The sequence below is a fragment of the Sphingomonas sp. genome, from assembly GCF_036402235.1.
GTDB lineage: Bacteria > Pseudomonadota > Alphaproteobacteria > Sphingomonadales > Sphingomonadaceae > Sphingomonas.
This window is the reverse complement of record NZ_DASWTG010000008.1, coordinates 57,672-169,111: the sequence shown is the minus strand read 5'-3', so window position 1 is coordinate 169,111 and position 111,440 is coordinate 57,672. Positions and strand designations below refer to the sequence as shown.

At 68.2% G+C, this 111,440-nt stretch carries 112 protein-coding genes and 1 tRNA gene (2 of these 113 cut by a window edge); 51 read left to right on the top strand and 62 right to left on the bottom strand.

Annotated features, from left to right (window positions below; genetic code table 11):
• Positions 1–912, bottom strand: partial view of a hypothetical protein gene (locus VGD28_RS01540; protein ID WP_331026567.1) — the 5' portion only. It extends 201 nt beyond the left edge of the window; 912 of the gene's 1,113 nt are visible here — the first part of the coding sequence; it begins with the start codon at positions 910–912; its stop codon lies off the left edge, out of view.
• An 83-nt stretch (positions 913–995) separates the two neighbouring features.
• Entirely contained in the window at positions 996–1,418 is a 423-nt protein-coding gene (locus tag VGD28_RS01535) for a hypothetical protein (protein WP_331026566.1), read from the bottom strand.
• A gap of 171 nt (positions 1,419–1,589) precedes the next feature.
• Between VGD28_RS01535 and arr the strand changes: the two genes are divergently transcribed.
• The 6 genes from arr to VGD28_RS01505 all read left to right on the top strand — a co-directional run bounded on the left by arr (position 1,590) and on the right by VGD28_RS01505 (position 4,908).
• Positions 1,590–2,000 (top strand): NAD(+)--rifampin ADP-ribosyltransferase, encoded by a 411-nt coding sequence (arr, locus tag VGD28_RS01530; protein WP_331026565.1) that lies wholly within the window; start codon positions 1,590–1,592, stop codon positions 1,998–2,000.
• A gap of 5 nt (positions 2,001–2,005) precedes the next feature.
• Positions 2,006–2,422: a VOC family protein gene (locus VGD28_RS01525; protein ID WP_331026564.1), complete on the top strand. Its 417-nt coding sequence runs from the start codon at positions 2,006–2,008 to the stop codon at positions 2,420–2,422.
• 196 nt (positions 2,423–2,618) lie between these two features.
• A complete protein-coding gene (locus tag VGD28_RS01520) occupies positions 2,619–2,765 on the top strand; it encodes a hypothetical protein (RefSeq protein WP_331026563.1) in 147 nt (48 codons plus the stop codon).
• A gap of 114 nt (positions 2,766–2,879) precedes the next feature.
• The gene (locus VGD28_RS01515) at positions 2,880–3,485 is read left to right on the top strand and encodes a DUF6445 family protein (RefSeq protein ID WP_331026562.1); all 606 of its coding nucleotides are present in this window, start codon (positions 2,880–2,882) and stop codon (positions 3,483–3,485) included.
• Positions 3,482–4,228 (top strand): phosphatase PAP2 family protein, encoded by a 747-nt coding sequence (locus VGD28_RS01510; protein ID WP_331026561.1) that lies wholly within the window; start codon positions 3,482–3,484, stop codon positions 4,226–4,228. The genes VGD28_RS01515 and VGD28_RS01510 overlap by 4 nt, the downstream gene beginning before the upstream one ends.
• Positions 4,225–4,908: a DUF4189 domain-containing protein gene (locus VGD28_RS01505; RefSeq protein ID WP_331026560.1), complete on the top strand. Its 684-nt coding sequence runs from the start codon at positions 4,225–4,227 to the stop codon at positions 4,906–4,908. The genes VGD28_RS01510 and VGD28_RS01505 overlap by 4 nt, the downstream gene beginning before the upstream one ends.
• 15 nt (positions 4,909–4,923) lie before the next feature.
• On the opposite strand, the gene VGD28_RS01500 is transcribed toward VGD28_RS01505, so the two are convergent.
• Entirely contained in the window at positions 4,924–5,481 is a 558-nt protein-coding gene (locus VGD28_RS01500) for a hypothetical protein (RefSeq protein WP_331026559.1), read from the bottom strand.
• 101 nt (positions 5,482–5,582) lie between these two features.
• Between VGD28_RS01500 and VGD28_RS01495 the strand changes: the two genes are divergently transcribed.
• Complete coding sequence (locus tag VGD28_RS01495; RefSeq protein ID WP_331026604.1) at positions 5,583–5,900, top strand: antibiotic biosynthesis monooxygenase family protein; 318 nt, start codon at positions 5,583–5,585, stop codon at positions 5,898–5,900.
• A 1-nt stretch (position 5,901) separates the two neighbouring features.
• On the opposite strand, the gene VGD28_RS01490 is transcribed toward VGD28_RS01495, so the two are convergent.
• The 3 genes from VGD28_RS01490 to hemA all read right to left on the bottom strand — a co-directional run bounded on the left by VGD28_RS01490 (position 5,902) and on the right by hemA (position 7,819).
• Positions 5,902–6,129: a DUF2061 domain-containing protein gene (locus VGD28_RS01490; protein ID WP_331026558.1), complete on the bottom strand. Its 228-nt coding sequence runs from the start codon at positions 6,127–6,129 to the stop codon at positions 5,902–5,904.
• A 105-nt stretch (positions 6,130–6,234) separates the two neighbouring features.
• Positions 6,235–6,504 carry a hypothetical protein gene (locus VGD28_RS01485; RefSeq protein ID WP_331026557.1) on the bottom strand — a complete coding sequence of 90 codons (270 nt, stop codon included), beginning with the start codon at positions 6,502–6,504 and terminating at the stop codon, positions 6,235–6,237.
• 73 nt (positions 6,505–6,577) lie between these two features.
• A complete protein-coding gene (gene hemA / locus VGD28_RS01480) occupies positions 6,578–7,819 on the bottom strand; it encodes a 5-aminolevulinate synthase (RefSeq protein ID WP_331026556.1) in 1,242 nt (413 codons plus the stop codon).
• 219 nt (positions 7,820–8,038) lie between these two features.
• Here hemA and VGD28_RS01475 point away from each other — a divergent pair, with 219 nt between their 5' ends.
• A complete protein-coding gene (locus VGD28_RS01475; RefSeq protein WP_331026555.1) occupies positions 8,039–8,206 on the top strand; it encodes a hypothetical protein in 168 nt (55 codons plus the stop codon).
• Here VGD28_RS01475 and VGD28_RS01470 read toward each other — a convergent pair.
• Both VGD28_RS01470 and murI read right to left on the bottom strand, forming a co-directional pair.
• Positions 8,203–9,912, bottom strand: coding sequence for a hypothetical protein (locus VGD28_RS01470; protein ID WP_331026554.1), 1,710 nt, complete (start codon positions 9,910–9,912; stop codon positions 8,203–8,205). The genes VGD28_RS01475 and VGD28_RS01470 overlap by 4 nt on opposite strands.
• Positions 9,909–10,706, bottom strand: a complete 798-nt coding sequence (gene murI, locus VGD28_RS01465) for a glutamate racemase (RefSeq protein WP_331026553.1) — start codon at positions 10,704–10,706, stop codon at positions 9,909–9,911. The genes VGD28_RS01470 and murI overlap by 4 nt, the downstream gene beginning before the upstream one ends.
• 116 nt (positions 10,707–10,822) lie before the next feature.
• On the opposite strand from murI, the gene plsY reads away from it, so the two are divergent.
• Genes plsY through VGD28_RS01450 form a run of 3 tightly spaced genes read left to right on the top strand, consistent with a single transcriptional unit; the run spans position 10,823 to position 13,152 of the window.
• Positions 10,823–11,389 carry a glycerol-3-phosphate 1-O-acyltransferase PlsY gene (gene plsY, locus VGD28_RS01460; RefSeq protein ID WP_414714451.1) on the top strand — a complete coding sequence of 189 codons (567 nt, stop codon included), beginning with the start codon at positions 10,823–10,825 and terminating at the stop codon, positions 11,387–11,389.
• Positions 11,382–12,467, top strand: coding sequence for a DNA-processing protein DprA (dprA, locus tag VGD28_RS01455; RefSeq protein WP_331026552.1), 1,086 nt, complete (start codon positions 11,382–11,384; stop codon positions 12,465–12,467). Before plsY ends, dprA begins: the two co-directional genes overlap by 8 nt.
• Positions 12,460–13,152 carry a hypothetical protein gene (locus tag VGD28_RS01450; protein ID WP_331026551.1) on the top strand — a complete coding sequence of 231 codons (693 nt, stop codon included), beginning with the start codon at positions 12,460–12,462 and terminating at the stop codon, positions 13,150–13,152. Before dprA ends, VGD28_RS01450 begins: the two co-directional genes overlap by 8 nt.
• Positions 13,153–13,159: 7 nt before the next feature.
• Here the strand turns inward: VGD28_RS01450 and VGD28_RS01445 are convergent, their stop codons facing one another.
• A complete protein-coding gene (locus tag VGD28_RS01445; protein ID WP_331026550.1) occupies positions 13,160–13,588 on the bottom strand; it encodes a hemerythrin domain-containing protein in 429 nt (142 codons plus the stop codon).
• A 146-nt stretch (positions 13,589–13,734) separates the two neighbouring features.
• Between VGD28_RS01445 and topA the strand changes: the two genes are divergently transcribed.
• On the top strand, positions 13,735–16,257 hold the full coding sequence (gene topA / locus VGD28_RS01440; RefSeq protein WP_331026549.1) for a type I DNA topoisomerase: 2,523 nt from the start codon (positions 13,735–13,737) through the stop codon (positions 16,255–16,257).
• 1 nt (position 16,258) lies between these two features.
• Here the strand turns inward: topA and VGD28_RS01435 are convergent, their stop codons facing one another.
• Both VGD28_RS01435 and panC read right to left on the bottom strand, forming a co-directional pair.
• Positions 16,259–16,555 (bottom strand): hypothetical protein, encoded by a 297-nt coding sequence (locus tag VGD28_RS01435; RefSeq protein ID WP_331026548.1) that lies wholly within the window; start codon positions 16,553–16,555, stop codon positions 16,259–16,261.
• Positions 16,556–16,632: 77 nt separating this feature from the next.
• On the bottom strand, positions 16,633–17,472 hold the full coding sequence (panC, locus tag VGD28_RS01430) for a pantoate--beta-alanine ligase (protein WP_331026602.1): 840 nt from the start codon (positions 17,470–17,472) through the stop codon (positions 16,633–16,635).
• An 80-nt stretch (positions 17,473–17,552) separates the two neighbouring features.
• On the opposite strand from panC, the gene VGD28_RS01425 reads away from it, so the two are divergent.
• From VGD28_RS01425 to VGD28_RS01405, 5 genes are all read left to right on the top strand, one after another.
• On the top strand, positions 17,553–18,353 hold the full coding sequence (locus VGD28_RS01425) for a division plane positioning ATPase MipZ (RefSeq protein WP_331026547.1): 801 nt from the start codon (positions 17,553–17,555) through the stop codon (positions 18,351–18,353).
• A gap of 10 nt (positions 18,354–18,363) precedes the next feature.
• Complete coding sequence (locus VGD28_RS01420; protein ID WP_414714449.1) at positions 18,364–18,663, top strand: J domain-containing protein; 300 nt, start codon at positions 18,364–18,366, stop codon at positions 18,661–18,663.
• Between the two features lie 52 nt (positions 18,664–18,715).
• Entirely contained in the window at positions 18,716–20,098 is a 1,383-nt protein-coding gene (gene pgmG, locus VGD28_RS01415) for a phosphoglucomutase/phosphomannomutase PgmG (RefSeq protein ID WP_331026546.1), read from the top strand.
• Positions 20,099–20,155: 57 nt separating this feature from the next.
• A complete protein-coding gene (locus VGD28_RS01410; protein WP_331026545.1) occupies positions 20,156–20,914 on the top strand; it encodes an exonuclease domain-containing protein in 759 nt (252 codons plus the stop codon).
• A 105-nt stretch (positions 20,915–21,019) separates the two neighbouring features.
• A complete protein-coding gene (locus VGD28_RS01405; RefSeq protein ID WP_331026544.1) occupies positions 21,020–22,075 on the top strand; it encodes a sialidase family protein in 1,056 nt (351 codons plus the stop codon).
• A 37-nt stretch (positions 22,076–22,112) separates the two neighbouring features.
• Here the strand turns inward: VGD28_RS01405 and VGD28_RS01400 are convergent, their stop codons facing one another.
• The 4 genes from VGD28_RS01400 to VGD28_RS01385 all read right to left on the bottom strand — a co-directional run bounded on the left by VGD28_RS01400 (position 22,113) and on the right by VGD28_RS01385 (position 25,276).
• Complete coding sequence (locus VGD28_RS01400; RefSeq protein ID WP_331026543.1) at positions 22,113–23,033, bottom strand: TraB/GumN family protein; 921 nt, start codon at positions 23,031–23,033, stop codon at positions 22,113–22,115.
• Between the two features lie 35 nt (positions 23,034–23,068).
• Positions 23,069–23,491, bottom strand: a complete 423-nt coding sequence (locus VGD28_RS01395) for a hypothetical protein (protein WP_331026542.1) — start codon at positions 23,489–23,491, stop codon at positions 23,069–23,071.
• A complete protein-coding gene (locus VGD28_RS01390) occupies positions 23,481–23,687 on the bottom strand; it encodes a helix-turn-helix transcriptional regulator (RefSeq protein WP_331026541.1) in 207 nt (68 codons plus the stop codon). The genes VGD28_RS01395 and VGD28_RS01390 overlap by 11 nt, the downstream gene beginning before the upstream one ends.
• Positions 23,688–23,755: 68 nt before the next feature.
• On the bottom strand, positions 23,756–25,276 hold the full coding sequence (locus VGD28_RS01385; RefSeq protein ID WP_331026540.1) for a sodium:solute symporter family transporter: 1,521 nt from the start codon (positions 25,274–25,276) through the stop codon (positions 23,756–23,758).
• 101 nt (positions 25,277–25,377) lie between these two features.
• On the opposite strand from VGD28_RS01385, the gene VGD28_RS01380 reads away from it, so the two are divergent.
• The 11 genes from VGD28_RS01380 to VGD28_RS01330 all read left to right on the top strand — a co-directional run bounded on the left by VGD28_RS01380 (position 25,378) and on the right by VGD28_RS01330 (position 37,614).
• Positions 25,378–26,235 (top strand): Ku protein, encoded by an 858-nt coding sequence (locus tag VGD28_RS01380; RefSeq protein WP_331026539.1) that lies wholly within the window; start codon positions 25,378–25,380, stop codon positions 26,233–26,235.
• A 4-nt stretch (positions 26,236–26,239) separates the two neighbouring features.
• On the top strand, positions 26,240–26,725 hold the full coding sequence (locus tag VGD28_RS01375; RefSeq protein WP_331026538.1) for an MgtC/SapB family protein: 486 nt from the start codon (positions 26,240–26,242) through the stop codon (positions 26,723–26,725).
• Complete coding sequence (gene ligD / locus VGD28_RS01370; RefSeq protein ID WP_331026537.1) at positions 26,712–29,153, top strand: DNA ligase D; 2,442 nt, start codon at positions 26,712–26,714, stop codon at positions 29,151–29,153. The genes VGD28_RS01375 and ligD overlap by 14 nt, the downstream gene beginning before the upstream one ends.
• 59 nt (positions 29,154–29,212) lie before the next feature.
• Entirely contained in the window at positions 29,213–31,699 is a 2,487-nt protein-coding gene (locus VGD28_RS01365) for a circularly permuted type 2 ATP-grasp protein (protein ID WP_331026536.1), read from the top strand.
• On the top strand, positions 31,699–32,625 hold the full coding sequence (locus VGD28_RS01360; RefSeq protein ID WP_331026535.1) for a transglutaminase family protein: 927 nt from the start codon (positions 31,699–31,701) through the stop codon (positions 32,623–32,625). The genes VGD28_RS01365 and VGD28_RS01360 overlap by 1 nt, the downstream gene beginning before the upstream one ends.
• Before the next feature lie 31 nt (positions 32,626–32,656).
• A complete protein-coding gene (locus VGD28_RS01355; protein ID WP_331026534.1) occupies positions 32,657–33,604 on the top strand; it encodes a DnaJ C-terminal domain-containing protein in 948 nt (315 codons plus the stop codon).
• A gap of 6 nt (positions 33,605–33,610) precedes the next feature.
• Positions 33,611–34,546 carry a YihY/virulence factor BrkB family protein gene (locus VGD28_RS01350; RefSeq protein ID WP_331026533.1) on the top strand — a complete coding sequence of 312 codons (936 nt, stop codon included), beginning with the start codon at positions 33,611–33,613 and terminating at the stop codon, positions 34,544–34,546.
• Positions 34,547–34,549: 3 nt separating this feature from the next.
• Positions 34,550–35,353 carry an enoyl-ACP reductase FabI gene (gene fabI / locus VGD28_RS01345; protein ID WP_331026532.1) on the top strand — a complete coding sequence of 268 codons (804 nt, stop codon included), beginning with the start codon at positions 34,550–34,552 and terminating at the stop codon, positions 35,351–35,353.
• Positions 35,353–35,880, top strand: a complete 528-nt coding sequence (locus VGD28_RS01340; RefSeq protein WP_331026531.1) for an N-acetyltransferase — start codon at positions 35,353–35,355, stop codon at positions 35,878–35,880. The genes fabI and VGD28_RS01340 overlap by 1 nt, the downstream gene beginning before the upstream one ends.
• 285 nt (positions 35,881–36,165) lie before the next feature.
• Positions 36,166–37,236, top strand: a complete 1,071-nt coding sequence (gene aroC / locus VGD28_RS01335) for a chorismate synthase (protein WP_331026530.1) — start codon at positions 36,166–36,168, stop codon at positions 37,234–37,236.
• 138 nt (positions 37,237–37,374) lie between these two features.
• A complete protein-coding gene (locus tag VGD28_RS01330) occupies positions 37,375–37,614 on the top strand; it encodes a hypothetical protein (protein ID WP_331026529.1) in 240 nt (79 codons plus the stop codon).
• A 61-nt stretch (positions 37,615–37,675) separates the two neighbouring features.
• On the opposite strand, the gene VGD28_RS01325 is transcribed toward VGD28_RS01330, so the two are convergent.
• Positions 37,676–38,965: an adenylosuccinate synthase gene (locus VGD28_RS01325; RefSeq protein ID WP_331026528.1), complete on the bottom strand. Its 1,290-nt coding sequence runs from the start codon at positions 38,963–38,965 to the stop codon at positions 37,676–37,678.
• Between the two features lie 172 nt (positions 38,966–39,137).
• Here VGD28_RS01325 and VGD28_RS01320 point away from each other — a divergent pair, with 172 nt between their 5' ends.
• Together VGD28_RS01320 and VGD28_RS01315 are read left to right on the top strand one after the other, a co-directional pair.
• A complete protein-coding gene (locus VGD28_RS01320; RefSeq protein ID WP_331026527.1) occupies positions 39,138–40,142 on the top strand; it encodes a fumarylacetoacetate hydrolase family protein in 1,005 nt (334 codons plus the stop codon).
• A gap of 36 nt (positions 40,143–40,178) precedes the next feature.
• Positions 40,179–40,751 carry a methylated-DNA--[protein]-cysteine S-methyltransferase gene (locus VGD28_RS01315; protein WP_331026526.1) on the top strand — a complete coding sequence of 191 codons (573 nt, stop codon included), beginning with the start codon at positions 40,179–40,181 and terminating at the stop codon, positions 40,749–40,751.
• A gap of 3 nt (positions 40,752–40,754) precedes the next feature.
• Here the strand turns inward: VGD28_RS01315 and VGD28_RS01310 are convergent, their stop codons facing one another.
• From VGD28_RS01310 to VGD28_RS01295, 4 genes are all read right to left on the bottom strand, one after another.
• Entirely contained in the window at positions 40,755–41,234 is a 480-nt protein-coding gene (locus tag VGD28_RS01310; protein WP_331026525.1) for a 2'-5' RNA ligase family protein, read from the bottom strand.
• A 46-nt stretch (positions 41,235–41,280) separates the two neighbouring features.
• Complete coding sequence (locus tag VGD28_RS01305) at positions 41,281–44,589, bottom strand: error-prone DNA polymerase (protein WP_331026524.1); 3,309 nt, start codon at positions 44,587–44,589, stop codon at positions 41,281–41,283.
• Complete coding sequence (locus VGD28_RS01300) at positions 44,586–46,145, bottom strand: DNA polymerase Y family protein (protein WP_331026523.1); 1,560 nt, start codon at positions 46,143–46,145, stop codon at positions 44,586–44,588. The genes VGD28_RS01305 and VGD28_RS01300 overlap by 4 nt, the downstream gene beginning before the upstream one ends.
• Positions 46,146–46,332: 187 nt before the next feature.
• Positions 46,333–47,079 (bottom strand): protein ImuA, encoded by a 747-nt coding sequence (locus VGD28_RS01295; RefSeq protein ID WP_331026522.1) that lies wholly within the window; start codon positions 47,077–47,079, stop codon positions 46,333–46,335.
• 133 nt (positions 47,080–47,212) lie between these two features.
• Here VGD28_RS01295 and VGD28_RS01290 point away from each other — a divergent pair, with 133 nt between their 5' ends.
• A complete protein-coding gene (locus VGD28_RS01290) occupies positions 47,213–49,366 on the top strand; it encodes a M3 family metallopeptidase (RefSeq protein WP_331026521.1) in 2,154 nt (717 codons plus the stop codon).
• A gap of 59 nt (positions 49,367–49,425) precedes the next feature.
• On the opposite strand, the gene VGD28_RS01285 is transcribed toward VGD28_RS01290, so the two are convergent.
• Positions 49,426–49,499, bottom strand: a tRNA-Gln gene (locus VGD28_RS01285).
• 187 nt (positions 49,500–49,686) lie between these two features.
• On the opposite strand from VGD28_RS01285, the gene VGD28_RS01280 reads away from it, so the two are divergent.
• The gene (locus VGD28_RS01280; protein ID WP_331026520.1) at positions 49,687–50,727 is read left to right on the top strand and encodes a Ppx/GppA phosphatase family protein; all 1,041 of its coding nucleotides are present in this window, start codon (positions 49,687–49,689) and stop codon (positions 50,725–50,727) included.
• Positions 50,724–51,404 carry an RlmE family RNA methyltransferase gene (locus VGD28_RS01275; protein ID WP_331026519.1) on the top strand — a complete coding sequence of 227 codons (681 nt, stop codon included), beginning with the start codon at positions 50,724–50,726 and terminating at the stop codon, positions 51,402–51,404. Before VGD28_RS01280 ends, VGD28_RS01275 begins: the two co-directional genes overlap by 4 nt.
• A 362-nt stretch (positions 51,405–51,766) precedes the next feature.
• On the opposite strand, the gene pip is transcribed toward VGD28_RS01275, so the two are convergent.
• Entirely contained in the window at positions 51,767–52,714 is a 948-nt protein-coding gene (gene pip / locus VGD28_RS01270) for a prolyl aminopeptidase (protein ID WP_331026518.1), read from the bottom strand.
• A 368-nt stretch (positions 52,715–53,082) separates the two neighbouring features.
• Between pip and VGD28_RS01265 the strand changes: the two genes are divergently transcribed.
• On the top strand, positions 53,083–53,502 hold the full coding sequence (locus VGD28_RS01265; protein ID WP_331026517.1) for an endonuclease domain-containing protein: 420 nt from the start codon (positions 53,083–53,085) through the stop codon (positions 53,500–53,502).
• Between the two features lie 22 nt (positions 53,503–53,524).
• Here VGD28_RS01265 and VGD28_RS01260 read toward each other — a convergent pair whose 3' ends face one another.
• Positions 53,525–54,367 (bottom strand): DUF6454 family protein, encoded by an 843-nt coding sequence (locus tag VGD28_RS01260; RefSeq protein ID WP_331026516.1) that lies wholly within the window; start codon positions 54,365–54,367, stop codon positions 53,525–53,527.
• Between the two features lie 196 nt (positions 54,368–54,563).
• On the opposite strand from VGD28_RS01260, the gene VGD28_RS01255 reads away from it, so the two are divergent.
• Positions 54,564–60,329 carry an alpha-2-macroglobulin family protein gene (locus VGD28_RS01255; RefSeq protein WP_331026515.1) on the top strand — a complete coding sequence of 1,922 codons (5,766 nt, stop codon included), beginning with the start codon at positions 54,564–54,566 and terminating at the stop codon, positions 60,327–60,329.
• Positions 60,330–60,467: 138 nt separating this feature from the next.
• Complete coding sequence (gene pbpC / locus VGD28_RS01250) at positions 60,468–62,657, top strand: penicillin-binding protein 1C (protein WP_331026514.1); 2,190 nt, start codon at positions 60,468–60,470, stop codon at positions 62,655–62,657.
• Between the two features lie 226 nt (positions 62,658–62,883).
• On the opposite strand, the gene VGD28_RS01245 is transcribed toward pbpC, so the two are convergent.
• Both VGD28_RS01245 and VGD28_RS01240 read right to left on the bottom strand, forming a co-directional pair.
• The gene (locus tag VGD28_RS01245) at positions 62,884–63,405 is read right to left on the bottom strand and encodes an RcnB family protein (protein WP_331026513.1); all 522 of its coding nucleotides are present in this window, start codon (positions 63,403–63,405) and stop codon (positions 62,884–62,886) included.
• Positions 63,406–63,524: 119 nt separating this feature from the next.
• Entirely contained in the window at positions 63,525–63,995 is a 471-nt protein-coding gene (locus VGD28_RS01240) for an outer membrane protein assembly factor BamE (RefSeq protein ID WP_331026512.1), read from the bottom strand.
• A 129-nt stretch (positions 63,996–64,124) separates the two neighbouring features.
• Here VGD28_RS01240 and VGD28_RS01235 point away from each other — a divergent pair, with 129 nt between their 5' ends.
• On the top strand, positions 64,125–64,637 hold the full coding sequence (locus VGD28_RS01235) for a ubiquinol-cytochrome C chaperone family protein (RefSeq protein WP_331026511.1): 513 nt from the start codon (positions 64,125–64,127) through the stop codon (positions 64,635–64,637).
• The gene (locus VGD28_RS01230) at positions 64,634–65,149 is read left to right on the top strand and encodes a DUF177 domain-containing protein (RefSeq protein WP_331026510.1); all 516 of its coding nucleotides are present in this window, start codon (positions 64,634–64,636) and stop codon (positions 65,147–65,149) included. The genes VGD28_RS01235 and VGD28_RS01230 overlap by 4 nt, the downstream gene beginning before the upstream one ends.
• Positions 65,150–65,222: 73 nt before the next feature.
• Here VGD28_RS01230 and VGD28_RS01225 read toward each other — a convergent pair whose 3' ends face one another.
• The 14 genes from VGD28_RS01225 to VGD28_RS01160 all read right to left on the bottom strand — a co-directional run bounded on the left by VGD28_RS01225 (position 65,223) and on the right by VGD28_RS01160 (position 77,950).
• A complete protein-coding gene (locus tag VGD28_RS01225) occupies positions 65,223–66,143 on the bottom strand; it encodes a hypothetical protein (RefSeq protein ID WP_331026509.1) in 921 nt (306 codons plus the stop codon).
• Positions 66,144–66,310: 167 nt separating this feature from the next.
• On the bottom strand, positions 66,311–67,336 hold the full coding sequence (locus tag VGD28_RS01220; protein WP_331026508.1) for an SO2930 family diheme c-type cytochrome: 1,026 nt from the start codon (positions 67,334–67,336) through the stop codon (positions 66,311–66,313).
• On the bottom strand, positions 67,333–68,529 hold the full coding sequence (locus VGD28_RS01215) for a parallel beta-helix domain-containing protein (protein ID WP_331026507.1): 1,197 nt from the start codon (positions 68,527–68,529) through the stop codon (positions 67,333–67,335). Before VGD28_RS01215 ends, VGD28_RS01220 begins: the two co-directional genes overlap by 4 nt.
• Positions 68,530–68,754: 225 nt before the next feature.
• On the bottom strand, positions 68,755–69,237 hold the full coding sequence (locus VGD28_RS01210) for a hemerythrin domain-containing protein (protein WP_331026506.1): 483 nt from the start codon (positions 69,235–69,237) through the stop codon (positions 68,755–68,757).
• A gap of 64 nt (positions 69,238–69,301) precedes the next feature.
• Positions 69,302–70,771: a hypothetical protein gene (locus tag VGD28_RS01205; protein WP_331026505.1), complete on the bottom strand. Its 1,470-nt coding sequence runs from the start codon at positions 70,769–70,771 to the stop codon at positions 69,302–69,304.
• A gap of 134 nt (positions 70,772–70,905) precedes the next feature.
• Complete coding sequence (locus VGD28_RS01200) at positions 70,906–71,307, bottom strand: hypothetical protein (protein WP_331026504.1); 402 nt, start codon at positions 71,305–71,307, stop codon at positions 70,906–70,908.
• A 25-nt stretch (positions 71,308–71,332) separates the two neighbouring features.
• Positions 71,333–71,866 (bottom strand): demethoxyubiquinone hydroxylase family protein, encoded by a 534-nt coding sequence (locus VGD28_RS01195; protein WP_331026503.1) that lies wholly within the window; start codon positions 71,864–71,866, stop codon positions 71,333–71,335.
• Complete coding sequence (locus VGD28_RS01190; RefSeq protein ID WP_331026502.1) at positions 71,863–72,327, bottom strand: disulfide bond formation protein B; 465 nt, start codon at positions 72,325–72,327, stop codon at positions 71,863–71,865. Before VGD28_RS01190 ends, VGD28_RS01195 begins: the two co-directional genes overlap by 4 nt.
• A gap of 11 nt (positions 72,328–72,338) precedes the next feature.
• A complete protein-coding gene (locus tag VGD28_RS01185) occupies positions 72,339–73,682 on the bottom strand; it encodes a S41 family peptidase (RefSeq protein WP_331026501.1) in 1,344 nt (447 codons plus the stop codon).
• Positions 73,683–73,923: 241 nt separating this feature from the next.
• Positions 73,924–75,108, bottom strand: coding sequence for a murein hydrolase activator EnvC family protein (locus tag VGD28_RS01180; RefSeq protein WP_331026500.1), 1,185 nt, complete (start codon positions 75,106–75,108; stop codon positions 73,924–73,926).
• A gap of 1 nt (position 75,109) precedes the next feature.
• Positions 75,110–75,532 (bottom strand): 23S rRNA (pseudouridine(1915)-N(3))-methyltransferase RlmH, encoded by a 423-nt coding sequence (locus tag VGD28_RS01175; protein WP_331026499.1) that lies wholly within the window; start codon positions 75,530–75,532, stop codon positions 75,110–75,112.
• A 122-nt stretch (positions 75,533–75,654) separates the two neighbouring features.
• Positions 75,655–76,053: a ribosome silencing factor gene (gene rsfS / locus VGD28_RS01170; RefSeq protein WP_331026498.1), complete on the bottom strand. Its 399-nt coding sequence runs from the start codon at positions 76,051–76,053 to the stop codon at positions 75,655–75,657.
• Positions 76,050–76,685, bottom strand: a complete 636-nt coding sequence (locus VGD28_RS01165; protein WP_331026497.1) for a nicotinate-nucleotide adenylyltransferase — start codon at positions 76,683–76,685, stop codon at positions 76,050–76,052. The genes rsfS and VGD28_RS01165 overlap by 4 nt, the downstream gene beginning before the upstream one ends.
• Positions 76,682–77,950: a glutamate-5-semialdehyde dehydrogenase gene (locus VGD28_RS01160; RefSeq protein WP_331026496.1), complete on the bottom strand. Its 1,269-nt coding sequence runs from the start codon at positions 77,948–77,950 to the stop codon at positions 76,682–76,684. The genes VGD28_RS01165 and VGD28_RS01160 overlap by 4 nt, the downstream gene beginning before the upstream one ends.
• Before the next feature lie 73 nt (positions 77,951–78,023).
• Here VGD28_RS01160 and VGD28_RS01155 point away from each other — a divergent pair, with 73 nt between their 5' ends.
• Positions 78,024–79,082 carry a DUF3667 domain-containing protein gene (locus VGD28_RS01155; RefSeq protein ID WP_331026495.1) on the top strand — a complete coding sequence of 353 codons (1,059 nt, stop codon included), beginning with the start codon at positions 78,024–78,026 and terminating at the stop codon, positions 79,080–79,082.
• Here the strand turns inward: VGD28_RS01155 and VGD28_RS01150 are convergent, their stop codons facing one another.
• The 8 genes from VGD28_RS01150 to VGD28_RS01115 form a co-directional block, all read right to left on the bottom strand.
• Complete coding sequence (locus VGD28_RS01150; RefSeq protein WP_331026494.1) at positions 79,083–79,463, bottom strand: hypothetical protein; 381 nt, start codon at positions 79,461–79,463, stop codon at positions 79,083–79,085.
• 177 nt (positions 79,464–79,640) lie between these two features.
• Positions 79,641–81,596, bottom strand: a complete 1,956-nt coding sequence (ftsH, locus tag VGD28_RS01145; protein ID WP_331026493.1) for an ATP-dependent zinc metalloprotease FtsH — start codon at positions 81,594–81,596, stop codon at positions 79,641–79,643.
• Positions 81,597–81,666: 70 nt separating this feature from the next.
• Positions 81,667–82,707 (bottom strand): tRNA lysidine(34) synthetase TilS, encoded by a 1,041-nt coding sequence (gene tilS, locus VGD28_RS01140; protein WP_331026492.1) that lies wholly within the window; start codon positions 82,705–82,707, stop codon positions 81,667–81,669.
• Positions 82,670–83,584, bottom strand: coding sequence for a tetratricopeptide repeat protein (locus VGD28_RS01135; RefSeq protein ID WP_331026491.1), 915 nt, complete (start codon positions 83,582–83,584; stop codon positions 82,670–82,672). The genes tilS and VGD28_RS01135 overlap by 38 nt, the downstream gene beginning before the upstream one ends.
• A gap of 80 nt (positions 83,585–83,664) precedes the next feature.
• Positions 83,665–84,552 (bottom strand): helix-turn-helix domain-containing protein, encoded by an 888-nt coding sequence (locus VGD28_RS01130; protein WP_331026490.1) that lies wholly within the window; start codon positions 84,550–84,552, stop codon positions 83,665–83,667.
• Between the two features lie 112 nt (positions 84,553–84,664).
• Positions 84,665–86,944: a phosphoenolpyruvate--protein phosphotransferase gene (ptsP, locus tag VGD28_RS01125; RefSeq protein WP_331026489.1), complete on the bottom strand. Its 2,280-nt coding sequence runs from the start codon at positions 86,942–86,944 to the stop codon at positions 84,665–84,667.
• Positions 86,945–87,038: 94 nt separating this feature from the next.
• On the bottom strand, positions 87,039–87,767 hold the full coding sequence (locus tag VGD28_RS01120) for a hypothetical protein (protein WP_331026488.1): 729 nt from the start codon (positions 87,765–87,767) through the stop codon (positions 87,039–87,041).
• A gap of 208 nt (positions 87,768–87,975) precedes the next feature.
• On the bottom strand, positions 87,976–88,995 hold the full coding sequence (locus tag VGD28_RS01115) for an NAD(P)H-dependent flavin oxidoreductase (protein WP_331026487.1): 1,020 nt from the start codon (positions 88,993–88,995) through the stop codon (positions 87,976–87,978).
• 76 nt (positions 88,996–89,071) lie between these two features.
• On the opposite strand from VGD28_RS01115, the gene VGD28_RS01110 reads away from it, so the two are divergent.
• Positions 89,072–89,920, top strand: a complete 849-nt coding sequence (locus VGD28_RS01110) for an amidohydrolase family protein (RefSeq protein WP_331026486.1) — start codon at positions 89,072–89,074, stop codon at positions 89,918–89,920.
• Between the two features lie 41 nt (positions 89,921–89,961).
• On the top strand, positions 89,962–90,774 hold the full coding sequence (locus tag VGD28_RS01105; RefSeq protein WP_331026485.1) for an endonuclease/exonuclease/phosphatase family protein: 813 nt from the start codon (positions 89,962–89,964) through the stop codon (positions 90,772–90,774).
• A 256-nt stretch (positions 90,775–91,030) separates the two neighbouring features.
• On the opposite strand, the gene VGD28_RS01100 is transcribed toward VGD28_RS01105, so the two are convergent.
• Positions 91,031–92,290 carry an aspartate kinase gene (locus VGD28_RS01100; RefSeq protein ID WP_331026484.1) on the bottom strand — a complete coding sequence of 420 codons (1,260 nt, stop codon included), beginning with the start codon at positions 92,288–92,290 and terminating at the stop codon, positions 91,031–91,033.
• A gap of 62 nt (positions 92,291–92,352) precedes the next feature.
• Between VGD28_RS01100 and ubiG the strand changes: the two genes are divergently transcribed.
• On the top strand, positions 92,353–93,090 hold the full coding sequence (ubiG, locus tag VGD28_RS01095; RefSeq protein WP_331026483.1) for a bifunctional 2-polyprenyl-6-hydroxyphenol methylase/3-demethylubiquinol 3-O-methyltransferase UbiG: 738 nt from the start codon (positions 92,353–92,355) through the stop codon (positions 93,088–93,090).
• Positions 93,091–93,175: 85 nt separating this feature from the next.
• Here ubiG and VGD28_RS01090 read toward each other — a convergent pair whose 3' ends face one another.
• The 4 genes from VGD28_RS01090 to VGD28_RS01075 form a co-directional block, all read right to left on the bottom strand.
• Complete coding sequence (locus tag VGD28_RS01090) at positions 93,176–93,346, bottom strand: hypothetical protein (protein WP_331026482.1); 171 nt, start codon at positions 93,344–93,346, stop codon at positions 93,176–93,178.
• The gene (locus VGD28_RS01085) at positions 93,343–93,906 is read right to left on the bottom strand and encodes a hypothetical protein (protein ID WP_331026481.1); all 564 of its coding nucleotides are present in this window, start codon (positions 93,904–93,906) and stop codon (positions 93,343–93,345) included. The genes VGD28_RS01090 and VGD28_RS01085 overlap by 4 nt, the downstream gene beginning before the upstream one ends.
• Positions 93,907–94,340: 434 nt before the next feature.
• Positions 94,341–94,712 (bottom strand): tRNA-binding protein, encoded by a 372-nt coding sequence (locus tag VGD28_RS01080; protein WP_331026480.1) that lies wholly within the window; start codon positions 94,710–94,712, stop codon positions 94,341–94,343.
• Between the two features lie 165 nt (positions 94,713–94,877).
• Complete coding sequence (locus tag VGD28_RS01075) at positions 94,878–95,228, bottom strand: GFA family protein (RefSeq protein ID WP_331026479.1); 351 nt, start codon at positions 95,226–95,228, stop codon at positions 94,878–94,880.
• 63 nt (positions 95,229–95,291) lie between these two features.
• On the opposite strand from VGD28_RS01075, the gene ung reads away from it, so the two are divergent.
• Positions 95,292–95,972 carry a uracil-DNA glycosylase gene (ung, locus tag VGD28_RS01070; protein WP_331026478.1) on the top strand — a complete coding sequence of 227 codons (681 nt, stop codon included), beginning with the start codon at positions 95,292–95,294 and terminating at the stop codon, positions 95,970–95,972.
• On the opposite strand, the gene VGD28_RS01065 is transcribed toward ung, so the two are convergent.
• The 7 genes from VGD28_RS01065 to VGD28_RS01035 all read right to left on the bottom strand — a co-directional run bounded on the left by VGD28_RS01065 (position 95,969) and on the right by VGD28_RS01035 (position 102,177).
• Complete coding sequence (locus tag VGD28_RS01065) at positions 95,969–98,134, bottom strand: TonB-dependent receptor (protein ID WP_331026477.1); 2,166 nt, start codon at positions 98,132–98,134, stop codon at positions 95,969–95,971. The two genes, ung and VGD28_RS01065, sit on opposite strands and share 4 nt — an antisense overlap.
• Positions 98,135–98,228: 94 nt before the next feature.
• Positions 98,229–98,822, bottom strand: a complete 594-nt coding sequence (locus VGD28_RS01060) for a hypothetical protein (RefSeq protein WP_331026476.1) — start codon at positions 98,820–98,822, stop codon at positions 98,229–98,231.
• Positions 98,819–99,694 (bottom strand): bifunctional methylenetetrahydrofolate dehydrogenase/methenyltetrahydrofolate cyclohydrolase FolD, encoded by an 876-nt coding sequence (folD, locus tag VGD28_RS01055; protein WP_331026475.1) that lies wholly within the window; start codon positions 99,692–99,694, stop codon positions 98,819–98,821. The genes VGD28_RS01060 and folD overlap by 4 nt, the downstream gene beginning before the upstream one ends.
• Positions 99,684–99,995, bottom strand: coding sequence for a DUF167 domain-containing protein (locus VGD28_RS01050; protein ID WP_331026474.1), 312 nt, complete (start codon positions 99,993–99,995; stop codon positions 99,684–99,686). The genes folD and VGD28_RS01050 overlap by 11 nt, the downstream gene beginning before the upstream one ends.
• Before the next feature lies 1 nt (position 99,996).
• The gene (locus tag VGD28_RS01045) at positions 99,997–100,305 is read right to left on the bottom strand and encodes a YggT family protein (RefSeq protein ID WP_331026473.1); all 309 of its coding nucleotides are present in this window, start codon (positions 100,303–100,305) and stop codon (positions 99,997–99,999) included.
• A gap of 78 nt (positions 100,306–100,383) precedes the next feature.
• On the bottom strand, positions 100,384–101,283 hold the full coding sequence (argB, locus tag VGD28_RS01040; protein WP_331026472.1) for an acetylglutamate kinase: 900 nt from the start codon (positions 101,281–101,283) through the stop codon (positions 100,384–100,386).
• Between the two features lie 258 nt (positions 101,284–101,541).
• Positions 101,542–102,177, bottom strand: a complete 636-nt coding sequence (locus tag VGD28_RS01035; RefSeq protein ID WP_331026471.1) for a queuosine precursor transporter — start codon at positions 102,175–102,177, stop codon at positions 101,542–101,544.
• A gap of 115 nt (positions 102,178–102,292) precedes the next feature.
• On the opposite strand from VGD28_RS01035, the gene VGD28_RS01030 reads away from it, so the two are divergent.
• Positions 102,293–103,561, top strand: a complete 1,269-nt coding sequence (locus tag VGD28_RS01030; protein WP_414714448.1) for a NupC/NupG family nucleoside CNT transporter — start codon at positions 102,293–102,295, stop codon at positions 103,559–103,561.
• A gap of 152 nt (positions 103,562–103,713) precedes the next feature.
• On the opposite strand, the gene VGD28_RS01025 is transcribed toward VGD28_RS01030, so the two are convergent.
• Positions 103,714–104,583, bottom strand: a complete 870-nt coding sequence (locus VGD28_RS01025; protein WP_331026469.1) for a 3-hydroxybutyryl-CoA dehydrogenase — start codon at positions 104,581–104,583, stop codon at positions 103,714–103,716.
• A 72-nt stretch (positions 104,584–104,655) separates the two neighbouring features.
• Between VGD28_RS01025 and VGD28_RS01020 the strand changes: the two genes are divergently transcribed.
• Entirely contained in the window at positions 104,656–105,702 is a 1,047-nt protein-coding gene (locus VGD28_RS01020; RefSeq protein ID WP_331026468.1) for a DUF1176 domain-containing protein, read from the top strand.
• A gap of 3 nt (positions 105,703–105,705) precedes the next feature.
• Here VGD28_RS01020 and VGD28_RS01015 read toward each other — a convergent pair whose 3' ends face one another.
• On the bottom strand, positions 105,706–106,503 hold the full coding sequence (locus VGD28_RS01015) for a glutaminyl-peptide cyclotransferase (RefSeq protein ID WP_331026467.1): 798 nt from the start codon (positions 106,501–106,503) through the stop codon (positions 105,706–105,708).
• A 43-nt stretch (positions 106,504–106,546) separates the two neighbouring features.
• A complete protein-coding gene (locus VGD28_RS01010) occupies positions 106,547–107,323 on the bottom strand; it encodes a cold-shock protein (RefSeq protein WP_331026466.1) in 777 nt (258 codons plus the stop codon).
• Between the two features lie 207 nt (positions 107,324–107,530).
• On the opposite strand from VGD28_RS01010, the gene VGD28_RS01005 reads away from it, so the two are divergent.
• The 6 genes from VGD28_RS01005 to rpoN all read left to right on the top strand — a co-directional run.
• Positions 107,531–108,337, top strand: a complete 807-nt coding sequence (locus tag VGD28_RS01005) for a TerC family protein (RefSeq protein WP_331026465.1) — start codon at positions 107,531–107,533, stop codon at positions 108,335–108,337.
• 30 nt (positions 108,338–108,367) lie between these two features.
• A complete protein-coding gene (locus tag VGD28_RS01000; protein ID WP_331026464.1) occupies positions 108,368–108,988 on the top strand; it encodes a ribonuclease D in 621 nt (206 codons plus the stop codon).
• A gap of 45 nt (positions 108,989–109,033) precedes the next feature.
• Positions 109,034–109,675 carry an LPS export ABC transporter periplasmic protein LptC gene (lptC, locus tag VGD28_RS00995; protein ID WP_331026463.1) on the top strand — a complete coding sequence of 214 codons (642 nt, stop codon included), beginning with the start codon at positions 109,034–109,036 and terminating at the stop codon, positions 109,673–109,675.
• 2 nt (positions 109,676–109,677) lie between these two features.
• Positions 109,678–110,223, top strand: a complete 546-nt coding sequence (locus VGD28_RS00990; RefSeq protein ID WP_331026462.1) for an LptA/OstA family protein — start codon at positions 109,678–109,680, stop codon at positions 110,221–110,223.
• A gap of 116 nt (positions 110,224–110,339) precedes the next feature.
• A complete protein-coding gene (lptB, locus tag VGD28_RS00985; protein WP_331026461.1) occupies positions 110,340–111,116 on the top strand; it encodes an LPS export ABC transporter ATP-binding protein in 777 nt (258 codons plus the stop codon).
• A gap of 119 nt (positions 111,117–111,235) precedes the next feature.
• Positions 111,236–111,440 carry the beginning of an RNA polymerase factor sigma-54 gene (gene rpoN, locus VGD28_RS00980; protein ID WP_331026460.1) on the top strand. It continues 1,301 nt past the right edge of the window, so only the first 205 of its 1,506 coding nucleotides appear in the window; the start codon lies at positions 111,236–111,238; its stop codon lies beyond the right edge, outside the window.

The following is a 111,440-nucleotide window of genomic DNA, read 5'->3' as shown; positions in this document are numbered from 1 at the left end:
CGGGGCGCGGTCGTCGATCACGCGCTCGCGCGGGACATAGTCGTCGGCGACGAAGCCGAACGCCTTGTGCAGCAGCGGCTTCAGCACGAAGATCGGCACATCGCCTTCTTCCGCCGGCAGATGCGTCACGCGGTAGGACAGGCTTCCGTCCTCCGGCCCGAACGTGTCGCCGTCCGGGATGACATAGCCGTTCTTCACCAGCGCAATGCGCAGGAAGGCGAGGATCGTCTCGTAATTGGCGGCCCAGGGCAGCGTGCTCGGCTCGATGCGGATCTCGCGCCCCACGAAGTGCCGCGCGCCGAAGGTGCGGATGCCGACCTTCCCCGCGGCCGCATCGCCGAACAGGAAGGGATGGATGTGCAGCGGCCCCGGCGGCGGCGCGCCCGCATAGGCGTCGAACTTCTCGCCGGGGATCAGCTGGTCGCTCTGTACCCAGTGCACCGCCTGCGCCGGGACGTGGTCGAGCGCGATGCGCGAGGCCAGCGCCGCGATCTCCAGCCGCCGCACGAACTGCGGCAGCGACGCGCCCTCCATCGGCCGGCCGATCGTGGCCATCAGCCGCGTCAGCTCGGGCGAATTGCCCAGCACGCCGTGCGACACGTTGATCAGGATGTGCGCGCGGTTGCGCATCAGCCGCTCGCGAATGTCGGGGCAGAGGATGCCGGTGACCGCCGAGGTCAGCGACGGCCGAAACACCTCCATATTGGCCGGATGATCGAGATACTCGAAGGTGAGCATCAGCTCGTCGCCGCCGAACAGGCGGTAGAACGCGCCCGGCTTGGCTTCGGGCACGTTGAACTGCGCGCCCGATCGCATGCCCTCGACCCGCATGAACTCGCGCACGATGTGCTCGAGATCGTCGACGCGCCGGTCGAACAACAGCGCCGTCTGGATATCGTTCGGAAACTGCATCGCCGCCTTCCCGGTCACCGGATGGCGCAGGTTTAGCCGGACTGCCTTGTGGAGTGATTAATGCGCTGGCCGTTCCGCCGGAATCAGCCGGCCGCTATTTCCACCGCCGCAATCGGCCGCTTCCATCGCCAGATCAGCAGCAACAGCCCGGTGATGATGAACAGTGCAAAGCCCGACAATGCCCATGCGTTGACATACCATTGCTCGCCCCAGCTGAACTCGCCCTTCATGATCCTGGCCCAGCCGCGGAAATGCTGCGTCGCCCCGACCGAGAGGCCGAACACCGCGAGGACCGCTGAGAGGTAGCGCACCAGCCAGTGCGCTGGATCGGGCAACAGCAACAGCAGCCCGAGCAGCCCGATCACGGTGCGCTGCACGCGGCAATAGGGGCAGGCATAGACCAGCCCGGTCAGGTCGATCGTCCAGGTCGCCGCGGCGAGCGCGATCGCCGCCAGCCCCACCCCGCGGCGGTGGCGCAGCAGCATATCGGGCAGATCGTTGAACATCGCGCTTTCTCCCCTGCCGTGCTGCGGACGACCTCGTCTGCCAGTGACACAATGTCTCATCATGATATGCAAGGGGAAAGCGGCATCTCTATGCTTTCGCACCCCATATCCGCCGCGCTACGGCAATCGCGGTCCCGCTCCGTCGTCCGGTCCCTGCAGGAGAGCAACGCCATGACCTATGCCAAGGACGCCACCCCGCCTTACTATCACGGCACCCGTGCCGATCTGCGCCCCGGCGACCTGCTCACCCCAGGCTTCGATTCGAACTACCGCGCGCAGAAGCTGTCCTGGATCTACTTCTCGTCCACCCTCGACGCCGCGATCTGGGGCTGCGAGCTGGCGAAAGGCGAGGGGCGCGAGCGCATCTACATCGTCGAGCCGAACGGCGCGTTCGAGGACGACCCCAACCTCACCGACCAGAAATTCCCCGGCAACCCGACCAAATCCTATCGCTCGCGCGATCCGCTGCGCATCGTCGGTGAGGTCGAACGGTGGGAAGGCCATTCGCCCGAGCAGCTTCAGGCGATGAAGGATGGCCTTGCCCGCCTCGCCGCCGAAGGTCGCGACCACATCATCGATTGATCCCCATGCCCCATCTCGCCCATGTTGCCCTCGTCGTTCGCGACTATGAAGAAGCGCTTGCCTTCTATGTCGGCAAGCTGGGGTTCGAGCTGGTCGAGGATTCATGCCAGCCCGAGCAGGACAAGAGGTGGGTGACGATTCGCCCGCCCGGCGCATCGGGCGACGCCGCCACCATCCTTCTTGCGCGCGCCGCGACGGCGGAGCAGCAGCTCGTCGTCGGCGATCAGGCGGGCGGGCGCGTCTTCCTGTTCCTCGCCACCGACGATTTCGACCGCGATTTCACTGCCTACACCGCCGCCGGGGTCGAATGGGCGCGCCCGCCCGCGGTCCAGCCCTATGGCAAGGTCGCGGTGTTCCTCGATCTCTACGGCAACCGCTGGGACCTGATCGAGTTCGCCCCCGGCCACCCCGGCGCGGCCTGATTCGGCCGCGCGCCTGGCGGCCCAGCGCCGGGCACAGCGCGCGCACTTCGATCGCTGATCGAGCAGCAGCGCGAAATGTTGCAGCGCGTGCGCGCCGGCGAGCAGCTCGGGATAGCGGTAGGCCACGCGCACCCCGCGCTAGCGCGGATCGGCCAGTTGGCCCGCATCCCTCCGCCCGCTCGTGCGTTGTCGCGGCATGATCCGTAAGCTCAAATCCGGCTACCGCATCTATTCGCGCAACAAGGACCCGAAGACCGGCCGGCGCCGCAATCTCGGGACCTTCGCCACGCGCGAAGCGGCGCAGAAGCACGAACGCGAAATCCAGTATTTCAAGCATCACTGACGGGCGCCTGCCATCGAGTCCGATTCGTCGCCCGGAAATCCCTGCATCCGCGTCAGCTTCTTCAGCCTGCACGCCGCCCTTGTCCGCCGTGCGCAGCTTTGCCAGACCGGTGGCATGACCCCCTCCTTCGCGATGATCGACGATTTCCTCGCCAACCCGCTCGAGCTGCGGCGCCGGGCGCTGGCGCTCGGTTATGACGGCAAGGATTCAGGCGCGAACTTCCCCGGCATCACCTCCGCCCGCCCGCTGCCGATCCCGGGCCTCGACGAAGCGGTATCGCGCGTCGCGGGGATGAAGCTCGCCGGCGCCCCTGGCACGCTCCACGGCCATTGCCGCCTCACCCTGCGCGGCGATCGGGGGCAGAGCGGCGTGCATTGCGATCCCGCGGCCTGGTCGGGGATCCTCTATCTCAGCCTGCCTGAGCATTGCCGCGGCGGCACCGATTTCTACCGCCATCGCCGCACCGGACTGGAGCGCGTTCCGGCCACGCTCGACGGCGTCGTCGCCGCAGGCTATCCGACCGGCGATGCGCTGGTGGCGGACGTGATCAACCGCGACACGCTGAAGCCTTCGGCGTGGGAGAGGAGCTTCACCGCCCCGATGCGCTTCAACCGGCTGATCCTGTTCAGCCCGTGGATGTTCCACAACAGCGCCGCGGGCTTCGGCACCGGGCCGGACGACGGCCGGCTCGTCTATCTCATGTTCTTCGCGCGCGCATGACCGAGCCGCTCTCCCTTGCCGGGCTCGCCGAGGCGCCGGTCACGCCGGACCAGAGCGCGCCCGATGTCCGCCATCCGCCCTTCATCTTCATCGCGATGGCGGCGCTGGCGGGGGCGGTGCTGGTGCTCGCGATCCTCGGCCGCACGATCGCCGGGGGAGACCGTTTCGCGTTCGACAGCGGCATCATGCTGTGGCTGCGGCAGGCGGGAAATCCGGCCGTTCCGGCGGGGCCGTTATGGCTCAAGCAGGCGATGATCGACGTCACGGCGCTGGGCGGCGAGACGGTGCTCACCCTTGCCGCCGCGCTCACCATCGGCTTCCTCGCCGCGAGCCGCCACCTGCTCGCCGCCGCGCTCGTCTTCGCGGGCACCGTCACCGGCTCGATCGCGGTCGCGCTGGCCAAGAATCTGGTGGGGCGCGAGCGCCCGGCGCTGGTCGATCATCTGGTCGAGGTCGGCTCGGCGAGCTTCCCCAGCGGCCATGCCGCCAACAGCGCGATCATCTATCTGACGGTCGCGCTGGTCAGCATGCAGGTGATCCCGCACCGCGCCGCGCGCTGGTTCCTGCTCGCCGCCACGCTGCTGCTGGTCGCCGCGATCGGGGTGAGCCGCGTCTATCTCGGCGTCCACTGGCCCAGCGACGTGCTGGCGGGCTGGAGCTTCGGCACGCTCTGGGCGCTGGCCTGGTGGGCGCTGGGCAGCTGGCTGCGGACGGGGGCACAGATCAAGGGAGAGGGTGCATGAGCTACAGGATCGCAGCGATGCTTCTTGCCGGCCTCGCTGTTTCGGCGACCGGCCTCTACGCTGCCACCGCGCAGCAGACCGCGCCCTCAATGCCGAACGGGGCGTGCGGGCCGGGCACGATGCCGGGGCCCGGCGGCGGCTGCATCCATATCCCGCAGCAGCAGGGGCCGTCGGCCGCCCCGCGCGGCCGCCAGCTGCCCGCGGTCTCCAATCCGCAGATCCGCATGTCGCCGCGGATCGAGATGCCGCCGCTCTATGGCATCCACGTCACCGACAGCGGCAAGACCGCGCTCTACTCCGCGAACAAATTCTACACCGCCGCCGATGCCGAGCGCGCCGCGCTGGGGCATTGCGAGAGGCAGACGGGCAATAAATGCGTGTCGATCGGCACCTTTGCCGATTCCTGCCAGGCGATCGCCATCGCGCCCGGCAAGCAGGTCTATAAGGGAATCGGCAACACCCCGCGCCTCGCCGCGCGCGCGGCACTCGGGTCGTGCATCAAGGGCCATCCCGCTGCCGGCCAGTGCAGCCTGTGGCGCATCCCCTTGTGCAGCGGCTATCTCTATGGGGACGATGTCTTCCACGCCGGCGCGAGCAACCTGCCTTCGGACGAGGAGGTCGATCAGGTCAAGGCGCGCCTCACCGCCGAGGTGATCGCCGATCTGCGCGGCGGAAAATAGCCGTACGGGGCCGGGTCAGTGCGCCCAGCGCTCGCCCAGCACCTCGGCTTTGCCGTTCTGCCAGCGCACCTCCATCGCGGGCTCGTCCTTGCGGCCGGGCGCGAACAGCTCGTAGATCGTCGCGCCGCTGTCGACCTGGCGGCTCTCGATCACCCGCTCGGGGACGAAGGCGTCCTTCTTCGCCGCGGCGGCGGCGCGCACCTGCGCGGGCGCGGCGGCCCAGTCGATGTCGCGCTGCACCTCCACCGCGGTCAGCTTGCCGTCGGGACCCTGCAGCACGTCGATCTCGACGTCGCTGCCGTCGGGCCGAGCGCCCTCGACGTCGTAATAGATGCGTCCCTCGCGCTCCTTGCGCTCGGCCTCGGCGATCGTCATCCCCGGCACCGTGGCTTCGGCCAGCGCGGCGAGCCCGGCAGGTAGCTCGGCCTGCGTGACATTGCTGATCACCGTCTCGGGCCCCGCGGCGAGCACGCCATTGTCGGCGGTGGCGGCAGCATTGTCCGCCGTTTCGGCGCCCGGCGAGCAGGCTCCGATCGCGGCAGCGAGGATCAGGGCGGGGACGGCGCGGCGCATGGTTGCTCTCCTCTTGGTAACCGGTGTCCATCCTGCGCCGGACGCGGCGGCAGCGCAACCTTCGCGGCGGCGAAACGCTTCACTGGCGAGGGAGAATGGCCATGTTCGTCGCCGCCTATTGGTGGAAGGTGCATCCGGGCAAGGAGGAGCAGTTTCGCGCTGCCTGGCGCCGCGGCACCGCGCTCATCCAGGCGAAATACGGCTCACTCGGCTCGCGGCTGCACCGCGACGATCAGGGGCGCTTCATCGGTGTCGCCGAATGGCCCGACCGCTCGACCTGGCAGGCCGCCTTCGATGCCAAGATGGTCTATGACGATCCCGAGACCCGCGCTGCCTTCATTGACGCGATCGCCGATACCGCACACGGGCCGCTGCTGCTCATGGAGGTCACCGACGACCTGCTCGACCGCGCAGGTTAGCTCAGCTGTGCGCGACCGCCGATCGCACGAAGGGATCGATCGCCGCGCGCTGCTCGGCGCGCTTCCACGCTTTCTCGTGGAAGAAGAAGGCGAGGGCATTGATGCACGGCTCGATCAGTGCGATGCCGCCGGCCAGCGTCAGGGAGCCGGTGAAGGCATAGGCCACCGTGAAGCCCACGGTGAGATGCACCGCGAGATAGGTCAGCGTTTTCAGCAGGTCGCGTGGCATGGGCGGCTCCTCTTCGTATCGGAACCGCCCATCTAGTGCGTCAGTGGATCGATCTGTAACGCGAAGATACGGCTTGAGTAATCGCGCTGGTCGATCAATCGCGCCTCAGCGCTTGTTCTCCAGGCGCGCATCGTCGGCATCGTCGATCGCGTCGGCCTTGGCCTCGCCCGCGTCCTCGACATTGTCGGCCTGCGCCTCGAGCGAATCCTCGAGCGTCTCGTTGGTGGTGTTGTCGGCGAGGTCCTCCAGCGCGTCGGCCTGGTTCTCCGCCGCAGCCTCGACATTCTGCGCGGCCTTGTCGTCGGCATTCCCGCCGCATGCGGCCAGCGCCACTAGACCGGCGCCCGCGATCGTCGCCTTCAGAATGGATTTCATGCGATTACGCCTCCTGTTGGTTGCAAGAGGCAAGAATGAACGGGCGGGACAGGGGTTCCATCCCCGCCACCGTTCAGGCCGCGGCGCGCAGCTCCAGCCGTTCCCAGATCTCCGCCAGTGCCTTGGTCAGTTCGCGCATCATCGCCTCGTCATGCGACGGGCCAGGGGTGAAGCGCAGCCGCTCGGTGCCGCGCGGCACGGTCGGATAGTTGATCGGCTGGACGTAGACGCCATATTCGGCGAGCAGGATGTCGCTGATCCGCTTGGCCTTGACCGGATCGCCCACCATCAGCGGCACGATATGGGTCGCGGTGTCCATCACCGGCAGCCCGGCGTCGGCGAACATCGCCTTGAGCTGCGCGGCGGCGGCCTGTTGCCCGTCGCGCTCCGCGCTCGATCCCTTGAGGTGACGCACCGACGCCAGCGCGCCCGCGACCAGCACCGGCGACAGCGACGTGGTGAAGATGAAGCCCGGCGCGTAAGAGCGGATCACGTCGATGATCGTCTGGTCCGCGGCGATATAGCCACCCATCACGCCGAACGCCTTGCCCAGCGTGCCTTCGATGATCGTCAGCCGCGACGCGGCCTCGTCGCGCTCCGAAATCCCGCCGCCGCGCGGGCCATACATGCCGACGGCATGGACCTCGTCGAGATAGGTGAGCGCATTGTACTTGTCGGCCAGGTCGCAGATCGCGTGGATCGGCGCGACGTCGCCGTCCATCGAATAGACGCTCTCGAACGCGATCAGCTTGGGCGCCGCGGGGTCGTCGGCCGCGAGAAGCTCCTCGAGATGCGCGAGGTCGTTGTGCCGCCAGACGCGCTTCTCGCAGCCCGAATTGCGGATGCCTGCGATCATCGAGGCGTGGTTCAATTCGTCCGAATAGACGATGCAGCCGGGCAGCACCTTGGCGAGCGTCGAGAGCGTCGCCTCGTTCGAGACATAGCCGCTGGTGAACAGCAGCGCGCCCTGCTTGCCGTGCAGGTCGGCAAGCTCGGCCTCCAGATCGACATGGTAATGGGTGTTGCCGCCGATGTTGCGCGTGCCGCCGGAGCCGGCGCCGACATCGTGCAGCGCCTCCTCCATCGCCGCGATCACCTTGGGATGCTGGCCCATCGCGAGATAGTCGTTCGAGCACCATACGGTGATCGGCTTCGGCCCGTTATGGCCGTGGAAGCAGCGCGCATTGGGGAACATGCCCTTGTTGCGCAGGATATCGATGAACACGCGATAGCGCCCTTCGGCGTGCAGCCGGTCGATCGCCTGGGTGAAGACGCGCGAATAATCCACGGCGCGCGGAGTCGTATCGGTGCTCATGGCCGGCCCCGATAGCGGTTTCGCGAGGCGAAGGCCAGCACGGCGCAGCGCGATTGTTTGCATAAGCGTGATCGAGGCGATCGAATCCGCGTCATCCTATCCTCGATCAGGACTCGAAGAGCGTTTCATGCTATGAGGATAGCACCGCAGAACCGGGACTCCGAGCATTTCTGCGGCTGAGAGACCATCGCACTCCCGCTTGGATCGAGGGAGACGGACATGGAACGCAACGACTACGCCTATTTCAGGCAGCGCGAGGCTGACGAGCGCGCCTCGGCCGAGCGCGCGCAGGACCAGACTGCGCGGTGCGCGCATCTCGACATGGCCGAGCGCTATGCCGAGCGGGTGCGCGCGATGGCGCCGTCGGCGACGCCCGAGGCAGCCTAGCCGATTCGCGACCAGGGGCTGGCGTCGCGCACGTCCAGCCGGCACACGCCGGTCAGCCCGTGCGCGGCGATATAGCGGCGCACCCGGGCATCGTAATCGGACTTGAGCGGATCGGCGAACACCCAGTCGCGCGGCTGGAAGGTCGAGTAACCGCCCAGCGCCGGAACACGCCATAGCTGGGCGAGCAGCATCGAATCGACATTGTGGAGGTATTTCCCCGCATTCTCCGATCGCTGGTAGATCGGGCTGCTGGGATTGGTCGCGGGCACTTCAGCGGTACGCGTCGTGACGGCGTAGAAGGCGGCGCAATCCGCTGGCGGCGGTGCGATGGCGAGCAGGTCGGCGCGCTGACGCATCCGGCTCAGCTCGGCGACCGGCATGAGGTTGATCTGCTCCGCCAGCAGGAAGCCGATCAGCGCGGCTGCACCGATCCGGTTGCGGGCGAGGAGGTCCGCAAGCCGGTGCCGGAACGCGCCCGCCGTGACGAGAAGTACGGGCAGGATCAGGACCAGCTGGTAGCGGACGACGACTCGAATGCCGCTCGCCCCCGGCACCAGATAATGGACCGCGATCCAGGGCGAGATCACCCACAGCTTGAGTGTCAGCAGCCAGGTGACCACGACGGTCCAGGCGAAGGTGCGCGACGCGGCGTCGTCGCCGGCGACGGCGCGTCCACGCAGCGTCCGCCAGGCGGCGATGACGAACAGCGTGAACAGCGCGAAGGCGAACCCCGTCTGATGCTCGCCCCTGAACAAGCGATTGGCGACGCGCGGATCCGGCCCATAGATCAGCGGCGCGATCGCATCGAGCTGGGTGAAGGCCCACCCCCAGATCAGATTGCCTGGCCCCAGATTGACCGGATCGATCGGGCTGGTGAGATAGCTGATCATGTAATCGTGCCCGCCGGTCTCGCCGACCTTGGGCAGGTAGACGAGCAGGAACGGGATGACGGCGAGGCCGAAGGCCGCGACTCCCCAGATCAGTGTCGTCAGATATGGGCGCAACAGGGCTGTGAGCCTGGCGGGCCGCCAGTCGCCCGTCCGCACCAGCCAGCACAGCACGAACATGCAGCCGAACCAGATCGCGAACCATGCGGTGTAGAATGCCGTCAGCAGCCACGCGCCGGTCAGCAGGCAGAGGCCGCCCGCGGCAAGCCGCGCGCGCCACTGCCGCCCAGCGGTCTCGGCCCGGAAGGCCGCGATCGCGAGGATCATCGCCAGCGGGAACAGCGCGATCGTCTGGAGTTGGGCATGAACCGCCTGTAGCGCCATGCCGTTGGCGATGGTGAAGAGCGTGGCGACCAGCAATGCGACCGGCGCCTGCCATCCCAGCGTCCGCTGCACCAGCCACAGGCATGCGAAGAAGCCGATGGTCTTGAAGGTCGCCGCGTTCAGCGTGTCCGACAGAAACGGGTCGAACCAGATCCGCCAGAGGGAATAGACGAGGCCGTAGAGGAAATAGCCGTCATTATAGCCGAGCGTGCCGGGGTGCGGGTGGAAGTAGATGGGCGCGTTCCACACCGCATGGCCGGTGAGGACGTTGCGCCAATGCTCGAGCAGGCTGATCTCGATGATCGCGTCGGCGCGGTCGCCGAACCCGAGGTCGAAACCGCTCCATATCGGCTCGCGCAAAGCGATCAGCATCGCCGCCAGCCAGACCAGCAGCGCCCAGGGCCATTCGCTGCGGCCAGACGTACGGGCGGTCAAAGTGCCTCGATCCGTTCCAGCCCATAGCTGGCGAGCGCGGGCGCGAGCCGGTACGCGTCATCGTCGAGGCGGGTGAACGCGGCGATGCCGGGCGACGGCGCGTCGGGCCAGTCCTGATCCCGGGTCAGATGCGCGATTCGCCGCGCGATGCCGGGGCCGCCATCGACGAAGGCAACGGGATGCGGGGCGGCGGCGGCCAGCTCCGCCTCGACCAGCGGGAAATGGGTGCAGGCGTTGACGATCACGTCGATTCGCTCGCCCCGGGGCTGGGCGAACAGCCCGTCGAGCACGGCGCGGAAGCGCGCGGGATCGGTCACTGCGCCGTGCAGCTTCGCCTCGGCAAGCTCGACCAGCTCGGCGCTGCCATGGCGAATGACGGTGCAATCGGTCGCGAACCGCGTGGCGAGATCGTCGACATAGGGCTGGCGCACCGTCGCCTCGGTGCCAAGCACGCCGATCACCCGGGTCCTGGATAGGGCGGCGGCAGGCTTGATCGCGGGAACGGTGCCGACGATCGGAACGTCGAGCGCCGCGCGGACATGCGCGAGTGCGATGGTCGAGGCGGTGTTGCAGGCGATCACGATCAGCCGCGGGCGGTAACGCTCGGCGAGCCGCCCGAGCAGCGCCGGCACGCGTGCGGCGATCTCCGCCTCGCTCTTCGTGCCGTAAGGAAAGCCCGCGCTGTCCGCGGCGTAGACCAAGGGCGCGTGAGGCAGAAGCGCACGGGCGGGCGCAAGCACCGAAAGGCCGCCCACGCCCGAGTCGAAGAAGAGAAGGGGCCGCAGGTCGGCCATATGCGCGATCGCCTGATTCAGATTGTTGCGCCCGCTTATCGAAGGACCTAGCTTCGACGCAAGCAAGGGGACGCACGCTGACGACCGAAATTCTCTGGGGAACGCCGACCTTGGCGCTGCTGCTGGGCTATCTGCTCGGCTCGATCCCGTTCGGGGTGCTGCTGACGCGCGCCGCGGGCGCGGGCGACCTGCGCACGATCGGATCCGGGAACATCGGCGCGACGAACGTGCTGCGCACCGGCCGCAAGGGGCTGGCGGCGGCGACCTTGCTGCTCGACCTGCTCAAGGGCGCGGCGGCGGTGTGGATCGCCCAGGCGCTGTGGCCGGGCAATGGCGTGGTCGCGGCTGCGGGCGCATTCTTCGGTCATTGCTATCCGGTTTGGCTCAAGTTCAGGGGCGGCAAGGGCGTCGCGACGCTGATGGGCATCGTCCTCGCGCTGCACTGGCCCTCGGGCGCGGTATATGCTGCGGTCTGGATCGGATTGCTGGCCGGGCTCCGCATCTCCTCGGTCGCGGGGATGCTCGCGGCAATCAGCGCGCCGGTGAGCGCCGCCTGGTTCGGGCGCTTCGATATCGTGCCGTTGCTGCTCGGCCTCGCGCTGGTGGTGCTGTGGAAGCATCGCGAGAATATCGAGCGGCTGCTCGCCGGGACCGAACCGCGTATCGGGCGAAAGAATGGGTGAAGGCGAGCGCGACGTCGCCCGCCTCCGGCTGATCCGCTCGCCGCGCATCGGCCCGGTCACCTACCGCCAGCTGCTCGCCCGCTTCGGCAGTGCCGAGGCGGCGCTCGACGCACTGCCGGCGCTCGCGCTGCGGGGCGGCGGGAGCGCGCCCGCGATCGCCGATGCCGGCGCGGCGCGGCGCGAGATGGCGGTGGCGGCGAAGCTGGGCGCCCGGCATCTGTTTCTGGGCGATCCAGCCTATCCGCCGCTGCTCGCCGAGCTGGAGACGGCGCCGCCGGCGCTGATCGTGCGCGGCGACGTTGATCTCGCGCACCGGTCCTGCGTCGCAATGGTCGGCGCGCGCAACGCTTCGGCCGCGGCGTGCCGCTTTGCCCGCCAGCTCGCGCAAGGCCTGGCAGAGGCCGGAGCGACGGTGGTCTCGGGCCTGGCACGCGGGATCGACACCGCGGTGCACCAGGGATCGATCGGCGGTGGAACGGTGGGGGTGATCGCGAGCGGGATCGACATCGCCTTCCCGCCCGAGAATCGCGACCTGCAGGAGCGGGTGGCGGTCGAAGGCCTGCTGATCGCCGAGCAGCCGCCAGGCGCCGAGCCGCTTGCGCGCCATTTCCCGTCGCGCAACCGCATCATCGCCGGGCTTGCGCAAGGGACGGTGGTGGTCGAAGCGGCGCCGCGCTCGGGCTCGCTGATCACCGCGCGCATCGCCGCCGAGGCGGGGCGCGAGGTGATGGCGGTGCCCGGCTCGCCGCTCGACCCGCGCGCGCAAGGCTGCAACCTGCTGATCCGCGAGGGCGCGACCCTGGTGCAGACGATCGAGGATATTCTCGAGGCGATCCGCCCGATCGATGCGCGGGCGGTGCGCGCGCCGGCCGGCAGCTATGAAAGCGAGCCAGCGGCCGAGCCGGACGATGCCCAACGCCGCCGAATCGAGGGGTTGCTGGGTCCGGTGCCGGTGCCGGTCGACGAGCTGATCCGTCAGGCGGGATTGCCGCCGGCATCGGTGCAGCTGGTGCTGCTGGAACTCGAGCTGGCCGGCCGGCTGGAGCGGCACGCGGGCGGACGGATCAGCCTTGGCTGAGGCGGGAGCGGTGCGGCTCGATCTTGCCGCGATCCTCGCGGGCGCGTCGATGCTGATCGGCGCCCACCCCGTTGCTTTCGCGGCGGCGGCGATTCCCTATGTCGCACTCGGCACCTGGTGGGACATGCAGGAGTGGACGGCCTGGGAGGAGTGGCTGTTGACGAGCATCGCCTTCGCGGTGCTCGGCGGGCTGCTCCAGTACCTTCTCCTGCAGCGCGCGCTGATGCCTGCGCGGAGCGGTGGGCGCCGGCTGCTCGTGCCGCTGGTTGCGGTGATCGTCCACGTCCTCGCCTGGGGCGCCGGGAGCGCCGCGTCGCTGCTGCTCCTCGTCCCCGGTTTCTACCTTGCCGGGCGATTGTCCGCTGCGGCGGGTGTTGCGATCTCCGAGCGCGAGGGCGTGGTCATGAGCCTCGTCCTCAGCTGGCGGCGGACCCGGGCAAGCTGGTGGCCGCTGCTGCTGGTTCAGGCGATCCTCGTGGTGCCGCTGCTCTCCGCGCTCGGCCTCGCGCTGGTCGTGATCTACAATGAGTGGGGCACGGTGAACGTGGAGGACACCTCATTCGAGGTCGCGCTGATCAGCAATCTGTTGTTCGGTGCGGTTGCGGTAGCGACCTGGGCGGTGAACGGTGCCGCTTACCAGCTCACCGCGCCGGAGCTCCATCGCGACGAAGACATCTTCGCCTGATTCGCAGCTAGGCCGCACGCAGCCGGATATGCGCCGCGCGCAGCGCCATCGGGTAGAGGATCTCATTCTCGGCACGCACCCGGCGCTGGAGCGTATCGAGCAGTGTCCGCAGGCCGGCCGCGAAGCCGGAGCGATCGGCGGCGATCGCGCGTTCATCCCACGCAGCAGCGAAGGCGCTCCAGTCGTCAGCGAGCGAGGCGTAGGCGTTGATCGCTTCCTCCGCCATGATGCGCTGCCCGGAATCGTTGCCCGCAAGGAGCAAGGGGTAGATCTGCTTGTCCTCGATCGCGAGATGTGGGGTCAGCAGCGAATCGAGATGTCCGAGGCTCGCGGAAAGCGTTGCGGGCCCGGCGTCGCCCTCGACCTCCTGCATGATCGCCCGCACGGCCGCGAAGATTGCGCTATGGTCGTGCATGAGGTCCTGGAACGACAGCATCCGACCTTACCTAGCGTGGGAATCCGACCAGCGCGTGACCGGAATGGGTTAAGAAGCCGGGCACGGCATCCCCACGCTCCCTCTTGACGCCCGGCGGCCCGGCTTCCCATCCTCGCGCGTATACGCGAAGCCTTTATCGGAACCCCATGCAGCTCGTCATCGTCGAATCGCCTGCCAAGGCGAAAACCATCGAGAAGTATCTGGGCAAGGACTATCGGGTCCTCGCCTCCTATGGCCATGTCCGCGACCTGCCGCCCAAGGACGGGTCGGTGAAGCCGGACGAGGGCTTCGCGATGGATTGGGAGACCTATGCCGACAAGGCGAAGCAGCTGAAGGCGATCACCGACGAGGCAAAGAAGGCCGACCGGCTGATCCTCGCCACCGACCCCGATCGCGAGGGCGAGGCGATCAGCTGGCACGTCCAGGAACTGCTGGCGAAGAAGAAGGCGCTGCCTGCTGAGGTCGAGCGCGTCACCTTCAATGCGATCACCAAGCCTGCGATCCTCGAAGCGATGGCGCATCCGCGCCAGCTCGATACCGACCTGATCGACGCCTATCGTGCGCGCCGCGCGCTCGACTACCTCGTCGGCTTCACGCTTTCGCCGGTGCTGTGGCGCAAGCTCCCGGGCGCCAAGTCGGCGGGCCGCGTCCAGTCGGTCGCGTTGCGCCTGATCGTCGAGCGCGAGCGCGAGATCGAGCTGTTCAAAGCGCAGGAATATTGGAGCGTCACCGCGCATCTCGAGCATGACGGCACCGCATTCGACGCGCGGCTGGTGCGCTTCGAGGGCAGGAAGCTCGATCGGCTGTCGATCGGCGACGAACGCACGGCGAAGCGCGCCAAGGCCGCGGTCGAGCAGGGCCGCTTCACCGTCGCGTCGGTCGAGACCAAGCCGGCGATGCGCAACCCGCCGCCGCCCTTCACCACCTCGACTCTGCAGCAGGAGGCGGCGCGCAAGCTCGGCTTCTCGGCGAGCCACACGATGCGCATCGCGCAGGCGCTCTACGAGGACGGCGCGATCACCTATATGCGCACCGACGGCGTGCAGATGGACGCCAGCGCCATCGACGCGGCGCGCAAGGCGATCGTGAGCCGCTATCAGCCGAGCTACATCCCCGACAAGCCGCGCCAGTACCAGACCAAGGCCAAGAACGCGCAGGAAGCGCATGAGGCGATCCGCCCGACCGATTTCAGCCGCGACAAGGCCGGCGGCGGCGACCATGCCAAGCTCTACGAGCTGATCTGGAAGCGCGCCCTGGCGAGCCAGATGTCGTCGGCGCGGATGGAGCGCACCACGGTCGAGTTGGAGGAGCAGACCGGGCAGGACGCGCTGCGCGCTACCGGCCAGGTGGTGATCTTCCCCGGCTATCTCGCGCTCTACGAGGAGGGGCGTGATGACGAGGGTGATGAAGATTCACGCCGCCTTCCGGTGATCCGCCAGGGCGACACGCCGGCCAAGAAGGGTGTCGACGCCGAGCAGCATTTCACCCAGCCGCCGCCGCGCTTCTCCGAGGCCTCGCTGGTGAAAAGGATGGAGGAATTGGGCATCGGCCGTCCCTCGACCTACGCCTCGATCATCCAGGTGCTCAAGGACCGCGCCTATGTCCGCGTCGAGAAGAACCGCTTCTTCGCCGAGGAGAGCGGGCGGCTGCTGACCGCGTTCCTCGAGCGCTTCTTCGAGAAATACGTCAATTACGATTTCACCGCCGGGCTCGAGGAGGAGCTGGACGACGTATCGGGCGGCCGCGCCGGCTGGCAGGCGGTGCTCGACGCCTTCTGGAAGGATTTCCGCCCGCGCACCGACGAGGTGATGGAGCGCAAGCCGAGCGAGGTGACCGAAGCGCTCGACAAGTTCCTCGAACCCTATCTTTTCCCCGACAAGGGCGACGGCAGCGATCCGCGGCTGTGCCCGGCGTGCGGCGAGGGGCGTCTTGCGCTGCGCGGCGGCAAGTTCGGCGCGTTCGTCGCCTGCTCCAACTATCCGGAGTGCAAGTTCACCCGCCGCTTCGGCCAGCCGGGCGGGGAGAATGGCGGCGATGCAGGCCCGGAGGTGATCGGGCAGGATCCGGTGACGGGCGAGGACATCACGCGCCGCTCGGGGCGGTTCGGGCCGTATATCCAGCGCGGGGAGGGCAAGGAGGCGGCGCGCGCCTCGATCCCCAAGGATATTCCCGAATTCGATCTCGACTGGGCGGTGAAGCTGCTCAATCTGCCGCGTACGATCGGCGATCACCCCGAGACGGGCAAGCCGATCACCGCCTCGATCGGCCGCTACGGCCCCTATCTGGCGCATGACGGCAAATATGCGCGTCTGTCCTCGACCGCCGAGGTGTTCGAGACCGGCATGAACGCCGCGGTGGTCAAGCTTGCTGAGGCGGCGAATGGCGGCGGCCGCGCGCGCAGTGCCAGCCGCGAGCCAATCAAGGTCTTTGGCGCGCACCCGGTATCGGGCGCGGAGATCAAGCTGATGGAAGGGCGCTTCGGCCCCTATCTCACCGACGGCACGACCAATGCGACCCTGCCTAAATCGGTCGATCAGGCCGCGTTGACGCTCGACGAGGCGGTGCAGCTGATCGACGCCAAGGCAGCCGCCGGGCCGGTGAAGAAGAAGGGCCGCAAGGCGCCGGCCAAGAAGGCAGCGGTGAAGAAAGCGCCCGCAAAGAAGAAGTAGCTCAGGCCGCGCGCAGCGTGGTCATCTGAAGCCAGGAGCGGGCCTGCTTCTGCGCTTCGATGATCTCGCGCGCACTCATGTCCTCGGCCACTTCGGCGCGCATGTACGGCGCGTGGGCGCTACCCTTGAGCGCGGCGATGTTGAACCATTTGTGCGCCTCGATCAGGTTCACGTCGATGCCGGCCGCGCCGCTCGAATAGACCATGCCGAGCTCATAGGCCGCGTCGGCGTTTCCCCGCGCCGCATCGGCCAGCCGGCTGTCGATCAGGAACTGTGCGCTCTTAAGACTGTTGCCCATGATAATGCCCCACTTTTGATCTGCATCCTCATGGACGCAGCGTGCGGCATTCATGGTAACCAAAGCGTTAACGACGTTTACGCCGCCTCGACCGCGATGTTGTCGATCAGCCGCGTGCCGCCGATGCGGGCGGCGGCGAGCAGTCGGCGCGGCTTTCCAGCGACGGGCGCACCCAGCGTTTCGGCATCCGCCAGCTCGACATAGTCGACCTCGAATCCGGCCGCTTCGAGCGATGCGCGAGCGGCGGCGAGCGCGGTTTCCGGGTCGTCGCCCTTCTCGATCGCCTTCGCCGCGACGCCCAGCGCGCGCGGCAGCGCGACCGCTGCGGCGCGATCCTCGGGCATGAGGTAGACATTGCGCGACGACAAGGCGAGGCCGTCATCGTCGCGCTGAGTCGGCACGCCGCGCACATCGATGTCGAAATCGAGATCGGCGACCATCCTGCGGATCACCGCAAGCTGCTGGAAATCCTTCTCGCCGAACAATGCGATGTCGGGCTTCACCTGGTTGAACAATTTGGCGACCACCGTCGCAACCCCGTCGAAATGCCCGGGCCGGGCGGCGCCGTCGAGCGGCGCGCTCACACCCGAGACGGCGATGTTGGTCGAATGACCTTCCGGATACATGACCTCGACGGGAGGCAGCCACAGCAAGTCTATCCCGGCATCGTTCAGCAATCGCGAGTCGGCCTGCTCCTTGCGCGGATATTTGGCGAGATCCTCGTTCGGCCCGAACTGCTTGGGATTGACGAAGATCGATACGACGACGCGGTCGGCGGCCAGCTTCGCCTCCGCCACCAGCGCCATATGCCCGGCGTGCAGCGCGCCCATCGTCGGCACGAACGCGATCCGCTCGCCGGCAGCACGGAATCCCGAAATGGCATCGCGAAGTTCGGGGAGCTGACGGACGGTTTGCACGCGCATGAGGCCTTGGATATGGACGGAAGCGCGGCCTTCTATGGGGGGTGGGCCCGGGGATCAATCAAGGAAGTTAATCGGTGGGTGAAGCGTCGAACCCGTTGCATGTCATCGTCTTCGCCAACGAGAAGGGCGGGACCGGCAAGTCCACGACCGCCGTCCACACTGCGATTGCGCTGGCGGCGCGGGGCGCGCGGGTCGGCTGCCTCGATCTCGATCATCGCCAGCGGACGCTGGGCCGCTATCTCGACAACCGCCGCGAATCGATCAAGCGCACCGGCCGCGAGCTGCCGATGCCGCGCTACGAGACGCATGACGGCGAGAGCAACGAGCTGTTCTCCGAGGCGCTGGAGCGGCTCGGCACGGACAGCGATTTCCTGATCATCGACACGCCGGGGCGCGACGACAAGTTCGGGCGGATCGCGATCACCAATGCCGACACGCTGGTGACGCCGATGAACGACAGCTTCGTCGACTTCGACCTGATCGGCCACGTCGATCCCGACACGTTCAAGGTCGTCCGCCCCAGCTTCTATTCGGAGCTGATTTGGGATTCGCGCAAGCGCCGCGCCAAGGCGGATGGCGCGACCATCGACTGGGTCGTCCTGCGCAACCGCATGCAGCATATCGAGGCGCGCAACATGAAGCGCGTGTCCGAGGCGATCGATCAGCTTGCCAAGCGCGTCGGCTTCCGCGTCATTCCGGGCCTGTCCGAACGCGTCATCTATCGCGAGCTGTTCCCCAAGGGGCTGACGATGCTCGATGCGCGCGAGTTCGGGCAGATGGGGCTGGCGCACGTCGCCGCGCGGCAGGAGCTGCGCGAGATGATGGCAGGGCTGGCGTTGCCCGAGACCGCCAGCACCATTCCGGTGTTCGCCTGAGGCCGCGGCGGTGATCTGGAAGCTTCTCGTCGCGGTCATGATCGGCTGGCTCGGCTGGCGGATGTGGCATGGCTGGGGGCGTCCGCTTCCCGGCACGCCACGGCCGGCACCCGTGGCCACGCCGCCCGCCGGGCCGGACGCCGATGCACGCGCCGTGCTGGGGGTGGGGCCGGATGCGGGTCCGGAGGAGATCCGCGCCGCGCACCGCAGGCTGATCGCCAGCGTCCATCCCGACCGTGGCGGCTCGCCCGAGCTGACGCGTCAGGTGAATGCTGCACGGGATGCGCTACTCCGCAAAACTGGCGATTGAACTTTCCGCACGGTTCGCGAATTGGGCGGTTACCGAATCACCGGGAGGCTTCATGACGCATCGTTTCGATCCGACCTCGCTTCGCGAGTATGATATCCGCGGCATCGTCGGAAAGACGCTGGGGCCGGATGACGCGCGCGCGATCGGGCGCGGCTTCGCCACCCTGTTGCGGCGGGCGGGCGGGCATCGCGTGGCGGTGGGCCGCGACGGTCGCGTATCCTCGCCCGTGCTCGAAGCGGCGCTGGTCGAGGGACTCACGGCGTCGGGCTGCGACGTGGTGCGGGTTGGAATGGGACCGACGCCGATGCTCTACTATGCCGAAGCGATCCTAGAGGTAGATGGCGGCATCCAGATAACCGGCAGCCACAATCCCGGCGATTACAACGGCTTCAAGATGGTGTTTCAGCACCGTCCCTTTTTCGGCCAGGACATCCAGGAGATCGGCCGGCTCGCCGCGGCGGGCGACTGGGAGGACGGCGAAGGGACCATCGGCGACGCCGACATCCTCGACGACTATGTCGGGCGCCTGTTCGCGGGCTATGCGGGCGGCACCTTCCGGATCGGCTGGGACACCGGCAACGGCGCCGCCGGCCCGGTGATCGAGAAGCTGGTCAAGCTCCTGCCGGGTGAGCATCACACGCTCTTCACCGATGTGGACGGCAATTTTCCGAACCATCACCCCGATCCCACCGAAGAGAAGAATCTGGCTGACCTGCGGCGGCTGGTCGCGGAGAAGAATCTCGATTTCGGACTGGCCTTCGACGGCGACGGCGACCGGATCGGCGCGATCGACGGCGAAGGCCGCGTGATCTGGGGCGATCAGCTTCTGTCCATTCTGGCCGAACCTGTCCTCAGAAAGGCGCCCGGCGCGACGATCATCGCGGACGTGAAGGCGTCGCAGATGCTGTTCGACCGAGTCGCCGAGCTCGGCGGCCAGCCGCTGATGTGGAAGACCGGTCACTCTCTGGTGAAGACCAAGATGAAGGAAACCCATTCGCCGCTCGCCGGCGAGATGAGCGGGCATATCTTCTTCGCGCAGGACTATTACGGCTTCGACGATGCGCAATATGCCGCGGTCCAGCTGATCAACGCCGTCCACCTGATCGGCAAGTCGCTGACCGAGATCCGCGGCAACATGCCCGCCTTCGTCAACACGCCCGAAATGCGCTTCCATGTCGACGAGAGCCGCAAGTTCGCCGTGATCGACGAGGTGCTGGAGCGGCTCAAGGCGGCGGGCGCCGACGTCAACGACACTGACGGCGCGCGGGTCAACACCCCCGATGGCTGGTGGCTGCTGCGCGCATCGAACACGCAGGATGTGCTGGTCGCGCGCGCCGAGGCGCGCAGCCAGGAAGCGCTTGATCGCCTGCTCGCGCAGATCGATGCGCAGCTCGAGGCGAGCGGGCTCAAGCGCGGGCCGCAGGCCGCACATTGATAGCGGAGCAGTGATGTAAGGGCTGGTCGAATCGCAACCGTACCCCCACATGGGGGCATGGCTCCACCGCCCCAGATCATCCGCGTCATCGATCTTGAGACCACCGGCGAGAAACCGCCGGCGCACGCCGTGTGCGAGATTGGCTGGCAGGACGTCGCGCTCGGTGCCGACGGGCGCTGGGAGTTGTACGGGGAGGGCAGCAGCCGGATGGTCAATCCCGGCCGCCCGATTCCGCCGCTCACCATGGCGATCCATCATATCCGCGATGAGGATGTCGCGGACGCGCCCTGGTGGCACGATGTCGCCCGCCCCATCCTCGATCCGTGGCCGCGCCGCGTGGCGCTGGCGGCCCATCGCGCGAGCTTCGAGGAACAGTTCTGCACGCCTGCGCTCACCCGCGGCGCGGACTGGATCTGCACCTACAAATGCGCGTTACGGTTGTGGAGCGACAGCCCTGGCTTCTCGAACCAGTTCCTGCGCTATTACCGCATGCCGGAGGGGTTGGAGCACGAGCGCGGCCTGCCCGCGCACCGCGCCTTTCCCGACGCCTATGTGACTGCGCACCACCTGCGCGACATGCTCAACCAAGCTAGCGTAGCGCAGTTGATCGAATGGTCGAAGCTGCCCGGCCTGCTGCCGCGCGTCCGCTATGGCCCTGACCGCGGCAAGGAATGGAGCGAGATCGACGACGATTCGCTCGACACCTTCCTTCAGGATCGCGATCCCGACATCCGCTACACCGCCGAAGTCGAGCTCGAGCGGCGCCGCGGGCACGGTCGCGTGGTGCAGCCGGAGCGGCAACCGGTCCTATTCTGACGTGGGGCTGGACGCGGCGGCGTTGTTTATTAGTATGACTATATGTTCAGATCCGCCGTTTCCGCGTCGATCGCGCTTGCGCTGACCTTGCCCTTGCCCGCTGCGATGGCATCCCTGCAACAGGCAGAGGCGCCTTCGCCGGTGTTGAACAGCGGCTTCACCTTCACCACCGCGCCCTATCCGCAGGTGCATGCCTCGACGATCGTCGAGACCCGCGCGGGGACGATCCTCGCTGCGTGGTTCGGCGGGACCAGGGAGCGCAATCCGGACGTCGAGATTTATGTCGCGCGGTTTTCCGGCGGCGCGTGGCAACCAGCGGTCAGCGTCGCAACCGGGGTCCAGCCGAACGGCAGCCGGCTGCCGACGTGGAACCCGGTTCTGTTCCAGCCAAGGAATGGCCCACTCACACTGTTCTACAAGGTAGGCCCCAGCCCGCAGACGTGGTGGGGGATGGTGATGACCTCGGCCGATGACGGACGCACCTGGAGCAGGCCGCGCCGCCTGCCGCACGGTATCCTCGGCCCGATCAAGAACAAGCCGGTCGAGCTTCCCGATGGCAGCTGGCTTTCTCCCTCGAGCACCGAGAAGGAGGGGAATCGCTGGTCGCTTCACTTCGAGCGCAGCAGCGACGGCGGCAAGAGCTGGCGGGCGAGCGCACTGGTGGAATCGCCCGAGGGGATCGATGCCATTCAGCCGAGCATCCTGTTCCACAGGGATGGGCAGCTGCAGGCGGTTGCCCGCACCCGCGAGGGGGTGCTGGCATCGAGCTGGTCGAAGGACCAGGGCAGGAGCTGGTCGCCGCTCTCGGCGATCGACCTGCCCAACCCGAATTCGGGAACCGACGCAGTCACGCTCGCCGATGGCCGGCAGCTCATCGTCTATAACCACAGCGCACACAGCCATGCGCGTGCGGGCAAGGGCCTGCGTTATCCGATCAACGTCGCGATCTCCGACGATGGCGTCGCCTGGCGCAAGGTGCTGACACTGGAGAGCAAGCCGCTGGGGGCGGGCTATGCCTATCCCGCAGTGATCCAGGCGCGCGACGGGCGAGTCCACATCACCTACACTTGGGATCGCAAGCGGATCCGTCACATTGTGCTCGATCCGGCACGGTTGCCGAAAGCGGATTGGGCGGACAAGGATGCCGTGACCGGCGGCTGAGAGGGCAGTCTCAGCGACCGGCCACGGCGACAAGTGATCAGTATTCGATTCGCGTCGCCTTGATCTGACGCTTGGCGAGATAGGTCTGGACGCTCTCGGTGCCGGCCAGATGTCCCGCGCCTACAGCGACGAACACCACGCCCGGCTTATCGAGCCGCGTCTCGATCCACTCGGCCCAGCGCGCATTGCGGTCGGCGAGCAGCACCTTGCCCACCTGCGGAGCGGCCTTGAGACCCTCGTTCATCACCGCGGCGAGTCCATCGGCATCGCCCGCGCCCCATTCGGCGACCATCTTGTCCAGCATCGGTCCGGCTTCGGGCAGCTTATCGACCGTCTCGATCAGGAACGCGATCTGCGACTCCTCGGAAAGGGAATCGAAGAAGCCGAACTGCTGCTCCATCGTCTCGAGACCGGAGATCGGCTTGTTCGCCGCCTTGGCCGCAGTGTTGAGCGCTTCCTCGACACCGCTCTTGGGATCATAGCCCTGCCGGATCACCGACAGCATTGAAATCTGGACCGCGGCCAGCCACGGATCGAAGCGGTCGACCGACGCCTGCGGCAGGCCGAGATCGGCGACCGCCTTGGCGAACGCCGCGCGCTTATCGGCGGGCAGCTTCTCGGTCAGGGTGGGGCCGGTCGCGTTGAAGCCGTATTTCATGACCAGCGGCGCCGCCGCCGCGGGATCGGGCATCATCCCGATTTCGGTGACCAGCTCGCTGCTCTCGTCGAACGCCTTCCTCACTGCCTCGTCGAACCAGGACAGGCCGGGACGCAGGATGTGAATCGTGCCGAACAGATAGATGGTCGTGTCCTCGTCCTTGACCACCCAAAGCGCAGGATCCACGTCCCTGGTCTCGACGGCCGCCGGTGCGGGTGCGGGAGCCTGCTGGGCGAGCGCGCCGGGCGCGGCGAAGAGGAGCGCGAGCGCAGAGCCCGTACGCAGGAACATATTGGTCATTCACGCCTCCAGTTGATTCGGATTCAAAAATCGGTTCAGGGCCGCAGCTTCTTGTAGCCATAGGCCAGCAGCATCACGGCCATCGTCGCCACGAAGATCGTCTGATGCTGCGGTTCGGGCACCAACCCGCCGCGCCACCAGATGTACCAGCTGGCGTAACCGCCGATGTAGACGTTGAGGGCAACGGCGCAGGCCCATTGGTTGTCGCGCCGGTCGAGCTCGTCGGTCGCGAGATTGTAGCGCCAGCCGCCATAGCCCAGCGCACCGAGCAGGATCACCGAAGCGACGATCGCCCAGCCGGCGGGGATCCCCTCCATGAACCCGCCGCCGTCCACCTCGAACATCGCGGAGAAGAAGCCGAGCACCGCACCCGCCCCCATCAATCCGGCGATGATCAGTTGCAGCCGCTGCTTGCGCGCTTTCGCCGCGGCAAGACCGTCGCGCGATTCAGGCCGCATTGCCGTCCTCATCCTCGAAAATCTCCTCGATCGGCATGCCGAACAACCGCGCGATGCGAAAGGCGAGCGGGAGCGAGGGATCGTACTTCCCCGTCTCGATCGCGTTCACCGCCTGACGCGACACGCCCAGATGGCCGCCAAGCTCCGCCTGGCTCCAATTGCGTTCCGCGCGCAGCACTCGCAGCCTGTTCTGCATTCCGTGTCAGTTACCCGTGACGATATGTCAGCGATAGTTGACTATGTGTCATGTGTCGATGACGTATGTCAAGTACCCCTGACATGCGGGATCACAGTGACGATCGTCGAGACGAGCGTTCCGATGCAAAGCTGATAGGGGAAGGCGAGACCCGCCGGTCCCAGGACGAACGGCTGGAGCGCGAGCACCGTCAAGAAGCCGGCGATCAGTCCCGCGATCACTGATCCGCTGGTGCCGCGCTTCGTGAACACCGCGACAAAGTAGACGCCGAGCAGTCCGGCATAGGCGAACACCATCACCTGCAGCGCGAATTCGAGCAGCGGCATGTCGGTGTGACGCTGCCAATAGAAGCTCAGCACCGCCATCGCGAACATGGCGAATCCCACGATTGCCATTCCCCAGCGTCCTGCGTGGACATAGTGTTTGGGGCTGGCCGCTCCGCGCCGTTCGCGCCACGGTTTGTAGAAGTCGCTGATCATCACCGAGGACATTGCGTTGAGCGCCGAGTTGGTGGTGGCGACGGCGGCCGCGGTGACGCCGATCGTGACCAGCCCGCGCAGCCCCGGCGGCACTTGCGTGAGGATGTAATGAACGAAGACCGTGATCTTCTCGCCTGCAAAGCTCGTTGCCGCTTGATTATCCGCGCTCATCAGGTCGGGGCGGTTGTAGAAGACGTAGAGCAAGAGGCCGATCGTCACGAACATCGCGATCAGCGGAACGCTGGCGAGCTGGGAATAGATGAGGCCGCGCGCGCCAGTCTTCGCGTCTGGGCTGGCGAGCAGGCGCTGGGTCGTGTCCTGATCGAGTCCCGCATTGGCGGTGTTGAGCAGGAACAGCCCGGTGAAGATCGCGAGCACGGTGAACGGCTTGGAGAGGTCAGTGGAGAAATCGAGCAGGCGCAGCTTGTTCACTCCCTCGGGCGTCATGCGCAGCGCCTCGATCAGCTCGGCGTTGGTGGCGGGGATGGACAGGCGCAGGAAGACCAGCACTGCCAGCGCCGATCCGGTGTAGATGACGAACTGGATGAGATCGTTCCAGATTACTGACTTGAGCCCGCCATGGAAGGTGAAGAGGAAGCTGACCAGCATCACAGCGGCGGCCGATAGGATGATCGCCTGCGCATCGATGCTGCCGAATGCGACCATCGCGATCGCGATCGCGGCGAGATAGACGCGCGCGCCGCCCGCCAGCACGCGGCCGACCAGGAACATGCCCCCCGCCCAATGTTTTGCTCGTGCATCGAACCGGGCCTCGAGCAATTCGTACACCGTCGTCGCGCGCATCGCGTAGAAGCGCGGGATCAGCACATGCGCGACGAAGAACGCCGCCAGCACCGGTGCGAGCACGGCGCCGAGATAGCTGTAGTCGCCGCGATAGCCCTGGTCCGGCGCGCCGAGGAAGGTCGCCGCCGACTGCGTCGCGGATAGCACGGACACCGCCGCCAGCCACGCCGGCACGGTTCGCCCGGCAAGAAAGTAATCCCGTGCGTCGTCGGCCTCGAAGCGCGAGAACAGCCAGCCGCCGATCAGCAGCACCAGCACGTAAAGCCCGACCACCAGCCAGTCGAGCGGAGCAAATTGCGGAGTCATCGCGAGTTTGTAGCAGAGCCGCGTCCGCCGTCATCCGCGATTGTGCCGGAACGACTCCCGCGCTCGCGCTTTGAATCGGCCACGCAACGAGGAGCAGAATCATGGCCGCGCGCGCCTATTGGCAGGGACATATCCGCCTCGCGCTCGTCTCGATCCCGGTCGAGATCTATTCCGCCACCAAATCGGGCGCACAGATCGCCTTCTATCAGGTGCACGAGCCGTCGGGCAAGCGGATCAAGTACGAGAAGGTCGTGCCCGGCATCGGCCCGGTCGATACCGACGAGATTATGAAGGGCTTCGAATATGAGAAGGGCGAATATGTCCTGCTCGACCCCGAGGAGATCGAGGCGGTCAAGCTCGAGTCCAAGAAGACGCTGGAGCTGACCCAGTTCGTCGATGCCGACGAGATCGATGTGCTCTATTACGAGAAACCGTATTTCGTGGTCCCCGCCGACGATCTCGCCGAAGAGGCGTTCGTCGTGCTGCGCGAGGCACTCCGACGCACGCGGAAAGTGGGGCTGGGGCAGCTCGCGATGCGCGGGCGGGAATATGTGGTGAGCCTGAAGCCCTGCGGGCGCGGCATGGTGCTCGAGACGCTGCGCTATGCCGACGAGGTCAACAAGGCGCAGGGCTATTTCCGCGACATTCCCGATATCGAGCCCGACGCCGAGCTGCTCGGCCTCGCCGAATCGCTGATCGAGAAGAAGGCGGGCAAGTTCGATCCCAAGGATTTTCACGATCGCTATGTCGATGCGCTGAGGAACCTGATCGAGCGCAAGAAGAAGCAGAAGAGCAACCGTTTGATCATCGAGGACAAGGAAGGCGGCGGAGACAAGCGCGGTTCCAACGTCGTCGACCTGATGGCGGCGCTCAAGAAGAGCCTCGAAAGGCCCGGCGCTGCCAAGAAACCCGCCGCCCGCAAGCCCGCGCGCAAGGCGGCCGCCCGCAAGCGGGCTTGAGCGCATGGAGCTCAATCCGCCTCTCACCTTCGCCGCGGTCGGTTGGGATCCGTGGCTGCGGCTCGGCGGCGCGATGCTCGCCGGGCTGCTGCTCGGCATCGACCGCGAGGCGCGCGGGCATGTGGCGGGGCTGCGCACGCACGCGATCATGTGCTTCGCCGCGGCGCTCATCACGCTCTCCGCGCTGGCGCTCTATTACCAGCTTGGCGGCACCGATTCGCAGGCCGATCCGCTGCGCGTGATCGAGGGGACGGCGGCAATGGCCGGGGTGATCGGTGGCGCGCTGATCGTCTTCTCCAAGGGCGAGATCAAGAATCTCACCACCGCCGCGCATATCTGGCTTGCGGCATCGATCGGCATCGCATTCGGCGCGGGCCTCTACCCGCTGGCGATCGTCGGCACCTTGGGCGCGGTGATCCTCCTGTCGGTGTTTCACTGGATCGAGCGCAAGGCGTTCGACGAAGCGGAGCGCAGCGATGGCGAAGGCTGAACGCACCGATCCGCTCGCCAGATACAATGCGATGCGCGACTTCGCGAAGACCGCCGAACCCAGAGGCGAGATCGCGAAAGGCAAGGGCCGCAAGTTCATCGTCCAGAAGCACGACGCTACCCGCCTGCACTGGGATTTCCGGCTCGAGCTCGGCGGCGTGCTCAAGAGCTGGGCGGTGACGCGCGGCCCAAGCCTCGATCCCGCCGAGAAGCGCCTCGCGGTGCGCACCGAGGATCACCCCATGTCCTATGCCAGCTTCGAGGGAACGATCCCCAAGGGCGAATATGGCGGCGGCACGGTGATGCTGTGGGACGAGGGCGAATGGGCGCCGGTCGCAGGCAAGAGCGAGAAGGATCTGGAGAAGGGGCATCTTCACTTCCGGCTCGAAGGCGAGCGCATGAAGGGCGAATGGCTGCTGATCCGCTTGCGACCGCGCGGCAAGGAAAAGCGCGAAAACTGGTTGCTGCGCAAGATCGAGGACCGCGAGGCCGGCGCGACCGATACGCTCGTCGAGACCGGCCTCACCAGCATCAAGACCGGGCGGACGATGCAGGAGATCGCGGAGGGCGTGCCGTCCGGAAAGCAGCCGAGGAAGAATACCCGAAGGGCCGGCGCGGGCACCAAGCTCGCCGCGTTTCGCGCCCCGCAACTCGCGACCCTGGTCGACAGCGTGCCCGCCGGAAACGGCTGGCTGCATGAGATGAAATATGACGGCTACCGCACGCTGATCGCGATCGGGAAGGGCGGACCGAAGATCTATACGCGCAAAGGGCTCGACTGGACCGACAAGTTCCCGGGAATCGCCGAGGCGGCGCAGTCGATCGCGGCCGGATCGGCGCTGATTGACGGCGAAGTCGTCGCGTTCAAAGGCGAGAAGACCGACTTCTCGACGCTGCAGGAGGCGATCTCGGGCGGTGGCGAAGGGCTGAGCTATTTCGCCTTCGACCTGCTCGAGCTCGACGGCAGGGACCTGTCGCGCCTGCCGCAGGTCGAGCGCAAGGAGAAGCTGCGCGCACTGATCAACGGAACGGATGAGCGTATCCTGTTTTCGGAGCATGTGCTGGGCGCGGGCGAGAAGCTCTACGATGCGATGTGCGCCGCAGGGCATGAGGGAGTGGTCTCCAAGCGCGCCGACGCACCCTATCGCAGCACCCGGACCAAGAGCTGGCTCAAGACCAAATGCACGCGGCGCCAGGAGTTCGTGATCATCGGCTGGACGCAGAGCAGTGCGAAGGGGCGGGGTTTTCGCGCGCTGCTGCTTGGCCTGCATGAAGGAGGCGAACTGCGCTACGCCGGCAAGGTGGGGACGGGCTTCAGCACTGCGACGAATCATGCCTTGCGCGACAGGCTCGACCGGATCGCGCGCAAGTCGCCGCCGGTCGAGGTGCCGCACGAGGCGGCGCGCGGCGCGCATTGGGTGACGCCCAGGCTGGTCGCGGAAGTCGCCTTCGCCGAGTTCACTGCGGAGAATGTCATCCGTCATGCGAGCTTCCTCGGCCTGCGTGAGGACAAGCCCGCCAGCGACGTGCAAGCCGAGGAGGCCGCACCCATGCCCGAAGCGCCCGAGATCGACGTGAAGATCAGCAGCCGCGACCGGGTGATCTTCCCCGATGCGAAGATCACCAAGGGCGACCTTGCCGATTATTATGCGGTGGTCGCCCCGATCCTGTTGCCCTGGCTCGCCGGGCGCCCGATCAGCCTGGTGCGCTGCCCGCAGGGGCGCGCCAAGCACTGCTTCTTCCAGAAGCACGACGCGGGCAGCTTCGGCGCGCATGTCCACCATGTCGACATCAAGGAGAAGGACGGCTCGGTCGAGCCGTACCTCTATGTATCGGATGTCGCGGGTGTGCTGGCGTGCGTGCAGATGGGGACGATCGAGTTCCATGGCTGGGGAAGCCGCGTCGCCGATGTCGAGAAGCCCGATCGTGTCGTGTTCGATCTCGATCCCGACGAAGGGCTGGATTTCGAGACGGTGAAGAAGGCGGCAGCGGACCTGAAGCAGCATCTCGCCGATCTCGGCCTCACCAGCTTCGCGATGCTGTCGGGCGGCAAGGGCGTGCATGTCGTGGTGCCATTGACGCCCGAGGCCGAGTGGCCCGCGGTCAAATCCTTCGCCGAGCGCTTCGCGCGCGCGCTGGCGCAGGCCGAGCCGGAGCGCTTCACCGCCAACCTCAAAAAGGCCGAGCGCAAGGGGCGCATCTTCATCGACTATCTGCGCAACCAGCGCGGCAGCACCGCCGTGCTGCCCTATGTCGCCCGGGCGCGGCCGGGCGCACCGGCGGCAGTGCCGGTCGGGTGGACCGAACTGCGCGACATTAACACGCCCCAGGCGTTCAGCGTGCGCGATGCCGATGCGCTGATCGAGCGCGCGACCGGCCGCGCGCTCAAGGGCTGGGGGCAAGCCGATCAGGTGCTGCCCGACATCTGATCTTTATTGCGCCGCGAAATCATTGGCTTCACAAGGCGCGCCGGAAAGGGCGGTGAATTTTGGCCAGCGCTGCAACGGCTTCCATGAAGGATGCGGCGACGATCGCCGCGCGCTGGGTGGCGGACTATCGCGCTGCGACCCCCGCCACCGACATGCTCTACGCAGCCGGGCGCAGCGATCCTGCCTGGACAGCGCTGTTCGAGGAGCTGGCCGGGCGATCGGGCGACGATCTCGCCAGCGCGCGCGAGCGGGCACAGCGCCACGCCGAGGATATCGGCACCGGCTTCCGCATCGCGGGCGAGGGGGAGGAGCGCCCATGGCCGCTGTCGCCCGTTCCGCTGCTGATCTCGCGCACCGAATGGGACGGGATCGCCGCCGGGGTGGCACAACGCGCCGATCTGCTCGAGGCGGTTCTCGCCGATTGCTATGGCGAGCAGAAACTGGTCGCGAACGGCAATATCCCCGCCGCCTTGGTGACGGGCAGCCCCAATTTCCTGCGCCCGATGATGGGTCTGGCCCCGCCCGGCGGCTATCATCTCAATTTCGTCGCCGTGGACCTGTGCCGTGGCCCGGCGGGCGAGTGGCGCGTGCTGGCGGATCAGCTGCGCGCCCCGGTGGGAGCCGGTTATGCGCTCGAGAACCGGCTGGCGATGTCGCGGATGCTGGGCGGCTTGCAGACTCGGCTCAATATCGAGCGGCATGCGCCGTTCTTCGCTGCGTTCCGCGACGGGCTGGCCGCGCGCTGTCGCCGTGCCGAGCCGCGGATCGTGTTGCTGACTCCCGGACGCTTCACGCCAAGCTATGCCGAGCAGGCGCACCTGGCCCGCTATCTCGGCTTTCCGCTGGTAGAGGGCGGCGATCTCGTGGTGCTCGATGATCGCGTCTATCTGCGCACCATCGCCGGCCTCAAGCGTGTCGATGCGCTATGGCACCGCGTCGATCCGCGGCTGATCGATCCGCTCGCCTTCGACTCGCATTCGAGCGTCGGCGTGGCAGGGCTGGTCGATGCGATGGCGGCGGGCGAAGTGGTGGTAACCAACTCGCCGGGCGCGGGAATGCTGGAGGCGCCGGCCTTTGCCGCATTCCTGCCGCGGCTGTGCACCCGGCTGACGGGCGCGCAACTAAAGCTTGCCAATATCGCAACCTGGTGGTGCGGGCAGGATCGCGAGCGGGCCGAGGTGGCGAGCGATCTCGACAATATGCTGATCGCGCCGGCGTTCGGGGTCGCGACCAACGTGCTGGCGGACGGTGCGGCGGTGCTGGGATCGGACATGCCGGATGCGCAGCGCGCGGCGCTGCTCGCCGATTTCGAGCGGCGGCCGCAAGATTATGTCGGGCGCGAGGTGGTCCGGCTTTCGACCATGCCGGTGGTCGGCGATTCGGGACTCGTCGCGCGCCCGTTCACGCTGCGCGTCTTTGCGGCGCGGCGGCCCGATGGCGGCTGGCACGTTCTGCCCGGCGGCTTCGCGCAGATCGGCGAGCATCCCGACGAGCGCGCGGCGGTGATGGGCGAGGGGAGCTGGTCGGCGGATGTCGTGATCCATGGGCCTGAGCCGGTGGCGCCGGTGACGTTGCTGCCCTCGGACGATACGACGCAGTTGCGCCGCAACCCCGGCACCTTGCCCAGTCGGGTCGCCGACAATCTCTTCTGGCTCGGCCGCTATCTCGAGCGCGGCGAGGCGCTGCTCGGCCTGATCCGCTCGCTGCTCGGCCATTCGATCAGCGCCGATACCGGCGCGGCGCTGTCGCCCGAAACGGTGCGGCAGCTCGTCGATCTGGTGGTGCAGAAGGGCGCCGCACCGCCCCCGCCGAGCCTCAACCGCGCCGATCTCAGCCGCTTCGCGCGCACTGCGATGGAGGCGGATGAGGGCTGGTACAGCGTGCGCGCGATCAACCGCCAGGCGCGCGGCATCGGCGCGATCAGCCGCGACCGGCTGTCGGCGGACATGATCCGCCTGCTCGATGCGCCCTTCCCGATGAAGGGCGGCGCGCTCGACCGGGCGGGATCGGCGCAGCGCCGCTATTATGCGCTGGCCGGCCTGGGCGCCGAGCATCTTGGGCGCACCGATGCCTGGCGTTTCCACGATCTCGGCCGCCGGATCGAGCGGGCGATGTCGGCGATCCGCGCAATCGGTGCGTTCGGCCAGCCCCAGGCGACCAGCGACGATCTCTCGACCCTGCTTGACCTCGCCGACAGCCAGATCAGCTATCGCCAGCGCTATCTGACGGGGATCGCGCGGGTGCCGGTGCTCGATCTGGTCGCACTCGATCCGGGCAATCCACGCGGGATCGCCTATCAGGTCTCGGCGATCGCGGAGCATCTCGCCAAGCTGCCCGTTCTGTCCGACGACGGCCTTGCGGAGGCGCAGCAGGCGCAGGCGGCGGAGCTTTCGGCGATCGTCGCCATCACCCAGGCAGCGGCGCTCGACGAGGACAAGCTGGACGAGATCGGCAACCGTCTCGCAGCGCTTTCCGACGCGATAGCGCGGCGCTATTTCTTGCAGGGTTCGGAGCCGCTGCGTGCCGCGGGCCTCGTCCTCGCCTGATGCTCTACGCGATCCGCCACGTCACCCGTTTCGACTATGCCGAACCTGTCGGGTTCGCGCGCTGCAACCTGCGCCTCAAGCCGATCCATTGGTCCGGGCAGCAGCTCCACGATTACGATCTGAGCGTCGAGCCGGGCGGACGCATGTCGCCGGCCCGGGCCGAGGCGGGGCTGGCGAATGTCGTCCGTCTGGTCGTCGAGAAGGCCGCGAACCGCCTGACGATCGAGAGCCGGTGCCGCATCACGGTCGATCGTCCGGTGCCCGAGCCGGCGCAGGGCGATCCGACGCTGGCGCAGATCGCAGCGCTCGCACGCACGAGCCGCGATGCCGGGCCGGCGAGTCCGGCATCCTATCTGTTTCCCTCCCCGCTGATCCCGCTCGATCCGGACATCGCCGCCTGGTGCGCCGCCGACCTCGACCCTGATCGCGGCGCGCTCGAGGCCGGCATCGCCCTCGCGCGTCGGATCCAGCGCGAGTTCGAGTTCGATCCGGCGGCGACCTTGGTCGATACGCCGCCGCACGAGGCGTTCGTGAAGCGCGGCGGGGTCTGCCAGGATTTCGCGCAGATCATGATTTCGGGCCTGCGTGCCGCGGGGCTGCCCGCAGCCTATGCCTCGGGCTATCTGCGGACGCTTCCGCCGCCGGGCCGGCCGCGGTTGGTGGGCGCGGACGCGACTCATGCCTGGGTGCTGCTGTGGTGCGGGCCCGAGCGCGGCTGGGTGGGCTTCGATCCGACCAACGGCATCTGGATGGCGAACGATCATGTGATCATCGCGATCGGCAGGGACTATGCCGACATCGCGCCGATCGACGGGATCATATTGGGCTATGGCGCGCAGGATATGCAGGTTTCGGTCGATGTCGAGCCGCTGGACGATGCCGCATCCCTTGCAACCGCGGCGTCACGCGCCGATGTATCGGGGTAATACGCCAGAGAAGCAGAACGGGGAAAATCGAGTGGCCGATCCTTACGCAACCCTGGGAGTCTCGCGCGGGGCTGGCGAGGACGAGATCAAGAAGGCGTACCGCAAGCTCGCGAAAGAACTCCACCCCGACCGCAACAAGGACAATCCCAAGGCCGCGGAGAGGTTCAGCACCGTGACGCAGGCCTATGACCTGCTGATGGACAAGGACAAGCGCGCGCGCTTCGACCGCGGCGAGATCGATGCCGAGGGCAACCCCACGTCGCCCTTCGGCGCCGGATTCGGCGGCGCGCGCGGCGGCCAGCAGGGCGGATTCCGCCCGGGCGGCGCGGGGTTCGATTTTGGCGGTGCAGACGCCGGCGGCTTCGAGGATATCCTCGAAGGATTGTTCGGCGGCCGCGGCGCCGGCATGGGCGGCCAGCAAGGCGGCTTCTCGAGCGGCTTCGGGCGCCGCCCGCCACCGGCCAAGGGTGCCAATGTCGCCTATCGCCTGCGTGTGCCGTTCGAGGATGCCGCGACGCTGAAGCCCCAGCGCATCCAGCTGCGTGACGGCGCGACGATTGACCTCAAGCTGCCCAAGGGGGTCGACACCGGCACGCAGATGCGCCTTTCGGGCAAGGGCGATACGGGCCCGGGCGGTAATGGTGACGCGATTGTCACGATCGAGATCGAGCCGCACCGCTTCTACACTCGCGACGGCGACAACATCCGGCTCGATCTGCCGGTGACGCTCAAGGAAGCGGTGGAGGGGGCATCGGTGCGCGTGCCGACGCCGGAGGGTGCGGTGAACCTCAAGGTTCCCGCGGGGTCGAGCTCGGGCAAGACGCTGCGTCTCAAGGGGCGCGGATTCCACGGCAAGAGCGCGCGCGGCGACCTGCTCGTCTCGCTGATGATCGAGATTCCGGCAGGCGACGCCAAGCTTGCAGAGTTCGTAAGCGGTTGGGAAAGCGGAGGGAACCCGCGAAGCCGGCTGGGCGTCTGAGGGCACGTGACCGAGCCGATCTCTCCCGAATCCCCCGAAGCCCGCCGCCGCGGCTTTCATAAGCATCTGTCGGATCTCGGCATCACCGATCGGGTAATCGAGGTGGTCAAGCGCGTGGTCGTGGGAGCCTATACCGACGGCTTCACCCATGCTGGCAACCTTGCCTATCTGAGCCTCGTCACGCTCTTCCCCTTCTTCATCGTCGCCACCGCGATCGCGCGGCTGGTCGGGCGGACGGGGGACGGGCTCCAGGCGGTCGCGGCGTTCCTTCAGACCGTGCCGCCCGAAGTCGGCGCGCTGCTGCGCCCCGCGATTCTCGAGGTGCTTGAGGCGCGGTCGGGTTCGTTGCTCTGGCTCGGCGCGCTGGTCGGCCTCTGGACCACCTCCGGCTTCATCGAGACCGTGCGCGCGATCCTGCGGCAGGCCTATGGCGTTCAGTCGGGTACGCCCTTCTGGCGGCTGAAGCTCGGCGCGATCGGCGTGGTGATCGCTTCGGTCGTCCTCGCGATGATGGCGTTCAGCTTCCAGGTGCTGCTGATCGGTGCCGAGCAGTTCATCTGGCGCGTCGTCCCCTTCGCCTCCGACGCTGCGCGCATCGTGTCGGTGACCAAGATCGCGCCCGCGATCGCGCTCTACGGGGCGCTCTACATCCTGTTCTACACGCTCACACCCGCGCGCTATCGCCAATCCAGGTGCCCAAAATGGCCGGGGCCGCTGTTCGTGACGATCTGGTGGATGGGGTGCACCGCGGCGCTGCCGCATGTGATCGGCGCGTTCGGGGGCTATGGCCTGACCTATGGCAGCCTGGCCGGGGTGATGGTGGCGCTGATCTTTTTCTTCCTCATCGGCTTCGGCGTCGTTATCGGCGCCGAGCTCAACGCCGCGCTGGCGGAAACGCCAGAGAACGGGTTACAGGAACGCCAGAAAAAGACCGGAGGGTAAGACGTGACCGGATTGATGCAGGGCAAGCGCGGGCTGATCATGGGCCTCGCCAACGATCGCTCGCTTGCCTGGGGAATCGCCAAGAAACTGCGTGAGCATGGTGCGGAGCTGGCGTTCAGCTATCAGGGCGAGGCGCTGGAGAAGCGCGTGCGCCCGCTGGCGCAGGAGCTGGGCAGCGATTTCCTGATCGATTGCGACGTCAGTGACATGGCCGCGCTCGACACCGCGTTCGAGACGCTCGCCGCGCGCTGGCCGACGATCGATTTCGTCGTCCATGCGATCGGCTTTTCCGACAAGAACGAGCTGCGCGGCGGCTATGTCGACACCAGCCTCGACAATTTCCTGATGACGATGAACATCAGCGTCTATTCGTTCGTCGCGGTGGCGAAGCGCGCGAGCGCCATGATGCCCGATGGCGGCTCGTTGCTGACGCTCTCCTATTATGGCGCGGAGAAGGTGATTCCGCACTATAATGTCATGGGCGTGGCCAAGGCGGCGCTGGAGACCAGCGTCCAGTATCTCGCGGTTGACCTCGGCCGCCAGAATATCCGCGTCAACGCGATCAGCGCCGGGCCGATCAAGACGCTGGCGGCCTCGGGCATCGGCGACTTCCGCCTGATCCTCAAATGGAACGAGCTCAACTCGCCGCTCAAGCGCAACGTGACGATCGAGGATGTCGGCGGCGCCGGCCTCTATTTCCTGTCCGACCTGTCGAGCGGCACCACGGGCGAGACGCATCATGTCGATGCGGGCTATCACGTCGTCGGCATGAAGGCCGAGGACGCCCCCGACATCGCACTGGTCTGATGACCATCGCGATCCGCCCGGCGACCGGTGGTGACGTGGCGGCGATCGACGCGCTGCTGCGGCGCAGCTTCCCGGCGCCGGACGAGGCGCTGCTGGTGCAGCGGCTGTGCATCGACGGCGACATGGTGCTGACGTTGGTCGCAGACGACGAGGAGACCGGCGCGCTCGCGGGGATGGTCGCGTTCAGCCGCATGGATGTGCGGGTGAACGACCAGCCGGTCGCGACCGTCGCGCTGGCGCCGGTCGCGGTCGAGGCGGCCTATCGCCGGCAAGGCGTGGCCGAGGCGCTGATCGCCGCCGGGCACCGGCATCTTGCCGATGCGGGCTATGTGCTGAGCTTCGTGCTTGGCGATCCGGCCTATTACGGCCGCTTCGGTTACGCCGCCGATCTGGCGCGGGGCTTTGTCTCGCCCTATGCCGGCGACTATCTGATGGCGCTGGCGCTCCAAGACGGGAAGATGCCGTGCGGCGTGCGAGGGCGTGCGGACCATGCGGCGGCGTTCGCGGCGCTGGGTGAAGATGTTTGAATTGAACGCCAATTTCTTTGTCGTTGTGTTCGCCTTCACTGGCGCCTTGGCCAGCTATCTGAACGCAAGAAGAGCTAGCGTCCCATCTGTCCCTGCGCTCAATGGCGCTGCGTCCGCATTCGTACAGCTATTCATCCTGAGCGTGTTGTGGGCCATTGCGTTGAATGCGCTCCGTCTCGAATGGAACTCGCTTGTGGGCGTTGGCGTGGGTCTGTTGGTCGGCCTTGCGGGAACGTTAGTCCTTCTTGCTTTCAAATCGTGGCGACATCGGCGAAGGCACTGGCGATGAGCTTCAACACCTTCGGCCGCGTGTTCCGCTTCACCACCTGGGGGGAGAGCCATGGCCCGGCGATCGGGGCGGTGGTCGACGGCTGCCCGCCGGGCCTTGCGCTGACCGAAGCCTATATCCAGCCCTTTCTCGACAAGCGCCGCCCGGGCCAGTCACGCTTCACCACGCAGCGGCAGGAGCCGGATCAGGTCCGCATCCTTTCCGGCGTGTTCGAGGGGAAGACCACCGGCACCCCGATTTCGCTGATGATCGAGAATATCGACCAGCGGTCGAAGGACTATTCCGAAGTCGCTGCGGCCTATCGCCCGGGCCATGCCGACTATGCCTATGACGCAAAGTACGGCTTTCGGGACTATCGCGGCGGCGGGCGATCCTCGGCGCGCGAGACGGCGAGCCGGGTCGCGGCGGGCGCCGTGGCGCGCGCGGTGATCCCGGAGGTCTCGATCCTTGCCTGGGTCGAGGCGATCGGCGGCGATTCGATCGACTATGCGAAGTTCGACGCGGCGGAGATCGGCAACAATCCGTTCTTCTGCCCCGATCCTGACGCCGCCGCGCGCTGGGAAACGCTGGTTGACGGCGCGCGCAAGGCCGGGTCGTCGCTTGGCGCGGTGATCGCGTGCGAGGCGACCGGCGTGCCGGCGGGCTGGGGGGCGCCGCTCTATGCCAAGCTCGACAGTGAGCTGGCGGCGGCGATGATGAGCATCAATGCGGTGAAGGGCGTCGAGATCGGCGACGGTTTCGCCGCGGCGGCGCTGACCGGTGAGGGCAACGCCGATCCGATGCGGCCGGGCAACGACGGCGCGCCGGTGTTCCTCGCCAACCACGCGGGCGGCATCGCGGGCGGCATCTCGACCGGCCAGCCGGTGCGCGTGCGCGTGGCGTTCAAGCCGACCAGCTCGATCCTGACCCCGGTCGAGACGATCACGCGGGCAGGCGAGGCAGCCGAGATCCGCACCAAGGGGCGGCACGATCCGTGCGTTGGAATCCGCGGCGTGCCGGTGGTCGAGGCGATGATGGCGCTGGTGCTTGCCGACCAGAAACTGCTCCATCGCGCGCAATGCGGATGATTTTTCCGATCATCTCGTCCCGCTGAGTAGACGGCTGGGGGGCGAGTCGCTGCAATGCAGCGACGAGATGAGGAACGATTTCGGGACCCTATTGGCGCCACGGCGTTTCTTTCTGTGCCATGTAAACAGGAGTATCCCATGCGCCAGAAGACGCTCTTAAGCCTTCTCCTTCTCTGCGGGTCCACTGCGGCGCTCGCCCATATCGCACCAGGTCAGACCGAGCCGCCGCTTCAGAACGAGATGGCGAATCAGGGCGTGCCTGCGCCGGAAAGCACGGCGCCCGAGACGACGTCGAACACCACCGACGTCGAACCGAGCAGCGATCCCACCAGCAACGGCACCGAAACGGCGCCGGAGCCGAACTCGACCGCCTATTGATGCGGTTTCGTCGTTTCGGGCGCAGCGGTCCGCTGCGCCCGGGACGGCGATATGCTGACGATCAGTCCGCGAACGGATCGCGGACGAGAATCGTGTCCTCGCGCTCGGGGCTGGTCGAGACCAGCGCCACCGGACAGCCGATCAGTTCCTCGATCCGGCGGATATATTTGATCGCCTGCGCGGGAAGCTGCGCCCAGCTGCGCGCGCCCGCGGTCGATTCGCTCCAGCCTTCGAATTCCTCGTACACCGCTTCGGCACGCGCCTGATCCTGCGGGCTGGGCGGGAGATAGTCGTAGTGCTTGTCGCCGACGGTGTAGCCGGTGCAGATCCGCAGCTTCTCCATCCCGTCGAGGATGTCGAGCTTGGTCAGCGCGACGCCGGTGACGCCGCTCACCGCGACCGACTGGCGCACCAGCACTGCGTCGAACCAGCCGCAGCGGCGCTTGCGCCCCGTCACCACGCCGAACTCGCGCCCGCGCGTGCCGAGCAACTCGCCGATCTCATTGTCCTGCTCGCTGGGGAAGGGACCCGAGCCGACGCGCGTCGTATAGGCCTTGACGATCCCCAGCACGAAGCCGACCGACCCCGGCCCGAGGCCCGAACCCGACGCTGCCGATCCGCTCACCGTATTGGACGAGGTGACGAAGGGGTAGGTGCCGTGGTCGACATCGAGCAGCACGCCCTGCGCGCCCTCGAACAGGATGCGCTTGCCGGCTTCCTTGGCGTGTTTGAGCGTCAGCCAGACCGGCGCGGCATAGGGAAGCACCGCGGGTGCGATCTCGCGCAGCTCCTCCAGCAGCCGGGCACGGTCGATCGGCGGCTCGCCGAAACCCGCGCGCAGAGCGTCGTGATGCGCGCAGAGCCGGTCGAGCTGCGCGTCGAGATCGTCGAGATGCGCAAGGTCGCACACGCGGATCGCGCGGCGGCCGACCTTGTCCTCATAGGCCGGGCCGATGCCGCGGCGGGTGGTGCCGATCTTGCCCGCGCCTGACGCGTCCTCGCGCAGCGCGTCGAGGTCGCGATGGAAGGGGAGGATCAGCGGTGCGGTCTCGGCCACCTGAAGCGTCTCCGGCGTGATCTCGACGCCCTGCTCGCGCAGCCGCGCCACCTCGTCGCGGAAATGCCAGGGATCGAACACCACGCCATTGCCGATCGCGGAGAGCGTACCGCGCACCAGGCCCGAGGGGAGCAGCGAGAGCTTGTAGACCTTCTCGCCCACCACCAGCGTATGGCCGGCATTATGCCCGCCCTGGAAGCGGACCACGAGATCGGCGCGGCTGGCGAGCCAGTCGACGATCTTGCCTTTGCCCTCATCGCCCCATTGGGCGCCGATCACTGCGACATTTGCCATGGATACACGTCTCCGCCTGCCAGGCAGACCCAAGGCCGCCCTTCGACAGGACTCGGCGACCGGGTTTTTCGGAAATGCGGGGGCGCCAATGGCCTCGCCAGGCCACCGCGTCAAGAGGCGTTGCGCGGTTGAGCGACTGCGCTAAGGGTAAGGAATGGAGAAGGAGTAACGAATGAAACTAGCAAGCCTCAAGCATGGCCGCGATGGCAAGCTGGTTGTCGTCTCCAATGATCTCGCCTGGTACGCTGATGCCGGGCACATTGCGCCGACGCTTCAGGCCGCGCTCGACGACTGGAAGCGGCTCGAGGGCGATCTGCGCAACTTGGCCACCGATCTCGATCACGAGGTGATCCCGCGCGAGCGCTTCCATGAGCGCGAGGCGGCGGCGCCGCTGCCGCGGGCGTATCAATGGGCCGATGGCTCGGCCTATGTGAACCATGTCGCGCTGGTGCGGCAGGCGCGCGGGGCGGAGATGCCCGAAAGCTTCTGGCACGATCCGCTGATGTATCAGGGCGGATCGGACGGCTTCCTCGGCCCGCGCGACCCGATCCCGCTCGCCGATGAGAGCTGGGGCTGCGATCTGGAGGCCGAGGTGATCGTCGTGACCGGCGACGTGCCGCTCGGCGCGAGCCGGGAAGAAGCGCTAGCGGCGATCCGGCTGGTGGGTCTCACCAACGACGTGTCGTTGCGCAACCTGATCCCGGGCGAGCTGGCCAAGGGGTTCGGCTTCTTCCAGTCCAAGCCTGCCAGTGCTTTCTCGCCGGTGTTCGTGACGCCCGATTCGCTCGGCGACTGGTGGAAGGACGGCAAGCTGCACCGCAAGCTTATGGTGGATCTCAACGGGCAGCCCTTCGGCCGCGCCGAGGCTGGCGAGGACATGACCTTCGACTTCGGCACCTTGGTCGCGCATGCAGCCAGGACGCGTGCGTTGGGCGCGGGGACGATCATCGGATCGGGCACCGTCTCCAACCGCGACGCCGCGGGTGGCCCCGGCAAGCCGATTGCGGAGGGCGGGGTCGGCTATTCGTGCCTGGCCGAGCTGCGCACGGTCGAGACGATCAACGGCGGCAAGCCGTTGACGCCGTTCCTCAAGGCCGGCGACACCGTGCGCATCTGGGCGGAGGATGACAAACACCACCCGATCTTCGGGACGATCGAGCAGACCGTCGGGGGATAGGTTGCGAGTGCCCGGCGACGTTCCGATCTCGATATCATGATGGTCGATAGCGGCTATCACCTGTTCGAGACCGCAGCGGGCTTCGCCGCGATCGGTTGGAACGCGAAGGGCATCAGCAGCTTTCGGCTGCCCGCGGGCACTGCGCGGGAGGTGGAGCGGTCGCTCCTGCGGCGGCTGTCCGGCGCGAAACCGGTATCTCCACCCTCACCGGTGCGGGCCGTAGTCGACGACGTGCGACGCTATTTCGCCGGGGAGCGCGTCGATTTTGCCGGCGTGCCCGTCGATCTCGGACCGCAGGAGCCGTTCTTCGACCGCGTCTATGGGGTCGTGCGTCAGCTCGGCTGGGGCGAGACGGCGACCTATGGCGCGGTCGCCAGGGTGCTCGAGGCGGGTCCGGAGTTCGCCCGCGAGGTCGGCCGGGCGATGGCGGCCAATCCGTTGCCGCTGATCATCCCCTGCCACCGCGTGACGGCCGCGAACGGGCGGATCGGCGGCTTCTCGGCGCCCGGCGGGTCGCTGTCCAAGGCGCGTATGCTCGCGATCGAGGGGGTCGAGGTGCGGGACGGTGTCGTGACCCGCGACCTGCCGCAGCTGGGGCTGGGTTTCTAGGCATCAGAACGCGAACGCCCCCTGCCGGTCGATCAGCGGCCAGCAGCCGTGATCGATGTGCCGGCCGCTCCCGCTTTCGATCAGCAGGATCTCGTCGACCGGCCATGCGATGGGCGGGATGGCGGCGCGCCGGGCCGAGCTGCCGCCATAAGCCAGATTGAGATGCAGGCTGAAGGCATAGTCCGGTAGCGGGACGCCGCAACGCGCGATGCGCGCCACCAGGGCACGCTGGAAATATCCAGGCGCCCGCTGGCCCTTGCGCGGTTTGAGCGTATCGCCCTCGATATGGTCGAAGGCGACCGGGAAGGGTTCGGCGTCGAATGCCTCCATCGCCCGATGGATCGCGTCGATCGTCGGCTGCGTGCTTTCGCCAATCGGCAGCAGGGTGCTGTGCCAGCGCTCGGGCGCGTAGCTGATCTCAATGCCCAGCGCCGCGCAGAGACGGATCAGCGCGGCACGTTCGGGCGGCCGGGGCTTGATCACCAGATAGAGCGGCCTGTGCCACCGTCGCTTGGCCTGCCCGGCCATCTCAGTGAAAATCCCGCGAGCGCACCGGGATCAGGTCCGGCGCCTTGAGGCTGCGGCGCGGCAGCAGCCGTTCGCGCGGGGCGGTCGTGGGGTGCGCCGTGTCGAGATCGCCGACCTCGCGCAGCCAGTCGGTAAGGTCGGTGATCTGTTCGGCGACGACATGGATCACGATCCCCTCGCGCTGCACGCGGCCGCGCACGGCGAGCATCGTCGCGGCCATCACGGTGCGGCGATTGGCCTCGAACCGGTCTTTCCACAGCACGCTGTTGGCGATTCCAGTCTCATCCTCCAGCGTAACGAACACCACTCCCTTCGCACTCCCCGGCCGCTGGCGGACGAGGATCAACCCGGCAACCTCGACGCGTGCGCCGTCCTTCATCTGCAGGAGGTCCGCGCACCGCACGATCCGCCGAGCCGCCAGGCGATCGCGCAGGAACGCAACGGGATGCGCGCGGAGCGACAGCTGGGTCGCGCGATAATCCTCGATCACCTCGCGCCCTTGCGTGAGCGGCGCGAGCGCGACCGGCGCCTCGATGCTTTCGGGTTGAACCTCGCCCTGGCGCAGGTCGGCGGCGGCGAACAGGTCGAGCGGGCGGTTGGCGAGACCCTTGATCGCCCATAATGCCTGACGCCGGTTGAGACCCAGCGACTGGAAGGCATCGGCGCGCGCCAGCCGTTCGAGCGCAGCCGGCTTCACGCCCGAGCGGCGCCAGACATCTTCGATCGTGGCGAAGGTTGCGCAGGCGCGCGCCGCCAGGATGGCCTCGGCATCCTCCTTGGCCAGCCCCTGCACGATCCGCATGCCGAGCCGGATTGGCTGAAGGCTCGCCCAATCCGCATCGGTGCCGCAGAATCCTTCATCTCGCGGCCGGGTGTTTGGCCCGGCATCCACCATCCGCGTGTCCCACTCGCTGTCGTTGATGCACACCGGACGTGCTTCAACGCCATGTGCCCGAGCATCACGGATCAATTGGGCGGGGGCGTAGAAGCCCATCGGCTGCGCGTTGAGCAGCGCGCAACAGAACACGTCCGGGTGATGACATTTCATCCACGACGAGGCGTAGGCGATCTTGGCGAAGCTCGCGGCGTGGCTTTCGGGGAAGCCATAATTGCTGAAGCCTTTGATCTGCTCGACAAGCCGTTCGGCGAATTCCTCGCTGATATTGTTCTTGCGCATGCCAGCAATCAGCTTGGGACCGAATTCGCCGATGTCCCCGCTTGCCTTGAAGGTCGCCATCGCGCGTCGCAAACGATCGGCCTCGGTCGGCGTGAAGTCGGCGCCCCTGATCGCGACTTGCATCGCTTGTTCTTGGAATAAGGGAATGCCGAGAGTCTTAGTCAGCACGTCTTCCAGGGCAGGAGACGGATATTCGATTTTCGCTTTGGGGTTGTTTCGGAGTAACTCGCGCCGCTTGAGATAAGGATGAACCATATTGCCCTGGATCGGCCCGGGGCGGACGATCGCGACTTGGATGGCGATGTCGTAGAAGCAGTCCGGTAGCATTCGCGGCAGCATCGACATCTGCGCGCGGCTTTCGATCTGAAACACACCGAGTGTGTCGGCCTGCTGGATCATCTTGAAGGTTGGTAAGTCGGTGCCTTGGAGTTCGTTTGCGTCGAGCGTCATCCGCTCGCCCTTATGCTGTTCGAGCAACGCGAAAGCACGTCGCATGCAGCCGAGCATGCCAAGGCCCAAGACATCGACCTTCATCAGGCCGAGCTCTTCGACGTCGAGCTTCTCCCATTCCACTACGCGGCGATCGATCATTGCAGCAGGTTCGATCGGTACAAGCGTGTCGAGCCGGTCTCGCGTCAGCACAAAGCCGCCGGGATGCTGGGACAAATGGCGTGGAGTGCCAACCAATTGCCGCGCAAGCTCGAGCGTGAGGGCGAGGCGCGGATCACTGCGATCGAGGTTGAGCGCGGCAGCATGGCCTTTGTCGACCTCGTTGGATGTGCCCCAGACCTGCGAGGACAGGGCTGCGGTGAGGTCTTCGGGAAGGCCCATCGCCTTGCCTACCTCGCGCAGTGCGCCGCGTGAGCGATAACGGCTGACTACTGCCGTCAACGCGGCATGGTCATGGCCATAGGTTTCGTAGATCCATTGGATCACTTCCTCTCGCCGATCATGTTCGAAATCGATATCGATATCGGGTGGCTCGCCGCGTTCTCGTGAAACGAATCGTTCGAACAGGAGCTGGTTCTTGATCGGATCAATCGAAGTGACGCCAAGCACGTAACAGATAAGCGAATTGGCGGCTGACCCGCGGCCCTGACACAAAATGCTTTGGCTGCGCGCGTACTGAACGATCGAATTCACAGTGAGAAAATAGGGGGCGTACGCCAGCTTCCTGACAAGGCGCAGCTCCTTATGGAGAAGACGGGAATAGACTTTTGGCCGAAATCCTTTGAACTTGGCTCGGAGGGATTGCCATGCGAGTCGCTCCAACGCCCGTTGAGGCGTGTACCGGTTCATTATGATTTCGTCGGGATACTGATAGTCGAGGGAGCGCAGCGAAAAGGTGCATCGCTCGGCAATGGCCAGCGAAGCACGCAGCGCCTCAGGATGGTCGCGGAAGCGGCGTGCCATGTCCTCGGGCGATTTCAGATGGCGGTCGGCGCTGCGTTCGCGGCGGAAGCCGAGCTCGTCGATCGTGCATTTCTCGCGGATCGCAGTGACGACGTCCTGCAGCATCCGCTCGCCGGGCATGGCGTAGAGCACGTCGCCGGTGGCGAGCGGGGTGAGGCCGAAGCGCCGGGCGGCCGTGTCGAGCTGGTGGAGCCGCATCGCGTCGCCGGGGCGGCGGTGCTGGGTAAGGCAGACATGGCCGCGCTCGCCGAACACATCGGCCATCCAGCGCAGGGCGAGCGGATCGCCCGGGTCGGCCATGCCGGGCACCAGCGCACCGACCAGCCCCTTGGCGGCTTCGGCCACGTCTTCCCAATGGAGGAAGCATTTGCCCTTCTCGCCCTTCTGCGCATCGGCGCGCGACTTGCCGAGCGTGAGCAGGCGGGTGAGCCGCGACCAGGCCGGGCGGTCCTCGGGCCACACCAGCACCGAGCTGCCGTCGGTGAGGTCGAGCCGGCATCCCGCGATCATGCGGATCGGGATGCCCGCCTTGGAGAGCTGTTCGGCGGCGACCAGCGAACGCACCACGCCCGCGACCGAATTGCGATCGACGATGCCGAGCGCGGGCAGGCCGAGCAGCGCCGCCTGGCGGAACAGCTCCTCGGGCGAGGAGGCGCCGCGCAGGAAGGAGAAATGCGTCGTCACCTGGAGCTCGGCGTAGCTTGCGGGGGTTGGGCTCATCCGAACACCCCGTGGAGATACCAGCTCAAGTCGCCGGTCGCGCTCTGCTCGCCGTCGCCGCGGCGGAACAGCCAGTAGCGGCGGCCTGTATCGTCCTCGACGCGGAAATAGTCGCGCACCTGATCGGCCTCGGCCGGGCGCTTCCACCATTCGCCATGGATGCGCTCCGGCCCGTCGGCGCGCACCACGCGATGCGGCTGGCCGCGCCAGGTGAAACGGCGCGGGGCGTGGTCGGGCAGCTCGGCGATGACATGATCGAGCCGCTCGGGCCGGCGCAGCAGCCGCGCCGGCTTGGGCCATTCGGGATGCCAGGGATGGAGCGCCGGATTGCGATCGAGCTGGCCGACATCATCGATCTTCGGCCGCGCGCCCCCGCGTTCCGGCGGGTCGAGCACTGCGGTCCGCACCGCCGAGCGCTCGGGAACGTCGCTTTCCACGGCGCGCATCCGCCACATCCGCCGCATACCGATCCGCGTCGCCAGCGTATCGACCAAGGTGGCGATATCGGGCGGGGCCTCTTCGTCGAGCCGTTCGTCCAACGGCTGGGGACCGAGCGGGGCGGCGCGGCGGACGTGGAGGGCGATGGCGTCGATGCCATAGCCCGGCTCGACATCCTCGATCCGGCGCTTGAGCAGGCGCAGCAGATGCGCCGGATCGCGGCTCGGCCGGGCGAGGCCGATGCGGATTCGCTGGGGCACGCCATCCACGCGGTCGGCGATGCATTCGAGCGCCTGCACCCCCAGCCCCTCGCCCTCGAGCGCTACGGCGAGCTTGGGGACGAGCTCGCCCAGCCAATGCTCGATCGCTTCCGCGGTGGCGATCGGTTCGGCGAAGCGCTGGCTGGCGGTGATCGCTTGCGGAGGGATCACCGGGTCTAGCGGTTCGGGGATGCGGCCCAGCGCCTGATCGATGCGCAGCACCGTCGCGGCGCCGAAGCGGCGGACGAGCGGACCGCGCGGCATCGCGGCGAGCTGACCGATGCAGGTGATGCCGAGCCGTTGAAGCAGTTCGACCGCCGCCTCGTCGATGCGCAGCGCGGAGGTTGGGAGATCGGCGAGTGCCTGCGCCTGTTCGCCCGGCGGGCAGATGGTCATTTGCACGCACGCATGGCGAGCCAGCGCCCAGGCAGCGCCGGGCGTATCGGCGACGGCGACCTGCGTGGTAAAGCCGGCGCGGGCGAGCAGGCGGACGAAATGGCGCGCCATCCGTTCTTCGCCGCCGAACAGATGCGCCGTGCCGGTGAGGTCGAGGAACAGTCCGTCGCTGCCCGACAGCGCGACGACCGGCGACCAGCGCCGCGCGGCGAGGATGGCGAGGCGGCGCAGCGCGGCGCAATCGCCCTCGGGATCGGCCGGGCGGATGTCGAGCCCGCGCACCTGCGCGCGTGCCTGGGTGACCGCCATGCCGGGCCGCAGCCCCAGGGCCTGGGCGGCAGGGCATGCTGCGGCGATCTCGATCCGGCTGCCGTTGTGGAGGGAGGTGATGAGGGGGGCGGGCTGATCCTCCCCCGCCAGGGGGAGGTGGCAGGCGAAGCCTGACGGAGGGGGAGGAGGCACAACGGGAGTTGGCCGCCGTCCTCCCCCTCCACCGCCTTCGGCGGTCCCCCTTCCCTTGGCGGGGGAGGGTTGTGACGATGCCGCATCCGCGTCCGCGGCCCAGCGCGCGCCGGGACGCCAATGGCCCTCATGCTGGGCCGGCTTGCGCAGCGGCGCCCGGGGAACGGGGAGAAGGCCGGGCGCGGACTCAGGCCGCGCGCCGCGCCGCTCCGCCTGCCACAACCGCTCGATCGGCCAGAGGGGCAGGTAGAGCGCAGCGACCCGTTTCATCGCATGCCTCCACTAGAATATCGAAAGGATCGCCCCCTTTTTGCCGCGCCAGGCTGAGCTGCCAGCGCGCGCGCCCCACGCCTTCCACCGGCAGCGGCGTCGAGGGCGCGCACCCCACGCGCCAGCGAGTCACCGCCGCCGATGGCGCGCCGAGCGGATCGCCCGCCTGCCTCGGATGCCGCTTCATCAGCAGCGCGATGGTGCGCCCGCCCTCCGCCGCGAGCTGCAGCCGCCGCGTCGCCGGCATGCCGACTCGCCGCGCCTCGCCCACCACCGCGCCGAGGCCGCGATGGCGCAACCCTTCCTCCATGATCGCGAGCAGCTCGTCATCGTCGGCCGCTTCGGCATAGAGCAGACGTTTCGGCGCTAGGCCGGACTGATAGAGTCCCGGGGCGAACAGGTCGCGCCGCCGCACCACCCACAGTACCGGCCCCCAGGCGCGTGCGGCGATCCCGGCCATGAACAGGGTCGCGGCGGCATCATCGGCCAAATCGGGCGTTGCCGCCGCCACCTCGTGCAACGCATCGAGTCGCAGCCCGCCATCCGCCAGCCGCGCATCGAGCCCGTCGATCCCGAACGGCAGCATGGGACGGCGACGAAAGCCGCTGCCTTCGATCGCATTCAGCGTCTCGCGCAATTGCCTGATGACGGCGGGATCGGCCATGTTCCTGCCTTGTAAACTCCGACTCGGGATTGGTTGTTCCTATTTTGTTCCATTGGTAGGCAGAGTCAACCGCTTGCCAACCGCGCTGGTGGCCGTATCATTCGCCTATCACACCAACTCCCGGGGGAATTTGATGAAGCCCGTCACCGGCGCGATCCTGCTCGCCACCGCCTCGCTCCTAGTCGCCACCGCACAGGCAAGCCCGATGTCCCAGAACGCACCCGCCGCTGCGCCCGCCGATCCCGCGCCGATGCTCGACAAATGGCCCGGTCCCTTCGACGGGGTGCCGCAGTGGGACAAGGTGACGCCGGCGATGTTCCCCGCCGCGTTCGAGAAGGCGATGGCCGAGGCGCGCGCCGAGTTCGCCAGGATCCGCGACAATCCCGAGGCGCCGACCTTCCAGAATACGATCGAGGCGACGGAGAAGAACAGCAGCTCGTTCAACCGGCTGTTCCCCGTGTGGGGCGTCTATACCAGCAACCTCGCCACGCCCGAGGTGCAGAAGATCGCCGCGGAGTGGAGCCCCAAGCTCTCGGCCTTCTTCACCGAATTGAGCCTCGACCCCAAGATGTTCGCGCGCGTGAAGACGCTCTACGACAAGCGCCAGACGCTCGGCCTCAACGCCCAGCAGCTGCGCCTGCTCGAACGCGAGTATCGCGACTATGTGACGTCGGGCGCGCTGCTGAACGACGCGCAGAAGGCCGAGGTCAAGCGCATCAACGGCGAGCTCGCCAAGCTCTATACCGATTTCAGCCGCAAAGTGCTGGCGGATGAGGAGACCGCGATCATCCTCGCGAGCGAGGCCGATCTCGCCGGGCTCCCCGACAGCTTCAAGGCGAGCCTCGCCGAGGAGGCCAAGGCGCGCGGCCAGGCGGGCAAATGGGCGGTCAAGAACACGCGTTCGTCGATGCAGCCGTTCCTGATGTACTCGACGCGGCGCGACCTGCGCGAGAAGGTCTACAACGCGTACATCAACCGCGGCGACAATGGCGACGCCAACGACACCAATGCGACGATCGCCGCGATCCTCAGGCTCCGCCAGGAGCGCGCGAAGATCCTCGGCTTCAAGAACCACGCCGAATACCGGATGGACGACACGATGGCGGAGACTCCCGCCAACGCGATGAAGCTGATGATGTCGGTGTGGCCGGCGGCGCGCGCCCGCGTGCTCGAGGAAGTCGCCGACATGCAGAAGCTCGCCGATGCCGAAGCCGCGGCGGGCAAGGGGCCCAAGATCAAGATCGCGGGCTGGGACTATCGCTATTATGCGGAGAAGGTCCGCAAGGCGAAGTACGACCTCGATGAAAGCGAGGTGAAGCCCTATCTCGAGCTCAACAACATGGTGGACGCCATGTTCTATGCCGCCGGGCGCCTCTACGACCTGCAGTTCAAGGAGAATACGGGGACGATCCCCGTGTTCCATCCCGATGTCCGCACCTTCGAGGTGACGCGGAATGGCGAGACGGTCGGCGTCTTCTACCTCGACAATTTCGCGCGGGCGGGGAAGCGCTCGGGCGCCTGGGCGACCGCCTATCGCGGCCGCTCGGGGCTCAAGGGCGACCGGATCGTGCTCGCCTCGAACAACAATAATTTCACCAAGGGCGGCGGCGGCGAGCCGACGCTGATCAGCATCGACGATGCCTCCACCCTGTTCCACGAGTTCGGCCACGCGCTGCACAGCCTGCTCGGCAACGTCTATTATCCCGGCCTCGCCGGCACGCCGCGCGACTTCGTCGAATATCCGAGCCAGGTGAACGAGAACTGGCTGCTGACGCCCGACGTGCTCAACCGCTTCGCCAAGCATTACAAAACCGGCGAGGTGATCCCGGCGGCGCTGGTCGAGAAGATCGAGAAGGCGCAGACCTTCAACCAGGGGTTCGACACGGTCGAGTATCTCTCCTCGGCGATCGTCGACATGAAGCTGCACGATCGCGAGACGCCCGTGACCGATCCCGACGCCTTCGAGCGCGAGGCGCTGGCCGAATTGCAGATGCCGAGCGAGATCGTGATGCGGCACCGCTTGCCGCAGTTCAATCACCTCTTCTCGTCAGACGCCTATTCGGCGGGCTATTACTCGTATCTCTGGTCGGAGACGATGGACGCCGACACCTGGGCGGCATTCGAGGAGACCGGCAATGTCTGGGACAAGGCGACCGCCGACAAGTTCCGGACGATCCTGCTGGCGACCGGCAACGAGACCGACCGCAAGGAAGCCTATAAGGCCTTCCGCGGGCGCGACCCCGATGTGAAGGCGCTGTTCAAGCGCCGGGGGTTCCCGTCCGAGTGAGGAATGGGCGCCGCCGGCCATGTGCTGGCGGCGTTCTTGCGGGCTGCTGAATAGAAGTCTGGATGCCCGACAAGGATTCGAACCTTGATTGACGGAGTCAGAGTCCGCTCTCTTACCATTAGAGGATCGGGCAATCGGCAGGCGATCTAGGCGGCGGAAAGCCGTGGGTCAAGCGATTCGGGCCAGTTCTGCACCCTTCCGCCCTCGCCTTGCCGATGCCCCGGCGCCCTGCTAGCCTTGCTCCCAAGCACCGGCGGCCTGCTTCGGCCGTGACGGAAGAACATAAGTGAGTGGTTGTGATGGGGGAAGGCTCCGCCAGGATGCCGCGCCCGCCGGCTCCGAAACCGGCCCGCCCGGCCCCAAGACCGCCCCAGCCCCAGCAGGGGCGGGCACGCTGGCCAGACGCCCGGCACTATGCCGCGCTCGATCTGGGCACCAACAATTGCCGGCTCCTGATCGCCCGTCCGCAGGGATCGGGGTTCATCGTCGTGGATGCCTTCTCGCGAATCGTGCGGCTGGGCGAGGGGCTGGCGTCGAGCGGGCGGCTGTCTGACGCCGCGATCGAGCGCACCATCGCCGCGCTCAGGATCTGCGCCGACAAGCTCAAGCGCCGTCATGTCGCGCTGTCCCGCTCGGTCGCGACCGAAGCGTGCCGTCAGGCCGCCAACGGCCCGGAGTTCATCCAGCGCGTCTATCGCGAGACGGGGATCGTGCTCGACATCATCACCGCCGAGGAGGAGGCGCGGCTGGCGGTGCTCGGCTGCCACGCGCTGCTCGAGCCCGGCGACGGCCCGGCGCTGGTGTTCGACATCGGCGGGGGATCGACCGAGCTGGTGCTGGTCGATTCGGACGGCCCGCATCCCCGCATCCTCGACTGGCACAGCGCGCCCTGGGGCGTGGTCTCGCTGACCGAGGCGCGCGGCATCGCCGACGACCATGATCCGCAGGCGCGCGAGCGCGGCTATGCGCGGATGCGCGCGAGCGTGGCCGAGGCGTTCGCGCCGTTCATCGAGCGGCTCCCCGCGGTCAGCGGCACGCCGCGGCTGCTCGGCACCAGCGGCACGGTGACGACGCTCGCCAGCGTGCATCTCGGCCTTCCCTCCTATGACCGCTCGGCGATCGACGGGCTGATCGTGCCGGCGGCGTCGATGCGCGCGGTGAGCCAGCGGATCGCCGGGCTGGACATGACCGGGCGCTCGGCTATTCCCTGCATCGGCGCGGAGCGGGCCGATCTGGTCGTCGCGGGCTGCGCGATCCTGGAGACGATCATGGACATCTGGCCCGCCGAGCGGCTCGGCATCGCCGATCGCGGCATCCGCGAGGGCATCCTTCGCCGCCTGATGGGCGCGCGCGCGCAATGAGCAGGGGCGGCACCAGAGGGCATACCCGCGTGCGCACCTCGCGCGGGCGCACCAGCCAGTCGGTGCGCTGGCTCGAGCGGCAGCTCAACGATCCCTACGTCAAGAAGGCCAAGGCCGAGGGCTATCGCAGCCGTGCTGCCTATAAGCTATTGGAACTGGACGAGAAATTCGATTTCCTCAAGGGATCGAAGCGCGTCGTCGATCTGGGGCTGGCGCCGGGCGGGTGGAGCCAGGTGGTGCGTCGCAAATGCCCCAAGGCGGCGGTGGTCGGCATCGACCTGCTGCCGGTCGACCCGATCGACGGCGTGACGATCTTCCAGATGGACTTCATGGACGATGCCGCGCCGGTCCTGCTGATCGAGGCGCTGGGCGGCGCGCCCGACCTCGTCCTGTCGGACATGGCGGCGAACACCGTCGGCCACCCGCAGACCGACGCGCTGCGCACGATGGGGCTGGTCGAGACCGCGTTCGACTTCGCCGTGCAGAATCTCGCGCCCGGCGGCACCTTCGTCAGCAAGGTGTTCGCGAGCGGCGGCGACGGCAAGTTCGTCGCCCAGATGAAGCGCGCCTTCGCCAGCGTGAAGCACGCCAAGCCGCCGTCGAGCCGCAAGGGATCGGTCGAATGGTTCGTGGTGGCGCAGGGATTCAAGGGGCGCCCCGATCCGGCCGAGGATTGAGCCGGGTGGTTTTCGCGTACGCGGCATGAATTCTACTTTCATCATTATGGTACGTGGAGTGCTATCAATATAGCCAAATAGGTTTGTATAGGAAAGCCTTGGCGCGTTCGTCGCGGGTTTCCGGCCTTTCCGGCGCCCCGACGTGCGCGCATGCCGTGGCGCGCCCGCAATGGTCGGAGCGAATCGTCGCGAGAGTCGGGGATCGGGTACGGAACATGCCGGTGACGATGTTGGCGTGCGGCCGCGATGGCGAGTCCGTTCCGGCGAGGCGAAACGTCCACGACATACATGCACCGCATACCAGCGGGCGGGCATGCATTCGCCGGAACCTCTTCCGCCTCGCCAAAAACGGGTGCGGGGCGTCAGCCGGCGTAGCGGTCGGTCGCGCGGATCAGCCGGTCGAGGATGCCCGGCTCGGAATAGGCATGGCCTGCGCCCTCGATCAGGTGGAAGTCCGCCTCGGGCCAGGCCTGGTGTAGCGCCCAGGCATAGCGCGCGGGGCACGGCATGTCGTAACGGCCGTGCACGATCGTTCCCGGGATGCCGTGCAGCTTGTGCGCGTCGCGCAGCAGCTGGCCCGGCTCCAGCCAGCAGCCATTGACGAAATAATGCGTCTCGATCCGCGCGAAAGCGAGCGCGAACTCCCCCTCGTCAAACTGCGCGGACAGGCCGGGATCGGGCAGCAGGGTGATCGTCTCGCCCTCGAACAGGCTCCATGCGCGGGCGGCTTCGATCTGCGCCTCGCGCGTGCCGGTGGTCAGGCGGCGGTGATAGGCGGAGAGCAGGTCGCCGCGCTCCGCCTCCGGGATCGGCGCGACGAATCGCGCGTACTTGTCGGGGAACATCTCCGACACGCCGAACTGGTAGAACCAGTCGAGCTCGGGCCGGGTGCAGGTGTAGATGCCGCGCAGGACCAGCTCGCTCACCCGGCCGGCATGCGTCTGGGCATAAGCGAGCGCGAGCGTCGAGCCCCAGGAGCCGCCGAACACCAGCCATTGCTCGGCACCGGCGAGCTCGCGCAGCCGCTCGATATCGGCGACGAGGTGCCAGGTGGTGTTGGCGTCGAGGCTGGCATGCGGCGTCGATCGCCCGCAGCCGCGCTGGTCGAACAGCAGCACGTCGTAGCGCGCGGGATCGAACAGCCGGCGGTGCGCGGGCGAGATGCCGCCGCCCGGGCCGCCGTGGAGGAACACTGCGGGCTTGGCGCCCGGCGTCCCGGCGCGCTCGTAATAGATGCTGTGGCCGTCGCCCGTGTCGAGCATGCCCGAGGCATAGGGGGTGATTTCGGGGTAGAGGGTGCGCAGGGTCATCGGGTGGTTGTGGCGGGTGTGGGGCGGGATGGGAAGCGGTGTCCTGCGGAGTGCCGGTATTCGTTGCAGGCACCACCGCGCCAGAAGCGGACCCGGCAGCAAACGACCCTGTTGCGGACGTTGCATCCCTCTCCCGCTCTGCCCTCACCCTTCCGCCGACTGCGTCGGCTCCCTCCCTCTCCCAAAGGGAGAGGGACTTACGACCGCTTTCCACCCATTATCGGACGTTCGACGCCGAACAGCCGTGCCGAAAGCGGACAGGCTGCAACCGAATCCCATTGCGAGCATCAAGCTCTTCTTCTCCCCTCCCTGCAAGGGAGGGGTTGGGGGTGGGTTGGCGCGCGCAGCGTGCCATACTACGCTTCCCCATGGCTCGCCGTATCGATCCGGAACTGACCAGGCGCGCACGGGAACTGCGGAATAATCCCACGTTGACAGAGCTAGCCGTGTGGCATCGCATCTCGCGCTATCGGCCCGCATTCACCCGCCAGCTGATCGTACCGCCGTTCATCATCGACCTTGCCTGCCGCACGGCCCGGCTGGGCATCGAGTTCGACGGCAGCCAGCATCTTGAAACGGCCGAGGCGGATGAACGACGCACCCGCTATCTCGAGCGAAGGGCTGGCGGATCATCCGCATGTGGAACTCAGAGGTTCTCGCCAATCCCGATGGCGCCACGCTCCATATTCTGGCGCAGGCCGCCGAGTGCCTCGGCGGGATCCACCCCCTGCCCCTCCCTTTCAGGAGGGGAGACCGCGACAACCCCGGACGCGCTGAGTGGCAGCTGACCATCCATCAGCCACGGCAGGATCAGGCCGGCCGATCCTCGCCGGCATCCAGCCGGAAGTGGAACATGCGGCTGGGGCCGTCTTCGGGGACGAGGTAGAGGTCGCGGCCCTCGATCGCCATGCCTTCGCCGGTATAGGGGCCGCCGCGGCCGATCGGGCGGATCGGGCCGATCGCGCCGGCGCGCAGCGTCCGCCGGACCTGCATCGACGGCCAGTCGATCCAGTCGACCGCGCCGCTCCACGGGGTGATCGCGCCGCCCGCCACCAGCTGGCCGCCGGCGAACTTCATGTCCTGATGGCGCGTGGCCGAGGGGTTGGGGATGGTGCGTGGCGGGGCGTTGCGCGCGAGGTCGAAGATATAGAGCAGGCGGCCGTCCCAATTGCCCGCGACCAGCGTGTTGCCCGACGCGGCGACGAAGCCGAGATGGTCGGCGACGGGGATTTTCCGCCGCACTTTCAGGCTGTCCGCATCGACCTCGATCAGGATCGCGGAGCTGCGTGGCCGGTATTCCGCGACCGGCACCCAGATCGATCGGCCGGAGATCGAGATGCCGCCGGGATGGTAGCGCACACCGTCGGTCAGCTCGAGGCGGCGCAGGAAGCGGCCGGTGCGCCGGTCGAAGGCGTGGAGATACGCCTTGCGGCTCGCTTCGTCGACCGAGGTGACCCAGATGCGGGTGCGCTCGAGCGCGAGTCCCTGGACATGGAACAGCTCGCCGTCGAGCCGGAGCTCGCCGACGCGCCGCGCGCCTTCGACCGGCCCGTCGAACCGGTCCGGCGCGGCGGCGGTCGATAGCGTGACCAATGCCAGCAAGGGCAGGCCGGATCGCGCCGCCCTCCCGATCATCCAGGCCTTGCGGATCATCTGGCTTGCCCCCGAGCAGCGTTGTCCGCGCGCCCCTTCGCAAATTCATGTGTCAGAAAAGGCAAAGCCGCGTTTCAGAAATGCTGCACCGCACGGGGCGGCGGTGCGTGCTCAAATCCCGCCTTCTCAAAGCTGTCACTGGACTTGGCCAGCGCGCGGCGGGTAAGTTCCCGCCGTCCTGCAAGGGGAGGGATCGATGAAGCACCTCGCACGCGCCGCGGCGGTCCTGGCATTGGCGCTCGCGCCGATCGCCGCGTGGGGGGACGCCAGCCCGCAGGTGGTGCTCGCCACCCCCGGCATGGGCGATGGGGCGATCGAGCGCTTCACGATCCGCTTCAGCCAGCCAATGGTGCCGCTGGGCGATCCGCGCGCCGCCGCGCCGGCCAAGGTCAACTGCGCGGTGGGCGGCGAGGGGCGCTGGGTCGACCAGCAGACCTTCGTCCATGAATTCGCGACGCCGCTGCCGGGCGGGACGGTGTGCGAGTTCCAGCTCAACGAGAAATTGAAGAGCCTGTCGGGCTATGACGTCACCGGTTCTCGGACCTTCAAGGTCGATGCCGGCGGGCCGACGGTGAAGGGCATGCTGCCGAGTCGCTATGGCGGGCAGATCGAGGAGGACCAGGTCTTTCTGATCGGCACCAACATGCCCGCGACGCGCGCCTCGATCGCGGCCGGCGCCTATTGCGCGGTCGAGGGGCTGGGCGAGCAGATCCCGGTCGAGGTGCTCGATGCCGGACTGCCCGGCAAGCTGCTCCAGGACCTCAATCCCGAGCGCTGGGAAGTGCGCAACTTCCTCTCCGATTCGGGGATCGCCGAGAAGCTGCCCGAGGACGCGGCGACTCGCGCCAAGGCGCTGGCGAGCGTGGTCGCGGTGAAATGCGGGCGGCCGCTGCCGCCGGGGCGTGACGTCTCGCTGGTATGGGGCGCGGATATCGCGGGCGCGGGGGGCAAGACCGCGGGCGCCGAGCAGCGCTTCGACTTCACCGTGCGCAAGCCGTTCACCGCGCGCTTCGAATGCTCGCGAGTCAATCCGCAGGCGGGCTGCTCGCCGGTGCAGGAGGCGTGGGTGCGCTTCAGTGCCCGGGTGCCGAAGGAACTGGCCGAGCAGGTGCGGATCGAACTGCCCGACGGCAAGAAGCTGACGCCCGAGCTGAGCGACGACGACAAGCGCGCCAACACGGTGAGCGACCTCAAGTTCAAGGCGCCGCTGCCGGCATCGACCACGGCGAAGCTCGTCCTGCCCGCGGGGGTCAAGGACGAGAGCGGGCGGGTGCTGGCGAACGCCGAGCGCTTCCCGCTGGAAGTCCGGTTTGATGAAGCGCCGCCACTCGTAAAATTCGCCGCGCCGTTCGGGATCATCGAGGCGGAGGAGGGCGGGATCCTGCCCGTCACCGTGCGCAACGTCGAAGCCTCGCTTCAGGGCAAGGGGCTGAGCGTCGCGGGCCAGCATATGCGGGTCGATGCCGCGGACGGGGTGATCGCCAAATGGCTGCGCAACATCGACAAGGCCGACGATTACGAGGTCGACGAGGTCAAGCGCGGCGCGGAGACGGTGCGCATCAACCAGACCGGCGCCAAATCGATCCTGCCGCAGGGTCTCGGCACCGCGCTCCAGCCGATCGCGCTGCCGGGCAAGGGCAAGGAGTTCGAGGTCGTCGGGATTCCGCTCAAGAAGCCCGGATTCTATGTCGTCGAGCTGGCCTCGCCGCAGCTGGGCCAGGCGCTGCTCGGGCGCAATGCGCCGCGCTATGTCGCGGCGGGGGCGCTGGTCACCAACATGGCGGTGCATTTCAAATGGGGGCGCGAGGGATCGCTCGCCTGGGTGACCTCGCTCGACAGCGGCAAGCCGGTGAGCGGCGCCGCGGTGCAGGTGACCGACAGCTGCACCGGCGCGGCGCTGGCCAGGGGGACGACCGACGATATGGGGCGGCTCGCGGTCAAGCAGGGCATCCCCGAGCCGCAGAGCTGGGGCAATTGCGACGATTCGAGCTCGCACCCGCTGATGGTCTCGGCGCGCAAGGGCGATGATATGAGCTTCACGCTGACCGCGTGGGGCGAGGGCATAAGGCCGTACGACTTCGACCTGCGCTATGGCTATGAGGCGGCGGGGGAGATCGTCCATACGATCTTCGACCGCGCGCTGGTGCGCCAGGGCGAGGCGGTCAACATGAAGCATGTGCTGCGCCGCCCGGTGGCGCAGGGCTTCGTGACGCCGGCGGGGTTCACGGGCAAGTTGAAGCTCAGCCACCGCGGATCGGAGACGAGCTTCGAGCTGCCGGTGACGGTCGATGCCTCGGGCACCGGCGAGACGCAGTGGAACGTGCCGCAGGGAGCGCCGATGGGCGACTATGACCTGCAGTTCGTCGGCCCGGGCAAGGACGGGGCCGAGCAGACGATCTGGACCAGCCAGTCGATCAAGGTCGACGAGTACAAGCTGCCGACGATGAAGGCCTCGGTCGCGGGGCCGAAGGAGGCGGCGGTCAAGCCCAAGAGCCTGCCGCTCGACCTGTTCGTGGGGTATCTGTCGGGCGGGGGTGCGTCGAACCTGCCGGTCGAATTGCGCATCGGCTATTATGACGGGATCGCCGCGCCCGCGGGCTATGACGGCTACAGTTTCGGCGGCAAGGCGATCGAGGAGGGGACCAAGCCGCTCAACGGCGAGGGCGAGGAGGATACCGCCACCTTGCCGCCGATGCAGACGCTGCCGGTGACATTGGGTGCGGACGGGACGGCGCGGACCAGTATCGACATCCCGCAGACGCTCGACGGCAGCAGCCAGATGCGCGTCGAGATGGACTATCAGGACGCCAATGGCGAGATCCTGACGGCGTCGCGCCGCGTGCCGATCTATGCCTCGGGCGTTCAGCTCGGCATCAAGACCGACGGCTGGCTGATGAAGGAGGACGACCTGCGCCTGCGCTTCGTCGCGCTCGACACGCAGGGCAAGCCAGTCAAGGGGCAGAAGGTGCAGGTCGCGCTCTACAGCCGCGAGATATTGACCGCGCGGCGGCGGCTGATCGGCGGCTTCTATGCCTATGAGAACAACGCCAAGACGACGAAGATCGATGCGAGCTGCTCGGCCTCGACCGACGAGCTGGGGTTGGCGCAATGCGCGATCGATCCGGGCGTGTCGGGCGAGGTCTATGCGGTGGCGACGACGCAGGATGCGAGCGGCAATGTCGCGCGCGCGGTGACGTCGGTGTGGCTGGCGGGCGAGGACGACTGGTGGTTCGGCGGCGACAATGGCGACCGCATGGACGTGATCCCCGAGCAGCAGGAGTACAAGTCGAGCGACACCGCGCGCTTCCAGGTGCGCATGCCGTTCCGCAGCGCGACCGCTTTGGTGACGGTCGAGCGCGAGGGCGTGCTGTCGAGCTTCGTCACCGAATTATCGGGCGACAATCCGGTGGTCGAGGTGCCGATGCAGGGGGTGTACGCGCCCGACGTGTTCGTGTCGGTGATGGCGGTGCGCGGGCGCATCGGCGGGTGGAAATTGTGGTGGGCGGACCTGGCGCGGCGCTGGAACCTGCCCTTCTTCTCGCGCGAGGGCGCGGCGCCGACCGCGATGGTCGACCTCGCCAAGCCGAGCTATCGCCTGGGCATCGCCAAGGTGAAGGTCGGCTGGGAAGGGCATCGCATGGCGGTGGCGGTCAAGGCCGACAAGGAGCGATACGCCGCGCGTGACACGGCGAAGGTCGCGCTGCAGGTCAACAACCCCGACGGCAGCGTCGCGCCGAGCGCGGACGTGGCGTTCGTCGCGGTGGACGAGGCGCTGCTCCAGCTCGCCCCGAACGAGAGCTGGGACGTGCTCGGCGCGATGATGGGCGAGCGGCCGATTTCGGTCCTCACCTCGACCGCGCAGACCCAGGTAGTCGGCAAGCGGCATTATGGCCGCAAGGCGGTCGAGGCCGGCGGTGGCGGTGGCGGGGATCTCTCGGCGCTTAACCGCGAGAATTTCCAGCCGGTGCTGCTGTGGCGCGGCAAGGTACCGCTCGACGCCAAGGGACAGGCGCAGGTCGATGTGCCGCTCAGCGACGCGCTGACCTCGTTCAAGCTCGTCGCGATTGCGCTGGGCGACAAAGGCCAGACTTTCGGCTCGGGCGAGACCAGCATCCGCAGCGCGCAGGATCTCAGCATCTTCGCGGGTATCCCGCCGCTGGTACGCGACGGCGACTTCTTCTCGGCCGGGTTCACGCTGCGCAATGGCTCGGACAAGCCGATGAAGGTGACCGCGCAGGTCGAGCTGTCGCCCAAGGTGGCCGAAGGCCGCGACCTGACGGTCGAGATTCCGGCGGGCGGCGCGGTGCCGATCGCCTGGAACCTGACTGCCCCAGCGGGCTTCGACAAGCTCCAGTGGAAGGTCACCGCCAAGGACGAAAGCGGCAAGGCGAGCGATGCGATCACCGTTGTGCAGGAGGTCGCGCCTGCGGTGCCGGTCGAAACCTGGGCGGCGACGCTGGTGCGCGTCGGCGAGGGCGGACCGGTCGCGATCCAGCCGCCGGCGGGTGCGTTGCCGGCCTTCGGCAATGTCTCGATCCTGCTCACCGACACGCTCGCCCCGCCGCTTCAGGGGGTACGCGATTATATGGCGGCCTATCCTTATGGCTGTTTCGAGCAGCGGACCTCGCGCGCGATCGTGCTCGGTGACACCGGCGCGTGGAACACGCTGGCGGGCGAGATGCCGGTCTATCTCGATAGCGATGGCCTGCTGCGCTACTTCCCGTCGGACAGCCTGCGCGGGTCGGAGGCGCTGACCAGCTATATCCTCTCGATCACCGCGGAGGCGGGTTTGCCGATCCCGGAGGGCCCGCGCGCGCGAATGATCGAGGCGCTGAAGGCGGTGCTCGACGGGCGGCTGCGGCATGAGGATTATGGCGATCTGCGGCTGCAGAAGGTCGCGGCTTTCGCGGCGCTGGCGCGGCAGGGCGCGGCCAATGCCGCGATGCTCGGCCAGATCGGCATGACTCCGCAGGACATGCCGACCTCGACGCTGGCCGATTATATCGCGGCTTTGGGCAAGGTCCCCGGCCTCGCCAATGGCGCGCAGCTGCGCGCGGCGGCGGAGGGCGTGCTCAAGCAGCGCCTCGTCTATGAGGGCACGCGCATCGACCTCAGCGACAGCGCCAACACCGCCTGGTGGATGATGTCGTCGGGTGACGAATCCGTCCTCAAGGCACTCGTCGCGACGCTCGGCCGTCCGTCCTTCTCGGGTGAAGGGCCGAAGATGATGGTCGGCGCGGCGTTCCGTCAGCAGCGCGGGCATTGGGACACCACCACGGCGAACGCCTGGGGCGTGATCGCCGCGCGGAAATTCGGGAGCGTCTATCCGGCGAGCGCGGTGGCGGGGATCACCACCGCGTCGCTCGCGACGCAGAGCGTGACGCGCAGCTGGCCGCTGCCCGATCCGCAGCGCAGCTTCACCCTCCCGCTTCCGGCGGTGGGCCAGCAGACGCCGCTGACGCTCAGCCAGTCGGGCGGGGCGGGGCCCTGGGCGATGGTGCAGGTCAAGGCCGCGGTACCGCTGACCCAGCCGCTGAGCGCCGGGTATAAGCTGAGCAAGAAGACCGAGGTGGTTCAGGCCAAGACCAAGGGCACGCTGACCCGCGGCGACGTGATCCGCGTGACGCTGACGGTCGAGGCGACCGCGGACCGCAACTGGGTGGTGATCAACGATCCGGTGCCGGCCGGCGCGACGGTGATCGGATCGCTCGGCGGGCAATCGGAGATGCTGGCCGAGGGCGGCGAGACGTCGGGCACGCAGCCCAGCTATGTCGAGCGCGGACGCGACGCCTGGCGCGGATATTTCGCCTGGCTGCCGCGCGGCACGCACACGGTGACGTATGTGATGCGCCTCAACGCCGCGGGGCGGATGCAGCTGCCGCCGTCGAAGGTCGAGGCGATGTACTCGCCCGAGATCCGCGCAGCGGTGCCGAACCAGCCGATGGTGATCGCGCAGCGGTGACGTGAGCGAGGAATTTCAGTCAGCCGTCACCCCGGCCTTCTGCCGGGGTCCACGGCTCCCCGTTCGATACGCTGGAGCCTCCTGCTTCGCGCCAGTCTCCAGGTGGACCCCGGCACAAGGCCGGGGTGACGGTTTGGGATGATCGGCGCGACTGACCTTTGGCAACGCATCCGCCGGCTCTGGGCGATCGCCGAAGCCCCCACCCATCGCGTCTGGTGGACGGGGCCGCGGATTGTGATCGCGGCGGTGCTGGCGCTCGGGGCGCTCTACGCCGCGGCGGATTTTGCGACGCGCCCGCCGCATCTGCCGCGCCACGCGGCGACGGTTGCCGCATGGAAGCCGTCCGAAGCCTGGCTCTATGACCGCGACGGGCGGCTGCTCGATTCGGCGCGCGTCGATTTCCAGGCGCGGCGGCTGGGCTGGGTCCCGCTCGACAAGGTTGCGCCCGCGGCGATCGAGGCGCTGGTCGCGGCGGAGGACAAGAGATTCCGCGACCATGACGGGATCGACTGGTGGTCGGTCGCCGGGTCGATCCGCGACCGCATCGAGGGCAAGCGCGCGCGGGGCGCGTCGACGCTGTCGATGCAGGTCGCTGCGTATCTGGCGCCTGGGCTCGCCGCCCCGGGATCACGCGGGCTGCGCGACAAGCTCCGCCAGATGCGCGCGGGCGCGGCGCTCGAACGCATCTGGAGCAAGGATCAGATCCTCGAGGCCTATCTGAACCTTGCCGGGTTTCGCGGCGAGGCGCAGGGGATCGGCGCGGCGGCGCTGGGACTGTTCGGCAAGACGCCCGACGCGCTGACGCGCGACGATGGGCTGCTGCTCGCGGCATTGCTGCCCAATCCGGCGGCGGGGGCGGGCGAGGTTGCGCGCCGCGCTTGCGCCCTATCGAGGGAGGGCGATTGCAGCCGCTTCCCCGGTGCCGCCGCCTCCATGCTCGGGCCGGCGCGCAGCCTCGCGCTCGATCCGGGGCTGGCGCCGCATTTGTCCAACCGGTTGCTGACGCAGCCGGGGCTGCGGGTCGAGACGACGATCGATGCGCGCATTCAGCGGATCGCGATCCGCGCGCTGCGGCGGCAGTTGCAGGGGCTGGGCGGGACGCGGGCGCGGGACGGGGCGGTGATCGTCGCCGACAATGCGACCGGGGAGATCCTCGCCTGGGTCGGTGGGATCGGTGGGGCGTCCACCGCGCCCTCGGTCGATGGCGCGAACAGCTATCGCCAGGCCGGATCGACGCTGAAACCCTTTCTCTACGCGCAGGCCATCGAGAAGGGGTATCTCACCCCCGCTTCGATCCTCGACGACTCGCCGGTCCAGCTCGACACCGCTTCGGGCCTCTATGTGCCGCAGAATTACGACCGCGCGTTCAAGGGGCCGGTGAGCGCGCGCGCGGCGCTGGCGGGGTCATTGAATGTGCCAGCGGTACGGACGCTATTGTTGACGGGGGTCGAGCCATTCCGCGACCGGCTGTGGGACACCGGCTATCGCGGCCTGACCGAAAGCGGCGAATATTATGGCTACAGCCTCGCGCTCGGATCGGCCGAGGTGACTCTGGTCGAGCAGGCGGCGGCCTATCGCAGCCTCGCACGCGGCGGGCGCTGGGCGCCGCTCCACGTGCGCAAGGACGCGAAAGCCGAGCCGGACCGCGCGACCACCACCCCGCAGGCAGCGTGGCTGGTCGCCGACATGCTCGCCGATCCCAATGCGCGTGCGAGCACCTTCGGCATGGATTCGGCGCTGCGGCTGCCCTTCTGGGCGGCGGTGAAGACGGGGACGTCGAAGGCGATGCGCGACAATTGGTGCGTCGGCTTCAGCGACCGCTTCACCGTGGCGGTGTGGGTCGGCAATCTCGAGGGCGATCCGATGCGCGCCGTCTCCGGTACCAGCGGCGCGGCGCCGGTATGGCGCGACGTGATGATGGCGCTTCATGCGCAGGCGCCGGGCCGTGCGCCGGCTCAACCTTCGGGGATCGAGGTGCGGGCGATCCGTTTCACCGGGAATGTCGAGCAGCCGCGCCGCGAATATTTCCTTGCGGGCACGGGAATGAGCGAGGTGGTGGTCGCGCCGCCGGCGTCGCGGCGACCGCGCATCGTCAGCCCCGTCTCGGGCAGCGTCTACGCCCTCGATCCCGACATCCCGGTCGAGCGGCAGCGGATGGCGATCACCGTTTCGGGCGAAGTGACCGGGCATCGGCTGCAACTGGACGGGCGCGATCTGGGCGCTGCGGACGCCCGGCCGATGGTTTTGGCGGGTCCGGGGCAGCATCGGCTGCGGTTGGTCGATCCCGGCGGGCGCGTGGTCGATCAGTTGCTGTTCACGGTGCGCTGAGACGGCAAGCTGGTTCCCGGCCTTTTCCGCCGTGTCCGCCTGTTGCCACTGGGACACGGATTGACGGGAAAGAACCGCCGATTTGACGCAGGTGCGAAGGTGAATCGAACCAAAACGATTCCCGCGCGTTGCGGCAAATGGTCCTACCCTTTCGGGGCCGAAACATGAGTAGGCCGCGCCGGCAGCGTATCCCGCCGGCGCGGCCAATTTTTTGCCCGTGTTCCGCTTACCAGAAGAAGTTGCGGATCACCCGGACGACATAGCCTCGACGGGTATCGACCAGCAGCACATCGTCATAGTGGCGCACCCAGCGCTGCCCATAGCCCGCCGGGGGCAGACGATAGCGCCACGGATCACTGATGTAATAGCGGCTGCCGTAGTAATGCGGGGCGATTCGGACGCCGCTACGGAAGCCATAATAGCGGAACGGCGCGCGCCACTGGCCACGGGCGTAGACGCCGCGATTGCGGTCGCGCCAGCCGCGCCAGTCGTCATTGCCCCAGCGGCGGTTGCGGTCCTCGACCGAATCGCGCAGGTCGCGGCGGGCGTCGCGGACATCCTCGCGCTCGCGGCGCACGTCGCGGGACGAGCCATAGCGTTCGGCACGGCGCAGCTCGCGCTGCTCCTCGCGCAGCTGCTCGCGGTCGCGGCGGACCTCGCGCTGGCTCTGGGCATGGGCGGTCATCGGCGTCATCGCCGGAAGGGCGACGGCGGCGATCAGCGCCGAGATCATGAGCTTCTTCTTCATCACAGCTCCTCCTTGGTTCGGGCCGGAAGCGATCCGGCGTGATCGAGGAGCTAGCGGTATCCGGCTGAACGCCCCGGGAATAAGGCAGTCAGCGAAATGAAAGGCTTACGCCCAGCTCCTTACGGGCCGTCACCCGGCCCGGGTCCGGTGCCCGGCGCGCCGACGGTACCGATATTGCCGAACAGATCCTCGAAGAAGCCGCGCTCGCGGCCCAGCGTCGGGGTCTTCCTGTTCGACGGGTTGATCGACGCGACCTGCTCGACCCCGGTGCGCGTCACGTCGGTGACGTTGCCCTGCGCGTCGAAGCGGATGCGCAGCGTGGTCTGCTCGCGCGGCTTGGGATTGTTGAAGGCATAGTTGCGGGTGTTGCGGCCCACATAATACCATTCGCCCTGGTTGAACTGGCTGGTCAGCGTCGGCTTGCCCAGCGTCGCCAGCACCGATTCGCGATTGTCGACGCCGGGCTGGACCGAGTTCACCAGATCGGCATCGACGACATAGCCCTGATAGCCGCGCAGCGGGGCGCAGGCGCCGGTTCCGAGAAGCGCGGCGCCGCAAGCGGCGGCAAGAAGGGCACGGGCGGAAATCATCAAACTCACTCTCCCAGGGCGGGCAGGCCCATGACGGACGGGCGCCATGCATTGCATCGCAGGCCGTTCGCCTCAATATGCGCCCGCGTCCGCGCAAACAAGTCACGCGGGCGGGTGGAGCATATGAACATGGGATTGTGGCAACGGCTGGCCGGACGCAAGGCGGAAAATCCCGCGGCGGCGCTCTATCAGGCCGTCGTGGCGCGGGGCCGCGCGCCGCACTGGTATGAGGCAGGCGGCGTGCCCGACACGGTCAACGGCCGTTTCGACACGATCGCCAGCGTGCTCGCGGTGGTGCTGCTGCGGCTCGAGGCGGAGCCGGCGGCGGCGGAAGCGTCGGCGCGGCTAATCGAGTGCTTCGTCGACGACATGGACGGCCAGCTGCGCCAGATCGGCATCGGCGACGTGGTGGTCGGCAAGCGCATGGGCAAGATGATGGGCCTGCTCGGCGGGCGGCTGGGCGCCTATCGCGATGCGCTGGTCGCGGGAACCGAGCCGCTCGAACAGGCGCTGCTGCGCAACCTCTATCGCGCCGAGGATCCGGGCGCGGCGGCGCTGGCGCACAGCGCGGGCGAGCTGCGCGCGCTGCACGCGGCGCTGGCCGGGATCGAGCTCGACGCGCTGATGGCGGGGCGGCTGTGACGCCCGAATTCTCCCGCCCGCAGCGGCTCGACACGATCGGCGCGGGCGAGAGCCGGGTGAGCGTGGAGGCAGAGGCGGGCGAGCGCAGCGCGCTGGCGCGCCGCTTCGGGCTGATCGCGATCGATAGCCTCAAGGCGGACTTCACGATCCGGCGCGACGCCGCGGGGATCATCGCGCGTGGGCGCCTGACGGGCGCGGTGGTGCAGCCGTGCAGCGTCACCGGCGATCCGGTGCCGGCGAAGATCGAGGAGGATTTCGCGATCCGCTTCGTGCCCGAGGGCGGCGAGAGCGGCGAGGAGATCGAGCTGAGCGAGGACGATTGCGACACCGTCTTCTATACCGGCGGTGCGATCGACCTGGGCGAGGCGGCGGCGGAGACGCTGGCGCTGGCGCTCGATCCCTTTCCGCGCAGCCCGGGCGCCGCCGCGGCGCTGCGCGAGGCCGGCGTGCTGAGCGAGGAGGAAGCCGGGCCGTTCGCCGCGCTGGCGAAGCTCAGGAAACCCAAGGACTAGGACGGATCGACATTCAGGATCGGGTGTTTTTCAATCCTCCCTGGCGGGGGAGGATTGAGATGGACGCGGGTGCCTAGCGGATCGGCGTCAACGGGGGCCGCGCGGCGAGATAGGCGCGCGCGGGGTCGTCGAACGGGAACCCCTGCGCGGCGAGCGCGCCGAGCAGGCGCCGGATATTGCGCAGGCTGGCGTCGCTCACCGCCTGCGCGGCGGGGTGGGCGAGCCAGGCGGCATCGACGCGAAACCCGCCGCGCCCGCGCACCAGCTGCCCCGTCGCGGTCATCGCGGCAAGATGCCGGCTCGCCGTCGCCGGCGTCACCCCGATCGTCCGCGCGACCGCCAGCGCGGGAACCGGCCGGTCGGCGGGGCTGTGCGCATGGGTGAGCGGATGCGGGCGGCAATTGGCCGCGACCACGGTCGAGAACAGGATCAGGTCGAGCCAGCCGGCATGCTTCTCGCGGTTGGTCTGGATCACTGCCAGCATGACGTCGATCGCGGCGCGCACGCCGGTCTGCATTTCATAGGCCGGGGCGGTGCGCGGCGGCGGCAGCGCCTCGCCGGTGGCTGCCAGATCCTCGACGAAGCGCACGAAGCAATCATGCGCCCAGCGCACCAGCTGCGCGACGCGCGGGCGGCGCAGCCCCTCCGGCGTGACATGGATGCGATTGCCGTGGCGCACGCACAGGCCATCGGCGATCAGCGCGTTCACATGCCGGCGGATCGTCTCATAGGGGCGGCCGAGCGAGGCGGCGAGCGCGTGCGCCGAGGTCGGCACCGTCGCCACCGCCTCCGCATCGGAAAGGCCGGTCACGCGCGTTGCGAGCGTATAGATGATGAACCGGTCGATGCGGCCGCCGAACACCAGCGCGCCCTGCGCGAGCAGGCTGGTCTGCAGCTCGGCGAGCAGGCGAGTGACGGGGCGGACCTGGGCGACGGAAGGTTGCGCCGCGCCGTTCCCGTGCGCGAGCGCGGCGGAGTCCGGCGTCAGCCGCATCGGCGCCATCGGGTTGCGGCATGATGTGGCGGTGCCGCGGGGGGCATATGGGTTGCCGGGACGGCAAGGTCGGGGAGCGCCAGATGCATGGTCCGTTGAAACGCAGCCTGCGCGGGATCCGTTGCCGAGTCAAAGCATCGGCCACCCGAGTTGGTGATGCCGGGATCCTAGCGCACGGGCATCGAATCGATCCATTGCGAGAGCAGCGCGATGCCCTCGTCATGCGCGGTGGCGCGGCCGAGCTCGGGCATGGCGATGCCGGGATCGGTGCTGCGCAGGCGGTAGATCAGGATCGAGGCCTCGGCGTCGCCGGGCTGAATCGCGAAGTCTCGCCCGCCGCTGCCGCGCCCCGCCGCGACCGGGCGCTTGCCGATGCCGATCGTCACCGCTTCCTTGCGGTCGAGCTCGAGGAACAGCCCCGAGTTGGAGGCCGCGCCCGCCGGATTGTGGCAATGCGCGCAGTTGATCTCGAGATAGGCGCGGGCGCGGGCTTCGAGCGGGGCCTTGGCGTCGTCCCAGCGCGCGACGCGCGGGGCGCCAGCCGGCGCGCGGTCTAGCAGGCCGGCGGCGGCGAGCTTCTGCAGCTGGCCATTGTGATTGAGGTAGCGCGCCTTGGGGCCGATCGGGGTGATCTGGCCGGACAGGGCGTGGCAGTCCTTGCACTGGTTCTGGTTGGGCACGGCATAGCTGATCTGGCGCGGCTTGCCCGAAGGATCGGTGAAGGTCACGGCAAGACGCGTGCCGGCGCGCCTGATGACCGCGTCGGTGCCCTCGGCATTCCACACATACGGGATCGCGACCCAGCCCGCGGCGCGGCGCAGCAGCAGCCGGGTCTCGAGCGGCTTGAACGAAGCGCCCTCGCCATAGCCGAAGGTCTTGATGAGCGCGCTGCCGACGGGGAAGTCGAACGCCTTGGCGGGGTCGTAGGTGGCCTTCGCGCCGGCGGGGACGTAGATGAAGCGCTGCTTCGCCGCATAGTCGGAGAAGAGCGCGGTCTCGAGGTCGTAGCCCACGACGCGCCGGGCGGGGGTGCGCCTGGCGAGATCGGTGAAGAAGCCATAGTCGGACAGCTTGGCCGGATAGCCCTCGGCCGTGATCGCCGCATTATTGACCTGCGCCGGTTGCTGTTGCGCCGCGGCGGCGGCGAAGGTCGCCGCCGCAAGTCCCAGCAGCGCCAACCCGGACCGCTTCACTTCGCCGCCGCCTCCATCTCCGCAGGCAGCACCACCGCGGCGGGCTGCGGCACATCGGGCGCGTTCAGCTCGACCCTGGAGGGCTTGGCGCTCTCGACCGGCGCGCCGAGCGCGAGGCCGAGGCCGAGCACCGGCACCTGGTCGGCGACGCGCAGGCCGAGCTCGGCCGCGGCGCCGGTGCCGTCCCACCACACCGGCGGGGCGGCGCCGCCGAACGCAGCGGTCAGGAAGCCGCCGCTCGGCACGTCGGGCGCGAAGCCGGCGCGGCCGTGGCGGTTGCCCGAGACGATGATGCGGCGCGGATAGGGGTTGTACTTCGCGTCCTCGAACTTGGGCCGATAGGAGATGATCATCACGTTCGCAGTCGCGTTCTCCGACAGGTCGTTGTCGAAGACATGGACGCCGTCATTCGCCATCACCAGCACGCCCGTTCCCTTGGGCACGGTCGCGACGATATTGCCCTTGGGCGCGAAGTTCGGCGTGTCGTTCGCCACCACCTTGTTGCCGAACACGCGCACCCCGCCGCCGTTCATGCGGGGCAGGTTGGGCAGGTCGAACACCAGGATGCCGCCGGTATTGCCCGTGGCGGTGTTGCCATGGACGTCGGCCATGTTGCTGTTCTCGATCTCGATCCCGGCGACATTCTGCGACACGGTCGAGTTGCGCACCACGATCCGCTCCGACTGGCCGACATAGATGCCGGCGTCCGACGCGCCCTTCACCGTCACGCCATCGACCAGGATGGTGTGGCTAGAGACGGGATAGACGCCATAGGCGCCGTTCGTGGCCTTGGGACCGCCGGTCCATTCGACGCGGATGTCCTTGTAGACGATGCGGTTCGCCTCCTTGGACTTGATGCCGTCGCCCTTCGTATCCTCGACCGCGAAGCCGCGCAGCACGACATCGTCGGAGGTGACGAGCAAGCCTTCGCCCGCGCCGAGCTGGCCCTTGAAGCTGAGCACCGTCCTGTCCGGCCCGGCGCCGCGCACGGTGACCTTGTCGACATCGAGGCTGAGGCCGTCGGTTAGCTCGAAGCGGCCCGGGCCGATCTGGACGACGTCCCCCGGCCTGGCGTCGAGCAACGCTTCCTGCAGCCGTTCCTGGGCATTGGGGCCGGCGGGGACGTCGATCGTCTTGGCGAGCGCGGCGGACGACGCGAAGGCGAGCAGCAGCACGGTGGCGGTGCGGATCATGAGCCTCTCCCTGTTTTGAGGGCAGCTTAGCCAGTCCGTGGCGTGCGTCCAGCCATTAACAGGGGTGTCAGTATCGTTCGTAAATCCTCCCCCGCCAGGGGGAGGTGGCACGCGCAGCGTGACGGAGGGGGAGGACTCCTGCCGCTTGCCGGTCGCCGCCCGCCCCCTCCGTCGCCTTCGGCGCCACCTCCCCCTGGCGGGGGAGGATTCTCAGGGCGAATCCGTCTACTCCCGCGCGTCGCCCGGCAGCTCGTCCTCGGCGCGCTCGAGCTCCTTGGGCTTGCGCTTCTCGAACACCGCGGCGAGCCGGACCTTGGTCTCCTCGTCGAGATCCCTGGCGGCGGCCGGGAACATCTCCTCCTCTTCCTCCTCGATATGGTGGAGGTAGCGGTGGCGCAGCTCCTTGAAGATCTTCGCCCAGGCGTCGCTCGACGGATCTGCCTCGACCAGCTGGCCGAGATAATCGTCGATCTCCTTGTGCTCGGCGACCGAGTGCCGCGCCTCGTCGCGCAGATCGGGGTTGGCGAGCATCGTCGCGTAGAGCGACTCCTCCTCGGCCGCGGCATGCGCCTGCAGCTCGACGCGGAGCTGCTCGAACAGCACCGCGCGCTCCTCGCTGTCGGGATCGCTCGACACGATCCGCTCGAGCAGGTCGCGGTGGCGGTCGTGATCGCGTTTCAGCTCAGCGAAGATCAGGTCGTCGGCCATCGGGATTCTCCTTTGGCCGCTTCAACCGGTCAAGGCACGGCGAGGTTTCAGGCGCGAATCATTCTCACGCGGTTTCAAGGGTTTGTCGCTCGCGCCGCCAGGCCCGGGCCAGCAGCCCCGCCAGCAGCCCGGCGAGCGCGAGCCAGAGGCCGAGACCGGCCCAGGGCGACCAGCCCCAGAATTCGTTCGGAATGGTGCGGATGTCCCCGGTCAGGAACTTGGGCAGGATGTGCTGGGTGAGCGGCGCGGGGTAGAAATGCGGCGCCTGCACCTCGGCCGCCGCGATGGAGAGGTTGATCGCGGCGCTTGCGGCGAGGAAGCCGCCGCCCAGCCATTTCTCCGAGCGGCTCGCACCCGCCCAGAAGGCGGCGAGGCCGATGGCGAGATAGGCGACCGCGGGCAGCGCATGGCGCGGCCCGGTAGAGTTGCCGCCGTCCCAATAGACATAGGCGGCGTGATAGAGGAACGCGATTCCCGCACCCGCCGCGGCCATCACGCCGATGTCGCGCTTCGCCGGATCGCGCAGCAGCGTCCAGATGCCGAACGGGGCGAGCACCAGCACCGGCGCCACCCACACCATGCCGCGGCGCTTGCCGCCGAGGATCTCCCACAGCACGTCGAGCTTGGGATAGGTCAGGCCGAACAGCCCCTGCTGCATCCCCTCGAACCCCACCACGCCCGAATAGCCGGTCTGGAACGGGTGACCGAACACGGCGAGATTATAGGCGAGGAGCGGGATCGACGCGGCGATGCCGCCGGCGAGCGCCAGCCCGATCGTGCGCCACAGCGCGCCGGCTTCCCAGCCGCGGATGCGCCACAATGCCCAGAGCGCGACCGGCGCGCCGGTGAGGATCGCGCTGTGCTCGATCACCACCGCCCAGCCGAGCGTCAGGCCCGCGATCAGCGCGTGCCGCCCCGGCGATCCGCCGCTGGTGCCGCGCCACACCGCCCACAGGGCGATGGCGAGCAGCGCGGTGGTCGGCGCATGGCCGAAATAGGTGGTGCTCCACCCCCATATCGTCGTGCCGAATGCGACGCCCAGCGCGCCGAACAGCCCGGCATTGCGGCTTCCGGTGATCCCGGTGCCGAGCTGGAGCAGCGCGACCGCCGCCAGCGCGGTGAGGATTGCGCTGGTGAAGCCGACCGCGACGCGCATGCGCAGCCGCAGGAAATCCTCTGCGACGGGATCGAACAACCGGTGCGGAACGTCGGCCGAGGTCTGGCCGGTGACCGTGTTGGTCAGCGCCACCCAGGGCAGCGCCATCAGGGTCATGCCCGGCGCCTTGTCCATGTAGAAATGGCCGTCGAACTGCGCCTTGTCGATCGTCATGTCGGCGAAGTCGTCGATCCGCGCATCGCCCGTCTCGACGATCGCGGCGGCGGCGAGCAGCCGCGTGGCGCTGTTGGGGTTGAACGCCCAGGAGCCGAACCAGGTGCAGGACAGCCAGACCAGCGCGAACAGCAGCGCCGGGACCTGCCAGCGCCTGCGCGCTCCGCCCCCAAACGCCCTGTCTCCGCGCGTCGTCAAGCTCATCGCAATACACCACCCGTGCGTCATCCCCGCGCCGGCAGGGATCCGTTAAGACTGACGTTGCGGCTCTATCTGATCCGTCAACCGGAATGGATCCCCGCCTGCGCGGGGATGACGATCAGTTTGTGAAGCACATTCTAGTCGGGAAGAACCTTCTCGGCGCGCTTGCGCGCGTCGGCCTCGGCCTTGCCGGCCTGGATCTCGCGGCCCGAGCAGCCGATCGAACCGCCGCCACCGACGGTGGTGCAGCTGCCGATGCCGGTATCGCCCGCGGTGAGCGCCGATTGCTGGCGCACCGCCCAGCTCTCATTCTGCGGGGCGACGGTCTGGTCGCGCAGCTCCTTGGGGATGCGAAAGCGCTCCTCGGCGGGGCGGCGGACGCAGATCACGACTTCCTCGCCATCGGCGTTGGTGGGGCATTTGTCGTCGCCATAGATGACGAGCACGCCGTTCTGGGCCGCATTCTGCGCGAGCGCCGGGAGGGGCGCCGCCAGCGGCGTGGCGGCAAGGGCGAGGCCCAGCAGGATCGTCTTCGTCATCGTCAACTCCAAACCCCCGACATTCCTATATCCGTTTCGAGACCGCGATGGCAGCCCTGCAGGCGAGCCGGATCGCCCCCGCCAGCAGCGGATAGGCCGGCGCCGTCTCCGCGCCCGCGGCGAGCGCCGAATCGCGGTGCTCCAGCTCCTCGGCGCGGAACTCGGCGACGGCCTCCGACAGCAGCGGATCGCCGTTGCCCAGCGCGGCGAGCTGCTCCTGGTAGTGAAGGTCGATCTCGGTCTCGACCGCCACCGTGCAGGCCATCGCCGCCGCCGGCCCGATCACCGCGGTCGCCGCGCCGAGCGCAAACCCCGCGACGCTCCACACCGGCTGCAGCGCGGTCGGGCGGACGCCGCGCTGTGCGATCAACGCATCGAAGAAGGCGCGGTGCCGTTCTTCCTGGTTCGCCATGCCCGAAATCGCACGCGCCATGTCGTGCCGGTCGCCCATCACGGCGAGCTGCCCGGCATAGATGCGCGTGGCGCCATATTCGCCCGCCTGATCGACGCGGATCATCGAGGAGACGTCCTCGCGGCGGTCGCCGGGCTTCCAGTTCATCGGCGTTGCTTCCGGAGCATCAGCATCGCGATCACCAACGCGCCAGCGAGCGAAAGGATCGCATTCCATCCCGCGAGCGAGATGCCGAGGAAGTGCCACGGTGCGACGTCGCAACGCACCAGCGGCGCGTTCATGATCGCGTCGAGCGCGCTGCCGCCGCCGAAATGGGTGGCGCACTGGGTGAGCCCTTCCCACCATTTATACTCGACCCCGGCGTGGAAGACGCCGATCGCCCCGCTGATCGCGATGCCCAGCGTGGCGAGCCATACCAGCAGGTCGCGGACCGGCTTGGTCACGAACGACAGTGCGGCGAGCACGATCGCGGCATAATGCGGCCAGCGCTGCCACATGCACATCTCGCACGGGAACAGCTTGCCCACATACTGGCTGTAGAGCGCGCCGCCGATCAGGCCGAGCGGCAGCAGCAGGGCGAGCGCCTGCGCGGTGCGGCGGGGAGCCATCGCGTCCCGCCTCAGCGCCGCGTGCCGGCCTTGGGCGCGCCGCCGCCGGCCATCCGCGCGGGGGGGGCGGTGCGGGCGATGGTCTCCAGCGCATAATGGAGCTGGAAGTCCTCGACGCCCTTCTTCTTGAGGTCGTCGACGCTCGCGGCGAAGCGCGGATCGGGCTTGGTGTCTTCCTCCAGCACCGAATTGTCGACCTTGTCCTGGTTGAGCAAGTGGCGGCGCAGATCGGCCTCGCGCAGCACCGGCCGGGTCTTGTAATCGGGGTCGGAAAGCTGCGGCACGGCGATGTCGGGCGTGATCCCGCCCTCCTGCACCGAATGGCCGGACGGGGTATAGTAGCGCGCCGTGGTCAGGCGCAGCGCGGTGCGCGGCCCCATGTTCAGGATCGACTGGACCGATCCCTTGCCGAAGGTCCGCTCGCCCATCACCAGCGCGCGGTGATGATCCTGCAGCGCGCCGGCGACGATCTCCGAGGCCGAGGCGGTGCCGGCATCGACCAGCACGACCAGCGGCAGCCCGCGGGCAAGGTCGTCGGCCTTGGCGTACCAGCGCTCGATATCCGCCTTGTCGCGCCCGCGCTGCGACACGATCTCGCCATGCTGCAGGAAGGCGTCGGTGACCTCGATCGCCTGGTTGAGCAGGCCGCCGCCATTGGCGCGCAGATCGATCACATAGCCCTTGGGCTTGCCGCCCAGCTGCTTCTCGATCGCCGCGATCCCGGCGCGCATGTCGGCCGCGGTGGTGGCGCTGAAGGTGTTGATGTTGAGGATGCCGATGCCGTCCTTGACCTCCCACTTCACCGCCTTCTGGACGATGATCTCGCGGGTCAGGGTGACGTCGAACGGCTTGTCGCGGCCGGGGCGCACGATGCGGACGACGATCTTGCTGCCCGGCTCGCCGCGCATCTGGGTGACCGCCTCGTCCAGCGTGCCGCCATAGATCAGCTTGCCGTCGAGATGGGTGATGAAGTCGCCCGACTTGATCCCCGCGCGCCAGGCGGGCGTGTCCTCGGTCGGGGTGATCACCTTGACCGCGCCGTCCTCCATCGTCACCGACAGGCCGAGGCCGCCATAGCTGCCCGAGGTCTGGATCTGCAGATTGTCATAGTCGATCCCGTCGGCGAACGAGCTGTGCGGATCGAGGCTGGCGAGCATGCCGTCGATCGCGCCCTTGATCAACGTCTTGTCGTCGACCTGCTCGACATAGTCGGCCTTGACGCGGGCATAGACGTCCATGAACGCGTCGAGCTCGCGATAGCTGGAGGTCTCGACGCTCGCCATCGCGCCGGTGGTGACGGGGACGAGCGCCAACGCGCCGACCGCGGCGGTGACCTGAAGAACGGGACGGATCATACGCAAACTTCCTGAGCGCTATTTGCGGGCAGAATAGACCGGAAAGCCGTGGCCGCAAAGCGGCAAGGGCGAGGCGGGAGGTGGACGCCGATAAATCCTCCCCCGCCAGGGGGAGCTGGCATGCGAAACATGACGGAGGTGGCGGGTGGCGGTGTGCTCCAAAGAGGCGACGGCACCCTTTCCTCCCCCTCCGTCGCCTGCGGCGCTACCTCCCCCTGGCGGGGGAGGATTCGAGCAAGAATCAATCCAGCAATTGCGCGAGATCGACGGGCAGCCCCTTGCGGCGCAGCTCGATCGTGATGCGCGGCGCCTCGCCCTGTGGTGCGCGGCCGAGCGGGGTGCCTTGCACGGGCGCATCGCCGACGCGGACCAGCACGCGATCGAGCCCCGCCACCAGCGAGGTCCAGCCATCGCCATGATCGAGGATCACGATATTGCCGTAGCCGCGGAAGCGGCCGGCATAGATCACCCGCCCCGCCGCGGGGGCGACCACCTGCGCCCCGGCCCAGGTCGAGAGGGTGAGGCCGCGCGCGCGCACGCCCGCTTCGGAGACCTCGCCCATCCCGGTGACAAGGCTGCCTGCAACCGGGAGGCGATAGGGCGGCGGGCGCGACGGCGCTGCGCGCGCGATCGTCTGCTGGCCTTCCGCGCCGGGACGGGGCAGCGGGCCGGGCAGCGCCTCGAGCGCCTCGCGCGTCTGCGCGGCGGCGCCCAGCGTGTCCATCAATTCGACCAGGTCGCGGGCCTGCTCGCCCAGCGCGAGGGCGCGATCGGATTCGACCATCGCCTCGCGCCGATAGCCGGTCGCGCGCAGCCGGTGCCCGGCCTCCATCTGTACCAACGCCAGCCGTTCGGCCTCGAGCCGTTCGCGCCCGTCGCGCAGGCTGCGCGCGGCGATCTGCGCCCCCTCGCGCAGGCGGCGGGTGCGGGCGATCTCGTCGCGCACCCCGGCGCTGCGCGCCTTCACCACGGGCGCGACGCTGCCCAGCACCGCGCGGACATGGACGATATCGGCGGTCGATCCCGGCTGGAGCAGCCCGAGCATCGCCGGCCGGCGCGCGAGCGACTGGAGCGCAGCGATCAGCCGCGCGATCGGCCCTTGCTGTGCTTCGAGCTGCGCCCGCTGCGCGGTCAGCAGCTGGTCGACGATCGCGGTACGCGCCTGCGCCGCGGCGATCTGCGCTTCCGCAGCAGCAATGCTCGCCGCGACCGCTGCCTCGCGGACCTTCGCCCGCCGCGCCTCGTCGCGCTCGCCGGCAGCCGCCTGCTGGAGCCGCCTGGCGCGCGCCTCGGCCTCCTTTGCGGCCTTGTTCGCCGCCTTGAGCTGCCCCTGCTGCGCGGCAAGGTCGGGCGCCCGCGCCGGCAATGCGCTCAACCCGGCAAGCCCGAGCAGCGCGGCGGCGATGGCGATCGGGATCCGGCGCACCCTAGCCCTCGCGATGATAGGGATGGTTGGCGAGGATGCTCGTTGCGCGCCACAATTGCTCGGCGAGCATCGCGCGCGCCATCAGATGCGGCCAGGTCGCGCGGCCGAACGCGATCAGCAGGTCGGCTTCCGCCCGCTCGGCATCGCCGAACCCGTCCGCTGCGCCGATCAGGAAGCGCGTCTCGCGCACCCCGTCGTCGCGCCACGCCTGCAGCCGCTCGGCCAGCACGCGCGAGGGAAGGTTGTCGCCCTTCTCGTCGAGCATCACCCGGCGCGTGCCCGGCGCCAGCTCGGGCAGCTTGCCTCCGGTATCGGGCAGCTCGGTGACCTTGTGCGGCCAGGCCACTCGCTTCATGTAGCGCTCGACCAGCTCCGCCTCGGGCCCGCGCCCGATGCGCCCGCGCGCCACGATATGCAGCAGCATGTTTCGTCAGGCTATGCGTCCGTTCGCCCTGAGCTTGCCGAAGGGCTGCCTTGCTTCATCGCGGCGAAGGAAGGCAGGGCTTCGACAGGCTCAGCCCGAACGGGAGAGGAAGGCGGCACCGCTCAGGCGTTGCCGACGGGGGGCGTGTCGCCGAACGCCCACATGCGCTCGAGATTGTAGAAGCTGCGCACTTCCGGGCGGAACAGGTGGACGATCACGTCGCCTGCGTCGATCAGCACCCAGTCGGCGGTCGGCAGCCCCTCGATCCGCGGATTGCGGCCGAACTCCGCCTTGATCTTCTCGGCCAGCTTGTTGGCCATCGATGCGACCTGCCGCGTCGACTTGCCGCTGGCGACGACCATATAGTCGGCGATGCTGCTCTTGCCCGCGAGCGGGATCGAGACGGTCTCGACCGCCTGATCGTCGTCGAGCGAGCTCAGGACGAGCGTGTGGAGAGCCTCCGCCTCGTTCGGGGAACCCTGAGGCTCGGGACTACGCGAAACATGGGGCGATGCGTTCAAGATTGCTCCTGGCGTCCGGGGACGCGCGTGCGGTGATGTGGGGACGGCGCATAGCGCCGGTGCCAAGCGGGATCGGCGGCGCGCAGGCGTGTCGCCGAAGTCGGGTCGGGGCGGAAGCGCAACAGCACCAGTGCCGGCAAACTCCACTTCGTCCAGTTCTTCGCCTGGCCTGCGGGCCGCACGAAGCGCCGCAGCCAGCCCATCGCAGGACTTGCATGGGCGTCGCGATCATAACCCGGGCGCGCGATCACCGCAATCGCAACCTTCCGCGCGATGCGGCGCCAGCCTTTCCACTGGTCGAATTGCGCGAGATTGTCGGCACCCATCAGCCAGATGAACTGGTGCTTGGGATAGAGCTGCGGCAGCTTGCTCAGCGTATCGACGGTGTAGCGGGTCCTGAGCCGATGCTCGACGGCTGTAGGCCGGATCGGCGCGTGCCTCGCCATCGCGCGGGCCGAGGCCATGCGCGCGGCGAACGGCGCCATGCCTTTCGCCTCCTTGAGCGGATTGCCGGGCGAGACCATCCACCACACCTCGTCCAGCTCCAGCGCGCGCAGGGCGTGGAGCGAGATCGCGCGATGCCCGCGATGGGCCGGGTTGAACGACCCGCCGAGAATGCCGATGCGCTTCAAGGACGCGTCTGTCCCGTCCCCCGCACCACCCATTTATACGTCGTCAGCCCCTCCAGCGCGACCGGGCCCCGCGCGTGCAGGCGGCCGGTGGCGATGCCGATCTCGGCGCCGAGGCCGAACTCGCCGCCATCGGCGAACTGAGTCGAGGCGTTCCACATCACGATCGCGCTGTCGACGCCATTGAGGAATCGCTCGGCGGTTGCCGCGTCTTCGGTGACGATCGCGTCGGTGTGGTGCGATCCGTGCGCCGCGATATGCGCCATCGCGCCATCGACCCCATCGACGCGCTTCACCGACAGGATCGAATCGAGATATTCGGTGTCCCAATCCTCGGCATTGGCCGCGACCACGCGCGGCTCGATCGCACGGATATCGGCGTCGCCGCGCAGCTCGCAGCCGGTGTCGGCGAGCGCCGACAGGATCGGTGCGGGATCGGCGAAGGCGCTGTCGATCAGCAGCGTCTCGGTCGCGCCGCAGATGCCGGTGCGGCGCATCTTGGCGTTGACCGCGAGATCGCGCGCCATGCCAGGGTCGGCGGCGCCGTCGATATAGGTGTGGTTGATGCCGTCGAGATGCGCGAGCACGGGGACGCGCGCTTCTTCCTGCACGCGCGCGACCAGGCTCTTGCCGCCGCGCGGCACGACCAGGTCGATCGCGCCCTCGGCCTTGAGCATCGCGCCGACCGCGGCGCGATCGGTGGTGGGAACGAGCTGGACCGCGTCCACGGGCAGCCCGGCATCGGCGAGGCCGCGGGCGAAGGCGGCGTGGATCGCGCGGTTGCTCTGCACCGCCTCCGATCCGCCGCGCAGGATCGCGGCATTGCCGCTCATCACGCACAAGGCCGCCGCATCGGCGGTGACGTTGGGGCGGCTTTCATAGATGATGCCGATCACCCCGATCGGCACGCGCACGCGGGAAAGCTGCAAGCCGTTGGGCCGCGCGCTGGTGCTGATCGTCTCGCCCACCGGATCGGCGAGCGCGGCGACCGCTTCCACGCCCGCAGCCGCACCTTCGAGCCGCGCGGGATCGAGCCGCAGCCGGTCGAGCAGCGCGCCCGACAGCCCGTTCGCCTCGCCCGCCGCGACATCCTTCGCATTGGCCGCCAGGATCGCATCGGCATCGGCGCGGATCGCCGCGGCGGCGGCGCGCAGGCCCTGCGCCTTGCGCGCCGTCGGCAGCGCGGCGAGCGTCACGGCGGCGGCGCGGGCGCGGGCGCCCATGCCGGCGATCAGGGCTTGCGGTGAGGTTTCGGCGATCGTGTCCATAGGCCGCGGCTAGCACGGGCCGCGGCGAAAGTCCCTATCGCCTCTGCTTTCGCTCTTTGTTAGGTGGGCTTTCATGGGGGAATTCGACGCAGCCGGTGAAGTCGTGAGCGGGGCACTGCTGGGCCGCGCCGTCGAGAGTCATCGCGGCGAGGCCGGACATGGGGGACATGGCGGCATCTGCCTCAACTGCGGCACCACGCTGACCGGCCCCTATTGCCACCGCTGCGGGCAGGCGGGGCATGTCCACCGCACGATCGGCGCGATCTGGCACGAGATCCTGCATGGCGTCGTTCATTTCGAGGGCAAGCTGTGGAACACGCTGCCCATGCTGTTCTTCCGCCCGGGCGAGCTGACCCGGCGCTACATCCATGGCGAGCGTGCGCGCTTCGTCTCGCCGATGGCGATGTTCCTGTTCTCGGTCTTCTCGATGTTCGCGGTGCTCCAGATCATGGGCATCTCTCCGCCGGCCGAGGTCGGCACCGTCGCGCAGTTCGAGCAGGGGCTGACCTTCGCGCGCCAGAACACCGAGAGCGCGATCGCCGACGCCCGCGAATCGCGCGCGAAGGCGGCGCCGGGCAGCGAACGCGCGCAGAAGCTGGACAAGCGCATCGCGGGGCTCGAGCGCGATCTCGACGAGCTCGAGAAGGTGCCGCTCTCGCTGAGCCGGGCGAGCGGCAAGGGCCTCAATTTCAAGACCGGCTGGAAGCGGATCGACAAGGGGATCGAGAAGGCCAACCGGAATCCCGGCCTCGCGCTCTACAAGCTCCAGACCAACAGCTACAAGTTCAGCTGGGCGCTGATCCCGCTGTCGATCCCGTTCGTGTGGCTGCTGTTCTTCTGGAAGCGGCGGTACAAGGGCTACGACCACGCGGTGTTCGTGACCTATTCGCTGGCGTTCAACTCGATCCTGTTCATCCTGCTGACCATTGCCGGCGGGCTCGGCCTCCCCAACGACGCGATCGCGATTGCGGCGATGACGATCACGCCGGTGCACATCTTCTTCCAGATGAAGGGCGCCTATCGCCTGCGCGGGTGGAGCGCGCTGCTGCGCACCTTCGTGCTGCTCCACTTCATCGCCTTCATCCTGGTGCTGTTCGGCCTGCTGCTGCTCGGCCTCGGGCTGCTCGGCTGATCAGCCAGCGGGGCAGGGCCAGCGGCGCTTCATGATCAGGTAGAAGGCGGTCTTCATGCTCATCGATCGCTGGTGCGGCGGGATCTTCTCGAGCTCGGCAAGGAAGTCGGCCGGCTTGATCTTCGCGGCCTCGCTGCCTTCGGGCGGCGGGCAGCTGTGCGGCGCGCGGCCGGCGGCGCGGTCGGCCCGCAGATCGGCGCGATAACTGGTCGCCACCGACTTGATCTCGGCCCTGACCGGCGCGAGATCGGACGAGAAGAGCGCGAGCGGCCCCTTGGCCTTGAGCGCGCGCGCCTTGACCAGGAATTCCTCGACGGTCATCGCCTGCGCGCTCGCCGGGATCAACAGGGCCGCACCGGCAATCAGCCACCAACGCTTCATGAATCTCCCCCGATTCCCCTCTGGACACCAGCACAGGCGCCCCCAGCGCCTGTCGGTCGCCACGATGTTGAAGGGGGAAGGGCAGCGGCGTCAAGGCGAAGTGCGATGGGCACGCCAGCAAAACGAAACGGCCCGCGCTCATCGCGCGGGCCGAAGCGTATTCGACAGGGGCGAGGATCAGGCCCCTTGCGGTGCCGGGTTCCCGAACGGGTCCTTGGGGCGCCGCGTCTTGGGGATCGAGGTACCCGCCGCCGCGATCGGACCCTTGAGCGTGCCCGGATCGGGCCGGCCGATATCGCCATCGGCGAGCAGCTTCTTGATCTCCTCGCCCGACAGCGTCTCGTACTCGAGCAGCGCGCCGGCCAGCGTGTGGAGCTGGTCGAGATGCTGGGTGAGCACTTCGCGCGCCCGGGTGAGCCCGCCTTCGACGGTCGCGCGGATCTCATGGTCGATCAGCTGCTGCGTCTCGTTCGACATATGCCGCGGCTGCGACGCCGAATAGCCGAGGAACGATTCGCCCTCGGGCTGGGCGTACTCGACCGGGCCGACCTTGTCCGACATGCCCCACTTGGTGATCATGTCGCGGGCGAGGCCGGTCGCGTACTGGATGTCGCCGCTCGCGCCCGACGAGACCTTGTCGTAGCCGAAGATGATCTCCTCGGCGACGCGGCCGCCCATCGCCACGGCGAGGTTCGCGTACATCTTGTCGCGGTGATACGAATAGCTGTCCCGCTCGGGCAGGCGCATGACCATGCCCAGCGCGCGGCCGCGCGGGATGATCGTCGCCTTGTGGATCGGGTCCGACGCCGGCTCGTGCAGGCTGACGATGGCATGGCCGGCCTCGTGATAAGCGGTCATCCGCTTCTCGTCGTCGGTCATGACCATCGAGCGCCGCTCGGCGCCCATCATCACCTTGTCCTTGGCTTCCTCGAACTCCTGCATCGCGACCAGGCGCTTGCCTTTCCGCGCGGCCATCAGCGCGGCTTCGTTGACGAGGTTGGCGAGGTCGGCGCCCGAGAAGCCCGGCGTGCCGCGCGCGATGGTGCGCGCATCGACGTCGGGCGCCAGCGGCACCTTCTTCATATGGACCTGCAGGATCTTGACGCGGCCCTCGATGTCGGGGCGCGGCACCACCACCTGGCGGTCGAAGCGGCCCGGGCGCAGCAGCGCCGGATCGAGCACGTCGGGGCGGTTGGTCGCGGCGACGATGATGATGCCCTCGTTGGCCTCGAAGCCGTCCATCTCGACCAGCAGCTGGTTCAGCGTCTGCTCGCGCTCGTCGTTTCCGTTGCCGAGGCCCGCGCCGCGATGGCGGCCGACCGCGTCGATCTCGTCGATGAAGACGATGCACGGCGCGCTTTTCTTGGCCTGCTCGAACATGTCGCGCACGCGGCTCGCGCCGACGCCGACGAACATCTCGACGAAGTCCGAGCCGGAGATGGTGAAGAAGGGCACGCCCGCCTCGCCCGCGATCGCGCGGGCGAGCAGCGTCTTGCCGGTGCCGGGCGAGCCGACCAGCAGCGCGCCCTTGGGGATCTTGCCGCCGAGGCGGGCGAACTTGGTCGGGTCCTTGAGGAACTCGACGACCTCCTCCAGCTCCTCGCGCGCCTCGTCGATGCCGGCGACGTCGGCGAAGGTGACCTTGCCCTCCTTCTGCGTCAGCAGCTTGGCGCGCGACTTGCCGAAGCCCATCGCGCCCGAGCCCGAGCCCTTCTGCATCTGGCGCAGCACGAAGAAAGCGATGCCGAGGAAGAGCAGGAACGGCAGCGAGTTGTACAGCATGTACATCCAGATCGACGGCCCTTCCTCGGGCCGCGCGCTGATCGTCACGCCCTTCTCGCGCAGCGCGGGGATGAGCTGCGGATCGGGCACGGTGTTGGTGCGGAACTTGGTGTCGTTGGTGAGCGTGCCGGTGATCACCGTCTGGCTGACATTGACCTCCTTGACCTCGCCGCCCTGCACCTTGTCGAGGAATGCCGAATAGGGGATCGTCGTCCCGGCGGTCTGCCCCGGCTGGTTCATCAGCGAAACGAACAGCGCGAGCGCGGCCAGGATGCCCACCCAGATGAGCAGGCTCTTCATCCAGGGATTGCCGTTATTCTCGGGGCCCTGCTGCTTGTCGTTGTCGTTCATTCCGATTCCGGTGCCATGATTCCCCGATAAGATAGGGTGTGGCAGGTTAATGGCAATGGAACAGCTTCGATCAGAGTGATCGGCGGGGCGGGGCGGGGGTAAAGCGCCAGCGGCCGTCGCGTTCGGGCGAGACCAGCACGCCCGCCTGCGTCGCGGCCGTTCCGGCTGCCAACGCGTCGAGCAGCGGTTCGATATTGGACGCGTCGGAAAAGCCGGGGGCGGAAATGGCGTTCGCGCTGCGCACCTCCGCGATCGCGGCGCGGGTCAGCCGGCGCTGGATCTCGCGCGGCAGCCCGGCGGCGCGCAACAGCCCCTTGCCCGGCGACCAGCGCTCGGCGCGGAGCGTTCCGGCGAGCGCGTCGAGCGCCGCCTCGGCCTCGCCCAGATGGGCCGCGGACCTCGCCAGCGCCGCCGGATCGAGCAGGGGCTGCTGCGCCAGCAATGCGCGGAACCGCGTGCGGTCGTGGCGCTGATCGGCGTTGGAGGGGTCTTCGACCCAGCGCACGCCCGCATCCGCCGCAATCGCGCGCAGTTCGTCGCGCCGCCATGCCAGCAGCGGCCGCAATAGCAGCATATCGGCTGCGAAGCGCCAGGACCGGATGCCGCTGAGCCCGGCGATCCCCGAGGCGCGATTGAGCCGCATCAGCAGCGTTTCGGCCTGATCGTCGGCATGGTGCGCGGTCAGCAGCGCGTTGGCGCCCGTCGCCTGCGCCCAGGCGGTCAGCGCCGCGTAGCGCGCCTCGCGCGCACCCTTCTGCACGCTGCTCCCGGTGATCGGGATGGCCGGCGTCAATGTCGCATGAGGCACCGCCAGCCGCGCACAGGCGTCCGCCACCAGTGCCGCCTCGTCCGCCGCTTCGGGGCGCAGGCCATGATCGACCGTTGCGGCGGCGATGCGCCCGGGAAAGGCGGCCGCGGCGAGCGCCAGCATCGCCATGCTGTCGGCGCCGCCCGATACGGCGAGCGCCAGCGCCGCACCGGAAGGCAGGCTCTCCCCGGCCGCTTCCGCGAACAGGCGGTTCAGCGCCGCGGAGAACCGCGCGACCGCTTCCGGATCGGGCGGCGTCAGCGCGTCACTTGCACTTGCTGGCGGTGCGGCCGGCGGCGACATCTTTCTTCATCGCGTCGGAGAGGCGGTCGCCATAGACCTGGCTCAGCTCGTCATAGACCTTGCATACCTCGCTCGCCGGCTTCTTCATCTTCACCAGCGACTGGGCGAGATAATAGAGCGAATCCGGCGCGCGCTCGCCATTCGGCATCTTCTGATAGCTCTCGAAGAAGGCGGTCGCGGCGAGCGCGGGCTTGCCGGAATCGAGCAACGCGCGGCCGAGCAGGTTCTGCGAATAGCTGGCGCGGCGGTGCTTGGGATATTTCTGGACGACCGCGCGCAGCTCGGGGATCGCCTTGTCATACTGCTTGGCCTGCCACAGGCGATAGCCATAGACATAGCCGTCCTCGGCCGGGTCGTCGCTCCTGGGCCGCTCGACCGCAACCGCGGGCACGGGCGCGGCGGGGCCGCCGACCGCGGGGCGGACGGGGGCGGGACGCGTGCCGGTCACCGGCGGCTCCTCCTCGGCCGGGGCGGCGCCGGCCTCGAGCGCCTTGAGGCGCGCGTCGGTCGAGCGCTTGTAGGCGTTGAACGATTCCTCGAGCTGGCGCAGGCGATACTGGGTCTGCTCGATCTGCCCGGTCATCGATGTGAGCTGCGATTCCACCGCGCTGACCCGGGCGTTGAGATCGGCCACGGCGCTGGTCGCGGGGATGCCGGGCGCACCCGGCTGCTGCTGGGGCGCGGTGATCTGCGGCTCGACCGTCTGGCCGGCGCCGCCCGGGAACACCTTGCGCTGCACCGCGCGCATCTCGCGCTCAAGCCGGTCGACCCGGCCCTCGAGCGGGTCACGCCCGCTTTGCGCCGCCACCGGCACCGCCACGCTCGCCAGCGCGGCAACCGCCGTGCCCAGCAACGCCATCTTTCCCATCAATCGCATCGAAATCCCCGCAGGCGCAAATATCCTCAACGCCTTATACATCACATGCCGAATCTGTCGCCACGCTTTACCGCATGGCTTCACGGAGCGGTCGAGTTCCCGTCCGCGCGGAAGGCCGGGGGCAGCGGCCGCTGCGTCCCGGCAGGGGGGCTCGCCGCCGGCGCCGGGCTGGGCGCGACCGCGGGCGCAGCGCCGGTGCCGCGCGCGCGCAGCGCCTCGGCGCTGATCGGCACGTCCTTGATCGCGCGGCCCGGCGTGCCGAGCGGGGCGACGTCCGACCCGTTGATCGTCACGCGGATCGCCTCGGGCCGGCCAAGGTTGATCATCGGCGCGTTGGCGGCCTGCGGCACGTCGTAGCGCTCGCCTGCCGCCATCTCCTTCTCGAACAGGCGCGTGCCGGCCGCATCATAGACGCGCAGCCACACCGGCTGGGTCGCGATCAGCGTGACCTGGCCGTTGCCCGCCACCGGTGCGGCGGTGGGGGAGGGTTCGTCCGTTGGCGTGGCCAGCGGGGTCTCGGTCGGGGCCGGCTCGGGAGCGGCGCCGCTGCTGCGGAACAGGTCGGTGCCGTACCACAGGCCGACCCCGGCCAGCAGCAGCACCGCGATGATCGCGCCTGCCCAGACGAGCCCGCTCGACGGCTCGCGCACCGGATCCTCGGGATCGTAGCTCTCATAGGCCTCGCGCGCGGCGAACAGGCTCGAGGTCTCGGCGCGCAGCTCCCTGGCCAGCGCCACCTCGTCGGCGCCGATCGCGCGGGCATAGGATTTGACGAAGCCGACCGCATAGGTGGGCGAGGGCAGCCCCGAATAGTCGGAGGTCTCGATCGCCTGCAGGTGGCGCAGCGGGATGCGCGTGCGCGCGGCGATGTCGGACAGCTCCAGCCCCTGCGCCTGCCGCGCGTCGCGCAGCTTCTCGCCGACCTTCTCGGGGAAGAGCGTCGGGTTCTCGCCGGGTTCGCCGTCCATTCAATCTTACTCCGGTCGCACTGGCGTCAAGCCAGGGGGAATGCAGGCCGTGCGGGGGTGTCCACCACCCGCCTGCCGCTGTCAACGCTGGCGGGGGCGAAAAGCCGCAGGATCAGGCGAGCTCGACCTGGTTATCCTGCGCCCACTGCTCCAGCGCGGCGCGCATGTCCTGCGGCGGCCGTGCGAGCATCCCGGTCATCGCGTCGATCAGCGCGGGGCGGTCGAGCGAGCGGACCATCGCCTTGATCGGCCCGACCGCGGCAGGGGTGATCGACAGCCGCTCGATGCCGAGGCCGATCAGCGCCATCGCCTCCAGCGGCCGCCCGCCCATCTCGCCGCACACCGCGAGCGGCACGCCGGCCTGCGCGGCCTCGCCCGCGACGCGGCGCAGGAAGCGCAGGATCGAGGGGCTGAGCCAGTCGTAGCGCACCGCGAGCTTGGGGTGCGCGCGATCGGCGGCGAACAGGAATTGCGTGAGGTCGTTGGTGCCGACCGACAGGAAATCGAGGTTGGGCAGCAGCAGATCGAGCACCTCGGCCAGCGCCGGCACTTCGAGCATCGCGCCATAGCGGATGAGCAGCGGCAGCTTGTGCCCGCGCGCCTCAAGCCAGGCGCGCTGGCTCTCGAACAGCGCGCGCGCCTGGTCGAACTCCCACGGCTCGGAGACCATCGGGAACATGACGTTGAGCGTGCGACCGGCAGAGGCCTCGAGCAGCGCGCGCGCCTGCACCTTCATCAGCCCTTCGCGGTCGAGCGCCAGGCGCAGCGCGCGCCAGCCCATCGCCGGGTTCTCCTCCTCGCCATTCTCGTCATGGTCGAGATAGGGCAGCGCCTTGTCGCCGCCGATGTCGACGGTGCGGAAGGTGACCGGCCGATCGCCCGCGGCTTCCAGCACATCCTTGTACAGCCGCCTTTGCCCTTCGCGCTGGGGCAGCGTCGCGGAGACGAGGAACTGGAACTCGGTGCGGAACAGCCCGATCCCGTCCGCGCCGGTGAGGTCGAGCGCCGCGACGTCGTCGCGCAGGCCGGCATTGACCATCACGGTGACGCGATGCCCGTCCTTCGTCACCGGCGCTTCGCCCTTCAGCGCGGCGAAGGCGGCGCGGCGCTTCTGGGTGACGAGCAGCTTGGCGTCGAAAGCCTCCTCCATCGCGGCCGTGGGCCGGATGATCAGCGCGTCCTCGGTCACGTCGACCAGCAGGCGGTCGCCTTCGGCGATCAGGCGGCGAATGTCCTTGACGCGGCCCAGCACCGGAACGCCCATCGCGCGCGCGACGATGGTGACGTGCGCGGTCAGCGACCCTTCCTCGAGCACCACGCCCTTGAGGCGGCGGCGGTCATATTCGAGCAGCTCGGCGGGACCCAGGTTGCGCGCGATCAGGATCGAATCCTGCCTGAGGCCCAACTGCGCCGCGGTGCCGAGCTGGCCGGAGACGATGCGCAGCAGCCGGTTGGACAGATCCTCCAGGTCGTGCATGCGATCGCGCAGCAGCGGATCGTCGATCTGCCGCATGCGCATCCGCGTGCGCTGCTGGACGCGCTCGATCGCCGCCTCGGCGGTGAGGCCGGAGTCGATCGCCTCGTTGATGCGGCGGCTCCAGCCCTCGTCATAGGCGAACATCTTGTAGGTCTCGAGGACCTCCTCATGCTCGCCGCCCACGCCGAACTCGGCCTGGCTGGTCATGCGGTCGATCTGCTCGCGCATCTTGTCGAACGCGGCATAGACGCGGTGGCGCTCGGCCTCGATGTCCTCGGCGACCGTGTGCTCGATCGTGATGCGCGGCTGGTGGAACACCGCGGCGCCCGCGGCCATGCCCTCGACAAGCTTGAAACCCGAGACGCGCGCCGTCGCGGTCGATTGCGGACGCGTCGATCCGCCCCCGCCCGCGGGATCGATCAGCCCGGCATTGGCGATCAGCTCGCTCAGCACCATCGCGACCGTCTGCAGCGCCTCGATCTCGACTTCTTCGTATTTGCGCGGCTCGGCATGCTGCACCGCCAGCACACCGACCGCGCGCTCCTTGCGGATGATCGGCACGCCGGCATAGCTGTGGAACCGGTCCTCGCCCGTCTCGGGGCGGTAGGCGAAGTCGGGATGGCTCGCCGCCTCGTCGAGGTTGAGCGTCTCGACATTCGCCGCGATCGTGCCGGTCAGCCCCTCGCCCAGCGCAAGCTTGGTGACGTGGACCGCCTCCTGCGCCAGGCCGCGCGTCGCGAACAGCTCGAGCACGCCCTCGCGCAGCAGGTAGATCGAGCAGACCTCGCTATCCAGCGCCTCGCCGATGATGTTGACCACCGAATTGAGCTTCGCCTGCGCCGCCGATCGCGACGCCATCACATCGTGGAGGCGCGTCAGGATCTCGCGGGCGGAGGCGGCGGCGGAAACGGGCATGGGCTTGCGCTATCAGATCGGCGCGGGCGCGCCAATCGGTTCGGCGCGCTCACCGCACCGATCGACGACGCTTTATTCTGCCTGCCGGCCGGCGTCAGCGTGCGGCGAGGACGGTCCCGCCGCCGGTAACCCGGGTGTTCGCCGAGAACACCGTGCGGTCATAGGGCAGCTGAGGCCCGGCGGGAGCCGTTGCGGCCAGCCGGGGTGCAGCCGGCGTCCCCGCCCGCCACGCCGCCAGGTCGGTGCGGTAGGCATCGTAGCGCGCGTAGAAGTCGCCGAACGGCCGGTCGATCGCCGCCAGCGCCGCCGGGGCGAACCCGTCGAGCGATCCGGCGGAGAGCGCCGCTGCCTGATGCAGCAGCGGCCCGGCCTGCGCGCAGAAGCGCGGCAGCACAGGGGGCTGCGCGAAATAATTGTACAGCCGGGTCATCGCCGGATCGAACGACGCCATGCCGCCATGCTCGGCGGTCAATGTCCGGTGCGCCGCGGCAAGCGCCTGGCGATGCCCCGCCAGCAGCCGGTTGTAGGCAGCGGCGAGCGTCGCATCCGGGCAGCTCAGCGCCGCCACGTTGAACGCCGCGCGCAGATGCCAGACCGCGCCCGCCGCCGAGACGTTGCGATTGGGTGTGGCGTAGCTGCCGTCGGCGAGCTTCGCCGGGATCGTCAGCCCAGCCGCCGCGCCTTCGGGCGGCAGCGGCGGCGCGGCACGCACCGGCGTGGGGAGCGGGACCGGAAGCGGCGCAGGCGCCGCTGCCTGTTTCCGTCCGGCACACCCCGAAAGGGCGGCCAGCACGGCAAGCGGAATGAGGACGCGGTACGACATGCCGCCATCCAATCACGGCAAGGTAAAGGCCGCGTTAACCGCCATTACGTTTCTGGATCAGCTTTCAATCCTCCCCGCCAGGGGGAGGTGGCGCGCGAAGCGCGACGGAGGGGGAGGAGGCCCAGTCCCCGATATCGTGTCCGCCCCCTCCGTCAGCCTTCGGCTGCCACTTCCCCCTGGCGGGGGAGGATCGGAATGAGGAGGCCTTTCAGGCTGCGCGCTTCTCCAGCGCGTGCGCGGCCTCGGCCATCAGCTGGGCGATGATCTCGGCGACCGGCTCCTCCTTCGTCACCATGCCGACCGACTGGCCCGCCATCAGCGACCCGTTGTCGACATCGCCCTCGATCACTGCGCGGCGCAGCGCGCCTGCCCAGTAATGCTCGATCTGAAGCTGCGCCTCGAGCATCTCGACCTTGTTCTCGTCGAGCAGCTGCGCAACCTCGCGCTGCTTGGCGGTGAACAGCTCGGACGAGGCGTTCTTGAGCGCGCGCACCGGGATCACCGGCAGGCGCGGATCGATCTGCACACTGGCCACGGCATCGCGCGCGCTGGCGCGGAAGAAGGCCTTCTTGAAATTGGGGTGGGCGATGCTCTCGGTCGCGCAGGCGAAGCGCGTGCCGAGCTGGACGCCCGCGGCGCCCATGTCGAGATAGCCGGCGATCGCCTCGCCCCGGCCGATCCCGCCGGCGACGAACACCGGAACCTGATCGGCGACCTCGGGCAATATCTCCTGCGCCAGCACGCTGGTCGAGACCGGGCCGATATGCCCGCCGGCCTCCATGCCCTCGACCACCAGCGCGTCGACGCCCGAGCGGATCAGCTTCTTGGCGAGGCTCAGCGCGGGGGCGAAGCAGATCAGCTTGGCGCCGTTGCCCTTGATCGCGTCGAGCGACCCGGCCGGGGGCAGCCCGCCCGCGAGCACGATGTGCGAGACATTGTGCCTGGCGCAGACCTCGATCAGCTCGAACAGCTGCGGGTGCATGGTGATGAGGTTGACGCCGAACGGCTTGCCCGTCAGCGCCTTGGTGCCCGCGATCTCGGCGTCGAGCAGCTCGGGCGTCATCGCGCCGCATGCGATCAGCCCGAAGCCGCCCGCGTTGGAGATGGCGGCGACGAGATTGCGCTCGCTCACCCACGACATCGCGCCGCACAGGATCGCGGTCTTGGCTCCCAGAAACTCGATGCCGCGCGCCATGCGGCGCTGAAGGCGCTCTTCCCCGATGCTCATCGCGTTGCCCTAGCGCCGCACGCCCGGTCCCGGCAAGTCTGGCCAGCACGGTGCGCCCGCATTAGAGAGGTCCTGCATGAAACTTCCCGCGCTCGCCGGCCTCGCCCTGCTCGTCCTCGCGCCCGCCGCGGCGGGGCAGGAGCCGTTGTTCGACAATCATGTCCACCTCTGGAAGGGCGAGGAGTCGCTGCGCGAATATCGCGCGCAATCGAAAGCCGCAGGGCTCGATCCGGTTGCGGCGGTGATGTGGTTCGGCGGCCCCAATCAGGCGCGCGAAGGCAAGCCCGAGGCGATCCGTGCCGGCAACGACGCGATCATCGCGCTCGCCAAGGCCAATCCCGGGCTGATGCCCGTCGCGACCGTCCACCCCTATGACGGCGCGGCGGCGATCGTTGAGGTGCGCCGCGTCGCCGCGGCGGGCATAAAGCTGCTCAAGATCCACGCTCACACCCAGAAGTTCGACAATGCCGATCCGCGTGTGCTTGGCCTGGTTCGCGCTGCGGGCGAGGCCGGGCTGGTGGTGCTGATGGACAATGCCAACATCCTGCCCGGCGACAACGAGAAGCTGTTCAATCTCGCGCTCGCCGCGCCGAAGACGAAGTTCATCTTCGCGCATATGGGCGCGATGGGGTTCCGCTTCTGGAACATGCTCAAGGCCGCGCGGACGGCGGAGGGGTTGTTCGGCGAGAATATCTATTTCGACATCTCGGCGACGGTGACGCTGACCGCGGATTCGCCGATCGAGGACGAGTTCGTGTGGACGATGCGCAATGTCGGCATCGACCATATCCTGCTCGGCTCCGACTATCCGCAATTCTCGCTCGCGCAGAATGTCGAGGCGCTGGAGAAGCTCGGCCTCACTCCTGAGGAAGTCGCCAAGATCCGCTACGGCAATGCCCGCAAGCTGTTCGCCCTGCCCGACTGACACGCGTTGCCGTCCGCCCGGCCGCGGCGTAGCAGGGCAGCATGAGTCGCTTGACCCGCCGCACCCTGCTCGCCGCCGCTGCCGCGCTCCCCGCCGCCGCGTGCGCCCCGCGCGCCGCCGCTTCGCGCGCGCCGCTCCGGGTTGCCACCTTCAACATCTGGCACGATGCCGGCAACTGGCCGGTGCGCTTGAAGCTGATCGTGGATGTGCTCCGTGCGACGGATGCCGATGTCATCGCGCTGCAGGAGGTGCTGCAGGATTCGAGGAAGAGCCTGCCCAATCAGGCCGAGACGATCGCCGCCGCGCTGGGCGGCTACGCCGTCCACTTCATGTCGACTTCGCCAGAGGGCGCGGCCAACCGCTACGGCAACGCCATCCTCTCGCGGCTGCCGGTTAGCGCGGTCGACACGGTCAAGCTCGAGCCGCTCGACGATTATCGCACTGCGATCCGCCTGCGTGTCGATGCACGCGGCCAGCCGGTCGATATCGTCAATACGCATCTCGCGTGGAAGCCCGATCAGGGACCGGCGCGCGCGCAGCAGATCCGCGGCCTGCTCGACTGGCTGCCGCAGGATGAGGTGCCGCTGGTGCTGATGGGCGACTTCAACGCCCCGCTCGACGAGGCTGCGCTCGCCCCGCTCGCGATCCATGGCCTCGATCCCGCGCTCCCGCCCGGTGCGGTCGATACCACGCTGGTCACCGCACGCGGCCTGCCCGCACGCGTGATCGACCATATCTTCGTGAATCCGCGCGCCTTCGCCGTCCGCGACGCCCGCCGCATCGGCGATGTCGCGGTGGACGGCGAATATCCGTCGGATCACTTCGGCGTGGCAGCGACGCTCGTGCTGCGCTGAGTTTTGGATTCACGCGAAGGCGCTAAGGCGCGAAGAAGAAGATTTCGCGCAGAGGCGCAGAGGACGCAGAGGCGCAGAGAAGCTGTTCTCGCGCGAAGCGCCCTTACTGCGGGCGCGGCAGGCCGAGCTGTCAGAATTGTGAGAGCCGCTGACGCGGCGGACTACAGCTCCGCGCCTCTGCGTCCTATGCGCGAAAGAACCTTCTTCGCGCCTTAGCGCCTTCGCGTGAATCAAATTCTCCAGCGCAAAGCCGCCCCTAGGCCGCCTCGTCCTCCGGCGCGTCCAGCCCATAGGCGGTGTGCAGCACGCGGACGGCCAGCTCGGTCTCGTCCTCGTGGATCAGCACGCTCACCTTGATCTCGCTGGTGGTGATGGCGAGGATGTTGATGCGGCGCTCGCCCAAAGTCTCGAACATCGTCGCCGCGACGCCGGCATGGCTGCGCATGCCCACGCCCACGACGCTGATCTTGGCGACCTTGGTATCGTGGATCAGCGCGTCATAGCCGATCGGCGCCTTGGCCTTCTCCAGCACGTCGAGCGCGCGCGCCAGCTCGGCGCGGGGAACCGTGAAGGTCACGTCGGTCGATCCCGTCGCATGCGCCACGTTCTGCACGATCATGTCGACGTTGATCCCGGCCTCGGCCAGCGGCGTGAAGATATGACCCACCGCGCCCGGCCGGTCGGGGACGTTGGTGAGCGTCACCTTCGCCTCGTTCTTGTCGTGCGCGATGCCGGTGATCAGCTGGCGTTCCACGTCGTCAATCTCCTCTTCGCCGACGATCAATGTGCCGCGATGGCCCTGTTCGTCATGCGTATCCTCGAACGAGGAAAGCACGCGCACACGCACGCCTTCCTTCATCGCCAGCCCGACCGAGCGGGTCTGGAGCACCTTGGCCCCGACGCTCGCCAGCTCCAGCATCTCCTCATAGGTGACCTTGCTGAGCTTGCGCGCCCGCGGCACGATGCGCGGGTCCGTCGTATAGACCCCGTCGACATCGGTGTAGATGTCGCAGCGGTCGGCCTTCATCGCCGCCGCCACCGCCACCGCGCTGGTGTCCGATCCGCCGCGGCCGAGCGTGGTCACGCGATTGTCCTCGGCCAGCCCCTGGAAGCCCGGGATCACCGCGACATTGCCGTCGGCGAGGCTGGCGTTGAGCTCGACCGTGTCGATCGCGCCGATGCGCGCGCTCGAATGCGCGCTGCTGGTGTGGATCGGCAGCTGCCAGCCGAGCCATGAGCGCGCCGGCACGCCGATCGCCTGCAGCGCGATCGCCAGCAGCCCGCTGGTCACCTGCTCGCCGGCAGAGACCACCGTGTCGTACTCGCGCAGGTCGTAGAGCGGGCTTGCTTCCTTGCAGAAGCCGACCAGCCGGTCGGTCTCGCCCGCCATCGCCGAGACGACGACCGCGACCTGGTTGCCCGTTTCCCATTCGGCTTTCACGCGATTGGCGACGTTGCGAATCCGCTCGATGCCCGCCATCGACGTGCCACCGAACTTCATCACGATGCGTGCCATATATTCTGTCCCCCCTTGAATCCCGGGTTGGGAAGGTGTGGGCGCGCTGATAGGAGGGGGGGATGGCGATGACAAGCAAAGCAACCATTGACCCGCGTGAAGCTGAGCATTTCGGCCGGCTCGCGGCAGACTGGTGGAACCCCAAGGGCAGCTCGGCGATGCTCCACCGGCTCAACCCGCCGCGGTTGCGCTATATCCGCGAAGCGGTCGATGCGCATTGGGGCGGCGATCCCAACGGCTTCACCCCGCTCGCCGGCAAGACCGCGCTCGATGTCGGCTGCGGCGCCGGGCTGCTGTGCGAGCCGCTGGCCCGGCTCGGCGCCGAGGTTACCGGAGTCGACGCCGCGCCCGAGAATATCGGCGCTGCGCGCGCGCATGCCGACGCCTCGGGCCTTGCCATCGACTATCGTGCGGGCGAGTTCGAGGTCGCGGTCGAGGGCCGGACCTTCGACCTCGTCACCTCGATGGAGGTGATCGAGCATGTCGCCGACCCCGCCGCCTTCGTCGCCGGCCTCGCCGCGGCGCTGGCGCCGGGCGGGCTGATGATCCTCTCCACCCCCAACCGCACGCCCTTGTCGCGGCTCGCGATGATCACGGTGGGCGAGGGGCTGGGCATGATCCCGCGCGGCACCCACGACCACGCCAAGTTCATCACCCCGGACGAGCTGTCCGGGCTGCTCGCCGATGCCGGGATGAAGGTCGCCGACCTGCGCGGCCTCAGCTTATCGCCCGGCGCGGGCTTCCACCTCTCGGACGACACCAGCCTCAACTATCTGTTGACGGCGCGGCGGTCGGCATAGCAGCCTTCACAGGTTCCCACCCTTGAGCTGTCATCCCCGCGCAGGCGGGGATCCATTCTGGCTCGTTGAGGATCGACCCGCTCGGTCACGGCCAATGGATTCCCGCCTTCGCGGGAATGACGAAGGAAGAGGTTGCAGGCTTTGCGCGCCGTTCGGCATAGCGGTCCGGGATACGTGGCGAGCGGTGGATGCGCTCGAACAGCCGTGCGCGCTCCTCCTCGGTCAGCGGCTCGGTCAGCTTGCGCGTGCCGTTCATCGCCGGTCGCCTGACAGGCCGAACAGCGTTCCCGCCACCGCCCACAGCCCGGTATAGAAGCCGGTCAGGAAGATCACGTCCCTAGGCCAGTTCGGGTCTTCGGTGCCTAGGCCGCCCGCCACCGCGATCACGCCCACCGCCAGCTGCGCCAGCGCGGCAGCGTACAGCGCGCGCTTCATTCCCGCCGGCCTGAACCGGGCGAGGCATGCGCCGCCCACCCCGATCGCGATCACCGCGATGAACATCATATTGGCGTCGTTATTCTCCGTGCCGATGACGCCGACCGCCATGTTCATCCAGATCAGCAGGAACAGCCCCAGCGTCGCCGCCACCGACGCTGCGCGATAGGCGGTGCCCGGCGCCCGGCTCGCGAGGAACTCATATGCGCCGAGGAGCGCCGCGAGCAGCGTTCCCATCACCACGAAGTCGCTGGCGGTCCAGACGACCTCGCCGGTGAAGCGCATCGCGATCGCCGGCACGCACAGCAGCGCCGCCGCCGCGCTCAACCGTCCGATCCGCCACCAGTTGCGGTTGGTTTTCACTTCTGCCGTCGCCGTCATTCGTCTTGCTCCATCTCGCTGGGGCTTGATCGCTCGCACCGGCGCGGATGAACGTCATGAGCGGCGGATGAGGCTTTGCTGAGCAATGCGCGAGGCTGACCAGCCCCGCCTTCGGGGGCTGCCTCGCGCAGTGCATGTGGAGTTTTCCTACAGCGCCGTTGTCGTGATATCTGGCCTGTCCCATGCGTATCCGGGACGCCTCGCTCCGCGCATCAGCACGCCGCCGCGCCGCGTCACCGGCGCATGGCTGTCGCTCGGGTGCCGCCTCGCCGTCGCGCGAGTGGCGCGCCGGTGGCGCTTTGCCGGCGCGCAACTGGCGCGGCGGTGACGCGCGCGCGGCGCCTTGCCAGCGCATTTCCGGCGCGTCACCGGCGCGGTTCAGGCGCTTTTGCCGCGAAACCCCGTTTTCCTGCCAACTTCGTCAACCGCGCCGGTCAGAACAGCCGCCCGCCGTTCGGCACCGTGACGCTGGGGTGGAACAGCACGACCTTGCCGTCCGCATCGGGGAAGCCCAGCGTCAGCACCTCGGACATCATCGGGCCGATCTGGCGCGGCGGGAAGTTGACCACCGCCGCGACCTGCCGCCCCGGCAGGTCGTCGAGGCCGTAATGCTCGGTGATCTGCGCCGAGGATCTTTTGATCCCGATCGCAGGGCCGAAATCGATCGTCAGCTTGTAGGCCGGCTTGCGCGCCTCGGGAAACGGCTCCGCGGCGATGATCGTCCCGACGCGGATGTCCACCGCCAGGAACTGGTCGAACGAAATCTCGGGCGCAGCCGGCGCGGCCGCATCATGGCTCATGTGCATGCGGAACTCCTTACCCATATCCTCCCCCGCCAGGGGGAGGTGGCGCCGAAGGCGACGGAGGGGGAGGACGGCGACAACGTTGATCGTCGTGCTTCCTCCCCCTCCGTCAGCCCCGGAACAGGTCCAGGGCTGCCACCTCCCCCTGGCGGGGGAGGGTGGGGACATCTAGAGGCTCGCCCCGTCGAACTTGTGGATGGTCAGCGAATCGAGGTCGATGCCGTCGGCGCAGCGCAGATTGACGGCTGCCATCTGCTTGCCGTCCGGCCCGGTGCCCTTGCCATAGGGCGCGCAGCCGCACGCCTTGCAGAAGGTGTGCTCGATATTGTGCTTGTTGAACTGATAGACGGTCACCGCTTGCGGGTCGCCGTGCAGCGTCAGCGTGTCGAGCGGCGCGAAGTGCAGCAGATAGCCCTTGCGCCGGCAGATCGAGCAGTTGCACGCCATCGCCGCGGTGGGCGTATCGCCTTCGAGCGTATAGCTCACATTGCCGCAATGGCAGCTTCCGGTGACGGGCATTTGCGCTCTCCCTCGTTGACAGGCTCGCGCTGGTTCGCACAGTCGCGCCCGGAAGGAAACCGCATGGCCGTGAAGCTGCATCCCGATTGGCTCGAACCGCTCCAGCGCGAGTTCGACGCGCCGTACATGGCGTCGCTGCGCCAGTTCCTGGTCGACGAGAAGGCGGCGGGCAAGCGCATCTTCCCCAAGGGCGGCGACTGGTTCCGCGCGCTCGACCTCACCCCGCCGCAGGACGTGCGCGTCGTGATCCTGGGGCAGGATCCCTATCATGGCGAGGGGCAGGCGCATGGCCTGTGCTTCTCGGTCCAGCCCGGCGTCCGCGTGCCGCCGAGCCTCGTCAACATCTACAAGGAATTGCAGTCCGACCTCGGCATCCCGCCGGCGCGCCACGGTTTCCTGGAGCATTGGGCGAAGCAGGGGGTGCTGCTGCTCAACAATTGTCTGACGGTCGAGATGGGCCGCGCGGCCTCGCACCAGGGCCGCGGCTGGGAGAAGTTCACCGACGCGGTGGTCGCGCACGTCAACGCCAGCGAGAAGCCTGTGGTGTTCATGCTGTGGGGCAGCCATGCGCAGAAGAAGGCACCGTCGGTCGATCCGCGCCACCTCGTGCTCAAGTCGGTCCACCCCTCGCCGCTCTCGGCGCATGGCGGCTTCTTCGGCTGCCGCCATTTCTCGAAGGCGAATGAGTTCCTCGAGGCCAACGGCCGCGGCACGATCGATTGGAGGCTGCCCGAAACGCCTTAGAAGCTGAACCGCGCCGCCACGCGGATGTCGCGCCCGGCGAGTGGCACGAAATCCTTGGTGAACGAGGCATGCCGCCGTGCCTCGACGTCGAAGATGTTGTCGGCGGAGAGGATCAGCGCGGTCTCGCGCTTCTCGCCGAACGGGTGCCAGGTGAGCGAGGCATTGACGAGGGTGAAGGCCGGGGTCTCGGTCTCGAACGCGGCGATGCGCGACTGCCTGGTGACGTGCTCGACCTCGACCCGCCCGCCGAACGGGCCTTGGCTGGCGTCGAGCCCGGCGAGGACGCGGAACGGCGGGATGCGGGGGACGGCGCTGCCGTCCTCCAGCGTCGCACGAACATAGTCGGCGACCACATTGCCGCCGAGCGTGAACTCGCCATGCTTGAGCAGCGTCGCCGAGACCTCGCCCTCGACGCCGAGATAGCGGGCATCGGCCTGCCGGTACTGGAACACCGGCAGCTCGTCGATCTCGAGGCCGGTCTCGGTCTCGTAGATATAGTCGGTGAACCAGTTGGCATAGCCGGCGAGCTGGAACTTGAGCCCGCCGATCGCGCCGCGGGCATAGACTTCGCCGCCCCAGCTCTTCTCGGTGCGGAAATTGGGGTCGCCGACCTCATAGGCCTGGGTCGCGACATGCGGCCCGTTGGAGAACAGCTCCTCGGCCGAGGGGGCGCGGACGGCGCGCGAGGCGTTGATGCCGACCTTGACCAGCGGCCCGACCGCGTAGGACAGACCCACCGCACCCGAAAAGGCGTCGAACCCGCGATCGATGCGCCCGATCGGCGCATCCTCTTCGAGTCCCAGCCTGACCGAATTGGAGCGGACATTGGTGCGCTCGTAGCGCAGCGCGCCCTCGAGCCCGAGCTTGCCGAGATTGACCTCCTGCAGCGTGAACAGCCCGTACTGGTCGGTCGTGTTCTCGGGCACGAAGGCTTCCTCGCCGATCGCGGAGAAGTCGCGCGTCATCCCCTGGAAGCCGATCACCCCGCGCCAGCCGCCACGGTCGGCCTGCACCAGCTCGAGCCGCCCTTCGAACCCGGTCGAGTTGAACACGGTGCCGGTCTCGGTCCCCTCGAACTCGGTGTGCTTGTAATCCGAAAAGCCCGCGCGGACGCGGATGCTGTCGAGGAACCCGCCCCCGGTCTTCACCTCGCCGCGCATGTCGGCGCGGAGCTGGTGGAGGCCGATGGTGACATGCTCCTCGCCCTCGTCCTCCGCGCCGCCGTCATGCGCATGGCCCGCGCCGGGCCGCGCCGGCACGCCATAATTGGTGTCGTAATAGCCGACCGAGAAGCCCAGGCTCCCGCCGTCGTTGATCAGGGAGAGCCCGCCACCCAGCGTATAGGTGCGCGTGCCGCTGTTGGGCAGGCGCCCGCGCTGGCTGGCGAGCGCGGTCGCTTCGGCTGCCTCGTCGAGATGTCCTTCGGCGCTCTCCTCTGCGGCGATGGCGAGTTGCTCGGCACGCAGCGGGGCGCTCAGGATATAGCCGCCGGTGCGGACATCGTCGGTCTTGCGGTAGCTGCCGTCGAGGTGGAGGACGAACTGGTGGTCGAGCGCCACGTCCACCGCCGCCCCGCCGCTGCGCTCCTCGGCCGCAGAGCCATAGGTGCCGATCGCGTCGACATGGAATCCGTTCTCGGGCAGTGCGCGCGGGATGCGGCGGTCAAGCACGTTGACCGCGCCGCCGATCGCCTGGCTGCCGAACAGCAGCACCGCGGGGCCGCGCAGCACCTCGATCCGCTCGGCGGTGAGCGGATCGATCGATACGGCATGGTCGGTCGAGGTGTTGGAGACGTCGAGCGTGCCCAGGCCATCGGACAAGACGCGCACGCGCTCGCCCTGGAAGCCGCGCAGCACCGGCCGCGACGCGCCGGGGCTGAACGAGGTGGCCGAGACGCCCGGAACCCGGGTCAGCGTGTCGCCGATCTGCCCGCGGATATCGCGCACCAGTTCGTCGCCGGACACCACCGAGGCGCCGGCGAGCAGATCGAGATCGGCGACATAGGGGGCGGTGATCACCACGTCGGCGTCCGAGTCGCCATGCACAGCGCTGCGGCTGCTGGCGTCGCGCTCGGCATGCGTCGCGGTCTGCGCCATGGCGGAGGATGCGAGGATCGGGTGGGTGAGCAGGGTGGAGGCGAGTAGGGCGGCGCTACGCTTCATGGATACACGTCCTGCAACTGGAAACGCGCCCCTTTATTAGCAATGTTACATCATCACAAGTGCCAGTCTGCGCAGGAAGCGGGGTCCAGCGCGATTATTGCGGCGCGGGGACATGATCGGCGACCACATCCTCGAACCGCTCCCCGGTCCAGATCGATGCGGTGAAGCTGCGGCTGCCGTCCGTGCCCGCCGACCATTTCCAGCGCAGCGATCCGTCGCGTGAGGCGCTTGCGCCATTGTCAGGGCCGGGCATCGCGGGTCCCAGAGGCGGCACGTCGCTGCACGCCGCGTGACGCACCCTCGGCTGTTCGGGCAGTGCACGCGGGGTCGTCAGCGCATCGCCGCCGTCATAGATCCATTTCCAGCCGCCATCCTCCTGCCGGAGCCATACGGTGGTGAAGAACCCCGATCCGCGCGGCGACGCCCATGGGCCGGTGTTCACCGCCACCGTCCCGTCGCACGAGACATAGCTTTCGGCCGGCCACCATTGCACTGCGACCGGCGGATCCTTGCGGTCCTTGAGGAACGCCTGCGCGTTGACCGGCCCGGGCACGAACATCACCGCGTTCCCCGTCGCGTAGCGGCGGAAGGCGGTCCATTGACCCTGCGTCTGCGCGACGCGGTTGAACTCGCGCTCGGCCTCGATCGCAGTCCCCGCCTGCGCCAGCAGCAGGGCGGCGAGGATCACAGCGCCGTGAGGTCCAGCGCCAGCCCTTCGCGGCGATGCGCGGCGACCAGCGTGTTGCGCAGCAGGCAGGCGATCGTCATCGGCCCGACCCCGCCCGGCACCGGGGTGATCGCGCCGGCGACCGATGCCGCGCTGTCGAACTCGACATCGCCGGTCAGACCGTCGTCGGTGCGGTTGATGCCGACATCGATCACCGTCGCGCCGGGTTTCAGCCACTCGCCCTTGACGAAGCCCGCGCGGCCCACCGCCGCGACGACGATGTCCGCGCGCGAGACATGGCCGGGCAGGTCCCTGGTCCGCGAATGGGCGAGCGTCACGGTGCAGCTCGCCGCGGTGAGCAGCGCGGCCATCGGCTTGCCGACGATGTTGGAGCGGCCGATCACCACCGCGTCGAGCCCGGAAAGGTCGCCCAGCTGATCCTTGAGCAGCATCAGGCAGCCGAGCGGCGTGCACGGCACGAAGCCGTCGATGCCGGTGGCGAGGCGGCCGGCATTGACCGGGTGAAAGCCGTCGACATCCTTGTCGGGGTCGATCCGCAGCAGCACGGCTTGCTCGTCGAGATGGCCGGGCAGCGGAAGCTGGACAAGGATGCCGTCCACCGCCGGATCGGCGTTGAGCTGATCGACCAGCGCGATCAGCGTCGCCTGATCGGTATCGGCGGGCAGGCGATGCTCGAAGCTCGCCATGTTGGCGGCGAGCGTCGCCTTGCCCTTGCTGCGGACATAGACCGCCGAAGCTGGATCCTCGCCCACCAGCACCACGGCAAGGCCGGCCTTGCGCCCCGCCTGCGCCTCGAACGCGGCCGCCGCCTCGCCCACGCGGGCGCGCAGCCCAGCTGCAAATGCCTTGCCGTCGATGATCTCAGCCGTCATGGCCAGCCCCATATAGGTCTGCCGCGATTCCCGCCAGCACCGAAGCGTCGCCCGCGATGGACAGCCGCTTGATCCGGGAGGTCTCGCCCGCGATCAGCGATACGTCGCGCCTCGCCACGCCAAAGGTCCTTGCGACGAGGGCGATCAGCGCCGCGTTGGCTGCTCCCTCGACAGGCGGGGCGGCGAGCCGGGCGGCGAAATGCTCGGTCGTGCCGCCGAGAAACACGTCCCTCGACGCCCGCGGCGTCACCCGCACGGCGATCCGGATGCCTCCGGCGGCCGCCTGCCAGGGCCGGGTCACGTCAGGGACTGATCAGCGCCACTGCCAGGTTGGGGATCACGACATAGCTGATGATACCGATCAGGATCAGCACCACGAACGGCGCGAAATCCATCGGCCCGGTATCGGGCAGAACGCGCCGGATCGGGCGATAGAGCGGCTCGGTCAGCGTGTTGAGCCCGCGCCACAGCGCGCTCACGAAATCATTATAGGTGTTGATCACGTTGAACGCGATCAGCACCGAGAGGACCGCCTGCACGACGATGATCCACCACAGGACGTTGAGCAAGACCTGTGCGGCGCCGAAGGTGATATTGAGAAAGGTGTCCAACAGGGGCCTCCGGATTTTTCTGGCGCTTCTACCGGAAAGCCGCGCGCGGCGGCAACCGTATCAGCGATATAATACGCCTCAGCGATGCACCAAGGTGCCGGCGCCCTGGGTGGTGAAGATTTCGAGCAGCATCGAATGCGGCACGCGCCCATCCAGGATGACCGCGGCGTCGACCCCGGCATCGACCGCGGCGACGCAGGTCTCGACCTTGGGGATCATGCCGCCGCTGATCGTGCCGTCGGCCTTCAATGCGGCGATCCGGCCGGGATCGAGATCGGTGAGCAGCTCCTTGTCCTTGCTCAGCACGCCCGGCACGTCGGTGAGCAGGAAGAAGCGCGACGCACCCAGCGCGCCGGCGATCGCGCCCGCCATGGTGTCGGCGTTGATGTTGTAGGTGTGGCCGTCCGCGCCGAGCGCGATCGGCGCGATCACCGGGATGAAGCCCTGCGCCGACAGCGTGGTCAGCACGCTGGCGTCGACCGCGACCGGCTCGCCGACGAAGCCGAGATCGACATGCCGCTCGATCCCCTGCAACGGATCGGCTTCGCTGCGCGACACCTTCTTCGCGGTGACCAGGCCCGAATCCTTGCCCGAGATGCCGATCGCCTTGCCCCCCGCGGCGCTGATCCAGCTGACGATCTCCTTGTTGATCGATCCGGCGAGGACCATCTCGGCGATTCGCGCGGTCTCCGCATCGGTGACGCGCAGGCCGCCGACGAACTGCGATTCGACGCCGAGCCGCTTGAGCATCTGCCCGATCTGCGGGCCGCCGCCATGGACGACCACCGGGTTGATGCCGACCGCTTTCAGCAGCACGACATCCTCGGCGAAGTCGCGCGCCAGCTCCGGATCGCCCATCGCGTGGCCGCCATATTTCACGACGAAGGTCTTGCCCGCATAGCGCTGCATATAGGGCAGCGCGTCGGTCAGCGTCTCCGCCTTGGCGAGCATCCGGGGATCGGGGGCATGATCGGTCATGGCGCGCCCTTAGCGTGAGTTGCCGGGATGCGAAAGCGGTGGAGGCGGCGGTGGCACTGCGAAGTTGCCAGCACCGTCGCGAAGTTGACGATGTTGCGCGGAACGCGATTCATTCTGTCAACTTCGGCGCCCTTGTCCGGTGGGTGTCCGGTAGGCCATCGGCAGTGTGGATTCGACGAAATCAAAGAGCGGTGTTTGGCACCGCATGATGCAAGCAAATGAATTCCAACATTGCAAGCGGGACGAGGAGCGGTGTCCTCAAGCCCCCCGATCGAGACTCCGCCCGATCGCGACGAAGCCTGCGATCAGCGCCGGGATCAGCACGATCGACAGTACGACCTTGGCGAGCATCTGTCCCATCAGCAGATGGCCGATCGGGAATTCGCCATAGAAGGCGACGGTGATGAAGATCAGCGTGTCGACGATCTGGCTCAGCACGCCTGCGATCGCGCCGCGCAGCCACATCATCTTGCCGCCCTCGCGCTTGAGCGCGCTGAAGATGGTGACGTTGAGCAATTGCGACGCGCCATAGGCGGTGATCCCGCCCAGCCAAATGCGCCAGGTGCCGCCCATCATCATCTCGAACGCCTGGCGGCGCTCGGCCGGCATGTCGGCGGCGGGCGGGAGGGTCAGCACCAGAGCGGTCAGCACGATCGAGGCGAGCAGGGGCACGAAGCCGAGCAGCACCAGCTTGTTCGCCACCGCACGCCCGTGCATCTCGGCGACCGCGCTCGAGACCGCCACCAGCAAGAGGAAGGCGAAGATCCCCGCCTCCACCGCGAGCGGCCCCAGCGCCACCTGCTTGTTGCCGAGCACGCCGGCGATGCAGACCATGCCGCCGTAGAAGATCGAAAGGGTGAAGAGCGAGCGCGTCAGCGGGGCCGGTGTGGTCATGGGCGTTGCTAACGCGGTTTCAGCGGATACGGAAGCACCTAGCGATGCGCGATTCCCTCGCTATGGTGCAGCCCCATATGCCGCGCGAACGATGCGGCGCATGGGGGCCTTCCACTTGAACAATCTTCCGATCGGTATCCTGGGCGTCGCCGCGATTCTCGCGATCGCCTTTGCGCTTTCGTCGAACCGCCGCGCGATCCGGCTGCGCGTCGTCGGCGCGGCGTTCGCACTGCAGGCGGGAATCGCCGTCCTCGTCCTCTATGTCCCCGCCGGGCGGGCGGTGATCGAGGGCATGTCGCGCGGCGTGTCGGCGCTGCTCGGCTATGCGCAGGCGGGGACCGACTTCATCTTCGGCCCGCTCGCCAAGCCCGAAATGGGCGGGCACAGCTTCGCGATCGCCGCGCTGCCGGTGATCATCTTCTTCGCCAGCCTGGTCTCGATCCTCTATTATCTGCGCATCATGCCGCTGGTGATCCGGTGGATCGGCGGCGCGATCGAGAAGGTGACCGGGGTGAGCAAGGTGGAGTCGCTGTGCTCGGCGGCGAACATCTTCGTCGGGCAGAGCGAATCGCCGCTGGTCATCCGGCCCTATCTGGCGGGCCTCACCCCCGCGCAGATGTTCGCGGTGATGAGCGTCGGCATGGCCGGGGTCGCGGGCACGATCCTGGCGGCGTACGCGGCGATGGGGATCAACATCCAGTATCTGCTCGCCGCATCCTTCATGGCCGCGCCCGGCGGGCTGCTGATGGCCAAGATCATGATGCCCGACGAGCCGGTGAAGCAGGCCGAGCTCCCGCTCGACGGTGACGCCACGGCCGATCCGGAGGAGGCCGCGATCCGCGCGGTCGAGAAGGATCTGGACGAGGAGCGCCCCGCCAACATCATCATGGCCGCGGCGATGGGCGCGCAGATCGGCGTCAAGATCGCGGTGGCGGTCGGCGCGATGGTGCTCGCCTTCGTCGCGCTGGTCGCGCTCGCCAACGGGCTGCTCGGCGTGGTCGGCGGCTGGTTCGGCTATGGCGACCTCACCTTTCAGGGGGTGATCGGCACCGTCTTTGCGCCGGTGATGTTCCTGATCGGCATCCCCTGGGCCGAGAGCGGCGCGGCAGGCAGCCTGTTCGGCACCAAGATGGTGCTCAACGAATTCGTCGCCTTCCTCAACCTCGGCTCCACCCAGGGGCTGAGCCCGCGCAGCGTCGCGATCATCACCTTCGCGCTGTGCGGCTTCGCCAATTTCAGCTCGATCGCGATCCAGATGGCGGCGGCCGGCAGCCTCGCCCCCAACCAGCGCCCGGTGATCGCGCGGCTCGGCATCAAGGCGCTGATCGCGGGCAGCCTCGCCAACCTCATGTCGGCGGCGCTGGCGGGGCTGCTGCTGCCGTGACTCTGAATTGAGCCGCACCGCCGCACCGCTTCCCAACCGCCGTCATCCCCGCGCAGGCGGGGATCCATTCTGGCTGACGCATCGGATCGAACCGCAACGGTGACCTCAATGGATCCCCGCCTGCGCGGCGATGACGAACGGAGAGAGGCAAGCTATCGCGTCGGCACCGGCTCCGCGCCCGAATAGTCGTAGAAGCCGCGCCCGCTCTTCCGCCCGTACCAGCCCGCCTCGACATATTTGACGAGCAGCGGGGCGGGGCGGAACTTGGGATCGCCGGTGCCCTCGAACAGCACGCGCGTGATCTCGAGGCAGGTGTCGAGGCCGATGAAGTCGGCCAGCGTGAACGGCCCCATCGGGTGGTTGAGGCCGAGCTGGATCGCCGCGTCGATATCGGGGATCGTCGCCACGCCCTCGCCGAGCGCGAAGCACGCCTCGTTGAGGAAGGGCATCAGCACGCGGTTGACGATGAAGCCGGGCGCATCGTTGGCATGGACGATGCGCTTGTTCAGCGTCTTGCCATAGGCCTCGACCGCGGCGACGGTCGCATCGCTGGTGGCGAGGCCGCGGATCAGCTCGATCAGGCCCATCACCGGCACCGGGTTGAAGAAATGCACGCCCATGAAGCGCGCGGGATCGGGCGAGGCCTGCGCGAGCCGGGTGATCGGGATCGACGAGGTGTTGCTGGCGAGGATCGCGCTGTCCGACAGCACCTTGCCGACATTGGCGAAGATCTCGCGCTTGATCGCTTCGCGCTCGGTCGCCGCCTCGATGACGAGGTCGCACGGCGCGAAGGCGCCGGTGCCGCCGACGCATTCGATGTTGGCGAGCGCGGCCTCGGCGGCATCCGCGGTGATCTTCTCCTTCTCGACCGCCCGCGCAAGCTGCCTCGCGATGCCGCCCTTGCCCTTCTCGGCGCGCGCCACGTCCATGTCCGACAGCAGCACGCGATAGCCGGCCTGCGCCGAAACCTGGGCGATGCCCGCCCCCATCTGCCCCGCGCCGATCACGCCAACCGTCTTCATGCATGTCCTCCGGAATCTGATATGCAGGCGTCCTACCGACTCGCTTGCGAAACGGCTAGAAGGGGGAATTCCATGCTGACGATCGCGCTGCTCGCTTTGGCTCAGGCGGCTGCTCCGCAACCGGCCCCGAAGCAGGGGCCGATCAAGAGCTTCGGCGCATGGGTGGTCGCGTGCGACAATGCCAGGCGGTGCGGGATGACCTCGATCTGGCCCGACGACAATCAGCCCGAGGAAGGCTCGCCCTACGATCAGGTCTCGGTGTCGATCGATCGCGCGGCGGGACCCGCGGGCGGCTTCACGGTCGAGATCCAGCTTCCCAGCAAGTCGGGCAGCGATCCGGTGCAGGTGAGCACCGCGGAGGGCTTCAGCATCCGGGCGGTGCCGAAGAACGACCTGCTCCGCTTTACCGGCGCCGAGGCGGCGCGGATCATCGCGGCGATGGTCGACGGCACCGACCTGCGCGTCGGCTCCGAGGTCGATGTCACCGGCATGGCCTCGCTCAAGGGCTCGGCGGCGGCGCTGCGCTTCATCGATGCCGAGCAGGGGCGTGCCGGAACGGTGACCGCCGCGGTGGCGAAAGGCGGCAAGCCGGCGAGCGCGGTGCCCGCGCCGCCCGCGCTGCCCCGGATCGGCTATGTCCGCCCGGCGGGTGCCGCCGCGCCGTTCACCCCGGCGATGCGCAAGGCACTAGACAAGTCGAGCGAGTGCGGCAGCGTCTATGAGGGCGGCACCGGCCCCTGGCCCGAAGCCGAGGTGCATGCGCTCGGCGGGGGCAGGACGCTGGTGCTGCTCCCCTGCGGCAGCGGCGCCTATAATTTCTCGACCGAGCCTTATATTCTCGCCGCCGGCGCGAAGCCGGTGCCGGCGAAATTCGATTCGCCGCCCGGATTCACCGAAGCGGACGGCGGCCGCCCGTCGCTGGTCAATGCCAGCTTCGACGCGAAGACCGGGCGGCTCGAAAGCTACAACAAGGGGCGCGGCATCGGCGATTGCGGCAGCGCGGAGGCCTATGTCTGGGACGGCGCGATGTTCCGGCTGGTCGAGGCGCGATCGATGCCCGAATGCCGCGGATCGGTGGACTGGCTCACGACCTGGCGGGCCGAAGCGGTCGCGAAGTAGAATCTAGCTGCCCCCCGGCAGCGCGATCTCGAACAACCTGGGCCAGCGCTTGCCGGTGACGTAGAGCTTGCCGGCCCGGTCGTCCCAGGCGATGCCGTTGAGCACCGCTTCGCTGTCGCTCACCGCGACCGATGCGGCGACCGCGCGCAGGTCGATCACGCCCTTGATCGCTCCGCTCGCCGGATCGATTCGCACGATCAGGTCGCTGTGCCAGATATTCGCCAGCACCTCGCCGCGCACATATTCGAGCTCGTTGAGCTGCCGCACCGGCCGTCCGCGCCAGGTGACGGTGATCCGCCTGCGCTCGGCAAAGGTCGCGGGGTCGAGGAAGCGCAGCGCGCTGGTGCCGTCGGACAGGATCAGGCTCCTGCCGTCCTGCGTCAGCCCCCAGCCCTCGCCGGCATAGGTGAATTCGCCGAGCTTGCGGAAGCTGTCGCGGTCCCAGCGGAATCCCTTGCCATGCTTCCAGGTGAGGCTGACGATCGTCTTGCCCCAGCCGGTGCTGCCTTCGCCAAAATACTGGGCGGGCAGCTTCGCCGCGCGCTTCACCTTTCCGGTGGCGAGCTCGAGCTCGCGCACCGCCGATTCGCCCTCTTGCCCGGTGCTCTCGAACAACCGCCCGTCGCTGAAGAACAGCCCCTGGGTGAATGCGGCGGTATCGTGCGGGTAGGTTGCGATGACCTGTGCGGCTTCGACCGGCGGTGCGGGCGCCGGATCGGCGGCCTGCGGTGCCGGGAAAGGTGCGACAGGCGCTGAAACAATCGGGGCCGCCCCGGCCAGCACGGCCAGGGCGACCCCCATTGCACCTCCGCGCCCGGCCGCGATCAGCCGGAGCATGGCGTGGTTACTGCGACGGCGTCAGGTTGACCGCGGCGTATTTGCCGCGGCGATCGACCTCCAGCTCGAACTCGAGCCGGTCGCCTTCGTTGAGCGTCGGCATGCCGGCGCGCTCGACGGCACTGATGTGCACGAACGCGTCGGGCTGGCCGTCGTCGCGCTGAATGAAGCCGAAGCCCTTCATCGCGTTGAAGAACTTGACCGTGCCGGTCGCCGTCTCGCCGGTCAGCTGGCGCTGCGGGCCGCCGGCGCCGCCACGCGGGCCGGCGCGGTCGCGCGGCGGGCCGCGATCCTCGACCGGGAGCGGCTCGCCCTCGATCTTGAGCTCCGTCGCGCTGATGCGGCCGCCACGGTCGACCAGCGTGAAGCCCAGCGGCTGGCCCTCGGCCAGGCCGGTGAGGCCTGCCTGCTCGACCGCGCTGATGTGCACGAACACGTCCTCGCCGCCATCGTCGCGGACGACGAAGCCGAAGCCCTTCTGGCTGTTGAAGAACTTGACCACGCCGGTGCCTTCGCCAACGACCTGCGGGGGCATGCCGCCACCGCCGCGGCCGCCGCCGAAGCCGCCGCCACCACCGCCGCGAGAGCCGCCGCCCCCGCCGCCGCCGACGCCGCCGCGATCGCCGAAGCCGCCGCCGCCGAAGCCGCCACGGTCACCGAAGCCGCCGCCGAAGCCGCCGCGATCACCGAAGCCGCCACCACCGAAATCGTCGCCGCCGAAACCGTCGCGCTTGTCTCTGCCGCGCCCGCCGCGATCCCCGCGGCGCCCTCGATCAAAACTCATTGCCCTGTTCGTCTTCCCGGTCGCCCAACTCAATCTCGAAAGTCATACGCCGGACGAAGACGCAGACATTCCGGCGCTCCAAAGACACGCCCATGGAATCGGGTCATAACCCAGGAAGGGACAAGACGCGAACGAATTCGTCGCGATTTCGGCACCTTTCCAACAGATACTTGCGCATGCGTCGCAGGGACGGCAGAGCAATTGCCCATGGATATCGCCGCTTTGATCGCCGATCCGGCCGCCTGGGCCGCGCTCATCACCCTGATCGTGATGGAGGTGGTGCTGGGGATCGACAACCTCATCTTCATCTCGATCCTGACCAACAAGCTGCCCGAGCATCAGCAGCAGAAGGCGCGCCGAATCGGCATCGGCCTGGCGCTCATCATGCGCATCCTGCTGCTGTCGATGATCTGGATCATCGTCTCGCTGACCACGCCGGTGTTCGACCTCGGCATCCAGGGTGCGCCGGGCGCGCATGGCGAGCCGAGCTTCGAGACCGCCTTCTCGTGGCGCGACCTGATCCTGATCGCGGGCGGCCTGTTCCTGCTGTGGAAGGCGACCAAGGAGATCCACCACACGATCGATCCGGTGCCGAGCGACGACGAGATCCTCGACAAGAAGCAGGTGGTGGGCCTGAACTTCGGCAGCGCGATCTTCCAGATCATCCTGCTCGACATGGTCTTCTCGGTCGATTCGATCCTGACCGCGGTCGGCATGACCGACGAGATCGCGATCATGGTCACCGCGGTGCTGGTCACCGTCGGCGTGATGCTGGTCGCGGCCGATCCGCTGGCGAACTTCATCAAGCGCAACCCGACGGTGGTGATGCTCGCGCTCGGCTTCCTGCTGATGATCGGCGCGGTGCTGATCGCCGACGGCTTCGGCGTGCATGTGCCCAAGGGCTATATCTATGCCGCCATGGCCTTCTCGGCGCTGGTCGAATCGCTCAACATGGTCGCGCGCCGCGCCAAGCTGAAGCGCGAGGGAGCGGGGACGCCGCCCGCAGGCCATTGAGCGTTCAGGTGTAAACGGCTAGGCGGGCGCATGGCCGTTTACCTGCACGAAGAAGATATTCCCGAAGGGCTGTTCGCCCCCGGCGCCGACATCGCCGTCGATACCGAGACGATGGGGCTGATCACCCCGCGCGATCGCCTGTGCGTCGTCCAGCTTTCCGATGGCGGCGCGGACGAGCATCTCGTCCGTTTCGCCCCGGCCAGCACCTATGCCGCGCCCAATCTGCGCGCGCTGCTCGCCGATCCGGCGCGGGTGAAGCTCTATCACTTCGCACGCTTCGACCTTGCGGCGATCCGCCACTATCTCGGCGTCACCGCCGCGCCGGTCTATTGCACCAAGATCGCCTCGCGGCTGGTGCGCACCTATACCGACCGGCACGGGCTCAAGGATCTGGTGCGCGAGCTGCTCGGCCAGGAAATCTCCAAGCAGCAGCAATCGTCCGACTGGGGCGGGCCGGTGCTGAGCGACGCGCAGAAGGACTATGCCGCGTCGGACGTGCGCTATCTCCATGCGATGCGCGAGGAGCTCGACCGCCGTCTCGCGCGCGAGGGGCGGGCGGAACTTGCCGCGGCGTGCTTCGCTTTCCTTCCGCACCGCGCGGAACTGGATCTCGCCGGTTGGCCAGAGATTGACATCTTCGCCCATGCCTGAGCTTGTTGATTTCCGGCCCCGGCCCGCTCGCTTGCGAGAACAAGAATGTCTGAGATCGCCCGCAAGGAACGTTCCCGACGCAAATTCTGGGCGCGTCCTGGGGGAAGCCACGACCATATCGTCCGCACGGTATTGCTGATCCTGCCCGCCGGGATCGGCGTACTCGGCGCGTTCCTGGTGATGGCGCCGCTGTTCATGGGCGGCGACGTCTCGTTCGTGCTCGACAAGAACAAGGTCGATGTCGCGAACGAGCGGCTGAAGATCCAGTCGGCGCGCTATCGCGGCGCCGATGCCAAGGGCCAGCCCTTCGTGCTGACGGCAGGCTCGGCGGTGCAGAAGAGCTCGGCCGAGCCGGTGGTGCAGCTCAGCAACCTTGCCGCCGGCATCCGCCTGTCCGACGGCCCGGCCGAGGTCCGCGCCGAGCGCGGGCGATACGACATGGATACCGAGCAGGTCGCGATCGACGGCCCGATCGCGTTCCGCAGCGCGGACGGCTACCAGCTCGACACGCGCGATTCGACGATCGATCTCAAGAGCCGGCGCCTGACCGGCACTGGCCAGATCGACGGCAAGACACCGCTCGGCGCGTTCAGCGGCGACAGCATGACCGCCGACCTCGACAAGCGAACCGTGCGGATCGATGGCAATGCCCGCTTGCGGATCGATCCCAAGCGCGCAAATAGGTGAACATGGCCCGCCCGCTCCTCATCGCTTCGATCGCTGCGATCGCCACCACCGCTGCGATCGGAACCGCGGCGCTGGGGCAGGTGCGCCACGATTCGAACGCGCCGATCGATTTCGCCGCGCCGCATGCGGAGCTGCAGGACCGGTCTGGCCGCGCGATCCTGTGGGGCGGGGTGCGCCTGAGCCAGGGCAACATGACGCTGACCGCCGCGCGCGTCACGGTCACCTATACCGGCCAGATCACCGACGGCTCGCCTTCGGTGTCGCGCTTCGACGCGGCGGGCGGCGTCACCGTCACCCGGCCCGACCAGACCGCGCGCGCGCAATATGGCGTGTACGACATCAACAAGCGCACCATCACGATGATGGGCAACGTCTCGTTGACCCAGGGCAGCAACCGGGTGAGCGGCGGGCGGCTGACGCTCAACCTCGATACCGGCCGCGCGTCGATGGACGGTTCGGGCGTGGGCACGACCAAGGCGCCCGACGGCAGCGTGATCCAGTCGGGCGGTCGCGTGACCGGCCGCTTCACCGTCCCCAAGCGCGATTGACCGCAGGCGGGGTTTCACTCCGCGATGTTCGCACCTAACTCGCGCATGCATAAAACTTGCCAAGTGACTGGGCGGCAAGGAATCGCTAAGCATCGCATGCGATCAGGAAGGGCGTCATGGCAGATATCGAAACGCTGGAACCGGTAGCCGTGGACGCGGGCGCTCCGCCGTCATCGGGCCTTGCCGTGGTGTCGATCGCCAAATCCTATGACAAGCGAGTCGTGCTGTCGGACGTGTCGCTCTCGGTCGGCAAGGGCGAGGTGGTCGGCCTGCTCGGCCCCAACGGCGCGGGCAAGACGACCTGCTTCTATTCGGTGATGGGGCTGGTGAAGCCCGATGCCGGGCGCATCATGCTCGACGGCGTCGATATCACCCCGCTGCCGATGTACCGCCGGGCGATCCTGGGCCTTGGCTATCTCCCCCAGGAAACCTCGATCTTCCGCGGCCTCACCGTCGCCAAGAACATCTCCGCCGTGCTCGAGCTGTCGGAGCCGGACAAGCATGCCCGTGCCGAGCGGCTCGACAAGCTGCTCGACGAATTCGGCCTGACCCGGCTGCGCGACGCGCCGGCGATGGCGCTGTCGGGCGGCGAGCGCCGCCGCGCTGAGATCGCCCGTGCGCTCGCCGCCGATCCCTCGATCATGTTGCTCGACGAGCCGTTCGCAGGCATCGACCCGATCTCGATCGCCGACATCCGCGATCTGGTGAAGGAGCTGAAGACGCGCAACATCGGCGTGCTCATCACCGATCACAATGTCCGCGAGACGCTCGACATCGTCGACCGCGCGTCGATCATCTATGACGGCCGCGTGCTGTTCGCCGGGTCGCCGGCCGATCTGGTCGCCGACGCCAATGTCCGCCGCCTCTATCTCGGCGAGGGCTTCTCGCTCTAGGATATGTCGCGCCGCCTCCTCCCCCTCCGTCACCCCGGCGAAAGCTGGGGTCTTGCGGTTTCGGAGCGCGCGCTTGCCGCACGAGACCCCAGCTTTCGCTGGGGTGACGGGCAGCACCCATGAGCCTCGCCCCGCGCCTCGATCTGCGGCAGTCCCAATCGCTGGTGATGACGCCGCAGCTGCAGCAGGCGATCAAGCTGCTGGCGCTGTCGAACCTCGAGATCGAGACCTTCATCGCCGAGGAGCTGGAGAAGAACCCGCTGCTCGATGCGGGCGGCGGCGAGGAGCGTGACGCGCCGGACGCGCCCGATCCCGAACCCGCGG

Coding starts and splice junctions, on each gene's coding strand:
- VGD28_RS01535 (WP_331026566.1), bottom strand. CDS start 1,418: ATGTTCAACGATCTGCCCGATATGCTGCTGCGCCACCGCCGCGGGGTG.
- arr (WP_331026565.1), top strand. CDS start 1,590: ATGACCTATGCCAAGGACGCCACCCCGCCTTACTATCACGGCACCCGT.
- VGD28_RS01525 (WP_331026564.1), top strand. CDS start 2,006: ATGCCCCATCTCGCCCATGTTGCCCTCGTCGTTCGCGACTATGAAGAA.
- VGD28_RS01520 (WP_331026563.1), top strand. CDS start 2,619: ATGATCCGTAAGCTCAAATCCGGCTACCGCATCTATTCGCGCAACAAG.
- VGD28_RS01515 (WP_331026562.1), top strand. CDS start 2,880: ATGACCCCCTCCTTCGCGATGATCGACGATTTCCTCGCCAACCCGCTC.
- VGD28_RS01510 (WP_331026561.1), top strand. CDS start 3,482: ATGACCGAGCCGCTCTCCCTTGCCGGGCTCGCCGAGGCGCCGGTCACG.
- VGD28_RS01505 (WP_331026560.1), top strand. CDS start 4,225: ATGAGCTACAGGATCGCAGCGATGCTTCTTGCCGGCCTCGCTGTTTCG.
- VGD28_RS01500 (WP_331026559.1), bottom strand. CDS start 5,481: ATGCGCCGCGCCGTCCCCGCCCTGATCCTCGCTGCCGCGATCGGAGCC.
- VGD28_RS01495 (WP_331026604.1), top strand. CDS start 5,583: ATGTTCGTCGCCGCCTATTGGTGGAAGGTGCATCCGGGCAAGGAGGAG.
- VGD28_RS01490 (WP_331026558.1), bottom strand. CDS start 6,129: ATGCCACGCGACCTGCTGAAAACGCTGACCTATCTCGCGGTGCATCTC.
- VGD28_RS01485 (WP_331026557.1), bottom strand. CDS start 6,504: ATGAAATCCATTCTGAAGGCGACGATCGCGGGCGCCGGTCTAGTGGCG.
- hemA (WP_331026556.1), bottom strand. CDS start 7,819: ATGAGCACCGATACGACTCCGCGCGCCGTGGATTATTCGCGCGTCTTC.
- VGD28_RS01475 (WP_331026555.1), top strand. CDS start 8,039: ATGGAACGCAACGACTACGCCTATTTCAGGCAGCGCGAGGCTGACGAG.
- murI (WP_331026553.1), bottom strand. CDS start 10,706: ATGGCCGACCTGCGGCCCCTTCTCTTCTTCGACTCGGGCGTGGGCGGC.
- dprA (WP_331026552.1), top strand. CDS start 11,382: ATGGGTGAAGGCGAGCGCGACGTCGCCCGCCTCCGGCTGATCCGCTCG.
- VGD28_RS01445 (WP_331026550.1), bottom strand. CDS start 13,588: ATGCTGTCGTTCCAGGACCTCATGCACGACCATAGCGCAATCTTCGCG.
- topA (WP_331026549.1), top strand. CDS start 13,735: ATGCAGCTCGTCATCGTCGAATCGCCTGCCAAGGCGAAAACCATCGAG.
- VGD28_RS01435 (WP_331026548.1), bottom strand. CDS start 16,555: ATGGGCAACAGTCTTAAGAGCGCACAGTTCCTGATCGACAGCCGGCTG.
- pgmG (WP_331026546.1), top strand. CDS start 18,716: ATGACGCATCGTTTCGATCCGACCTCGCTTCGCGAGTATGATATCCGC.
- VGD28_RS01410 (WP_331026545.1), top strand. CDS start 20,156: ATGGCTCCACCGCCCCAGATCATCCGCGTCATCGATCTTGAGACCACC.
- VGD28_RS01405 (WP_331026544.1), top strand. CDS start 21,020: ATGGCATCCCTGCAACAGGCAGAGGCGCCTTCGCCGGTGTTGAACAGC.
- VGD28_RS01400 (WP_331026543.1), bottom strand. CDS start 23,033: ATGACCAATATGTTCCTGCGTACGGGCTCTGCGCTCGCGCTCCTCTTC.
- VGD28_RS01395 (WP_331026542.1), bottom strand. CDS start 23,491: ATGCGGCCTGAATCGCGCGACGGTCTTGCCGCGGCGAAAGCGCGCAAG.
- VGD28_RS01390 (WP_331026541.1), bottom strand. CDS start 23,687: ATGCAGAACAGGCTGCGAGTGCTGCGCGCGGAACGCAATTGGAGCCAG.
- VGD28_RS01385 (WP_331026540.1), bottom strand. CDS start 25,276: ATGACTCCGCAATTTGCTCCGCTCGACTGGCTGGTGGTCGGGCTTTAC.
- VGD28_RS01380 (WP_331026539.1), top strand. CDS start 25,378: ATGGCCGCGCGCGCCTATTGGCAGGGACATATCCGCCTCGCGCTCGTC.
- VGD28_RS01375 (WP_331026538.1), top strand. CDS start 26,240: ATGGAGCTCAATCCGCCTCTCACCTTCGCCGCGGTCGGTTGGGATCCG.
- ligD (WP_331026537.1), top strand. CDS start 26,712: ATGGCGAAGGCTGAACGCACCGATCCGCTCGCCAGATACAATGCGATG.
- VGD28_RS01360 (WP_331026535.1), top strand. CDS start 31,699: ATGCTCTACGCGATCCGCCACGTCACCCGTTTCGACTATGCCGAACCT.
- VGD28_RS01340 (WP_331026531.1), top strand. CDS start 35,353: ATGACCATCGCGATCCGCCCGGCGACCGGTGGTGACGTGGCGGCGATC.
- aroC (WP_331026530.1), top strand. CDS start 36,166: ATGAGCTTCAACACCTTCGGCCGCGTGTTCCGCTTCACCACCTGGGGG.
- VGD28_RS01330 (WP_331026529.1), top strand. CDS start 37,375: ATGCGCCAGAAGACGCTCTTAAGCCTTCTCCTTCTCTGCGGGTCCACT.
- VGD28_RS01325 (WP_331026528.1), bottom strand. CDS start 38,965: ATGGCAAATGTCGCAGTGATCGGCGCCCAATGGGGCGATGAGGGCAAA.
- VGD28_RS01320 (WP_331026527.1), top strand. CDS start 39,138: ATGAAACTAGCAAGCCTCAAGCATGGCCGCGATGGCAAGCTGGTTGTC.
- VGD28_RS01315 (WP_331026526.1), top strand. CDS start 40,179: ATGATGGTCGATAGCGGCTATCACCTGTTCGAGACCGCAGCGGGCTTC.
- VGD28_RS01305 (WP_331026524.1), bottom strand. CDS start 44,589: ATGAGCCCAACCCCCGCAAGCTACGCCGAGCTCCAGGTGACGACGCAT.
- VGD28_RS01295 (WP_331026522.1), bottom strand. CDS start 47,079: ATGGCCGATCCCGCCGTCATCAGGCAATTGCGCGAGACGCTGAATGCG.
- VGD28_RS01290 (WP_331026521.1), top strand. CDS start 47,213: ATGAAGCCCGTCACCGGCGCGATCCTGCTCGCCACCGCCTCGCTCCTA.
- VGD28_RS01280 (WP_331026520.1), top strand. CDS start 49,687: ATGCCGCGCCCGCCGGCTCCGAAACCGGCCCGCCCGGCCCCAAGACCG.
- VGD28_RS01275 (WP_331026519.1), top strand. CDS start 50,724: ATGAGCAGGGGCGGCACCAGAGGGCATACCCGCGTGCGCACCTCGCGC.
- pip (WP_331026518.1), bottom strand. CDS start 52,714: ATGACCCTGCGCACCCTCTACCCCGAAATCACCCCCTATGCCTCGGGC.
- VGD28_RS01265 (WP_331026517.1), top strand. CDS start 53,083: ATGGCTCGCCGTATCGATCCGGAACTGACCAGGCGCGCACGGGAACTG.
- VGD28_RS01260 (WP_331026516.1), bottom strand. CDS start 54,367: ATGATCCGCAAGGCCTGGATGATCGGGAGGGCGGCGCGATCCGGCCTG.
- VGD28_RS01255 (WP_331026515.1), top strand. CDS start 54,564: ATGAAGCACCTCGCACGCGCCGCGGCGGTCCTGGCATTGGCGCTCGCG.
- pbpC (WP_331026514.1), top strand. CDS start 60,468: ATGATCGGCGCGACTGACCTTTGGCAACGCATCCGCCGGCTCTGGGCG.
- VGD28_RS01245 (WP_331026513.1), bottom strand. CDS start 63,405: ATGAAGAAGAAGCTCATGATCTCGGCGCTGATCGCCGCCGTCGCCCTT.
- VGD28_RS01240 (WP_331026512.1), bottom strand. CDS start 63,995: ATGATTTCCGCCCGTGCCCTTCTTGCCGCCGCTTGCGGCGCCGCGCTT.
- VGD28_RS01235 (WP_331026511.1), top strand. CDS start 64,125: ATGGGATTGTGGCAACGGCTGGCCGGACGCAAGGCGGAAAATCCCGCG.
- VGD28_RS01225 (WP_331026509.1), bottom strand. CDS start 66,143: ATGCGGCTGACGCCGGACTCCGCCGCGCTCGCGCACGGGAACGGCGCG.
- VGD28_RS01215 (WP_331026507.1), bottom strand. CDS start 68,529: ATGATCCGCACCGCCACCGTGCTGCTGCTCGCCTTCGCGTCGTCCGCC.
- VGD28_RS01210 (WP_331026506.1), bottom strand. CDS start 69,237: ATGGCCGACGACCTGATCTTCGCTGAGCTGAAACGCGATCACGACCGC.
- VGD28_RS01205 (WP_331026505.1), bottom strand. CDS start 70,771: ATGAGCTTGACGACGCGCGGAGACAGGGCGTTTGGGGGCGGAGCGCGC.
- VGD28_RS01200 (WP_331026504.1), bottom strand. CDS start 71,307: ATGACGAAGACGATCCTGCTGGGCCTCGCCCTTGCCGCCACGCCGCTG.
- VGD28_RS01195 (WP_331026503.1), bottom strand. CDS start 71,866: ATGAACTGGAAGCCCGGCGACCGCCGCGAGGACGTCTCCTCGATGATC.
- VGD28_RS01190 (WP_331026502.1), bottom strand. CDS start 72,327: ATGGCTCCCCGCCGCACCGCGCAGGCGCTCGCCCTGCTGCTGCCGCTC.
- VGD28_RS01185 (WP_331026501.1), bottom strand. CDS start 73,682: ATGATCCGTCCCGTTCTTCAGGTCACCGCCGCGGTCGGCGCGTTGGCG.
- VGD28_RS01175 (WP_331026499.1), bottom strand. CDS start 75,532: ATGCTGCTGCATATCGTGGCGCGCGGGCGCATCGGGCGCGGGCCCGAG.
- VGD28_RS01160 (WP_331026496.1), bottom strand. CDS start 77,950: ATGGACACGATCGCCGAAACCTCACCGCAAGCCCTGATCGCCGGCATG.
- VGD28_RS01155 (WP_331026495.1), top strand. CDS start 78,024: ATGGGGGAATTCGACGCAGCCGGTGAAGTCGTGAGCGGGGCACTGCTG.
- VGD28_RS01150 (WP_331026494.1), bottom strand. CDS start 79,463: ATGAAGCGTTGGTGGCTGATTGCCGGTGCGGCCCTGTTGATCCCGGCG.
- ftsH (WP_331026493.1), bottom strand. CDS start 81,596: ATGAACGACAACGACAAGCAGCAGGGCCCCGAGAATAACGGCAATCCC.
- tilS (WP_331026492.1), bottom strand. CDS start 82,707: ATGTCGCCGCCGGCCGCACCGCCAGCAAGTGCAAGTGACGCGCTGACG.
- VGD28_RS01135 (WP_331026491.1), bottom strand. CDS start 83,584: ATGCGATTGATGGGAAAGATGGCGTTGCTGGGCACGGCGGTTGCCGCG.
- VGD28_RS01130 (WP_331026490.1), bottom strand. CDS start 84,552: ATGGACGGCGAACCCGGCGAGAACCCGACGCTCTTCCCCGAGAAGGTC.
- ptsP (WP_331026489.1), bottom strand. CDS start 86,944: ATGCCCGTTTCCGCCGCCGCCTCCGCCCGCGAGATCCTGACGCGCCTC.
- VGD28_RS01120 (WP_331026488.1), bottom strand. CDS start 87,767: ATGTCGTACCGCGTCCTCATTCCGCTTGCCGTGCTGGCCGCCCTTTCG.
- VGD28_RS01115 (WP_331026487.1), bottom strand. CDS start 88,995: ATGAGCATCGGGGAAGAGCGCCTTCAGCGCCGCATGGCGCGCGGCATC.
- VGD28_RS01110 (WP_331026486.1), top strand. CDS start 89,072: ATGAAACTTCCCGCGCTCGCCGGCCTCGCCCTGCTCGTCCTCGCGCCC.
- VGD28_RS01105 (WP_331026485.1), top strand. CDS start 89,962: ATGAGTCGCTTGACCCGCCGCACCCTGCTCGCCGCCGCTGCCGCGCTC.
- VGD28_RS01100 (WP_331026484.1), bottom strand. CDS start 92,290: ATGGCACGCATCGTGATGAAGTTCGGTGGCACGTCGATGGCGGGCATC.
- ubiG (WP_331026483.1), top strand. CDS start 92,353: ATGGCGATGACAAGCAAAGCAACCATTGACCCGCGTGAAGCTGAGCAT.
- VGD28_RS01090 (WP_331026482.1), bottom strand. CDS start 93,346: ATGAACGGCACGCGCAAGCTGACCGAGCCGCTGACCGAGGAGGAGCGC.
- VGD28_RS01085 (WP_331026481.1), bottom strand. CDS start 93,906: ATGACGGCGACGGCAGAAGTGAAAACCAACCGCAACTGGTGGCGGATC.
- VGD28_RS01080 (WP_331026480.1), bottom strand. CDS start 94,712: ATGCACATGAGCCATGATGCGGCCGCGCCGGCTGCGCCCGAGATTTCG.
- VGD28_RS01075 (WP_331026479.1), bottom strand. CDS start 95,228: ATGCCCGTCACCGGAAGCTGCCATTGCGGCAATGTGAGCTATACGCTC.
- ung (WP_331026478.1), top strand. CDS start 95,292: ATGGCCGTGAAGCTGCATCCCGATTGGCTCGAACCGCTCCAGCGCGAG.
- VGD28_RS01065 (WP_331026477.1), bottom strand. CDS start 98,134: ATGAAGCGTAGCGCCGCCCTACTCGCCTCCACCCTGCTCACCCACCCG.
- folD (WP_331026475.1), bottom strand. CDS start 99,694: ATGACGGCTGAGATCATCGACGGCAAGGCATTTGCAGCTGGGCTGCGC.
- argB (WP_331026472.1), bottom strand. CDS start 101,283: ATGACCGATCATGCCCCCGATCCCCGGATGCTCGCCAAGGCGGAGACG.
- VGD28_RS01035 (WP_331026471.1), bottom strand. CDS start 102,177: ATGACCACACCGGCCCCGCTGACGCGCTCGCTCTTCACCCTTTCGATC.
- VGD28_RS01025 (WP_331026469.1), bottom strand. CDS start 104,583: ATGAAGACGGTTGGCGTGATCGGCGCGGGGCAGATGGGGGCGGGCATC.
- VGD28_RS01020 (WP_331026468.1), top strand. CDS start 104,656: ATGCTGACGATCGCGCTGCTCGCTTTGGCTCAGGCGGCTGCTCCGCAA.
- VGD28_RS01015 (WP_331026467.1), bottom strand. CDS start 106,503: ATGGGGGTCGCCCTGGCCGTGCTGGCCGGGGCGGCCCCGATTGTTTCA.
- VGD28_RS01010 (WP_331026466.1), bottom strand. CDS start 107,323: ATGAGTTTTGATCGAGGGCGCCGCGGGGATCGCGGCGGGCGCGGCAGA.
- VGD28_RS01005 (WP_331026465.1), top strand. CDS start 107,531: ATGGATATCGCCGCTTTGATCGCCGATCCGGCCGCCTGGGCCGCGCTC.
- VGD28_RS01000 (WP_331026464.1), top strand. CDS start 108,368: ATGGCCGTTTACCTGCACGAAGAAGATATTCCCGAAGGGCTGTTCGCC.
- lptC (WP_331026463.1), top strand. CDS start 109,034: ATGTCTGAGATCGCCCGCAAGGAACGTTCCCGACGCAAATTCTGGGCG.
- VGD28_RS00990 (WP_331026462.1), top strand. CDS start 109,678: ATGGCCCGCCCGCTCCTCATCGCTTCGATCGCTGCGATCGCCACCACC.
- lptB (WP_331026461.1), top strand. CDS start 110,340: ATGGCAGATATCGAAACGCTGGAACCGGTAGCCGTGGACGCGGGCGCT.